Annotated in this window: 103 protein-coding genes, 2 tRNA genes and 2 pseudogenes (2 of these 107 running past the window's edge); 51 read left to right on the top strand and 56 right to left on the bottom strand. The window is 67.5% G+C overall.

Going from position 1 to position 115,343, the window contains the following annotated elements:
• The 4 genes in view from I1A62_RS27380 to pknB are tightly spaced (at most 2 nt apart) and all read left to right on the top strand, a layout consistent with a single transcriptional unit that may run on beyond the window.
• A protein-coding gene (locus I1A62_RS27380; RefSeq protein WP_219455412.1) for an FtsW/RodA/SpoVE family cell cycle protein crosses the window boundary here: on the top strand, nucleotides 1-343 show its final stretch. 1,112 nt of this gene lie to the left of the window's left edge; only the last 343 of its 1,455 coding nucleotides appear in the window; the start codon falls outside the window, past its left edge; the stop codon is at nucleotides 341-343.
• On the top strand, nucleotides 340-1,827 hold the full coding sequence (locus I1A62_RS27375; protein ID WP_124392336.1) for a penicillin-binding transpeptidase domain-containing protein: 1,488 nt from the start codon (nucleotides 340-342) through the stop codon (nucleotides 1,825-1,827). Before I1A62_RS27380 ends, I1A62_RS27375 begins: the two co-directional genes overlap by 4 nt.
• A 2-nt stretch (nucleotides 1,828-1,829) precedes the next feature.
• Nucleotides 1,830-3,218, top strand: coding sequence for a serine/threonine-protein kinase (locus I1A62_RS27370; RefSeq protein ID WP_124392337.1), 1,389 nt, complete (start codon nucleotides 1,830-1,832; stop codon nucleotides 3,216-3,218).
• The gene (pknB, locus tag I1A62_RS27365; protein WP_219455410.1) at nucleotides 3,215-5,134 is read left to right on the top strand and encodes a Stk1 family PASTA domain-containing Ser/Thr kinase; all 1,920 of its coding nucleotides are present in this window, start codon (nucleotides 3,215-3,217) and stop codon (nucleotides 5,132-5,134) included. The genes I1A62_RS27370 and pknB overlap by 4 nt, the downstream gene beginning before the upstream one ends.
• 60 nt (nucleotides 5,135-5,194) lie before the next feature.
• Here the strand turns inward: pknB and I1A62_RS27360 are convergent, their stop codons facing one another.
• Entirely contained in the window at nucleotides 5,195-5,848 is a 654-nt protein-coding gene (locus I1A62_RS27360; RefSeq protein ID WP_087554957.1) for an aminodeoxychorismate/anthranilate synthase component II, read from the bottom strand.
• A 65-nt stretch (nucleotides 5,849-5,913) separates the two neighbouring features.
• The gene (locus I1A62_RS27355; RefSeq protein ID WP_206008067.1) at nucleotides 5,914-6,615 is read right to left on the bottom strand and encodes a DUF881 domain-containing protein; all 702 of its coding nucleotides are present in this window, start codon (nucleotides 6,613-6,615) and stop codon (nucleotides 5,914-5,916) included.
• A 119-nt stretch (nucleotides 6,616-6,734) separates the two neighbouring features.
• On the opposite strand from I1A62_RS27355, the gene crgA reads away from it, so the two are divergent.
• Together crgA and I1A62_RS27345 are read left to right on the top strand one after the other, a co-directional pair.
• Nucleotides 6,735-6,998, top strand: coding sequence for a cell division protein CrgA (gene crgA / locus I1A62_RS27350; protein WP_005249082.1), 264 nt, complete (start codon nucleotides 6,735-6,737; stop codon nucleotides 6,996-6,998).
• Nucleotides 6,999-7,065: 67 nt separating this feature from the next.
• Entirely contained in the window at nucleotides 7,066-7,524 is a 459-nt protein-coding gene (locus I1A62_RS27345) for a PH domain-containing protein (RefSeq protein WP_219455409.1), read from the top strand.
• On the opposite strand, the gene I1A62_RS27340 is transcribed toward I1A62_RS27345, so the two are convergent.
• Both I1A62_RS27340 and I1A62_RS27335 read right to left on the bottom strand, forming a co-directional pair.
• Nucleotides 7,518-8,435 carry a rhomboid family intramembrane serine protease gene (locus I1A62_RS27340; RefSeq protein WP_124392340.1) on the bottom strand — a complete coding sequence of 306 codons (918 nt, stop codon included), beginning with the start codon at nucleotides 8,433-8,435 and terminating at the stop codon, nucleotides 7,518-7,520. The genes I1A62_RS27345 and I1A62_RS27340 overlap by 7 nt on opposite strands.
• A 13-nt stretch (nucleotides 8,436-8,448) precedes the next feature.
• A complete protein-coding gene (locus I1A62_RS27335) occupies nucleotides 8,449-8,976 on the bottom strand; it encodes a peptidylprolyl isomerase (protein ID WP_087554953.1) in 528 nt (175 codons plus the stop codon).
• Between the two features lie 100 nt (nucleotides 8,977-9,076).
• Here I1A62_RS27335 and I1A62_RS27330 point away from each other — a divergent pair, with 100 nt between their 5' ends.
• Nucleotides 9,077-9,616: a hypothetical protein gene (locus I1A62_RS27330; protein ID WP_219455407.1), complete on the top strand. Its 540-nt coding sequence runs from the start codon at nucleotides 9,077-9,079 to the stop codon at nucleotides 9,614-9,616.
• 139 nt (nucleotides 9,617-9,755) lie between these two features.
• On the top strand, nucleotides 9,756-10,220 hold the full coding sequence (locus I1A62_RS27325; protein WP_124392342.1) for a hypothetical protein: 465 nt from the start codon (nucleotides 9,756-9,758) through the stop codon (nucleotides 10,218-10,220).
• On the opposite strand, the gene I1A62_RS27320 is transcribed toward I1A62_RS27325, so the two are convergent.
• The 21 genes and pseudogenes from I1A62_RS27320 to dnaA form a co-directional block, all read right to left on the bottom strand.
• On the bottom strand, nucleotides 10,210-11,181 hold the full coding sequence (locus tag I1A62_RS27320; RefSeq protein ID WP_124392343.1) for a helix-turn-helix domain-containing protein: 972 nt from the start codon (nucleotides 11,179-11,181) through the stop codon (nucleotides 10,210-10,212). The genes I1A62_RS27325 and I1A62_RS27320 overlap by 11 nt on opposite strands.
• Nucleotides 11,182-11,231: 50 nt before the next feature.
• Entirely contained in the window at nucleotides 11,232-11,822 is a 591-nt protein-coding gene (locus I1A62_RS27315) for a chorismate mutase (RefSeq protein WP_124392344.1), read from the bottom strand.
• A 19-nt stretch (nucleotides 11,823-11,841) separates the two neighbouring features.
• Nucleotides 11,842-12,675, bottom strand: a complete 834-nt coding sequence (locus I1A62_RS27310) for a siderophore-interacting protein (RefSeq protein WP_219455406.1) — start codon at nucleotides 12,673-12,675, stop codon at nucleotides 11,842-11,844.
• Nucleotides 12,676-12,769: 94 nt separating this feature from the next.
• Nucleotides 12,770-12,842: transfer RNA gene (locus tag I1A62_RS27305), tRNA-Ala, on the bottom strand.
• A 120-nt stretch (nucleotides 12,843-12,962) separates the two neighbouring features.
• A tRNA-Ile gene (locus tag I1A62_RS27300) sits at nucleotides 12,963-13,036 on the bottom strand.
• A 131-nt stretch (nucleotides 13,037-13,167) separates the two neighbouring features.
• A complete protein-coding gene (locus tag I1A62_RS27295; RefSeq protein WP_225858119.1) occupies nucleotides 13,168-14,568 on the bottom strand; it encodes a DUF3566 domain-containing protein in 1,401 nt (466 codons plus the stop codon).
• Nucleotides 14,568-17,090: a DNA gyrase subunit A gene (gene gyrA, locus I1A62_RS27290; RefSeq protein WP_124392346.1), complete on the bottom strand. Its 2,523-nt coding sequence runs from the start codon at nucleotides 17,088-17,090 to the stop codon at nucleotides 14,568-14,570. Before gyrA ends, I1A62_RS27295 begins: the two co-directional genes overlap by 1 nt.
• Nucleotides 17,091-17,241: 151 nt before the next feature.
• On the bottom strand, nucleotides 17,242-18,084 hold the full coding sequence (locus I1A62_RS27285; protein ID WP_219455404.1) for an MHYT domain-containing protein: 843 nt from the start codon (nucleotides 18,082-18,084) through the stop codon (nucleotides 17,242-17,244).
• 11 nt (nucleotides 18,085-18,095) lie between these two features.
• Nucleotides 18,096-18,647, bottom strand: a complete 552-nt coding sequence (locus I1A62_RS27280) for an ATP/GTP-binding protein (protein WP_087555308.1) — start codon at nucleotides 18,645-18,647, stop codon at nucleotides 18,096-18,098.
• 13 nt (nucleotides 18,648-18,660) lie between these two features.
• Nucleotides 18,661-19,035 (bottom strand): DUF742 domain-containing protein, encoded by a 375-nt coding sequence (locus I1A62_RS27275; RefSeq protein WP_124392348.1) that lies wholly within the window; start codon nucleotides 19,033-19,035, stop codon nucleotides 18,661-18,663.
• Nucleotides 19,036-19,042: 7 nt separating this feature from the next.
• Nucleotides 19,043-19,459 carry a roadblock/LC7 domain-containing protein gene (locus I1A62_RS27270; RefSeq protein WP_005249096.1) on the bottom strand — a complete coding sequence of 139 codons (417 nt, stop codon included), beginning with the start codon at nucleotides 19,457-19,459 and terminating at the stop codon, nucleotides 19,043-19,045.
• The gene (locus I1A62_RS27265; protein ID WP_124392349.1) at nucleotides 19,456-22,284 is read right to left on the bottom strand and encodes a sensor histidine kinase; all 2,829 of its coding nucleotides are present in this window, start codon (nucleotides 22,282-22,284) and stop codon (nucleotides 19,456-19,458) included. Before I1A62_RS27265 ends, I1A62_RS27270 begins: the two co-directional genes overlap by 4 nt.
• Nucleotides 22,285-22,709: 425 nt before the next feature.
• The gene (gene gyrB / locus I1A62_RS27260) at nucleotides 22,710-24,752 is read right to left on the bottom strand and encodes a DNA topoisomerase (ATP-hydrolyzing) subunit B (protein WP_124392350.1); all 2,043 of its coding nucleotides are present in this window, start codon (nucleotides 24,750-24,752) and stop codon (nucleotides 22,710-22,712) included.
• A 197-nt stretch (nucleotides 24,753-24,949) separates the two neighbouring features.
• Entirely contained in the window at nucleotides 24,950-25,888 is a 939-nt protein-coding gene (locus tag I1A62_RS27255; RefSeq protein WP_219455402.1) for an alpha/beta fold hydrolase, read from the bottom strand.
• Between the two features lie 41 nt (nucleotides 25,889-25,929).
• Nucleotides 25,930-27,048 (bottom strand): PDR/VanB family oxidoreductase, encoded by a 1,119-nt coding sequence (locus I1A62_RS27250; RefSeq protein WP_124392352.1) that lies wholly within the window; start codon nucleotides 27,046-27,048, stop codon nucleotides 25,930-25,932.
• Nucleotides 27,045-27,953 (bottom strand): metal-dependent hydrolase, encoded by a 909-nt coding sequence (locus I1A62_RS27245; protein ID WP_124392353.1) that lies wholly within the window; start codon nucleotides 27,951-27,953, stop codon nucleotides 27,045-27,047. Before I1A62_RS27245 ends, I1A62_RS27250 begins: the two co-directional genes overlap by 4 nt.
• Before the next feature lie 125 nt (nucleotides 27,954-28,078).
• A complete protein-coding gene (locus I1A62_RS27240) occupies nucleotides 28,079-28,642 on the bottom strand; it encodes a DUF721 family protein (protein ID WP_124392354.1) in 564 nt (187 codons plus the stop codon).
• A complete protein-coding gene (recF, locus tag I1A62_RS27235) occupies nucleotides 28,632-29,864 on the bottom strand; it encodes a DNA replication/repair protein RecF (RefSeq protein WP_219455401.1) in 1,233 nt (410 codons plus the stop codon). The genes I1A62_RS27240 and recF overlap by 11 nt, the downstream gene beginning before the upstream one ends.
• Nucleotides 29,865-30,791, bottom strand: a pseudogene (gene gnd, locus I1A62_RS27230) (phosphogluconate dehydrogenase (NAD(+)-dependent, decarboxylating)); the annotation flags it as partial.
• A 46-nt stretch (nucleotides 30,792-30,837) separates the two neighbouring features.
• Nucleotides 30,838-32,022 (bottom strand): DNA polymerase III subunit beta, encoded by a 1,185-nt coding sequence (gene dnaN, locus I1A62_RS27225; protein ID WP_124392357.1) that lies wholly within the window; start codon nucleotides 32,020-32,022, stop codon nucleotides 30,838-30,840.
• A gap of 660 nt (nucleotides 32,023-32,682) precedes the next feature.
• Nucleotides 32,683-34,272 (bottom strand): chromosomal replication initiator protein DnaA, encoded by a 1,590-nt coding sequence (dnaA, locus tag I1A62_RS27220; protein ID WP_124392358.1) that lies wholly within the window; start codon nucleotides 34,270-34,272, stop codon nucleotides 32,683-32,685.
• 738 nt (nucleotides 34,273-35,010) lie between these two features.
• Between dnaA and rpmH the strand changes: the two genes are divergently transcribed.
• From rpmH to I1A62_RS27190, 6 genes are all read left to right on the top strand, one after another.
• Nucleotides 35,011-35,154: a 50S ribosomal protein L34 gene (rpmH, locus tag I1A62_RS27215; RefSeq protein WP_005263481.1), complete on the top strand. Its 144-nt coding sequence runs from the start codon at nucleotides 35,011-35,013 to the stop codon at nucleotides 35,152-35,154.
• A gap of 27 nt (nucleotides 35,155-35,181) precedes the next feature.
• Entirely contained in the window at nucleotides 35,182-35,559 is a 378-nt protein-coding gene (gene rnpA / locus I1A62_RS27210) for a ribonuclease P protein component (protein ID WP_072942740.1), read from the top strand.
• Nucleotides 35,556-35,921 carry a membrane protein insertion efficiency factor YidD gene (gene yidD / locus I1A62_RS27205; RefSeq protein ID WP_087554932.1) on the top strand — a complete coding sequence of 122 codons (366 nt, stop codon included), beginning with the start codon at nucleotides 35,556-35,558 and terminating at the stop codon, nucleotides 35,919-35,921. Before rnpA ends, yidD begins: the two co-directional genes overlap by 4 nt.
• A 4-nt stretch (nucleotides 35,922-35,925) precedes the next feature.
• On the top strand, nucleotides 35,926-37,029 hold the full coding sequence (gene yidC / locus I1A62_RS27200) for a membrane protein insertase YidC (protein WP_124392359.1): 1,104 nt from the start codon (nucleotides 35,926-35,928) through the stop codon (nucleotides 37,027-37,029).
• 19 nt (nucleotides 37,030-37,048) lie between these two features.
• Nucleotides 37,049-37,603: a protein jag gene (locus I1A62_RS27195; protein WP_037234922.1), complete on the top strand. Its 555-nt coding sequence runs from the start codon at nucleotides 37,049-37,051 to the stop codon at nucleotides 37,601-37,603.
• Between the two features lie 626 nt (nucleotides 37,604-38,229).
• Nucleotides 38,230-38,634, top strand: a complete 405-nt coding sequence (locus I1A62_RS27190; protein WP_257890970.1) for an SgcJ/EcaC family oxidoreductase — start codon at nucleotides 38,230-38,232, stop codon at nucleotides 38,632-38,634.
• A gap of 559 nt (nucleotides 38,635-39,193) precedes the next feature.
• Here the strand turns inward: I1A62_RS27190 and I1A62_RS27185 are convergent.
• Nucleotides 39,194-39,427, bottom strand: coding sequence for a hypothetical protein (locus I1A62_RS27185; RefSeq protein WP_219455396.1), 234 nt, complete (start codon nucleotides 39,425-39,427; stop codon nucleotides 39,194-39,196).
• A gap of 231 nt (nucleotides 39,428-39,658) precedes the next feature.
• On the opposite strand from I1A62_RS27185, the gene rsmG reads away from it, so the two are divergent.
• The 4 genes from rsmG to I1A62_RS27165 all read left to right on the top strand — a co-directional run bounded on the left by rsmG (nucleotide 39,659) and on the right by I1A62_RS27165 (nucleotide 43,372).
• Nucleotides 39,659-40,342: a 16S rRNA (guanine(527)-N(7))-methyltransferase RsmG gene (gene rsmG / locus I1A62_RS27180; RefSeq protein ID WP_012690670.1), complete on the top strand. Its 684-nt coding sequence runs from the start codon at nucleotides 39,659-39,661 to the stop codon at nucleotides 40,340-40,342.
• 69 nt (nucleotides 40,343-40,411) lie between these two features.
• A complete protein-coding gene (locus I1A62_RS27175) occupies nucleotides 40,412-41,425 on the top strand; it encodes a ParA family protein (RefSeq protein WP_087554928.1) in 1,014 nt (337 codons plus the stop codon).
• Nucleotides 41,422-42,516 carry a ParB/RepB/Spo0J family partition protein gene (locus I1A62_RS27170; protein WP_124392362.1) on the top strand — a complete coding sequence of 365 codons (1,095 nt, stop codon included), beginning with the start codon at nucleotides 41,422-41,424 and terminating at the stop codon, nucleotides 42,514-42,516. The genes I1A62_RS27175 and I1A62_RS27170 overlap by 4 nt, the downstream gene beginning before the upstream one ends.
• A gap of 157 nt (nucleotides 42,517-42,673) precedes the next feature.
• On the top strand, nucleotides 42,674-43,372 hold the full coding sequence (locus I1A62_RS27165; RefSeq protein ID WP_124392363.1) for a GNAT family N-acetyltransferase: 699 nt from the start codon (nucleotides 42,674-42,676) through the stop codon (nucleotides 43,370-43,372).
• A gap of 16 nt (nucleotides 43,373-43,388) precedes the next feature.
• On the opposite strand, the gene I1A62_RS27160 is transcribed toward I1A62_RS27165, so the two are convergent.
• The 5 genes from I1A62_RS27160 to I1A62_RS27140 all read right to left on the bottom strand — a co-directional run bounded on the left by I1A62_RS27160 (nucleotide 43,389) and on the right by I1A62_RS27140 (nucleotide 48,406).
• Complete coding sequence (locus I1A62_RS27160) at nucleotides 43,389-44,588, bottom strand: N-acetylmuramoyl-L-alanine amidase (RefSeq protein WP_124392364.1); 1,200 nt, start codon at nucleotides 44,586-44,588, stop codon at nucleotides 43,389-43,391.
• A gap of 163 nt (nucleotides 44,589-44,751) precedes the next feature.
• Nucleotides 44,752-45,075, bottom strand: coding sequence for a thioredoxin (trxA, locus tag I1A62_RS27155; protein ID WP_005249122.1), 324 nt, complete (start codon nucleotides 45,073-45,075; stop codon nucleotides 44,752-44,754).
• Nucleotides 45,076-45,118: 43 nt separating this feature from the next.
• Nucleotides 45,119-46,102, bottom strand: coding sequence for a thioredoxin-disulfide reductase (trxB, locus tag I1A62_RS27150; protein ID WP_124392365.1), 984 nt, complete (start codon nucleotides 46,100-46,102; stop codon nucleotides 45,119-45,121).
• A gap of 111 nt (nucleotides 46,103-46,213) precedes the next feature.
• On the bottom strand, nucleotides 46,214-47,401 hold the full coding sequence (gene nox, locus I1A62_RS27145) for a 4,4'-dithiodibutanoate disulfide reductase (RefSeq protein ID WP_219455394.1): 1,188 nt from the start codon (nucleotides 47,399-47,401) through the stop codon (nucleotides 46,214-46,216).
• A gap of 33 nt (nucleotides 47,402-47,434) precedes the next feature.
• Nucleotides 47,435-48,406 (bottom strand): NAD-dependent epimerase/dehydratase family protein, encoded by a 972-nt coding sequence (locus tag I1A62_RS27140; protein WP_219455392.1) that lies wholly within the window; start codon nucleotides 48,404-48,406, stop codon nucleotides 47,435-47,437.
• An 89-nt stretch (nucleotides 48,407-48,495) separates the two neighbouring features.
• Between I1A62_RS27140 and I1A62_RS27135 the strand changes: the two genes are divergently transcribed.
• Entirely contained in the window at nucleotides 48,496-49,065 is a 570-nt protein-coding gene (locus I1A62_RS27135; protein WP_219455390.1) for a TetR/AcrR family transcriptional regulator, read from the top strand.
• 3 nt (nucleotides 49,066-49,068) lie between these two features.
• Here I1A62_RS27135 and I1A62_RS27130 read toward each other — a convergent pair whose 3' ends face one another.
• From I1A62_RS27130 to I1A62_RS27110, 5 genes are all read right to left on the bottom strand, one after another.
• Nucleotides 49,069-49,818 carry a hypothetical protein gene (locus I1A62_RS27130; protein WP_124392369.1) on the bottom strand — a complete coding sequence of 250 codons (750 nt, stop codon included), beginning with the start codon at nucleotides 49,816-49,818 and terminating at the stop codon, nucleotides 49,069-49,071.
• 90 nt (nucleotides 49,819-49,908) lie between these two features.
• Complete coding sequence (gene sigM / locus I1A62_RS27125; protein ID WP_124392370.1) at nucleotides 49,909-50,490, bottom strand: RNA polymerase sigma factor SigM; 582 nt, start codon at nucleotides 50,488-50,490, stop codon at nucleotides 49,909-49,911.
• A gap of 47 nt (nucleotides 50,491-50,537) precedes the next feature.
• Nucleotides 50,538-54,446 (bottom strand): murein biosynthesis integral membrane protein MurJ, encoded by a 3,909-nt coding sequence (murJ, locus tag I1A62_RS27120; protein WP_219461472.1) that lies wholly within the window; start codon nucleotides 54,444-54,446, stop codon nucleotides 50,538-50,540.
• Nucleotides 54,447-54,559: 113 nt separating this feature from the next.
• Nucleotides 54,560-56,956: a DUF6049 family protein gene (locus I1A62_RS27115; protein WP_219455389.1), complete on the bottom strand. Its 2,397-nt coding sequence runs from the start codon at nucleotides 56,954-56,956 to the stop codon at nucleotides 54,560-54,562.
• 2 nt (nucleotides 56,957-56,958) lie between these two features.
• Nucleotides 56,959-57,534, bottom strand: coding sequence for an NUDIX hydrolase (locus I1A62_RS27110; protein WP_124392372.1), 576 nt, complete (start codon nucleotides 57,532-57,534; stop codon nucleotides 56,959-56,961).
• A gap of 149 nt (nucleotides 57,535-57,683) precedes the next feature.
• Here I1A62_RS27110 and I1A62_RS27105 point away from each other — a divergent pair, with 149 nt between their 5' ends.
• Entirely contained in the window at nucleotides 57,684-59,135 is a 1,452-nt protein-coding gene (locus tag I1A62_RS27105) for a CCA tRNA nucleotidyltransferase (protein ID WP_124392373.1), read from the top strand.
• A gap of 250 nt (nucleotides 59,136-59,385) precedes the next feature.
• Nucleotides 59,386-63,522, top strand: a complete 4,137-nt coding sequence (locus I1A62_RS27100; RefSeq protein ID WP_219455387.1) for a bifunctional nitrate reductase/sulfite reductase flavoprotein subunit alpha — start codon at nucleotides 59,386-59,388, stop codon at nucleotides 63,520-63,522.
• A gap of 18 nt (nucleotides 63,523-63,540) precedes the next feature.
• Here I1A62_RS27100 and I1A62_RS27095 read toward each other — a convergent pair whose 3' ends face one another.
• Nucleotides 63,541-64,713 carry a DUF3089 domain-containing protein gene (locus tag I1A62_RS27095; RefSeq protein ID WP_257890550.1) on the bottom strand — a complete coding sequence of 391 codons (1,173 nt, stop codon included), beginning with the start codon at nucleotides 64,711-64,713 and terminating at the stop codon, nucleotides 63,541-63,543.
• A gap of 209 nt (nucleotides 64,714-64,922) precedes the next feature.
• Between I1A62_RS27095 and I1A62_RS27090 the strand changes: the two genes are divergently transcribed.
• The 4 genes from I1A62_RS27090 to I1A62_RS27075 are packed head-to-tail and all read left to right on the top strand — an operon-like array spanning nucleotide 64,923 to nucleotide 68,012.
• Nucleotides 64,923-65,327 carry a molybdopterin-binding protein gene (locus I1A62_RS27090; protein WP_072942706.1) on the top strand — a complete coding sequence of 135 codons (405 nt, stop codon included), beginning with the start codon at nucleotides 64,923-64,925 and terminating at the stop codon, nucleotides 65,325-65,327.
• Nucleotides 65,324-66,133, top strand: a complete 810-nt coding sequence (modA, locus tag I1A62_RS27085; RefSeq protein WP_219455385.1) for a molybdate ABC transporter substrate-binding protein — start codon at nucleotides 65,324-65,326, stop codon at nucleotides 66,131-66,133. The genes I1A62_RS27090 and modA overlap by 4 nt, the downstream gene beginning before the upstream one ends.
• Nucleotides 66,130-66,936: an ABC transporter permease gene (locus I1A62_RS27080; RefSeq protein ID WP_219455384.1), complete on the top strand. Its 807-nt coding sequence runs from the start codon at nucleotides 66,130-66,132 to the stop codon at nucleotides 66,934-66,936. The genes modA and I1A62_RS27080 overlap by 4 nt, the downstream gene beginning before the upstream one ends.
• Nucleotides 66,933-68,012, top strand: coding sequence for a sulfate/molybdate ABC transporter ATP-binding protein (locus I1A62_RS27075; protein ID WP_219455382.1), 1,080 nt, complete (start codon nucleotides 66,933-66,935; stop codon nucleotides 68,010-68,012). The genes I1A62_RS27080 and I1A62_RS27075 overlap by 4 nt, the downstream gene beginning before the upstream one ends.
• Before the next feature lie 21 nt (nucleotides 68,013-68,033).
• Here the strand turns inward: I1A62_RS27075 and I1A62_RS27070 are convergent, their stop codons facing one another.
• Nucleotides 68,034-69,566: a DUF4185 domain-containing protein gene (locus I1A62_RS27070; protein ID WP_219461468.1), complete on the bottom strand. Its 1,533-nt coding sequence runs from the start codon at nucleotides 69,564-69,566 to the stop codon at nucleotides 68,034-68,036.
• Nucleotides 69,567-69,790: 224 nt separating this feature from the next.
• On the opposite strand from I1A62_RS27070, the gene I1A62_RS47290 reads away from it, so the two are divergent.
• Complete coding sequence (locus I1A62_RS47290) at nucleotides 69,791-70,204, top strand: hypothetical protein (protein ID WP_219455380.1); 414 nt, start codon at nucleotides 69,791-69,793, stop codon at nucleotides 70,202-70,204.
• Complete coding sequence (locus I1A62_RS27060) at nucleotides 70,201-70,611, top strand: PaaI family thioesterase (protein ID WP_072942698.1); 411 nt, start codon at nucleotides 70,201-70,203, stop codon at nucleotides 70,609-70,611. Before I1A62_RS47290 ends, I1A62_RS27060 begins: the two co-directional genes overlap by 4 nt.
• Before the next feature lie 8 nt (nucleotides 70,612-70,619).
• Here I1A62_RS27060 and I1A62_RS27055 read toward each other — a convergent pair whose 3' ends face one another.
• Both I1A62_RS27055 and I1A62_RS27050 read right to left on the bottom strand, forming a co-directional pair.
• Nucleotides 70,620-71,918: an MFS transporter gene (locus tag I1A62_RS27055; RefSeq protein WP_219455379.1), complete on the bottom strand. Its 1,299-nt coding sequence runs from the start codon at nucleotides 71,916-71,918 to the stop codon at nucleotides 70,620-70,622.
• A gap of 10 nt (nucleotides 71,919-71,928) precedes the next feature.
• Nucleotides 71,929-72,870: an NAD-dependent epimerase/dehydratase family protein gene (locus tag I1A62_RS27050; RefSeq protein ID WP_219455377.1), complete on the bottom strand. Its 942-nt coding sequence runs from the start codon at nucleotides 72,868-72,870 to the stop codon at nucleotides 71,929-71,931.
• 143 nt (nucleotides 72,871-73,013) lie between these two features.
• Between I1A62_RS27050 and I1A62_RS27045 the strand changes: the two genes are divergently transcribed.
• From I1A62_RS27045 to I1A62_RS27035, 3 genes are all read left to right on the top strand, one after another.
• On the top strand, nucleotides 73,014-73,709 hold the full coding sequence (locus I1A62_RS27045) for a TetR/AcrR family transcriptional regulator (RefSeq protein ID WP_124392382.1): 696 nt from the start codon (nucleotides 73,014-73,016) through the stop codon (nucleotides 73,707-73,709).
• A 67-nt stretch (nucleotides 73,710-73,776) separates the two neighbouring features.
• Entirely contained in the window at nucleotides 73,777-74,382 is a 606-nt protein-coding gene (locus I1A62_RS27040; protein ID WP_087554905.1) for a YqgE/AlgH family protein, read from the top strand.
• An 88-nt stretch (nucleotides 74,383-74,470) separates the two neighbouring features.
• A complete protein-coding gene (locus tag I1A62_RS27035) occupies nucleotides 74,471-74,647 on the top strand; it encodes a hypothetical protein (RefSeq protein ID WP_192581867.1) in 177 nt (58 codons plus the stop codon).
• Here I1A62_RS27035 and I1A62_RS27030 read toward each other — a convergent pair.
• Nucleotides 74,635-75,408, bottom strand: coding sequence for a Mut7-C ubiquitin/RNAse domain-containing protein (locus I1A62_RS27030; RefSeq protein ID WP_219455376.1), 774 nt, complete (start codon nucleotides 75,406-75,408; stop codon nucleotides 74,635-74,637). The genes I1A62_RS27035 and I1A62_RS27030 overlap by 13 nt on opposite strands.
• A gap of 15 nt (nucleotides 75,409-75,423) precedes the next feature.
• A pseudogene (locus I1A62_RS27025) lies at nucleotides 75,424-76,727 on the bottom strand (MFS transporter).
• 68 nt (nucleotides 76,728-76,795) lie between these two features.
• On the opposite strand from I1A62_RS27025, the gene I1A62_RS27020 reads away from it, so the two are divergent.
• Complete coding sequence (locus I1A62_RS27020) at nucleotides 76,796-77,473, top strand: FadR/GntR family transcriptional regulator (RefSeq protein WP_219455374.1); 678 nt, start codon at nucleotides 76,796-76,798, stop codon at nucleotides 77,471-77,473.
• 32 nt (nucleotides 77,474-77,505) lie between these two features.
• Here the strand turns inward: I1A62_RS27020 and I1A62_RS27015 are convergent, their stop codons facing one another.
• Together I1A62_RS27015 and I1A62_RS27010 are read right to left on the bottom strand one after the other, a co-directional pair.
• Complete coding sequence (locus tag I1A62_RS27015; RefSeq protein ID WP_219455372.1) at nucleotides 77,506-78,477, bottom strand: DUF1648 domain-containing protein; 972 nt, start codon at nucleotides 78,475-78,477, stop codon at nucleotides 77,506-77,508.
• A 22-nt stretch (nucleotides 78,478-78,499) separates the two neighbouring features.
• Entirely contained in the window at nucleotides 78,500-78,901 is a 402-nt protein-coding gene (locus I1A62_RS27010) for an SdpI family protein (RefSeq protein ID WP_005249154.1), read from the bottom strand.
• Nucleotides 78,902-79,015: 114 nt separating this feature from the next.
• On the opposite strand from I1A62_RS27010, the gene leuS reads away from it, so the two are divergent.
• Nucleotides 79,016-81,880: a leucine--tRNA ligase gene (gene leuS, locus I1A62_RS27005; RefSeq protein ID WP_219455370.1), complete on the top strand. Its 2,865-nt coding sequence runs from the start codon at nucleotides 79,016-79,018 to the stop codon at nucleotides 81,878-81,880.
• Between the two features lie 13 nt (nucleotides 81,881-81,893).
• On the opposite strand, the gene I1A62_RS27000 is transcribed toward leuS, so the two are convergent.
• Nucleotides 81,894-82,628, bottom strand: coding sequence for a haloacid dehalogenase type II (locus tag I1A62_RS27000; RefSeq protein ID WP_219455368.1), 735 nt, complete (start codon nucleotides 82,626-82,628; stop codon nucleotides 81,894-81,896).
• Between the two features lie 132 nt (nucleotides 82,629-82,760).
• On the opposite strand from I1A62_RS27000, the gene I1A62_RS26995 reads away from it, so the two are divergent.
• The gene (locus I1A62_RS26995) at nucleotides 82,761-83,399 is read left to right on the top strand and encodes a GntR family transcriptional regulator (protein ID WP_219455366.1); all 639 of its coding nucleotides are present in this window, start codon (nucleotides 82,761-82,763) and stop codon (nucleotides 83,397-83,399) included.
• On the opposite strand, the gene I1A62_RS26990 is transcribed toward I1A62_RS26995, so the two are convergent.
• The gene (locus I1A62_RS26990; RefSeq protein WP_219455365.1) at nucleotides 83,384-83,953 is read right to left on the bottom strand and encodes a helix-turn-helix domain-containing protein; all 570 of its coding nucleotides are present in this window, start codon (nucleotides 83,951-83,953) and stop codon (nucleotides 83,384-83,386) included. The two genes, I1A62_RS26995 and I1A62_RS26990, sit on opposite strands and share 16 nt — an antisense overlap.
• A gap of 8 nt (nucleotides 83,954-83,961) precedes the next feature.
• A complete protein-coding gene (locus I1A62_RS26985) occupies nucleotides 83,962-84,489 on the bottom strand; it encodes a hypothetical protein (RefSeq protein WP_219455364.1) in 528 nt (175 codons plus the stop codon).
• On the opposite strand from I1A62_RS26985, the gene I1A62_RS26980 reads away from it, so the two are divergent.
• On the top strand, nucleotides 84,427-85,374 hold the full coding sequence (locus I1A62_RS26980) for an FAD-binding oxidoreductase (RefSeq protein ID WP_257890549.1): 948 nt from the start codon (nucleotides 84,427-84,429) through the stop codon (nucleotides 85,372-85,374). The genes I1A62_RS26985 and I1A62_RS26980 overlap by 63 nt on opposite strands.
• 39 nt (nucleotides 85,375-85,413) lie before the next feature.
• Here the strand turns inward: I1A62_RS26980 and I1A62_RS26975 are convergent, their stop codons facing one another.
• The 5 genes from I1A62_RS26975 to I1A62_RS26955 all read right to left on the bottom strand — a co-directional run bounded on the left by I1A62_RS26975 (nucleotide 85,414) and on the right by I1A62_RS26955 (nucleotide 89,695).
• Nucleotides 85,414-86,727, bottom strand: a complete 1,314-nt coding sequence (locus I1A62_RS26975; RefSeq protein ID WP_219455362.1) for an MFS transporter — start codon at nucleotides 86,725-86,727, stop codon at nucleotides 85,414-85,416.
• A gap of 67 nt (nucleotides 86,728-86,794) precedes the next feature.
• A complete protein-coding gene (locus I1A62_RS26970) occupies nucleotides 86,795-88,030 on the bottom strand; it encodes an alpha/beta hydrolase (protein ID WP_219455361.1) in 1,236 nt (411 codons plus the stop codon).
• Complete coding sequence (locus I1A62_RS26965) at nucleotides 88,027-88,272, bottom strand: hypothetical protein (protein WP_219455359.1); 246 nt, start codon at nucleotides 88,270-88,272, stop codon at nucleotides 88,027-88,029. Before I1A62_RS26965 ends, I1A62_RS26970 begins: the two co-directional genes overlap by 4 nt.
• The gene (locus I1A62_RS26960) at nucleotides 88,269-88,913 is read right to left on the bottom strand and encodes a VOC family protein (protein WP_219455358.1); all 645 of its coding nucleotides are present in this window, start codon (nucleotides 88,911-88,913) and stop codon (nucleotides 88,269-88,271) included. The genes I1A62_RS26965 and I1A62_RS26960 overlap by 4 nt, the downstream gene beginning before the upstream one ends.
• 23 nt (nucleotides 88,914-88,936) lie before the next feature.
• A complete protein-coding gene (locus I1A62_RS26955) occupies nucleotides 88,937-89,695 on the bottom strand; it encodes a maleate cis-trans isomerase (protein WP_219455356.1) in 759 nt (252 codons plus the stop codon).
• Nucleotides 89,696-89,972: 277 nt separating this feature from the next.
• Between I1A62_RS26955 and I1A62_RS26950 the strand changes: the two genes are divergently transcribed.
• The 5 genes from I1A62_RS26950 (at nucleotide 89,973) to I1A62_RS26930 (ending at nucleotide 98,731) form a co-directional block, all read left to right on the top strand.
• Nucleotides 89,973-92,075 carry a hydantoinase/oxoprolinase family protein gene (locus I1A62_RS26950; RefSeq protein WP_219455354.1) on the top strand — a complete coding sequence of 701 codons (2,103 nt, stop codon included), beginning with the start codon at nucleotides 89,973-89,975 and terminating at the stop codon, nucleotides 92,073-92,075.
• 12 nt (nucleotides 92,076-92,087) lie between these two features.
• Nucleotides 92,088-94,412 (top strand): hydantoinase B/oxoprolinase family protein, encoded by a 2,325-nt coding sequence (locus I1A62_RS26945; RefSeq protein WP_219455352.1) that lies wholly within the window; start codon nucleotides 92,088-92,090, stop codon nucleotides 94,410-94,412.
• A gap of 40 nt (nucleotides 94,413-94,452) precedes the next feature.
• On the top strand, nucleotides 94,453-96,150 hold the full coding sequence (locus tag I1A62_RS26940) for a (2,3-dihydroxybenzoyl)adenylate synthase (protein WP_219455351.1): 1,698 nt from the start codon (nucleotides 94,453-94,455) through the stop codon (nucleotides 96,148-96,150).
• A gap of 158 nt (nucleotides 96,151-96,308) precedes the next feature.
• Nucleotides 96,309-97,892, top strand: coding sequence for an FAD-dependent monooxygenase (locus I1A62_RS26935; RefSeq protein WP_219455349.1), 1,584 nt, complete (start codon nucleotides 96,309-96,311; stop codon nucleotides 97,890-97,892).
• Nucleotides 97,893-97,930: 38 nt separating this feature from the next.
• Nucleotides 97,931-98,731 (top strand): TetR/AcrR family transcriptional regulator, encoded by an 801-nt coding sequence (locus I1A62_RS26930; RefSeq protein ID WP_219455348.1) that lies wholly within the window; start codon nucleotides 97,931-97,933, stop codon nucleotides 98,729-98,731.
• Nucleotides 98,732-98,767: 36 nt separating this feature from the next.
• On the opposite strand, the gene I1A62_RS26925 is transcribed toward I1A62_RS26930, so the two are convergent.
• Entirely contained in the window at nucleotides 98,768-99,727 is a 960-nt protein-coding gene (locus I1A62_RS26925) for a helix-turn-helix domain-containing protein (RefSeq protein ID WP_308340754.1), read from the bottom strand.
• A 426-nt stretch (nucleotides 99,728-100,153) separates the two neighbouring features.
• On the opposite strand from I1A62_RS26925, the gene I1A62_RS26920 reads away from it, so the two are divergent.
• On the top strand, nucleotides 100,154-100,471 hold the full coding sequence (locus I1A62_RS26920) for an EthD family reductase (protein WP_219455347.1): 318 nt from the start codon (nucleotides 100,154-100,156) through the stop codon (nucleotides 100,469-100,471).
• 87 nt (nucleotides 100,472-100,558) lie between these two features.
• Here the strand turns inward: I1A62_RS26920 and I1A62_RS26915 are convergent, their stop codons facing one another.
• From I1A62_RS26915 to I1A62_RS26905, 3 genes are all read right to left on the bottom strand, one after another.
• Entirely contained in the window at nucleotides 100,559-104,053 is a 3,495-nt protein-coding gene (locus I1A62_RS26915) for a serine/threonine-protein kinase (protein WP_219455344.1), read from the bottom strand.
• An 81-nt stretch (nucleotides 104,054-104,134) separates the two neighbouring features.
• Nucleotides 104,135-105,169: a helix-turn-helix domain-containing protein gene (locus tag I1A62_RS26910; RefSeq protein ID WP_219455342.1), complete on the bottom strand. Its 1,035-nt coding sequence runs from the start codon at nucleotides 105,167-105,169 to the stop codon at nucleotides 104,135-104,137.
• Between the two features lie 267 nt (nucleotides 105,170-105,436).
• The gene (locus tag I1A62_RS26905) at nucleotides 105,437-106,450 is read right to left on the bottom strand and encodes an AraC family transcriptional regulator (protein WP_219455340.1); all 1,014 of its coding nucleotides are present in this window, start codon (nucleotides 106,448-106,450) and stop codon (nucleotides 105,437-105,439) included.
• Between the two features lie 403 nt (nucleotides 106,451-106,853).
• Between I1A62_RS26905 and styA the strand changes: the two genes are divergently transcribed.
• The 11 genes from styA to I1A62_RS26850 form a co-directional block, all read left to right on the top strand.
• Nucleotides 106,854-108,134 (top strand): styrene monooxygenase subunit StyA, encoded by a 1,281-nt coding sequence (gene styA / locus I1A62_RS26900; protein WP_219455339.1) that lies wholly within the window; start codon nucleotides 106,854-106,856, stop codon nucleotides 108,132-108,134.
• Entirely contained in the window at nucleotides 108,131-108,664 is a 534-nt protein-coding gene (styB, locus tag I1A62_RS26895; protein ID WP_219455337.1) for a styrene monooxygenase NADH-dependent flavin reductase subunit StyB, read from the top strand. The genes styA and styB overlap by 4 nt, the downstream gene beginning before the upstream one ends.
• 66 nt (nucleotides 108,665-108,730) lie before the next feature.
• Nucleotides 108,731-109,237 carry a styrene-oxide isomerase StyC gene (gene styC / locus I1A62_RS26890; RefSeq protein ID WP_065493735.1) on the top strand — a complete coding sequence of 169 codons (507 nt, stop codon included), beginning with the start codon at nucleotides 108,731-108,733 and terminating at the stop codon, nucleotides 109,235-109,237.
• A 76-nt stretch (nucleotides 109,238-109,313) separates the two neighbouring features.
• Nucleotides 109,314-110,804: a phenylacetaldehyde dehydrogenase StyD gene (gene styD / locus I1A62_RS26885; RefSeq protein WP_219455335.1), complete on the top strand. Its 1,491-nt coding sequence runs from the start codon at nucleotides 109,314-109,316 to the stop codon at nucleotides 110,802-110,804.
• Between the two features lie 80 nt (nucleotides 110,805-110,884).
• Nucleotides 110,885-111,832 (top strand): ABC transporter ATP-binding protein, encoded by a 948-nt coding sequence (locus I1A62_RS26880; RefSeq protein ID WP_219455333.1) that lies wholly within the window; start codon nucleotides 110,885-110,887, stop codon nucleotides 111,830-111,832.
• Nucleotides 111,829-112,614, top strand: coding sequence for an ABC transporter permease (locus tag I1A62_RS26875; protein ID WP_219455332.1), 786 nt, complete (start codon nucleotides 111,829-111,831; stop codon nucleotides 112,612-112,614). Before I1A62_RS26880 ends, I1A62_RS26875 begins: the two co-directional genes overlap by 4 nt.
• Nucleotides 112,615-112,958: 344 nt before the next feature.
• Complete coding sequence (locus I1A62_RS26870) at nucleotides 112,959-113,372, top strand: hypothetical protein (protein ID WP_219455330.1); 414 nt, start codon at nucleotides 112,959-112,961, stop codon at nucleotides 113,370-113,372.
• A gap of 122 nt (nucleotides 113,373-113,494) precedes the next feature.
• Nucleotides 113,495-113,947, top strand: coding sequence for a hypothetical protein (locus tag I1A62_RS26865; RefSeq protein ID WP_219455329.1), 453 nt, complete (start codon nucleotides 113,495-113,497; stop codon nucleotides 113,945-113,947).
• Nucleotides 113,944-114,597, top strand: a complete 654-nt coding sequence (locus I1A62_RS26860) for a hypothetical protein (protein WP_219455327.1) — start codon at nucleotides 113,944-113,946, stop codon at nucleotides 114,595-114,597. The genes I1A62_RS26865 and I1A62_RS26860 overlap by 4 nt, the downstream gene beginning before the upstream one ends.
• Nucleotides 114,598-114,608: 11 nt before the next feature.
• Nucleotides 114,609-115,142 (top strand): hypothetical protein, encoded by a 534-nt coding sequence (locus I1A62_RS26855; RefSeq protein ID WP_219455325.1) that lies wholly within the window; start codon nucleotides 114,609-114,611, stop codon nucleotides 115,140-115,142.
• A gap of 52 nt (nucleotides 115,143-115,194) precedes the next feature.
• On the top strand, nucleotides 115,195-115,343 hold the 5' portion of the coding sequence (locus tag I1A62_RS26850) for a hypothetical protein (protein WP_219455323.1). Its footprint extends 556 nt past the window's final position; the window shows 149 of its 705 coding nt (coding positions 1-149); it begins with the start codon at nucleotides 115,195-115,197; the stop codon falls past the right edge of the window.

Here is a 115,343-nt window from a genome sequence, read left to right as displayed (position 1 = left end):
CGGTCTCGCCGCCGTCCTGATGCTGTTCCTGATCCTCGTCATCCGCGGCCTGCGCACCGCGCTCGCCGTCCGCGACAGCTTCGGCAAGCTGCTCGCCGCCGGTCTGTCGTTCACGATCGCAGTGCAGGTGTTCGTGGTGGTCGGCGGCGTCACCAAACTGATCCCCCTCACCGGTCTGACCACGCCGTTCATGTCGTACGGTGGGTCGTCCCTGCTCGCGAACTATCTCCTCCTCGCGATCCTCATCAAGATCTCCGACGCCGCCCGTGAGCCGGCCGTCCCGAAGAAGAAGGGGCCCGCACCCATCGCCGATGCCCCGACGGAGATGGTGCCGCGCTCATGAACACACCTCTGCGTCGTGTCGCGATCGCCGTCATGGTGATGGTGGTCGCGCTCCTCGCCAACGCCACCTACGTCCAGGTCATCAAGGCGGACAACCTGCGGGCCGATCCGCGGAACTCGCGCGTGCTGCTCGACGAGTACTCGCGTCAGCGCGGCCAGATCTCGGCCGCCGGGCAGGTGCTCGCGGCATCCGTGCCGACCGACGACCGCTACAAGTACCTGCGCACCTACCCGCCGAACCCGGCGGCGCCGTCGAGCCCGCTGGCCAACGCACCGGTCACCGGTTTCTACTCCATGCAGTACGGCAGCACCGGACTTGAGCGGTCCGAGGACCCGGTCCTCAACGGTTCCGACAACCGGCTGTTCGGGCGTCGCTTCTTCGACCTCGTGTCCGGACGCGACCCGCGCGGCGGCAACGTGGTGAGCACCATCAACCCGGTGATGCAGCAGGTGGCGTACGACCAGTTGACGGCGAAGGGCTACACCGGTTCGGTCGTGGCGATCGAGCCGAGCACCGGACGCATCCTCACAATGGTGAGCACCCCGAGCTACGACCCCAACTCGCTCGCCAGCCACGACGGCACCGAGACCACGCAGGCGTGGGAGGCCCTGAACGCCGACCCGGAGAAGCCGCTGATCAACCGCGCGGTGTCGCAGACGTACCCGCCCGGTTCCACGTTCAAGGTGGTGGTCACCGCCGCCGCGCTCGCCGCCGGAACCACCCCCGACACCCAGCTGACCGCGGCCCCGCAGATCACCCTTCCCGGCACGTCGACGACGCTCGAGAACTACAACGGTTCCACGTGCGGCGGTGCACCCACTGCGTCGCTGCGGGAGGCGTTCGCGCGGTCCTGCAACACGGCGTTCGTCGAACTCGGCGTCAAGACCGGAGCCGACGCCGTCGGCGACCAGGCCAGTGCACTCGGCATCGGCGGGCAGATGCCCGGCGTCCCGTTCCCCGTCGCCGACAGCACCATCGGGTCGATCCCCGACGACGCCGCGCTCGGCCAGAGCAGCATCGGCCAGCGTGACGTGGCGCTGACCCCGCTGCAGAACGCGATGATCGCGGCTACCGTCGCCAACGGTGGAGTGCGCATGCAACCCCAGCTGGTGTCGGAACTGCAGAGCCCGGACCTGTCCAACCTCGCGACCACCAACCCGGTGTCCGAAGGCCAGGCGATGTCGTCTCAGGTGGCGGCTACCCTGACCGATCTGATGATCGGTTCCGAGAACAACACCAGCGGCGAGGGCAAGATCCCGGGCGTGCAGATCGCGTCCAAGACGGGCACCGCCGAGCACGGAACCGACCCACGGAACACCCCGCCCCACGCCTGGTACATCGGATTCGCACCCGCCCAGAACCCGACCGTGGCCATCGCGGTCATCGTCGAGGACGGCGGAGATCGTGCACTGGCCGCAACCGGCGGCTCGGTGGCTGCACCTATCGGCCGTGCCGTCATCGCAGCCGGACTACAAGGGGGCTGATTGTGGCACTGAACAACGGCGCGCTGATCGCCAATCGATACCGCCTGATCCGGCTCATCGCCACGGGCGGAATGGGACAGGTCTGGGAAGCGACCGACAACCGGCTCAACCGTCGTGTCGCGGTGAAGGTGCTGAAGTCCGAGTTCTCGTCCGACCCGGAGTTCGTCGAACGGTTCCGCTTCGAGGCGCGCACCACCGCACAGCTGAACCATTCCGGCATCGCCGGGATCTACGACTACGGCGAGGTCCGCGACGCCACCGGCGACTCCACCGCCTACCTGGTGATGGAACTCGTCAACGGTGAGCCGCTGAACGCCGTCCTCGCGCGGGTGGGCCGTCTCGCGGTGCCGCACGCACTGGACATGCTCGAGCAGACCGGGCGGGCGCTGCAGGTGGCGCACGACGCCGGAGTCGTGCACCGCGACGTGAAGCCGGGCAACATCCTGATCACCCCCACCGGTCAGGTGAAGATCACCGACTTCGGCATCGCCAAGGCCGTGGAGAACTCGCCGGTCACGCGTACCGGCATGGTGATGGGCACCGCCCAGTACATCGCGCCCGAGCAGGCGCTCGGCCAGGACGCGACCGCGGCCAGCGACGTGTACTCTCTCGGCATCGTCGGCTACGAGGCGCTGTCGGGGCGGCGCCCGTTCATCGGCGACGGGGCCATCACGGTGGCGATGAAGCACGTGCAGGAGGCGCCGGCACCGTTGCCGAACGACCTGCCGCCGAACATCCGCGAGCTCATCGACATCACGATCGCGAAGGATCCGAGCACCCGCTATGCCAGCGGCGGAGAGTTCGCCGACGCAGTCGCGGCGGTCCGGGCGGGCAGACGGCCGCCGCCGCCGGGCGTGTCGGGTACCGGGGCGGGGCGGGTGCTGCCCCCGCCGATGACCGGTGCAACCCAGATGATGCCCCCCTCGCAGACCGCGTACGCGGGTCCGGTCACCGGGCAGGTGCCGCCGGACGACCCGAACGGTAACGGCAAGAAGGGCGGGTTGACCAGCGGCCAGAAGGCCATTGCCTGGGGTGCAGGTGGTTTGATCCTGCTGGCGGCGATCATCGCGCTCGCGCTCGTCCTGTTCGACGGTGGTGACACGAAGGAACCGACGTCGCCTGCGATCACATCCTCGCTGCGGACGATCACGACGACACCGCGGCCGACGACCACGACGACGACCGAGGAAGAGACGTACACCACCGAGCCGACGTACACGACGACGACCACCCCGCCGCCGCCGACCACGACGACCACCACCCAGCCGCCGACCACGACGACGACAGAGCCGACGACGACTACCACCACGACCACCACCGCACCCACGACGACGACCACGACGACCACGTCGGAGGAGTCAACTACTCCGACCCCACAAGGACAGCCATGACGACACCGCGCAACCTCTCCTCACGCTACGAGCTGGGTGAGATTCTCGGCTTCGGTGGCATGTCCGAGGTCCACCTCGCCCGGGACGTCCGGCTCAGCCGCGATGTCGCGATCAAGGTCCTGCGTGCCGACCTGGCCCGCGACCCCACGTTCTACCTGCGGTTCCGCCGCGAGGCGCAGAACGCGGCGGCGCTGAACCATCCGGCGATCGTGGCCGTCTACGACACCGGCGAGGCGGAAACCGAAGCGGGACCGCTGCCGTACATCGTGATGGAGTACGTCGACGGCGACACGTTGCGCGACATCGTGCGCGGCGAGGGCCCGATGGCGCCGCGCCGCGCGATGGAAGTCATCTCGGACGTGTGCGCGGCGCTCGACTTCAGCCACCGCAACGGCATTGTGCACCGCGACGTGAAGCCCGCCAACGTGATGATCAACCGTGCGGGTGCGGTGAAGGTGATGGACTTCGGCATCGCGCGGGCGATCTCCGACGCGTCCAGCCCCATGACGCAGACGGCCGCCGTCATCGGCACTGCCCAGTACCTGTCGCCCGAGCAGGCCCGCGGCGAGCAGGTCGACGCCCGGTCCGACGTGTACTCGCTCGGGTGTGTGCTGTTCGAGATCCTCACCGGCGAACCCCCGTTCAAGGGTGACTCCCCGGTCGCGGTCGCGTACCAGCACGTGCGGGAGGACCCGCAGACGCCGTCCGTGGTCAACCCGGACATTCCGCGTGAGCTCGACTCGGTGATCCTCAAGGCGATGAGCAAGAACCCCGCCAACCGCTACCAGACCGCCGCGGACATGCGCAGCGACCTGGTCCGGGTTCTCGGCGGGCAGCGCCCCAGCGCGCCGATGGTCATGAGCGACGAGGACCGCACCACGATCCTCGGTGCCGTCGACTCCGGCGCCGGACACTACCGGCGCCCGCAGACCACCACCCAGGCGACGGCGTCGAAGACGGACGGCGGCGAACCCGACAAGAAGAAGAACCCGATGCGGCTGGCGCTGATGGCGCTGGGCGCCCTCGTCGTCGTCGGCATCGTCGGCGCGTTCCTGTGGTCCGTGGGCCCGGGTTCGAAGGCCGATCAGGTGACCATGCCGGACGTCACGAACCAGGCCGCGGACGACGCCGAGACGACGCTGCAGAACCTCGGCTTCCGTGTCTCCCGGCAGCAGAAACCCGACGCCGTCGTGGCGACCGGCAACGTCATCACCACCCGGCCCGTCGGCGGCGTGCAGGTGGACGAGGGCAGCACGATCACCCTCGAGGTGTCGTCGGGCCCCGAACAGGTGAAGGTCCCGCGGCTCGCGGGCCTGACCCAGCAGGAAGCGCAGCAGGAACTGAATGCGGTCGGTCTGCGGCTCGACACCGCCGTCGCCCGCGCCCCGTCCGACCCTTCCGACGTCGACAAGGTGATCCAGCAGGACCCGTCTTCCGGGGCGAGCATCTCCCTCGACTCCGAGGTCGCCGTCACGCTGGGTACCGGACCTGAGCAGGTCCGCATCCCCGACGTCACCGGCCAGAAGGTCGAGGTCGCGCAGGCGAACATCGAGGGCGCCGGTTTCAAGGCGCAGATCCAGAACATCGACTCCGGTGCGCCGAAGGGCGAGGTCGTCTCCACCGATCCCGTCGGCGGTTCCACTGCCGCCAAGGGCGACACCATCCAGATCCGGGTGTCGAACGGCAACAACATCGAGATGCCCGACCTGACTGGGAAGACGGTGTCGCAGGCACTCGCGGCGCTGCGCAGCGCCGGCTGGAGTGGGTCGTCGGCATCGGTGAATCAGACGCAGACGTCCACACTGGACCCGGAGATGGTCGGCAAGATCATCAGCCAGGAACAGCCGCCGGGATCGGAGATCACCAAGAACGGTGTCGTCTCGGTCGGTGTCGGCGCGCTCGGCATCCCGCGGTAGGCGGCTCCGCCGCCCGTGAGTGGTTGAGGAGTCTCTGGACTCGTCAACCACTCACGGGGGTTACGCCCCTAATGCCTGCGCGACCTCGGCTTCGAGGGTGGCGACGAGGGATTCCTTGGGGGCGTCGCCGCAGACGGTGAGCCAGTTGGCGAGCATGCGGTGCCCGCCCTCGGTGAGTACGGACTCCGGATGGAACTGGACGCCGTGGATCGGCAGTTCGCGGTGCCGCATCGCCATGACGATGCCGCTGTCGGTGTGCGCGGTGACCTCGAGTTCGTCCGGGATGGTGTCTTCCAGGACGGTCAGCGAGTGGTAGCGCGTGGCGGTGAACGGGTCGGGCAGACCCGCGAGAACGCCCTTGCCGGTGTGGTGGACGACGCTGGTCTTGCCGTGCAGGAGTTCGGGGGCCCGGTCGACGGTCGCGCCGAATGCGGCGCCGATCGCCTGGTGTCCGAGGCATACGCCGAGGAGCGGCGTGCCCGCCGCGGCGCAAGCCGTGACCAGGTCCATCGTCGCCCCTGCGCGCTGCGGTGTGCCGGGGCCGGGGCTGAGGAGGATGCCGTCGAACTCGGCCGCCGCAGCCGCGATCGCATCGGGCCCGGTGAGGTTCGGATCGTCGTTGCGCCAGACCACGGCCCGGGTTCCCAGCTGTCCGAGGTACTGGACCAGGTTGAACACGAAGCTGTCGTAGTTGTCGACGACGAGAATCCTCATGGGAGCAGGGTATTCTGCCCGCCCCGACCCTCGCACGGCCGGGGACGGTTCAGCGTCGGTTCGGATCAGTGGCCCGCGTACCCGGGCACGGACAGTTGGCCGGACGCGGCCTCCGAATAGCCGAGGCCGAACCGCGTCGCGTACTGCTTGAACACCCGGATTCCGGGTTCGTTGGCGAGTGCCGCCTCCAGTCGCGCCGGATCCCCGATCGCCGACATCACATAGGGCGGGCTGTACGTGCGGCCGTGCAGCAGCAGGGTGTTGCCGATGCAGCGCGGCGCGGACGTGTTGACGATCCGCTGGTCCTGCATGCCGACGGCCTCGGCGCCGCCCACCCACAGCGCGTTCAGCACACTCTGGACGTCCTGCTGGTGGACGACGAGATCGTCCGGTGACGCGTCGACGGGGTACTTGCCGTCCGCGTCACGGGGGGCGTCGGTGAGGGTGACGGTGACGCCCGGACCGGTCATCGGTGTGAGCCCGGCGTCCGTGGCGAGTGCCTTGCTGTCGGCGAGGGCCTGCGCGACACCGCTGTCGGACGCCGCCGCGTCCTGCTGCAGCGACTCCACCTGGGCCGCCAGATCGTCGCGGGCCTCGGCCACCTGGTCGGTCTCGGACTGCGCGTTCCGCACGAGGTCGGACAACCGGGTGGAATCACCGGCACGAATCTCGTTGCCGTGCGACACCTGGCGGGTGGTGGCCACCAGCAGACCGGCCACGAGACACACCACCAGCACCGCGATCCGCCAGAAGATCGACCTGGTCACCGGTGTTTCCGTCCCCTCGTCCTCGCCGCGCGAATCGCGGCTACGTTAGCGTGTACACACGCAGGTATTTCCGAATCTACCTGCCCACATTCCCGTAGAGCCGCACGAACGAGGACGTCATGCCGAAGTCGAAGGTCCGAAAGAAGACCGATTACACGATCAACCCTGCGAGCCGCACCCCGGTGAAGGTGAAGGCCGGCCCCTCGAGCACCCTGTACGTCTCGGTGATGCTCGGGTTCATGCTGGTCGGCCTGGTGTGGCTGCTCGTCTACTACCTGGCCGCCGACCAGCTCGAGTGGATGAACAACCTCGGTGCCTACAACTTCCTCATCGGGTTCGGCTTCATGGTGGTCGGGCTGATCATGACGATGCGCTGGCGTTGACCATCACAATTACACGCATGTCATTCATCCCCAATGTGGACAACCCCTGTGGATAGCCGCAGGTCGAGTGCCGATGTCTGCTGACGAGGCACCGCTGGAGTGGTCGACGCCGCTCGGTGCGGTGATCGCTCTCGCCGTGGGCGGGCTCGCGTTGGGGGCCGCGGGACTTTCCGTGTCGATCGAGCCTGCGGGCCGTGTCCTCGTGTGTGTCGCCGCCCTCGGGCTGCTGCTGACCGCCGCGTCCGCACTCCGGCAGCGCCCGCGCCTGGCCGTCGACAAAGAAGGCGGCGGGATCGTGGTGCACCGGCTGACGGGCCGCCACGAGTACTCCCGCTCACAGATCGACCGGGCGCGGCTGGTCCGGTACCCGCGGCTGGGCCGCCGGGTGCCGATGCTCGAGATCGACGTCCGCACCGAGGACGGCACCGAACGCCTCCTGATCTTCGGCCGCTGGGATCTCGGCACCACTCCGGAGGACGTGTTCGATGCCCTCACGGTGCACCGTCTGGTGGGCCGGGGTCAGTAGCCGAAGCTCGCACGCAGCTGCAGGGTGCGGGCCGCGATGACGGCCAGCGGCACCAGCACCACGACGCCGAGGCAGATCCAGCCGACGGTGACGGCCTTTTCCCGGTTGTTCCCGGCGCCCAGCAGCTGGGGCCCGTAGAGGATGGCCGCGGTGGCCGCGGCTCCGGCGACCAGGCCGCCGAGATGCCCCCACAGTGAGATGCCGGGGATGGTGATGCTGATGATCACGTTGATGGCGATCACCGAGATCACCGGCGCCGGGCTGCGCCGCAACCTCAGGAGGATGACGGCCTGCGCTCCCATCAGTCCGAAGACGGCGCCCGACGCGCCGGCGGTGACCGCGTGCAGCTGGAACAGCATCACCGCGGCGGAACCGCCGAGGATCGACGCGAAGTACACGAACGCGTAGCGGGCGCGGCCGAGGACCAGTTCGGTGTCGCGGCCGATGATCCACAGCGCGAACATGTTGACGGCCAGGTGGATGAGACCGAAGTGGAGGAATCCGCTGCCGATCACGCGGACGAGTTGACCGTCCACGACAGCGGGTGGGAACAGCGCCCAGTCCGCGAAGAGCGTCGATCCCGCCTGGTTCTGCATGATGCTGCGGGACTGCGCCGCGGTGATCAGGAAGATGCCGACGTTCGCGGCCATCAGGATGTACGTCACCAGCGGCACCGCACGCTGCGTCGTCACGGCGCCCGCGACGTTGCGGACCGCACGGACGTCACGCTGCCCGGCGGCGACACAGTCGACGCACTGGTAGCCGACTGCGGCCTCGCGCAGGCATTCGGGGCACGCGGGACGACCGCACCGATTGCACGACAGTGCAGTGGGGCGATCGGGGTGGCGGACGCACCGCGGCTGGGGCGGAGTGCCCTCGTTCGCGGCACCGCCCCAGCCGGGGTTGGTCATGTGCTGCGGATCCCTACGCGATGGTGACGCTGTTGATCACGACCGGCTCGAGCGGACGGTCCGCGCGATCGGTGGCCGTGGTCGAGATGGCGTCGACGACCTTCTTCGACTCCTCGTCGACGACCTCACCGAAGATGGTGTGGCGACGGTTGAGGTGCGGCGTCGGGCCGGTGGTGATGAAGAACTGCGAACCGTTGGTTCCCGGGCCGGCGTTGGCCATGGCCAGGATGTAGGCGCGGTCGAACTGCAGTTCCGGGTGGAACTCGTCGCCGAACTTGTATCCCGGGCCGCCGGCGCCGGTGCCGGTGGGGTCGCCGCCCTGGATCATGAATCCGTCGATGACGCGGTGGAAGACGGCGCCGTCGTAGAACGGTCCGGAGTTGGTGCCACCAGCGTTGGCGGTGCTGTAGTCCTTCGAACCGTCGGCCAGGCCGACGAAGTTCTCGACGGTCTTGGGCGCGTGGTTGCCGAACAGCGCGATCTTGATGTCGCCGCGGTTGGTGTGCAGCGTTGCGGTTGCGGTCTGATGAGGTGAAGTCACACCACCATGTTGCCATTGTGCGGTTCCGCGTGGTTCCGCCGCCGTGACTCGAGTACTTGGGATCGGTTCGTGCTGCCGGTTCTTGTGACAAAGTGGGGTCATGACACGAGCGACGGAGTCCCTCACGAATCTGCTTCCGACCGAACGCGCCGAGCACCTGCAGGAGCAGGTGTCCGAACGAGTCGAGACCGCGCTGGCCCACGTCGAGGATTCGGCTGTTCGGGTCAAGGAATCCGAGGCTGTCGATCAGGCCCTGCGCTGCGCGCGTTCGGCTGCGCTCGCCGCGGCCCGCGGCGCCGGACAGGTCAGTGTGTTCCTCGGCAAGCAGGGGGCGTCGCTGGCGAAGAAGGGCTACGAACGCGCCCGGACCGTACCGGTGAAAGAGGTCGCTGAGGACGTCATTCGTCCCCTGACCTCGGCTGTCGCGCCGGTCGAGGAGAAGAAGTCGCGGAAGGGCCGTCGCATCGCGATCGTCGTGCTGATCGGTGCCGCTGTCGCCGGGGGCGCGGTGTTCTTCAAGAGCCGCCGCCGGGAGCAGCCGCGGGTGGCGTCCGCTCCCCCGAACCTGCGCGACCTCGACAGCGCAGACGTGCAGGACGCCACGCCGCCGACGGCGACGAAGCCCCTCGCCGCCAACTGATCCGTCACTCCCGGCCGGCGCGGCGCGCACGCGCGCGGTGTCGCCGGGCGTACGGTCCTGTCTTCGTTTCACGGCTTGTACCACGGGTATCCCGCTGGCAGATGCGCACCAGCGCGAGGATCCGTTCCGAGGAGCAGACATGACCGCCACACGTATCGCCCACCGCATCGCCGTTGTCGCGTTTCCGCTCGCCGCCACCGCGGCCCTCCTGACGGCCGGGCCCGCCGGCGCCGACCCACCCCATCCCTTCGGCGGACCGGCCCTCACCATCGGATGCCCGAATCAGGGCAGTCTGATGTCGTTGACGGCGCTCACCGGGCAGTCCGGGCCGGAGGCGGTCCCGCCGATCGCCGACGGCGACATCCGCTTCGAGTCACACCCCGCCGCGCCACCGATCCCGGCAGCCGCGCAGGTCACCGTCGCCTGGGTCAACACCGACAGCGGACGCTCGGGGATCGTGAACCTCGGCGGCGTCTACCCATTCCTGTCCGCGACTGTGAACACCGGCGTCGGCAACGTGGTGGCCACGGCGTTCGGGTCGATCAACTTCGGCAGCAGCCCGATCTGCCAGGCGAACCCGGCCATCGGAACATTCATTGCGTGAGTTCGGCCGTGTGGCAGCCGAACCGGCGCCGGTAGTCGCCGGGCGCGACGCCGACCACCCGGTTGAAGTGGTGGCGGAGTAGCGCACCGGATCCGAATCCGGTGCGCCTCGAGATCGCCTCGAGACCGAGGTCGGTGCCCTCGAGTAGCTGCCGGGCGTAGAGGACCCGCTGCGTCGTCAGCCACTTCACCGGAGTGGTGCCCGTCTCGGCCGCGAACTTGCGCGCGAACGTCCGCGTCGACATCGACGAGCGCGCCGCGAGCTCGTCGACCGTGTGCGGCAAGTCGAGGTTTTCGCTCATCCACGCCATCGTCACGCTCAGGCTGTCCGACGTACACGCGACCACCGGCTGCTCGATGAACTGCCGCTGCCCGCCGTCGCGTTGCGGCGGCACGACCATCCGGCGGGCGATCGTGTTGGCCACCGCGGAACCGAGTTCCCGGCGGACCACGTGCAGGCACGCGTCGATGCCGGCCGCGGTTCCGGCACTGGTGACGAGGTTGCCCTCGTCGACGAACAGGACGTCGGGATCGACCACCGCGGTCGGGAACCGGTCGGCGAGTTCCTGGACGTACCCCCAGTGGGTGGTGCACTTGCGCCCGTCGAGCAGTCCCGCCTCGCCGAGCAGGAACGCACCGGAGCACAGGCTGAGCACCGTGGCACCGGCCTCCGCGGCCGCCCGCACGGCGTCGAGCGCCTCCTCCGGGAAGCCGGACTGCGCCCCCGGCGGCGGGACCACGACGAGGTCCGCGTCGCGCAGCGCGTCCAGCCCGTATCCCGCGGAGAGCGTCAGTCCCGGGGTGACCGATGTGAGTGGTTCGCCGGGGCGGATTCCGCAGATCCGGAAATCGAATGCCGGCACGCCGTATTCGATGCGGTCGATTCCGAACACCTCGCACACCACACCGAACTCGAACATCGACACCCGGTCGAGGAGGAGTGTCGCGACCTTGGAGATCATGCCCCGAGTCTAGTTGGCGAAATCTTGCCGGACCATGTCGAAACGGCCAGTCATTCGCGGACGGCGCCGCAGATCGACACGAGCGCGCGGGCCAGCGTCGCCTGATGCAGTGCGTCGAGGTGCTGTTCGGACGCCACCGCGACCGCGGCGTCGACGAGAGCGGGCACGCAACCCGGACCCGCGAGCACGTCCTCCTGTTCACGCAACTGCAGGAGGATGTCCGTGTTCTGGCGGTCGATGACCGGGCGAACCTGCGTCAGGTCGGGCCTGACCGTGGGCGCCGCACCGGGCGCGACACTCCACCAGGAGAACAGCGCGCGTTGCACCGCCTTGTTGGCCTCGATCTGATCCCGGAAGATCTGCTGCACCCGCGCCGCGCTGAGGCCCTCGTCGGCGGCCTGGGTGGCGACCGCGCCGAGGACCTGCGCCTCGCGCGCGGGATCGTCGATCGGCGACGGCGTGCCCCACTTGGCGGACGCCACCGTGTCCGCCGTGGCGAGGCGCAGCGACACCGCCAGGGCGATCGGTTGCAGCGGGCGGGTCTGCGCACTCGCGGGCGCGGTACCGGCCGCCGTCAGCATTCCGAGCATCGCCGCGGCGACGACCGCTCGGCGGGCGAGTGCGGGCCGGACCGTCGTCATGGTGCGAGTGTAGGGCCGGTCAGTCGTCCAGACCGGCGACTCCGCGTTTCCAGTAGCCCGTGAACAGCGACTCCATCCGGTCCTTGCTCCACGCGCGCAGCGGCTTGATGTCGTTCGCCTCGCCGGCCGCGAACAGGAAGGTGCGGCGGTCGGGCAGCGCGAGCGCCTGCACCGTCGACGCCAGGACGGACTCGCCGCCGTCGCGAACGAGCCACGTCACGTCCACGTTGGCGCGCGCGGCCAGCGGGTAGCCGTGCTCGACGGCGTCGTCGGTCTCGATCACGACGTGCGCCGACACGTCGGCCGGCGATTCGTCGAGCCACCGTGCGACCGCGGGAAGCGCGGTGGCGTCGACCGCGAAGACGTAATGGTCGAAGTTGTGGGCGAACGCCTTGGCACCGGGCGGTCCGGCGATGGTCACGTCGTCGCCGATCTCGACCGACGTCGCCCAGGACGACGCCAGCCCGCCCTCGTGCAGCACGAAGTCCAGGTCGAGTTCACGGGCGTCGGCGTCGTAGCGCCGAACGGTGTACTTCCGGCTGGTCGGGAGCGGTCGCGGCCAGTCGAGCATCATGGCGTCGTTCACCACCGGGATGCGGCGGGTGCCGTCCGCGTCGGGGAACACGATCTTGACGTGGTCGTCGGCCTGATAGGTGTGGAAACCGTCGAGTCCGGGACCCCCGATCGTCAGGCGCACCATGCGGGGTGTGACGTACTCGCGCGCGCGGACCGTGACCGTGCGGACTCCGATCGGGTAACCGATGCGCGCGGCTCCCTCTCCCGTCCGGTGGTGGGACGCCACGCGGCTACGCGGGTCGAGACGGTCACGGGCTCCGGGATCGAGTGCGGTCATGAAAGTAAGGGTAACCTCACCAGTTCCGGGCCCGCACAGCAGTGTGCCCCGGACTCTTCCGAATCCGGGGCACACTGTTACTTCTATTTTCCTGTGGAGCCTAGGAGATTCGAACTCCTGACATCTGCCTTGCAAAGGCAGCGCTCTACCAACTGAGCTAAGGCCCCGTTACCTCGTGCCACACCTCGTTGCCGCGGAGCAACTTGGTCAGTCCGATTGCCACCAGCACTCCGGCTCCCACGAACAGGAGGACCTTCATGCGACTGACCTTTCACCGGCACCAGGAGTGGGCCTAGGAGGACTTGAACCTCCGACCTCTTCGTTATCAGCGAAGCGCTCTAACCGCCTGAGCTATAGGCCCCTGAAGTCCGGAAACTCATCTCGCACAGTTCCCTGAACCGAGTCGGAAGATTACCCCACCGGACCGGCAACTACCAAAACCGGTCCGGCGAGACGCTCTTTTCCCAGCTCAGTCCCTGTCGATTTTCGCGTTCAGTCCCGGTCCGCGAGCGTCACTTCGACGCCCCCGACGAGGTCCGAACACAGGTTGTAGATGAACGCGCCGATCGTCGCCAGTGCGGTGAACAGCACCATGTTGGCGAGGCCGATGACGGCGGCGTATCCGAAGACCTGCCCGGCCGTCACGAGCCCGTCAGAGCTCGACTCGGCGACGATATCGGTGAACGCGTTGTTCAGCCGGTCCCACACGCCCATCCCGTCCAGGACGACGTACAGCAGCCCGACGGCCACCATCCACACGAAGAACAGCGACACCGAGATGACGGACGAGATCTTCAGCGTCGACCACGGGTCGATCTTGCGGACCTGCACCGTCGCGCGGAGAGCCTCACCCTCCTCGACCCGTTGCGGGGCCACGGCGATCTTCGGCTGCTGACCGGTGGCCGCCGCCCCCGGCAGGGGGTGCTTGGCCTCGGACAGGTCCGGCATGTCCTTGGGGAGCACGTCCCGGTTGATGTGCCGGGTGGGTCCGTCGATCGCGGACGCCTTCGCCTTCGCGGACTCCCGCTGGGTCACGGCCCCGGCCGCGGCTGCACCGGACACCGCACCGACCGCCGCGGTGGCGGCCGTCGGGGAGGCTGTGCGATTGGTCTCTTGCTTCTGTGCGGGCTGACCGTTGGCCGGCGCCGACGAGTTCGCTGCAGGCGACTTCTGCGTGGACACGGCCTGCGTGGGCACCGCCTGTGTGGGGGCACCCGGGTTCTGTCCGCCCTGCGGTCGCTGCGCCTGGGGCGCACCCTCGGGCTGCGACTTCTGCGGCGAGGTGGTCTGCGAACCGCCCGCAGCCTTCGCTGCCGCGGCACCCGCAGCCGCTGTTCCCGCACTGGCGGCCGGGTTCTGCCCCTCCGGGCGCGAGGCCTGCTTGGCTCCCGCCCCGCCCTGCAGGGGCCGCTTCAGGTTGGTCTGCGGCTCACGCTGCATTCCCCGCTGCCACGGCGGCGCCTGATTTCCCCGAATCGACTCGGTGGGCGCACCCCCCGCAGGCGCCCGGTTGCCGGGAGCCTGCTGCGGCGGGGCCTGATGCCCGGGAGCCTGCTGGTTCGGAGCCTGACCCTGCTGCGGCGGCACGGACCGGCCCTGCGGGGTCTGCGTGCGCGGACCCTGATGCTGGGGCGTCGACGGAGACCGGGCCGGATCGGCCGGAGCCTGCCGATCCGGTCTCGCGTCGGGAGCACCGCCCGGCCGGGCAGCCGGCCCCGCCTGAGCGGGACCACGACCGGCGGACGCCTGCGGCCCCTGCGGCGCGGAACCCTGCTGCGGGTTCGGTCGCGCCGACCCGTTCTCGGGCGCGCGGGAGGCCTGCTGCTCGGATCGCGCCTGATTGGCGGAACCCGGGTTCTGCCGGTCACTGCCTGGCTGGTTGGGAGTGCTCACTAGGACTCCTTAGCTCCTTTGCCGCTGCTCTCGGCGTTGTCGTCGGTCTCGTCGGGTTCGTCGGCATTGCGCGCGATCGCGAGCAGGGTGTCGCCTTCCCCGAGGTTCATCAAACGAACACCCTTGGTCTGCCGACCCGCCTTGCGGACCTGCTTGGCGGCGGTGCGGATGACGCCACCGCCCGACGTGATCGCGTAGAGCTCGTCGTCGTCGTTCACGATGAGCGCTCCGACCAGGGTGCCACGTTTCTTGTCGTATTGAATCGTGAGTACACCCTTTCCGCCGCGTCCCTGGACCGGGTAGTCCTCCATGCCGGTGCGCTTCGAGTAGCCGCCCGACGTCGCCACCAGCAGGTAGGTCCCCTCCCGCACCACGTTGAGCGACAGCAGTTCGTCGTCGCCGTTGAACCGCATTCCCTGGACGCCGGACGTGGCGCGTCCCATCGGGCGCAGTGCCTCGTCGGTGGCGGAGAAGCGGATCGACTGTCCCTGCGCGGAGACGAGCAGCAGGTCGTCGTCGGAGGAGCAGAGGACCGCGCCGACCAGTTCGTCCTCGCCGCGCAGGTTGATCGCGACGATGCCGCCGCTGCGGTTCGAGTCGAAGTCGGTCAGCTTGGACTTCTTGACCAGACCGTTGCGGGTGGCGAGAACCAGGTAGGGCGCGTCCTCGTACGTCTTGATCTGGATGACGCTCTGGATGCGCTCGTCGGGCTGGAACGCGAGCAGGTTGGCCACGTGCTGTCCGCGGGCCGTGCGGCTCGCCTCCGGCAGCTCGTACGCCTTGGCCCGGTACACGCGGCCCTTCGTGGTGAAGAACAGCAGCCAGTCGTGGGTGGAGCTGACGAAGAAGTGCGAGACGATGTCGTCCTGCTTCAGCCCGGCGCCCTGCACGCCCTTGCCGCCGCGTTTCTGCGAGCGGTACAGGTCGGTCTTGGTGCGCTTGGCGTAGCCGGTCTCGGTGATCGTGACGACGACGTCCTCGCGGGCGATCAGATCCTCGTCGGCCACGTCGCCGTCGGCCGCGATGATGCGGGTGCGGCGGTCGTCGCCGTGCTTGTCGACGATCTCCTTCAGCTCGTCCCGGACGATGCGGCGCTGACGCTCGGGCTTCTCGAGGATGTCCTTGAGGTCCGCGATCTCCCGCTCGATCTCGGCGAGTTCGTCGATGATCTTCTGACGCTCGAGGGCGGCGAGGCGACGCAGCTGCATCGCGAGGATCGCGTCGGCCTGGATCTCGTCGACGGTGAGCAGCTCGATCAGGCCTGCCCGCGCGATGTCCACGGTCTGCGACGCACGGATCAGCGCGATGACCTCGTCGAGGGCGTCGAGGGCCTTCACCAGTCCGCGCAGGATGTGAGCGCGTTCCTCGGCCTTGCGGAGCAGGTACTCGGTGCGCCTGCGGATGACCTCGACCTGGTGGGCGACGTACAGCCGGATCATCTGGTCGAGGCGCAGGGTGCGCGGCACGCCGTCGACGATGGACAGCATGTTGCAGCCGAAGCTGGTCTGCAGCTGGGTGTGCTTGTACAGGTTGTTGAGCACGACCTTCGCGACCGCGTCACGCTTGACGGTGACGACGATGCGCATACCCGCACGGTCCGAGGACTCGTCGTGGATGTCGGAGATGCCTGCGATCTTCGCGTCGCGCACCTGCTCGGCGATCGACGTGATCAGGTTGTCCGGGTTCACCTGGTACGGCAGTTCGGTGATGACGATCGTGGTGCGCCCCTTGGCGTCCTCCTCGATCTCCACCACACCGCGCATGCGGACCGAGCCGCGGCCGGTGGTGTAAGCGTCGTGGATGCCCTGGCCGCCGACGATCAGGCCGTGCGTCGGGAAGTCGGGGCCCTTCACGCGTTCCATGACCGCGGTGAGCGTGGACTCCTCGTCGGCTTCCCAGTTCTCCAGGGCCCAGTAGATGGCCTCGGCGACCTCGCGCAGGTTGTGCGGCGGGATGTTGGTGGCCATACCGACGGCGATGCCGCCGGAACCATTGATCAACAGGTTGGGGATACGGCTGGGGAGAACTGACGGTTCCTGTGTACGACCGTCGTAGTTCGGGGTGAAGTCGACCGTCTCGTGGTCGATCTCCCGGAGCATTTCCATGGCCAGCGGAGTCAGCCGGCACTCGGTGTACCGCATCGCGGCGGCGCCGTCGTTGCCGCGGGAACCGAAGTTGCCCTGTCCGTCGACGAGCGGGTACCGCAGCGACCACGGCTGGGCCATGCGGACGAGCGTGTCGTAGATCGAGGAGTCGCCGTGGGGGTGGTAGTTACCCATCGTCTCGGCGACCGGTCGCGCAGACTTCACATAACCGCGATCGGGCCGGTAACCGTTGTCGTACATCGCGTACAGAACGCGGCGGTGCACCGGCTTGAGGCCGTCCCGCACGTCGGGCAGTGCACGACCCACGATCACGCTCATCGCGTAATCGATGTAGCTGCTCTGCATCTCCTGCTGAATGTCGACGGGCTCGATGCGGTCGTGCCCCGGTCCCTCCGGCGGCAACGTTGTGTCGGTCATGAGCTCCTTCTTCTACTCGGCTTGACGTCTCCTCGCGGACTCGCGGTCCAGCACGACGTCGCGCAACCACCCGAGTCTATAGGTGCAGGTCAGCTATGAGGGTGAAGGACTCGGGTGCGCCCGGGAATCGTTGCCGCAGGAGCCGCCTCAACTACTGGAGTTCGAGCTCCCTGCCCTGCGTTTCGGCGGCGAGGGATTCGGCGGCGAGCATGTCGGCCTCGAGTTCGAGCTCGGCGGCGACACGGTCGGGCGCCATCAACAGGGCGGTGATCGGGATCGTGACCACCAGCATGCCCAGCACGAAGACGGGGAACAGGATCGAGAACACCTCGAGACCGTCCGGGCGCGCCACGGATTGGTCGACGGCGGCACTCAGCCCGAACACGCCGGTGTAGTGCATGGCCACCAGTCCGACCGCCACGACCACCGACGCCACGAGTCGCAGCGTGCGCGACTCGAGGGCCGAGACGGACCACATGATTCCGGCGCCGACGACGAAGCCGATCGCGGCGGAAGCCGTGGTCAGCACGATGTCGGAGTTCACCGCACCCTGGATTTCGAGGGAGGCGACGATCGCGAGGTCCATTCCGGTGAATCCGATGCCGAGGAGCACCGCACCGCCTGCGAGGCGACTGATCTCCACCGACGTGCTCGGCCGCCGATGTTTCGTCGGCGGCGGGCTGATGATCAGCAAAGCCACCGCGGCGGCCGCGACGGGCACCACGAACGAGATCGCGATCCACACGACGTCGTAGCGCACCACGCTGCCGTAGACCTCGAACCCGACCATCGCGATGTAGTGCGGCAGCCAGGCGCCGAAACCGCCGATGGACAGCGCACCCCACGCCAGCCACAGGTACCGCTGCCTCGGGTTCGGCGCGGTCATCGCCTTGCGGGCGCTGGCGATACCGACGAAGACGCCGATGAACGACGTGACCGCCGCGAGGGCGACGATCCAGGTGCCCATGGAGAAGTGCTGCAACTCGTCCGACATGTTTCGAATCCTCAGTACGCGGCCGTGTGGAGCTTGGTCAGTGCGTATTCGGTGATCGCGACCAGGGCGCGTTTCGCCGATTCCCGGTCACGCGCGTCGATCGGGATGATCGGCACGTCCTCGGAGATCGCGAGGGCAGCCCGAATGTCCTCGATGGGGTAACGCGGGGCGTCGTCGAACTCGTTGATCGCGACGAGGAACGGCAGCTGCCGGGCCTCGAAGAAGTCGACCGCCGCGAAACTCTCGTCCAGCCGGCGCGTGTCGATCAGGACGATCGCCCCGATCGCACCGCGGATCAGGTCGTCCCACATGAACCAGAACCGGTGCTGACCGGGCGTGCCGAACAGATACAGCACCAGGTCGTCGGCCAGGCTGATGCGACCGAAGTCCATGGCGACGGTGGTCGTGGCCTTCTGCGGCGTCGCAGCCAGGTTGTCGACGCCGTCGCTGGCGTTGGTCACGAGCGCCTCGGTGCGCAGCGGGACGATCTCGGAGACAGCCCCCACCAGCGTGGTCTTGCCGACGCCGAACCCGCCGGCGATCACGATCTTGGTCGAGGTCACCCGATTGCGGGGATCAGATTTCGCGAAGTCCACTGAGGACCCTTTCGATGAGTTCACGACGTTCAAAGTCGGTCGAGTCTTCCTTCAGGGTGGCCAGGATCTGAAGATGACCGGCCTCGACCAGGTCGGCGACCAGGACGCGTGCCACTCCGAGGGGCACACCCACCCGGGCGGCGATCTCGGCGACCGAAGGCGACTGCTGACACAACGCGACGATGGCCGCGTTGACGTCGTCGAGTTCCCACTGCCGGTCCACCGACTGCGGCAGTGCCTGAATCAACGCTTCGAGCGCGAGCTCGACCGCGGGCCGGGTCCGGCCCGACGTCAGCGAGTACGGGCGCACGATGTTCGGGCCCGGCTGCTCCGAGTGGTGGTCGTTCATAGGCATGGGCTGGTCAGAGACCCTGCGGGGTGCGGGCCGTGGCCTGCACCGATGCGCCGACGCGGTCGACCAGGATCGCCATCTCGTAGCCGACCTGGCCGATGTCGCACTCGGCGTCCGTCAGCGTCGCGAGGTGCGAACCGTCGCCGACGCTCATGAGCAGCAGGTACCCGTGCTGCATCTCGACCACCGACTGCAGCACGCCGCCGCCTTCGAACAGCCGGGACACACCGGCCGACAGGCTCGCGAGCCCCGACGTGACCGCGGCCAGCTGCTCGGCCCGGTCGATGGGGAGGTGGGCGCTGGCCGCCATCAGAAGACCGTCCGCGGACACCAGCACGGCATGCGAGACACCGGGCACGTCACTGGCGAAGTTCGACACCAACCAGTCGAGAGGTCGCGTGACGTCGGATCCATGAGCGGTGTTCATCGGTCTCCTTCAATGCTGTTACGTTCCGCGAGCCTCGTGGCCCTGCCGTTTCGGACGCCCTGCTGGTGACGACTGAGATTGGCGCGAATTGTCTCAGGGTCGCGCACCCGGCGCAGGGTCCCCGTATTGTGCGCGCCCTCGACCGTGCCGGGAACCAGCCGGTCGCCGGGACGCCGCTTCGGCAGTCCGATCTCCGGGTCGACCTCGACGGGGGTCTCGCTGATCCGTTCCGCGGCGGACCATCCGGCGTCGCCGGCGGAGTGCCAGACGCCGGGTGCGCCCTCGGTGCCGGTCGGATCGGTCAGCCAGTCGGACACCATGTCGGAGAAGATCGGGGTGCCGCCGCCGGGCCGCGGGGCCGCCTCGGCCGGGGGCGGGTCGATCCGCGACTGGAAGAACGACGCGGTCTTCGCCGAGTTGGTGCGGTAGCGGTGCCGGACGGGGCTCTGATCGTCGCCGTTCGACGACGGGGGCACCTCGATACGGTTCTCGCTGCGTGGCGCGTGCGGCGCGTGCTGCGGCTGCGATTCCGGGGTTGGCGTCTCCGGGGCCGCGGCCGCCGAGGTCGCCGCCTGCGGCCGCCGCACGGGCAGCTTCGGCATCGCTCCGGATCCGCGGACGTTGACGGTGTCCCGGGACTGCGCGGCCGGGGCAGCGACCGACGATCCCGCGCCGGCCGCGATGCCACTGGCACCGGGCTGCCGCCGGGGCAGGCTCGTGCCCGACGCCGTCGCCACGGCACCCGCAGAAGCCGGGCTCGGCGCAGGCGGAGGCGTGGACGGGGTGCGGGTCGGCAGTCCGTTGCGGGTCGCCGGCAGCTGCGGGCCGTCCTTGCGCGGTGCGGGGGCCGCGGGCGCCGGGATGGCGGTCCGGACCGGTGCCGCGGGAATCTTCCGCTGCGATCCGGTGTCCTGCCGCGCGGCCTGCGACACGATCAGCGCATTCGGGATGTGGATGCTGACGGTCACACCCGGGTTGCGGGCGGTGTCGAACGTCGACCGCAGGCGCACGGTCAGACCGTGTCGCTTCGCGAGCCGGCTGACGACGAACAGGCCCATGTGACGGGCGGTCTCGGGACCGACCTCGCCACCCGACGCCAGGCGTTCGTTGACGGCACGCATGTCGTCGGCGGGGATACCGATGCCGCGGTCCGCGATCTCGAGCAGCACTCCGCCGTCCACGGCGCGAGCGAAGCTGAACGTCACCGACGTGTCTGGCGGCGAGGCGCGCAGCGAGTTGTCGACGAGTTCGGCGAGCAGGTGCACGACGTCGGTGACGACGGTGCCGCTGAGTGCGCCTTCGGGGGTCGCACCCATCTGGACGCGCTGGTAGTCCTCGACCTCGGAGATCGCGGCACGCAGCACGTCGCCGAGCGGGATCGGCGCCGCCTGCGACCGACGCACGCGGGTGCCGGCCAGAATCAGCAGGTTCTCACCGTTCCGGCGCATACGCGCGGCCAGGTGGTCGAGGCGGAACAGGCTCTCGAGCCGCTTCGGATCCTTCTCCTCGAACTCGAGGTTCTCGATCAGGCCGAGCTGCTGGTCGACGAGCGACTTGCTTCGGCGGGCGAGCGTTTCGAACATGTCGTTGATCTGCAGGCGCAGTTGGGCCTGCTCACCGGCGAGCTTGAGTGCCTGTCCGTGGATGTCGTCCACGGCGCGGGCGAGCTGGCCGATCTCCTCGGAGGAGTGCACGGCCACCGGCTCGAACGACAGTGCCCTCGGATCGTCGCTGGCCTTGATCTGCTCGATCGCGTCCGGAAGGTCGCGGCGGGCGGCCTTCAGGGCGCCGTAGCGCAGTCGGCGGATCGGGCCGATCAGCGATCGCGACACGAGGAGCGCGAGGACGAGCGCGGCGAGCAGCGTTCCGAGGACGATCGCCGTGTCACGCAGCGCGGCGGACCGGGTCTCGGCCGCGCGGATCTGCACGGTGGACGCGATGTCCTTCGCCGCCTCGCTGGTCAGCTCCTGGTAGACGTCGCGGCTCGCGATGAGGGAGGAACGCAGCTGCAGGATGGGCAGCACCCCGCCGCGCGCCGCGTCGGCCAGGCCAGTGTCGATGAGCGCGTTGCGGTCGTTGATGTTGTTCCGCAGCGTCTGGAGGCGCTCGTCGCCCTTCGGGTAGTACCGGTCGAGGACGTCGAGGAGGCTCGATTCGGCGCCGGCGGCCGCGACGACGGCCGAGGTGGGAATGTTGCCCGTGCGGGCCTTCTCCCGTCCGTCGGGACCGGCGTACGCGTCCTTCACGATGACGAGGCCCATGGCCTGTTCGAACAGGCGACGCTGCGCCTGCCAGGCGTTGGTCAGCTGGTAGCCCTTGTCGACGACCTCGCTGTCCTCGATGGGACGGACGATGTCGTCGACTTCCCGGATGAAGTCCGCGGCGAACGCGCGCTGGCGTTCCGCGAGCAGATCGGTGGCGACACCCGGGGAATCCATCAGATTCAGGAGGGCCCGGCCGTCGGAGACGGTCTGGTTGATGGAACTCGCGACAGCGGGATCCAGTTCGGGGTTCCGGGCCTGTTCGGACACGTCGTTCATCAGGGATTCCGCGGCCGCCCGGTCGTCCTTGGTGAGCGTGCCCGAGGCGTAACCACTGGTCACGGTACCCATCGAGGCCTCGAGGGCCACGATGTCCGGGACGACGACGATCTGGTCGGCGGCCTCGGTGAAGTGGACGGCGTTGCTCAGCTCGCCCTGCACGCGGAGCCCGCCGAGCACCATGGCGACGGTGACGGGAACTGCGAGAACCGCAGTGACCTTCCACCGCAGACCCCAGCCCTCGATATCCCAGAACTTTGCCCGGGGCGGCGAATCGTCGCTCATCCCACGCTTCCTTTCCAACCACTCATAGCTTGTCGCTCTGTGCTCGTGACCCCGCCCGCGAGAGGGCAGCCGTACCGGATCGGACGACACGCGTCGACAGAGGAAAGTGATCGATCAGTTGCGCTGTGCGCAGCGCTGCCCGACGCACCGATTTCCGAATGTAACGAGTTCATCACATCCCCATGGGGAACGTTCTTACCACAGAAATTCCCCGATCCTTACTTCCAAGTAACATGCGCACCACTGATCCCAGACATTGCCGTCACGGGGTGGATCAGCCGACCAGGCTACACAGAATCGCCGTTCACAGTCGAGGACGGATTTCCGCGCCGCCCGGACCCGCAACCGGCCCAGACAGATGCAGCCACCGGGGTCTTCCGACCACCGGTGGCTGCACCAGATCCGTATTCTCTTGTGCCGGATACCTAGACGTCGAGGAAGCGGACGTCCTTGGCGTTACGGGTGATGAAGCTTCGCCGGGCCTCGACGTCCTCACCCATGAGGACGCTGAACAACTCGTCGGCTGCGGCCGCGTCGTCGAGCGTCACGAGACGCAGGACGCGCACCGCCGGATCCATCGTGGTCTCCCACAGTTCCTTGGCGTTCATCTCGCCGAGACCTTTGTAGCGCTGGATGCCGTCGTCCTTGTTGATCTTCTTGCCCGACTCGAGGCCGGCCTTGACCAGGGCGTCGCGCTCGCGGTCGGAGTACGCGAACTCCGGGTCGGCGCGCTGCCACTTGAGCTTGTACAGCGGGGGCTGCGCCAGGTACACGTGGCCGTGCTCGACGAGCGGCCGCATGAAGCGGAACAGCAGCGTGAGCAGTAGCGTTGCGATGTGCTGGCCGTCCACGTCGGCGTCGGCCATCAGCACGATCTTGTGGTACCGCAGCTTCGCGATGTCGAACTCGTCGTGGATGCCGGTGCCGAACGCGGTGATGATCGACTGGACTTCGGTGTTCTTCAGCACCCGGTCGATGCGCGCCTTCTCGACGTTGATGATCTTGCCTCGCAGCGGCAGGATCGCCTGGTACATCGAGTCACGGCCGGACTTGGCCGAGCCGCCTGCGGAGTCGCCCTCCACGATGTAGATCTCGGACTTGCTCGGATCGTTGGACCGGCAGTCGGCGAGCTTGCCCGGCAGGCCGCCGAGGTCGGTCGCGCTCTTGCGGCGGACCAGTTCGCGGGCCTTGCGGGCGGCGACGCGGGCCTGCGCCGACGACACCGCCTTGTTCACGATGGTCTTCGCGTCGGCCGGGTTCGCCTCGAACCAGTGCGACAGGTGCTCGTTGCTCGCCTTCTGCACGAACGACCGGACCTCGGTGTTGCCGAGCTTCGTCTTCGTCTGACCCTCGAACTGCGGTTCACCTACCTTGACGGAGATGATCGCGGCGAGGCCCTCACGGATGTCGTCACCGGTGAGTTTCGGGTCCTTCTCCTTGAGGAGCTTCTTGTCGAGCGCGTACTTGTTGACCGTCGCCGTCAGAGCCGACCGGAACCCCTCTTCGTGGGTGCCGCCCTCGTGGGTGTTGATGGTGTTCGCGAACGTGTGGACCGACTCCGAGTAGCCCGAGTTCCACTGCATCGCGATCTCGAGTTCGTGGCCGGTGCCCTTCGCGGTGAACCCGACGACGGAGTTGTGGATCGGCTGCTTCGTGCGGTTGATGTGCCGCACGTAGTCCTCGAGTCCGCCCGGGTAGTGGTAGACGCGGGTCTTGACCTTGTGGACGGCGGGCGCGCCGGCTTCGGCGGACTCGTCCTCGGCGGTCTTGGGTGCGTCCGCAACCTGGCTGACGACCTCTTCGGTGACCTCGGCGTCGCTGACGCGTTCGTCGGTGAGGGTAATCGTCAGGCCCTTGTTGAGGAAGGCCATCTCCTGGAGGCGGCGCGCGACCGTCTCGAAGCTGTAGACCGTGGTCTCGAAGATATTCGGGTCGGCCCAGAACGTGACCGTGGTGCCCGTCTCCTTGGTGGCCTCGCCCTTGACGAGTTCACCCGGCTTGGAGTCGGTGTACGTCTGGTTCCAGCGGAAGCCGTCACGCTTGATGTCGACGTCGAGGCGGGTGGACAGCGCGTTGACGACGGAGATACCGACACCGTGCAGACCGCCGGACACCGCGTAGGAGTCGGAGTCGAACTTGCCGCCGGCGTGCAGCTGGGTGAGGACGACCTCGACGGTGGGGACACCGGAGGCGTGCATCCCGACGGGGATGCCTCGGCCGTCGTCGACGACCTGGACGCCACCGTCTTCGAGAAGGGTGATCTCGACCTTGCTGGCATAGCCGGCCATGGCCTCGTCGACGGAGTTGTCGACGACTTCCCAGATCAGGTGGTGGAGACCGCGTTCACCGGTGGAACCGATGTACATACCCGGTCGCTTACGGACGGCTTCGAGTCCCTCGAGGACGGTGATGGAAGAAGCGCCGTAGTCCTTGCTGGAGGTGCTTTTGTCTGACTTCTGGGCAGCCACGGGTGGGTAGCTCTCCTTCTCCGTCCAATGCCCGACGCAGGCGCCCACCGCCCTGGTCGGGCACGCGGGAGACGAGAATCGGGAATCTTGCCGCTAGTTACCTCGGCCATCTTACTGGTACGTCTGGCCCAGGAGCGGGCTATGACACCCCTGAGCGCCCCGTAGGCGAATTTTCAGGGCGCTTCGGGAGTGAAAACCTAGGCCGACGCGCTCTCGGACGGACCGCCCGTGGCATTTCCCCACTGCCGGTCCTCGACGTCCAGCACGAACTCCGCGGCGAGTTGCGCGATGTCCTCGGCGTGGGAGATCGGCGACCAGTGACCGGCGTCGACCCCTCGACGACGCAGGTCGGGTGCCCACTTCTCGGTGTCCTCGTACCCGACGGGCCGCACCGCCTTGTCGTTCTCGTTCAGGATCAGCTGGACGGGAACGTCGGTGTACCGCTCACGTGGCTTGAACAGGCCGGTCCGGATGTTCGCCCGGTACAGCTTGAGACCGTTGACCATGTCGTCCGCCAGCGTCGGCGCCGGACGGACCAGAGCGGGGTCGAGACGGTCGAAGAACTTCAGGAACGCCGGCCAGTGCCGGGAGAACCACAGCCGCAGCGGCAGCGTCGCCAGGCCCGGAATCTGGAACAGGACGGTGTAGCCGGACGCGACGGCCTGCGCGAGCGGCCCACCGAACCGGCGGTCCGAGATGCGGCGGCGCATCCACTTGCCGAGGTGGTCGAGGTTCGGCCCGGAGACGGACGTGAACGACGCGATCCGTGTGCGGGCGCCCGGTTCGCAGACCGCCTCCCACGCCTCGACCGATCCCCAATCGTGCGCGAGCACGTGCACCGGCCTGCCCGGGCTCACGGCGTCGATCACCGCGAACAGGTCGCTCGCCAGGGCCGGCAGCCGGTAGTCCTCGACCCGGGTGGGCACGGTGCTCTCACCGGCGCCGCGGCTGTCGTAACTGACCACCCGGAACCGTTCCGTCAGGAACGGCACCACCCGGCTCCACAGTTCGTGGGTGTCGGGCCAGCCGTGGACGAGCACCATCGTCTCGCCGGCGGGATTGCCGTCCTCGAACACGGCGAGGTCGACGGAACCGTTGGTGATCCGCCGTGCTGTACCGGACGTGGATGAAGTCATGGGTGTCCTCTGGTCGTCGTTCGGATGCGGGAATCTGCGGGTTACAGGTCGAGGACGAGGCGGCCACTGTCGGCGCGGGACACGCAGATCAGCATCTCGTTCTCCTGCTCGGCGTCGGTGAGCCGGGTCTCCCGGTGGTCCGGGGTGCCGGACAGCACCTTGACCCTGCACGTCCCACAGAATCCCTGCTGGCACGAATACCCGACTCCGGGCATCGTCTTCTTGATCACCGTGAGCGCGGATTCGTCGGCGGGCACGGTGAGCACCTCACCGGTACTGACGAGCTGCACCTCGAATTCGCTTCCGTCGAGCACCGGCGGCGCCCCGAACCGCTCGAAATGCAAGGCGGTGGCCGGGCTTCCGGGAAAGGCGCGGCGCACCGACTCGAGCATCGGCGTCGGCCCGCAGCAGTACACGGCGCCGCCGGCCGCGGCACGCTCCAGCAACTCCTCGGCGGTGGGAAGTCCGAACTCGTCGTCGGGACGGATGAAAACCCGTGACCGATCGAATGTTTCGATCTCGTCGAGAAACGGCATCGACTCCCGCGACCGGCCCGAGTACACGAACTGCCAGTCCATCCCGAGATCGCGCGCGGCGCGCACCATCGCCAGGATCGGCGTGATGCCGATACCACCGGCGACGAAGAGGGCACTCCCCTCGCCCACGAACGGAAATCCGTTGCGCGGACCGCGAACCGTCACCGACGCCCCCGGCTCGAGGGCGTGCATCTCGAGGGATCCACCGCCGCCGTCATGGATCCGGCGGACGGCAATGCTGTAGCCCGTGCGATCGGACGGGTCGCCGCACAGCGAGTACTGGCGTCGCAGCCCGGACGGCAGGTGGAAGTCGAGGTGCGAACCCGGCTGCCACGCAGGAAGTTCCGCGCCGCCCTCGGCCTCGAACCGCAACTGCACCACGTTGTCGTCCAACGCGACGACGTCCCGCTGGGAGACAACCATTTTCATCGCCACGTCGGAGTTGTGCCCGGCGACGCCGGGGTCGTACTCGTACGCGGTGAGAACGCGGAGATACTTGGCGGCCACCGCCTCGGTGAGGCGCATGGCGCGGTCGGGACGCGGGCGGCCCTTGATGTCCGGTGGCGCGTCGTAGCGGGGCAGCCCCTGCCCGGTGAGCACCTCCCGAACCTGGGACAGCCTCATCGCTCGGCCGCCTGTGCCGCCGGCGAGGACGCCAGATATTGCACGGCCTGCGCCGTCGAACCCTCGTTGCTCGGGTGGTACGCACGCGTGAAATACGTCGACATCCGCTTGCCGAGTTCCCGGGCCGTGGGGAGGGTGCCGCGCTTGCCCGCCGCGAAGAAATCGGTCAGGTGCGGCTTGCGGCGGTGCGCCGACCACTGCGCGAGCTCCGGATCGTTCCGCATGAGGAATCGGGTTCCGCGCACCCACAGCCACACGATGACCGGGGTCACGATCAGCTGGGTGCGGATCCGCCGTGACTCCCGCTTGTCGAAGTACCGCATGACGTCGTACGCCACCGACCGGTGCTCGACCTCCTCGGCGCCGTGCCAGCGCAGCAGGTCGAGCATCGTCGGATGCAGCCCCGCGCGGTCGAGGCCCTCGGCGTTGAGCACCCAGTCGCCGAGAAACGCGGTGATGTGCTCGATGGCGGCGATGACCGCCAGTCGCTCGATCAGGTAGTTCTTCTCACGCAGACCGGTCAGCGGTCGCGGTCCGAGGATCTTGGAGAACGTCCATTCCATCTGCTCGGTGAAGGGTGTCGGATCGAGACCCTTCTCCTCGAGGTGCACCAGCACGCCGGTGTGCGCATTGGCATGCATCGCCTCCTGGCCGATGAACCCGACGACGTCGTCGCGGAGCTGTTCGTCCTCGATCAGCGGCAGTGCCTCTTTGAACGTCTCGACGAACCACTCCTCGCCCGCGGGCAGGAGAAGGTGCAGAACGTTGAGGACGTGCGTGGTGAACGGATCGCCCGGGATCCAGTGCATCGGGAGGTTCGACCAGTCGAACTCCACATTCCTGGCCTGCAGGAGGATGTGGTCCGGTTCGGGGATCGCGTTCCGGGGTGCAGTCGGGGCGGACATCTCACTACTCCTTCGTGCCGGCGGCTGCGCCACGACGAAGGCTTGTGGCACAGTTCACTCGATGACTTGGAGTAACTGTAACATCGGGTAATAGACAAAACTAGGGACCGAACGCCCGCTCCGGCCTATCCGTAGGTATCGCGGGGGCCGCGCCCCCGGATGTGCCGTTCGCCTTTTCGCCAGCTCGGCGCGGTCGGACCGGTGATCCGCAGTGACTTCACGACGCCGTCACCGACGGCCGCGGCGATCTTCGCGAGAATCTGCGACTGCATCATCCGGAGCTGGGTCGCCCAGGCCGTCGACTCCGCGGAGACACTCAGAATCCCGTCCCGCAGCCCGGTCGGCTCGGCGTGCGCGGCGATGTCCTCGCCGACCACCTGCACCCACCGCCCGAGGACGGTTCCCTCGGATACCTTGGGCGACCAGCCGCGTTGTTTCGCGAGCGCGCTGGTGAGCGCACCGAACGGCTGAGGATCGCGGTCGTCGGGCCCCGGACCGGACCAGCCTCGCCGGCGCCGGGCGCGCAGGGCACGCACACCGGTTCCGGACCGGCGGCCCTGCCCGACGGATTTTCCACTCGCCTTCGCCGCGGCCCGCGCCTCCTCGAGGGCACGCCGGGCGAGATCGATTCCCTTCACCTCCGGTTCGGGGGCCGCCGCGGGCGCGGTGGGTTCGGCATCATCCGTCACGGCGGTCCTCCGTCTCTTCCAGGATGTGTGAAATTCGTCCTCGATCGGTGTCGCGGGCCTCCACGCCGAATCGGACGGCGTCGAGTTCTTCCGGTACATCTTCCGCCACCGCGGCCGTGATCAGCACCTGTTCGGCGTCCAACGCCACCTTGGCTAGGGCACTGCGACGCTTGCGGTCGAGTTCGGCGAACACGTCGTCGAGCATGAGGACCGGATCGCTGCCGTCCGAGCGCAGCAGGGCGAATCCCGCGAGCCGCAGCGACAGCGCGAACGACCACGACTCGCCGTGACTCGCGAATCCCTTGGCCGGGGTGTCGCCGAGTTGTAGTTCGAGATCGTCACGATGCGGTCCGACGAGGCACACACCCCGCTCGATCTCCTTCGAGCGCATCACTGACAGCTCCTGGAGGAACCGCTCCTCGAGGAACGCGATGTCGCTGGACTCGGGCGCTCGCGCCGGCTCGGTGAACTCCGGCGGTAGCGAGGACCCCAGACTGGATCGGTAGCGGATGCTCGCGGGCCTCGACTCGGGCGCCAGCGACTGGTACGACTCGGCCAGGTGCGGCGCCAGATCGTGGACGAGATCCAATCGCCCGGCGAGCAGCTCGGCGCCGTGTGCGGCGAGATGTCCGTCCCAGACCTCCAGTGTGGCAAGAGCACTCACGCCGTCCTCGCTCGGCTGACCGCTGCCCCGCGAAGACCGTCGCAACGCTCCGCCCGCGGTCTTGAGCAAGGCCGACCGCTGCCGCAGCACCCGGTCGTAATCGGCACGGACCGCCGCCATCCGGGGGATCCGGGACGTGAGGAGTTCGTCGAGGTAGCGGCGTCGATCCCCCGGATCCCCGCGGACCAGCGACAGATCCTCCGGCGCGAACAGCACCGTCTGCAGAATCCCGAGAATCTCCCGCGGCCGCCGGGTGGGCGACTGGTTGATCCGGGCCCGGTTGGACTTGCCGTCGTTCAACTCGAGATCGACGGTCAGTTCCCGTCCGGTGTTGACGACGGTGGCCCCCGCGAACGCCTGAGCCGTACCCGTCCGGATCAGCGGGGCGTCCGAGCTGACCCGATGCGACGAGAGCGTCGACAGGTAACCGAGCGCCTCGAGCACATTCGTCTTGCCCTGCCCGTTGGGTCCGACGAAGACGGTGCAGCCCGGACGCAGGTTCAGACCGAGGGCGTCCCAGGAACGGAAGTCTCTGAGCGAGAGTGCGCGAACGAACACCTACGTTCCAGAACCGGCTTCTGCCTCGCCTGCCGCCTTCTTCACTGCGTGACCACCGAACTGGTTGCGCAGCGCCGAGACGGCCTTCATCGCGGGGGAATCGTCCTGACGGGACGCGAACCGCGCGAACAGTGCGGCCGAGATCACCGGCGCGGGCACGGCGTGGTCGATCGCCTCCAGCACGGTCCAGCGGCCCTCACCGGAATCGTCTGTGTAACCGGAGATCTCGGCGAAATCGGGATCCTCACCCAGCGCCTTGACGAGCAGTTCCAGCAGCCACGATCGGACGACGGTGCCGTTGGTCCACGCGCGCAGCACACCGTGGACGTCGGTGACGAGGTCTTCGGCCTCGAGCAGTTCGTAGCCCTCCGCGTACGCCTGCATCAGTCCGTACTCGATGCCGTTGTGGATCATCTTCGCGTAGTGGCCTGCGCCGACCGGGCCCGCATGGACGAATCCGTCCGCACGCTCACCCTCGGGGCGCAGTGCGTCGAAGATCGGCAGCGCCCGCTCGACGTCCGCGGCCGACCCGCCGACCATCAACCCGTAGCCGTTCTCGAGTCCCCAGACCCCGCCGGACACACCGCAGTCGAGGTAGCCGATGCCGTGGGAACCGAGCAGCTCACCGTGAATCTTGTCGTCGGTGTATCTCGAGTTGCCGCCGTCGATCACCAGGTCGCCGCTCTCGAGCACCGACGTCAGTCCGGTCACCGTGTCCTGGGTGATCTTCCCCGCCGGAACCATCACCCACACCACGCGCGGAGACTCGAGTCGCTGCGCGAGTTCCGCCAGCGACGCCACATCCGTGACCTCGGGGCGGGGGTCGTAGCCGACCACCTCGTGCCCGTGCGCGCGCAACCGCTCGCGCATGTTGAATCCCATTTTTCCGAGCCCGACCAACCCGATCTGCATCGTGATCTCCGTCCACTCGTGAGATTTCTTACGGCAGTACTGATTTCGCTTCCGCGAACCGTCAGCCCGGCAGACGCACCGGCATCAGCAGGTACGTGTACGCGCTCTCGGGTGCCGCGAAGTTTCCGGAATCGTCGGGCTCGATCTCGTCTTCGGTGGCCGGACGCAGCACCGCGGGGCGGCTGGGGGTCGTGAAGCCGAACAGCACCTGCTCGCTGTGCAGCGAGGACAGCCCGTCGATCAGGTAGCCGGGGTTGAAGGCGATGGTGAGCGGCTCGCCCTGGAACATCGCGTTCAAGCCTTCCTCGGCGCGACCGGCATCGTCGCCACCGGCGGAGAGCAGCAGGCCCTCGGTGGAGAACTGCAGGCGGACCTGTGCACCGCGCTCGGCGACGAGGGCGACACGCTTGATGGCCTCGACGAGCGGAGCGATCTCCACGGTGGCCAGCGCGGTGTGCTCGGACGGCAGCAGCTGCCGGAACTTCGGGAACTCGGCGTCCAGCAGTCGGGTGGTGGTGCGACGGCCGTCGTTGACGATGCCGAGAAGGCCGTCGTTTCCGACCGCGGAACCCGAACCGAGAGCCAGCTCGACCGGCGAAGTGGCATCTCCCGCAAGCGTTTTCGCCGATTCGGAGAGCGTCTTCGCCGGGATGAGCACGGCCGCGGTGGTGTCCGGGTTCGCCGGCGACCACTCGAGTTCGCGGACCGCGAGACGGAACCGGTCGGTGGCCGCGAGCACGATCGCGTTGCGTTCGATCTCGACCCGGATACCGGTGAGCATCGGCAGGGTGTCGTCCTTGCCCGCCGCGACAGCCACCTGACTGATCGCCTCGGAGAACAGGTCCGCGGGAATCGAGCCGGTCTGCTGCGGAAGCTGCGGAAGCTGGGGATAGTCCTCGACCGGCATGGTGGGCAGGGAGAACTTGGCGCTTCCGCAGGTGATCAGCACGCGGGTGCCCTCGAGTGTCACGTCGACGGGCTTGTTGGGGAGCGACTTCGTGATGTCGGCGAGAAGCTTGCCCGAGACCAGGACCTGACCGACGCTACCGACCTCGGCCCCGACCCTGACCTGGGCCGACACCTCGTAGTCGAATCCGGAAACCGTCAACCCTTGCTCGGTCGCGTCCAGGAGAACTCCGCCGAGGACGGGGACAGGAGGCCGCGACGGCAGACTGCGAGCGACCCATGCCACTGAATCAGCGAATTCTTCCCGGGAGACACGAAACTTCAGGCTTCCAAGCTCCATCGCCGGGTTGTTCCTCTCGGTAGGCACGGTTGTTCGCCACGGTCGGGCCGTGACCACAGCACTGCAGTCTTTCACAGAGCGGCGATGCATAACCGTATGCCCTCGAGGACGAACTTGAAAGCGGAACGCTTCCGTCCTCGAGTCTCAGGCGGAGGCCTGTGAACGGACGCGATCCCCAACCCTGTTTTCAAAGAGTTTTTTATAAGAATTAATGAGAAGTACTATTAGGTCCTGTGGAATCTGTGGACGAACAGCTGTAGACGCTGGTCCCTCCGCCTACCCGTATGGGGAATTCTCGAGGACAAACTCGAGGACCGATTTGCCACCCGTGTGGACTACTCGAGGTTGTTCAAAGTTCTGCACGTTCTGTCCACAGAGATTCCACCTCATCCCCACACTTATCCACAGGTGTGCATGCTTTATCCCAGGTCCAGGCGTCGGCGTGTTGTCCCGGTGTGTCGCGCCGGCGGGGGTTCGTGCGGGCCTCGAGTAGACCCTCGAGCGGTACCTCGAGGACCCGCTCGAGCCCACCCTCGAGGACCGGCTCGAGGAGCCCCTCGAGTTGCTCGCGGCGGCGGAGTCGGGCCACAACCCCCGTGAAACGACCTGTGCCCCCGGTAACCGAGCTACCAGGGGCACAGGAGAGATGGGGGCGGGCGACTACCTCTTGGAACGCTGCTTGATCCGGGCGGTGAGCTCCTGGACCTGGTCGTAGACCTTCCGCCGCTCCGTCATCTCCTTGCGAATCTTCTTGTCCGCGTACATGACGGTGGTGTGGTCGCGGCCGAACGTCTGCCCGATCTTTGGCAGCGACAGATCGGTCAGCTCACGGCACAGGTACATGGAGATCTGGCGGGCCGAAGCCAGCGGACGCGCCTTGCCGGGCCCGCACAGGTCGTCGATCGACATGTTGAAGTACTCCGCGGTGACCGCCATGATCGTCGCCGCATTGATCTCGAGACTCGACGAGTCCGGCATCAGGTCACGCAGCACCACCTCGGCGAGCGTGAGGTCCAGGGGTTGCCTGTTCAGGGACGCGAACGCCGTCACACGGATGAGGGCACCCTCGAGTTCCCGGATGTTGCGTTCGATCCGGGATGCGATCAACTCGAGGACGTCGTCGGGCACCTCGAGCCGGTCCATTCGGGCCTTCTTGCTGAGGATGGCGATGCGGGTCTCGAGCTCGGGGGGCTGAACGTCGGTGATCAGGCCCCATTCGAACCGGGTACGCAGGCGTTCCTCGAGTGTCGCCAGCTGCTTCGGCGGCCGGTCGGAGGAGACGACGATCTGCTTGTTCGCGTTGTGCAGGGTGTTGAAGGTGTGGAAGAACTCCTCCTGGATACCTTCCTTGCCCTCGATGAACTGGATGTCATCCACCAGCAGCACGTCGGTCTCGCGGTAGCGACGCTTGAACGCCACCTTGCGGTCGTCACGGAGGCTGTTGATGAAGTCGTTGGTGAATTCCTCGGTGGAGACGTACTTCACGCGCATCCCCGGGAACAGCCGCTGGGCGTAGTGGCCGGCGGCGTGCAACAGGTGCGTCTTGCCGAGGCCGGACGCACCCCAGATGAACAACGGGTTGTACGCGCGCGCCGGGGCCTCGGCGATGGCGACCGCCGCGGCGTGGGCGAACCGGTTGGACGAGCCGATCACGAACGTGTCGAAGGTGTACTTCGCGTTGAGGCTGTTTCCGCCCGTCGCCGCAGGTGCGGGGCCCGCGGGCGGCTTCGTGAAGTACGACGGCCAGGATTCGTGGACGCTGGCGAGGGCCTCGCTGTCGTCGTCCACCTCCTCGAAGTCAGTGGTGTCCGAGTAGGGCTGGTCTTCGCCGGAGCCGAAGCGGCGCCTGCGGAACGTGCCGGAGCTGGTGACGGAAGGTTCGAGGTGGCGAGGGGTGTGGACCACAGGTTCCGGGTCGGGCCTGCGCTCCCGGCCCGGGGCCTCGGATTCGGGTTCGTCGTCGACCGGTGCGGCGATGCGCACACCGAGACCCTCGACCTGCTCACCGAGATGGCGGCCGAGCGCGTGGAGGATCGGCTCCCGCAGATCCCGTTCGATCGCTTCCTGCGCGAAGGGTGACGGAACGGACAGGAGCGCGAAGCCCTGTGCGAGTGTCAGCGGTTTGACGAGCGCCAACCACGCCTTCTGTCCCCTCGTCAACGGCGGCAGATCGCCGCCGGGCGAATCGGATGTGAGGTCGGCGACGACGTCGATCCAGATCCGTGCGAGCGCATTCGGATCGTCGTTCACGTGGTTCCTCCCCAGTGTGTTCGCGGACTCGGCGCGTGCGGTGCCGAGTCCAGTGTCGGTGCCGTCGTCGAGGCGGAAATGGGAGCTTCCCCGACCTGAGGATGGACCCCGTACGGACCTACGAATATGCCATCTGAACTGTGTTTCCACACAATTATCCACAGATGTGGACAAACCGCAGACGCCGTTTGTTTGGGCGTTGTGGCGTGGCGAGGAGTCCAGATTGAGCGCGCTGACCTGCGCTTATGCATACGAAACCTGGATGAGCGGGTTCGGGGACCCGAGAAGTGAAGGGCGTCAGGAACCCTCGTGATGATCCGAAGCGGGACACCATCTGTGCCCTGTGGATGAATTGTGGTGAATGTGCAGATGAGAACGGTGAAGTCGAGAGCTGGGCACTCGATCAGGGTTCATCGGCGAGACCATGCATAGACGCTAGCAACAGTGTCGGCAAGCTCACAGCGGTTTGGCACATTGGAAGTTGGGGTGCAAGCATTTGTCGATCCTCGGCGTGTCGGTCAGCCGATTCGCGGGGGAATCGCAGGTGAGCGAGTTTGACCTGACCGGGAGTGGTAAGTACTCTCGAACAGTCACCCTGTGGTGAGGTGGCGGTTTCGTGCTGGCTTGAGTCCAGTTTCGAAGTCGTTTCATCCCCACCTGTGGATGAACACCTGAGTTTTCGCCAATGTTAGATCCATGACGCCGGGAGGCGTCGATGAACTTCGAGGAGTGTTGACCGTGGCCAAGGGCAAGCGGACGTTCCAGCCGAACAACCGACGCCGCGCGCGCGTTCACGGCTTCCGTCTTCGTATGCGGACCCGTGCGGGTCGTGCAATCGTTTCGGCGCGTCGCCGTAAGGGCCGCGAATCCCTCACCGCCTGATCCCGACACTGGGTTCGGGAGCTCGGGGTGTTGCCTGAGCCGCACCGATTGCGTCGTCATTCAGATTTTTCGTTGACTGTGCGACGTGGTCGTCGGATGGGAAGACGCGACCTGGTTGTACACGCTTTCGATCGTGTACAGGCAGATGAGCTGGTGAGTAGCGGCGGTCCGCGATTCGGACTGGTTGTGAGTAAGGCTGTCGGGCCGGCGGTGATTCGACATCGAGTCGCACGCCGGCTTCGTCATATCTGCATCGACCTCGTGGACGTGGTTCCACGGGGAACCGATGTGGTGATTCGCGCTCTTCCGGGAGCTGCGACTGCAAGTAGCCGGGACCTGGAGAAGCAACTCCGTGCAGGTCTCCTTCGATTGGACCTTCTTGCGCCCGTGAGTAACTCCACATGAAAAGCGCACTCCACGAGTCGCGCGCCGACACGGCCGAGGGCACGTCCTCGGCCTCTTCGGCGTGGAAGTCGGTCCGTGCGTTACCGGCGCGCACTCTCATTTTCTTCATCGAGCTCTACCGGACGTATGTGTCGCCCCTGCGGTTGCCGACCTGCCGGTTCATGCCGACCTGTAGCGAGTACGCGGTGGAATCCCTGCGTACCCACGGGGCGATCAAAGGCCTTCTTTTGACGGTGGTTCGGTTGGCGAAGTGTGCCCCCTGGCACCCTGGAGGGTGGGACCCGGTCCCTGCCCGTCACGACCGTCATGCGGGTAGCCGTCGTTGCTGTCCGGCGAACGTGGACGAACAGAGGAGTACATAGAGCCGTGCTCGACTTCATTTACTATCCGGTGTCCGGGATCCTGTGGGTCTGGCACAAGGTTTTCGGTGCCATTCCCTTCCTGGGTCCGGACAGCGGCATCACGTGGGCGCTCTCCGTGGTGTTCCTCGTGTTCACGCTGCGTGCCGTGCTGTACAAGCCGTTCGTCAAGCAGGTCCGCACGACGCGCCAGATGCAGGAACTTCAGCCGCAGATCAAGGCTCTGCAGAAGAAGTACTCGGGTGACCGCCAGCGCCAGGCCACCGAGATGCAGAAGCTCCAGAAGGAGCACGGGTTCAACCCGATCATGGGCTGCCTCCCGGTTCTCGCGCAGGCGCCGGTCTTCATCGGCCTGTTTCACGTGCTTCGCTCGTTCAACCGCACCGGCACCGGTATCGGTCAGCTCGGCATGTCGGTCGAGGCCAACGCCAACACCCCGAACTACTTTTTCAGCGTCGAGGACGTGCAGTCCTTCCTGAGTGCCCGCCTGTTCGGTGCCCCCATCTCGGCGTGGATCACGATGCCGAAGGCGCAGCTCGACGCATTCGCCGCATACGGTCCCATTCCCACCGTGTTGAACATCGCGGTTGTCGCGGTCCCGCTGATGGTCATCGCCAGCATCGCAACGCACTTCAACTCGCGTGCCTCCGTCGGGCGTCAGAGCCCCGAGGCTGCCGCGAACCCCCAGTCTGCGATCATGAACAAGCTCGCACTGTGGGTCTTCCCTCTGGGTGTTCTCGTCGGCGGTCCGTTCCTCCCCATCGCGATCCTCCTGTACTGGGTGAGTAACAACATCTGGACGTACGGGCAGCAGCACATCGTCTTCCGTCGCATCGACGCGGAAGAGGAAGAGAAGAAGCAGGCCGCCATCGCACGCCGCGCGGACAATGCTCCGAAGCCCGGCGCACGGCCCGATCTCACCAAGAAGAAGAAGAAGTCCGCGACCGCAACGGACGGTTCTCCCCCCGACAGCGAACCGGAGATCGTCGAGGGCGTCATCGAAGGCGACGTCTCCGATCAGCCGAGTGGCGACGGTTCGGCGTCCAAGCCGAAGCCCGGTGCCCGCCCCCAGTCCAACCGCGGAAAGTCCCCCAAGCGCAAGCGGCGCTGATTCAGAAAAGAGAACGAGCATGGCTAGTGAGCCTGACATCGCAGTGGACGGAGATGAGACAGACGTGACTGCACCGACGCAGAACCCGGACACCGAGGTGGATTCCGATTCTGACGACTACCTGATCGAGGAAGGGGAAATCGCCGGCGACTACCTGGAGCAGCTGCTCGACGTACTCGACTTCGACGGCGACATCGACCTGGACGTCGAGGGCGACCGCGCTGTTGTCAGCATCGACGGTGGAGACGATCTCACCAAGTTGGTCGGGCGCAAGGGTGAGGTGCTGGACGCACTTCAGGAGCTGACTCGCCTCGCCGTGCAGCAGGCGACGGGCGAACGCAGTCGACTGATGCTGGACATCGCCGGATGGCGTGCCGGCCGTCGCGCCGAACTGACCGAGCTGGGTTCCTCGGCAGCACGTCGCGTACTCGAGAGCGGTGAACGTGAGGAGCTCGCTCCGATGACACCGTTCGAGCGCAAGATCGTTCACGACGCAGTCGCGAAGGTCGACGGCGTATCGAGCGAGAGTGAAGGCGCCGAGCCGTCACGTCGCGTGGTCGTCATCAAGGACTGATCCACACACGCACCACCAAGACGGGGCTCCCGGATTCACCTCCGGGAGTCCCGCCTTTTTCTACGCGTAGTCGCGGGAGTCGATGTGCCGGTTAGTCACTTTGGTTTCGTTTCGTTTCACGTGAAACACAGACCCCTCCCCTCCCCCACCGAGAGATCCGTGCCCGACCTCCGTCGCGCAGCGGATGTAGACGCGGCGGCACGTAAGAACTGAACGTCGTGTGGCATGCGGGATGTCGTCGGTGGAAGGTCGGGCCGAGACTGGGCACCGGCGGACCCGAGTCACCGCCGACCTGTCCGCCTACGGACCGCATTGCCTTTCGCGGTCCGGAAGTCGAGCAGACCTGGTAGGTGGTGCTCGAGTCGCACTCGAGATCAAGCGCGCCGCCGATTGGAACTTCTCAAAGTGAAAAACGGGCCGACGTCGCGCGGGCGGACAGGCTCTGCGCCGGGTGCCTACCCGACGGGTGCACCGAGCCGAGCAGTCGCGCACAGTCCTCGAGTCCTGGACAGCCACTCACGTGACACCGAACCTCACAGTCACCGAGCCTGGCGATGAGTTTGGACGCTGTCGGAAGTCCACATCATCTAAGAGACCGACCAAGTGCCGTCGACTGAATGGAATGACTGATGAGCGAGGACGAACAACAGATCCGGGATCTGATCGACCGCTGGGCCGAGGCCGTGCACGGTGGCGACATGGCTGGGGTCCTCGCGGACCACTCCGACGACATCGTGATGTTCGACGTGCCACCACCCTACGTAGGTGCTCGCGGGATTGATGAGTATCGCGAGACATGGCCACCATTCTTCGAATGGCAGTCGAGTGGTGCGAGGTTCGAGTTGGTGTCATTGGATGTGACCGCGGGCGAGGATGTTGCATTCGCCCACGCGCTCCTCCGGTGCGGAACGGAAGCGGAGCTCGCCGACAATCCGGAGAACCGTCTTCGGCTTACTGTCGGGTTGCGGAAGGAAGTTGGTCGTTGGCTCATCGCTCACGAACATCAGTCCTTCCCCGACACCAGTGTCTGACGGGCGGTCGATGTGGGTCGGCGATGGTCATATTTTCGGGACATTTCGGGCGAACTTAGGTTGTAGTTTCACCCACCCGACCACACCCGGGAGTTTCGTCACTGTGATGATTACGAAACTGGGAATCACCGGTGCGACAGGGCGAGTCCGATGGAAGCGCGGGCGGCAGTCGGAAACAGGCATTCGCACGAAGTCTGTTCCACGTGAAACACCGCCCCGATGTTCCACGTGAAACTGCTCGGCACACAACCGGCGCGGTGAACTCTTGTCGTCGAAGGCTACGCGAGGCGGGACGGGCAGGAACGAGGTGCCACGTCGCGGGTGGGGCACCGCGACCTCGCCGCGACAGGATCGATTGGCTCGTCCGCTATCCGGATGTCATCTCCGTCGGGGCGACAGTGCGAGGGGCACAGTCTTCCCGGCGGCCGCGTGCTCGTCCGGCGGTTCCACGTGAAACATCCCGTGGGCGATGGCGATGCGGGGTCCGCGGTGCCCCGTTCGTCAACGGCTGATGTGCCCGAGCGTGTGCCCCGAGCGCCGTCGCTTCCGTGGCGAGAGTTCACCCTCCCCGGATCGAGACGGCATGTCGCAATGAGACAACCGCCTCCCGCCCGCGGCAATGCGCCATCCGGTCGGCGGTGATCGCGAACATGTTGCCGGTGAAGTCGAACGACGCGGGAACCGCGGACGGGACCGAGTGCTGGACGACGATCGTCTGATCCTCGCCGTCCCACTCCATCGTGAAGTCGACGGCACTGGACGAGCCCGATTTCGCACCGGCGAACGCGGGCATGTCCTTGCCGTCGACCGTGATGATGATGACGACGCCGGTCCTGACGCCTGCCTGCCCCGCGGGGCCCGTCCCGGACCGCCAGCGGAACGCCCAACCACTCCCCTCCCCCCACCGGAAGGGGTGCGGCTCGACACTGTCCGGCGTTGCGCGTTCGAGTTGAGGGACATAGTCGCGGGCGAGGGCGGATAATGGAGAGGCTGTGTTTGTTGATTTCGCGTTATTCGCGGGAGGATGTTTCACGTGGAACCGAATGCTGGAGAGCCGGCCGAATGGGACGAACAAGCGGCGGCACGCCAGGTGTTCGGTGAACGATTCGATATTGCGGAGCGCTACTACAAGTCGTTGGCGACCGACGGTGTCGAGCGGGGGTTGATCGGACCGCGGGAGGTTCCGCGACTCTGGGAACGTCACCTTCTCAACTGTGCCGTCGTCGGCGAGTTGATCGCTGAGGGCGAGTCGGTCGTCGACGTCGGAAGCGGGGCTGGACTGCCCGGTATCCCCTTGGCGATCGCACGGCCCGATCTCCGCATCACGTTGGTCGAGCCCCTGCTGCGCCGGTCGGTGTATCTCGCGGAGTTCGTCGAATCGAACGGGCTGGACGTGCTCGTCGTCCGTGGCCGTGCCGAGGAGTCCGGTGTTGTGAAGGAAGCCGGCGGCGCGGACGTCGTCACTTCCCGGGCGGTGGCGCCGTTGGAGAAGTTGGCCAAGTGGTCGCTGCCGCTGATCCACGAGCATGGGAGAATGCTCGCATTGAAAGGTTCGAGCGCCGCCGAAGAGATTTCCCGTGATCGCGCTTCCCTGACTCGGTTGGGTGCTGGCAAGCTGGATATCGTGGAATGCGGGGTGGGCCTGCTTCCTGTCCCCACCGTTGTCGTTCGGGCAGAACGTTTACCGAAACGCCGTCAGCGTCGATGACGATGAGCACGGTGGACCAGGGAGTGAGTATGTCGAGTAACGAGCGATTCCCAATTGAAGGAGTAGTCAATGTCGGGTGGGCCTGAATCCGCCGTTTCACGTGAAACAGTGTCACGTGAAACCGACCATCAATCCGACCAGGCGACGAGCTCCGGGAACGGAGACGACGGATTCACTGCCCCCTACAACGGAATCTCCGTCGAGGAGACTCCGATAGGAGCCGCCGCGCACCGCGCGAGTCAGGTGCTGCACCCGCACTCGGTATCCCTTCCGAAGCCGCCCGAACGGCGAATCCTCACCATTGCGAATCAGAAGGGCGGCGTCGGTAAGACGACGAGTGCCGTCAACCTCGCGTCCGCTCTGGCGGTTCAGGGACTGACCGTTCTGGTGATCGACCTCGACCCTCAGGGCAACGCCAGCACCGCATTGGGCGTCGCCCACCACTCTGGTGTGCCGTCCAGCTACGAGCTCCTCCTCGGTGAGGTGACGGCCGCGGAAGCGATCCAGAAGAGCCCGCACAACGACCGGCTGTTCTGCATTCCCGCCACGATCGACCTTGCCGGCGCAGAGATCGAACTGGTCTCCATGGTCGCCCGCGAGGGCCGGCTGAAGGGTGCACTGTCCGAGAAGGCACTCGGCGAGGTGGATGCCGACTTCATCCTGATCGACTGCCCGCCGTCGCTCGGACTGCTCACGGTGAACGCCATGGTCGCCGCCAAGGAGGTGCTGATCCCGATCCAGTGCGAGTACTACGCACTCGAGGGTGTGGGACAGCTGCTGCGGAACATCGAACTGGTGCAGGCGCATCTCAACCCCGACCTTCACGTGTCGACGGTCCTTCTCACGATGTACGACGGCCGCACCAAGTTGGCCGACCAGGTGGCCGAGGAGGTTCGCAATCACTTCGGGGACGCGGTCCTCCGCGCTGTCATTCCGCGCAGCGTCAAGGTGTCCGAAGCTCCCGGATACGGGATGACCGTGCTCGATTACGACCCCGGTTCACGGGGAGCCATGAGTTACCTCGATGCGGGACGTGAACTCGCAGCACGCACCGCGCACATCACGAAGCAGGAGCAGCGATGAGTCAGACGCGTAAGGGTGGACTTGGCCGTGGACTGGCTGCGCTCATTCCTACCGGACCGACCACGACCGGCCCGGGGTTGGGTAACGCCGCCGCCGACGTCGTGATCGGGGCGGACCGGCGCAACGTGCTGACCGCACCCGCCCCGGACTCGTCGGACTCTGCGACCGACGAGAAGACCGCTCCCGCGTCCAAGGGAAACAAGTCCAAGGGAAACAACGGAGCGAGCAACGAGGCCGACGGCGCATCCGGCAATGGCGCCCAACCCCTCCCCTCCCCCACCGGAGCGGTGTACCGGGAAATCGCTCCCGACCTGATCGTGCGGAACCCGAAGCAGCCGCGTCAGGTGTTCGACGACGACGCTCTCGCCGAACTCGTCCACTCGATCCGCGAGTTCGGGCTGATGCAGCCGATCGTGGTGCGCCCGCTCGATGACGGCAAGTTCCAACTCGTCATGGGCGAGCGTCGGTGGCGTGCCAGCCAGGAAGCCGAGTTGGAGACGATTCCGGCCATCGTCCGTGAGACCGGCGACGACGCCATGCTCCGCGACGCACTGCTGGAGAACATCCACCGCGTCCAGCTGAACCCCCTCGAAGAGGCTGCGGCGTACCAGCAGTTGCTCGAAGAGTTCGAGGTGACCCACGAGGAACTGGCGGCGAAGATCGGCCGCTCGCGTCCCGTCGTGACGAACATGATCCGACTGCTGAAGTTGCCGATTCCCGTGCAACGACGCGTCGCGGCGGGTGTGCTGTCCGCCGGTCACGCTCGCGCGCTGCTGTCCCTGGAGGCCGGCGCTGACGCGCAGGAAGTGATGGCGGCACGTATCGTCGCGGAGGGCATGTCGGTTCGCGCGACGGAGGAGGCAGTGACGCTCGCCAACCGCAACGACGACCAGGCGCAGCCCGCCCAGCGCCGCAAGCCGATCCAGATGCCGGGACTGCAGGACGTCGCCGAGCGGTTGTCCGATTCGTTCGACACGAGGGTCACGGTCAGCCTCGGCAAGCGCAAGGGCAAGATTGTGGTCGAGTTCGGTTCGGTGGACGATCTTCAGAGGATCGTTGGGATGATGGAGGCACAGAAGGCCGATTCGTGAGCGCCTGAGAGAGGTGGAAGTACCCGCGGATGATCCGTCACTGTGACAGCGGCCGCCGGCGGACCGAATCCGGCAGAACTATCGGGGGCGAAACACATTGAATACCAGAGGATGTCGAATGATCTGCGGTAGTGACATATGGAGGCTGAGCTAGCCAGTGTCGACTCACGTCACATCGCTCACTCTCGACGGCTTGGACAAACTCTCCGCCCATGCCCGTCGCTGTGTCTTCTGGGAGATGGATCCGGCGGCGATCCACAGTTCGCGCGGATTCTGCGACCAGGAATTCGAGAAGGAAGCGTGGCTGTCCATGGTCATGCTGGAATGGGGGTCGTGCGGCCAGGTCGCCGTCATGGACGGGAAGCCGGTCGGCAGCGCCCTCTACGCTCCCCCACGGACCGTGCCCCGCGCGCAGCTACTCCCGACCGCTCCGGTCGGTGCCGACGCAGTACTTCTCACGAGCCTCCGGCTCGAACCGGCCGGCGAAGAACAGAACCTCGGGACCACGTTGATCCAGGCCGTCGTGGCCGATCTGGTGCGCCGCGGTGTTCGCGCGCTCGAGGCGTTCGGGATCCGCAGTACCGAGGAAACCGGGCCGATCGACACAACGGGATTGGCCTCGGCTACCGCGGCCCGTGAGTGCTCCCCCGAGGAGTGCATGATCCCGGCGGACTTCCTCGAGGACAACGGCTTCGAAATCGTCGCGCCCCATCACCGGTTCCCGCGACTGCGGCTCGAACTGAACCGCGACCACGGATGGAAGGAAGACGTGGAGGCCGCGCTGGAGCGTCTCATCCACACCGCATCCGTGAGCCTGGTCGACATCGGTGAGCGGACACCCGTCGGAGCGCACTGAGCGCTCGGGCGGGAGATTAGAAGCGTTCGGAGGAAGACAGCTCTTCGGCGAGCAACTCCGCGAAAGTGAACGTTCCGGTCGGCTGATCGTCCTGACCGAGCAGGTACAGACGCTTCACGGAAATCAGGATCGCCTCGGCGATGGCGTCGCGCGCCCGCGGGTTGGAGAGAACCGTGGCGTCCAATTCGTTGGTGAGGTACCCGAGGTCGATCTGCACGGTCGGCATGTTCGTCAGGCGCAACAGATCCCAGGTGCGGCCGTGGGTGCGGCAGTCCTGCAAGGGCGTCCGCGCCACGATCTCCCGCTGGATGAATCCGGTGAGTACCTGACCGATCATCGACGTCGAACCGTGCGAGTTGCCGAAGTGGAAGCTGGCGACACCGTTCGCGGACGGGCTGGTGTTCCCGTCGCAGCGCAGCGAGATCATCAGGTCGGCATCGAACGCGTTCGACGTGGATGCGCGTTCGACGTCGGTGGGGTTCTCGTGGTGCGGGCGGGACAGGAACGTCTCCATCCCCGTGGCGGCCATGCGACCTTCGAGTCGGCTGGCGAGATCCCACAGGATGTCGGACTCCGAGATGGTGCCGTAGGGGGAACGGACGATGGTGCCGTAGGTGTTGCCGCCGAGGCCCGGATCGATGACGATCCGCTTGCCGCTCAGCTGCGGTCCGGAGCTACGGACCATTTCTTCTTCGCTCATCGCGTGCGGTGACCCACCGGTGACGCGGGTGCCGAGTAATTCGAGCGACCGCAGGGTGGCGGGACCACAGATGCCGTCGGCGACGATCCCGATCTCCCGCTGGAACGAGGACAGGGAGTCGTGGGTCTGCGGGCCGAAGAAGCCGTCGACGCGGCCGACGTAGAAACCGAGGTCCTGCAGGCGGGTCTGCAGGGTGGCGACGTCGTCGCCGTAGAGCGGTGCGGACAGCTGGTAGATCAGCGTGCGCGCGCCCAGGCGGTACGACGCCTCTTTCATGGACCGGTAGGTGGCCGGGCCCACGATTCCGTCGACGAGGAGCCCACGCTGCTGCTGGAAGGCCCGTACGGCGCTGTCCAGGTGATGATCGAACACGGCGTCGGGGGCGATCCAGTGAGATCCGTTGATGCCCTCACGCCGGGTGCCGGGCACACCGTTGTGCAGGAAACCGAGACCGGCCAGAGTGCCCCGAATCTCAGCGACGGCCGGACCATGGTCGCCGTGACGGAGTCGGTGCATGTTTCAGGGCCTCTCAGTCCGAATCAACGAGAAATACGAATCTCGGTACAAACAAAACGATCGATGTGCCCGGTCGGTCTAGCTGATGCGACTGGAGCACATCGATCGATTGTCTCAGAGATTCCCACAAAATCGGGAATCGCGCTGGGTGTTCGGGTGTCGATCAGAGAACGTCGGCGAGCTCTTTCAGCAGCGCAGCCTTGCCCTTGGTACCGACGATCGTGTTGATCGGCTTGCCGTCCTTGAACAGGATCAGCGTGGGGATCGACATGACCTGGAAGTCGCGGGCAGCGCCCGGGTTGGCGTCGATGTCGAGCTTCGCGATGGTCAGCTTGTCGCTGTGCTCACCGGCGATCTCCTCCAGGACGGGGGCGATCATCTTGCACGGGCCGCACCAGGTGGCCCAGAAGTCGACGAGGACGGGCTTGTCGCTGGAAATGACGTCCTGCTGGAACGAATCATCGGTGATGGTGACGGTATTCGACACGGGGATTTCCCTTACTCGAGATGGGTGGGTGTGTGTGGCCGGCTCAGGCGTCGACCGGTGAGCCGGCGGCGGCGACGGTGTTGGCGGTGATGTCGCCGCGCTCGGCCAGCCAGCGCTCGGCATCCATCGCCGCGGAACATCCGGTGCCGGCAGCGGTGATCGCCTGCTGGTAGATGTGATCGACGAGGTCACCTGCGGCGAAGACGCCGTCCACGGAGGTGGCCGTGGACGGGTTCTGGACGATCACGTAGCCGGCCTCGTCGAGGTCGACCTGACCCTTGACCAGTTCGCTGCGCGGATCGTGGCCGATGGCGACGAACATGCCGGTGACGTCCAGCGTGGACGTCTCACCGGTGACGGTGTCGCGGATCACGAGGCCGGTGACGCTGTTCTCCCCCAGCACCTCGACGGGTGCCGCGTTGGTCACGAACCGGATCTTCGCGTTCGCCTTGGCGCGCTCGAGCATGATGCGGGACGCGCGGAATTCCTCGCGGCGGTGCACCACGGTGACGCTGCGCGCGAAGCGGGTGAGGAAGGTGGCCTCCTCCATGGCGGAGTCGCCGCCGCCGACCACGACGATGTCCTGATCCTTGAAGAAGAATCCGTCGCACGTGGCGCAGGCGCTGACGCCGCGGCCGAGCAACTTCTCTTCCCCGGGAATCCCCAGGTAGCGGGCTGCGGCACCCATCGCCAGCACGACCGCGTGCGCCTGGTAGGTCTCGCCGTTCACGACGACCTTCTTGATCGGCCCGGTGAGGTCGAGTTCCTCGACGTCCTCGGTGCGGATGTCGGTGCCGAAGCGCTTGGCCTGCTCGCGCATCTGGTCCATCAGGTCGGGTCCCATGATTCCCTCGCGGAATCCGGGGAAGTTCTCGACCTCGGTGGTGGTCATGAGGGCGCCACCGAACTGGGTCCCCTCGAACTGCAGCGGTTCGAGTTCCGCGCGCGCCGCGTAGACGGCGGCGGTGTATCCGGCAGGTCCCGAACCAACGATGATGAGTTCATGAACCGTCGATGGAGTGGTCATGCGGGCCTTCCAGTAGTGAGGGGTGCTCAGTCGTATGGATCAACACAAGACTAAAGGGTGTTGTTCCCGGACTGCAGGTGATACCGGTCGCTCCCCTCGCAGGCCACGTGATCAGCGCAGTGTCTCCCGGATGACGCAGTGCGTGCCCGTGTAGATCGTGGGCATGCACTTGTTGCAGTGGATGCACAGTCCCTCGGCGACGTGCCGGTCGCGGAACTTGTTCACGAGGTCCGGGTCGCGGAGCAGGGCGCGGGCCATTGCGACGAACTCGAATCCTTCGCCGAGCGCGTTCTCGATGGTGTCGAGCCGGTTGATTCCGCCGAGGAGGATCAGCGGCATCGACAGGGCGTCGCGGAACTGCCGGGCCATCGGCAGGAAGAAGGCCTCCTCGAACGGGTAGGTCGGAAAGATGCGCGGCCCGTACATCTTCAGTCCCCAGCCCACCAGCTTCGGCTGTGAGGCAACGAATTCCGCCATCGGGACTTCGCCGCGGAAGAAGTACATCCCGTTGAGCAGCGAGCTGCCGCCGGTGAGCTGCATCGCGTCGAGGTGCCCGTCGGCTTCGAGGATCTGGGCGATGCGGAGACTGTCGTCGAGCCACAGCCCTTTCGGGACACCGTCGGTCATGTTGAATTTGGCGGTGACGGCCACCGAGTCGCCGACGGCGTGGCGCACCCGCTCGAGCACCCGGCGCGGGAACGCCGCCCGCCGCTCCAGGCTGCCCCCGTACTCGTCCGTGCGCCGGTTGAGATTGGGGCTCATGAACGAGCTGAGCAGATAGTTGTGGCCGAGGTGGACCTCGATCGCGTCGAATCCGGCGTCGACGGCGTTGCGTGCCGTGTTCTCGAAGTCGCGGGTGACCTCGTCGAGTTCGTCCCGGGTGGCACCCCGCACGAGGCCCATCGCGGGCGGGCTGAGGCGAGTGGACGGCGCGAGGGTCTTGGTGCGGTTGGACAGCGTGTTCGCGACCAGACCGGCATGACCGATCTGGGCGGCGGCCAATCCCCCTTCGGCGTGGACGGCGTCGGTGAGCCGGCGCAGGTCGGGGACGTGGGCGCGGTCGAGTACCAGGGTGTTCGCGTGGACGCGTCCGCCGGGTGAGACGGCGCAGTACGCGACGGTCGTCAGGGCGGCGCCGCCGCGAGCGACCTCGGCGTGGAAGTCGACGAGCCGGTCGGTGACCCGGCCGCGGGGCATGACGCCCTCGAACGTGGCGGCCTTCACGATGCGGTTGCGCAGCGTCAGGGGGCCCAGGCGGGCCGGCTCCCAGATATCGGGCTGCGGTGGTGGAACGGTCATGGTGGTCTGCCTTCGGGGGGAAGTGATGGGTGCTCAGGCGAACGTCGCGGCCAGCGCCGCGCGGGCCGGTCGCCAGGTGAGTCCGAGTTCGTCGCGGGTTCGCGAGTCGTCCGTCGGGGTGGCCGAGGTGAGGAGCCAGGCCGCCTCGTAACCGAGCCCCGGGCTGAGGGGTGTGAGCCTGCCGATCACGTCGGCGATCCGCCCGATGGTGCGAAAGGCGCCGCCCGACAGCGGGATGCGCCGGATACGACGACCCGACGAGTGTTCGAGGACGTCGACGAGCTGATTGAACTCGACGAGTTCGCCGCCGCAGACGTACCGGCGTGGACCACGGCCGGGGTGCATCGCGGCGGCATGGACGGCGGCCACGTCCCGCACGTCGATCATCTGCATGCCGCCGTCGAATCGGGGCGCCACCCTGCCGCCGACGATCGCGCCCCAGCCCTGTTCGGTGACACCCTTCGTGTGTCCGAGACCGGGGCCGACGACGCTGGTCGGGTAGGTGATGACCACCGGGGCGCCCGCGTCCTGGAGCGCGCGGGCGATGCGGTCGGCGGCGGCCTTGGTGCGGCCGTAGGCGCTACGGCCCGACGCCGTCGGACTGTCCGGGCCGATGACGGCGTCGGGCGACGGAAACAGGGCGCTGAAACTTGCGACGTGGACGATCGGATCGAGCCCGAGGAAGGCCGCGCGGGTGAGGATCGCGGCGGTGGCCTGTGTGTTGATCTCCCACATCAACTGTTCGCGGCGGTCGTCGGTGCCCACCACCCCGGCGGCGTGGAGGAGTGCGTCGCAGCCGTCGAGCAGGCGCGACACCGTTTCGGCGTCGCGGATGTCGCCGACCACCGGTTCGATCCGTGCGGCGTCGGCCCCGGCCGCGGCGAGCAGGGCGTCGGGAGATTCGGTGGGGAGGACCAGCAGCCGAACCGTGTGGCCGTCGGCGAGCAGCGCCAGCGTGGTGTGGGCGCCGACGTAGCCGGTGCCACCGGTGACCGCGATCTTCATGTATCTGCCTCGTTCGAATTACGGTGCCACTGGACTCGTAATGGGTACGATATAGCGCGGACGGCACTTCTGTCCCACAATTCGAACCAATGAATGCAACCGGAACCGGCCGCCCCCGCGACCCACGGATCGACACCGACGTCCTCGCGGTCACCCGCGCGATGCTCGTGGAGTCGGGCTGGGAACAACTGAGCATGCGCGCCATCGCGACGCGGTCCGGGGTGAGCAGGGCGTCCATCACCAGACGGTGGCCGTCGAAGGCGCACCTGGTTCTCGACGCGATCCTCGGCGCGACACCCGACCTGACGCCGTTCGAGGGCACCGACCGCGAGGGCTGGATCCGCTGGGTGGTGACCGGCAGTGCCGAACTGTTCTCACGGCCGGAGGTGCGGGCGGCCACGCCGGGACTGCTGGCCGCGATACGGGACCACGACGATCTCCGGACCGCGCTCTGGCGGGGATTCAGCGGGCCGAGTACTCAACTGTTCGGGAGCGCGGACTCCGGGGAGTCGAGCACCGCGACGGCCGTGCTGGTGCTCGCCGCAGGCGCGGCCCTGTTCACGAGCCTGATCGCCGTCGAAGACGACACTCCGGAACTGCGGGCGAAGATCCTCGAGTTGCTCATGCCGGTCGCCCGCTCGGAATCCGAAAGAGACTGAGGGTCAACCGATGTCGGTGACGGCGATCGTGGCCGGATCGCCCGCGCCGCACTCGCGGCCCACCACCAGGGCGGTGATCTGCGGCGGACGCGGCGCGGCCACCAGGAGCAGTACCCCGGGAACACCGTCGACGCGGACCTCACCGGACCCGAGAAGGGCACGGTCCGGCTCGATGCCGTTGACGCGCAGGCAATCTGCGAGCCGATCAGGATCCTCGAGCGGTCCGAGCTGCCGCGAACCGATCACGGTGAGGAGGCGTCCGGAGTCGAGGTCAGAGCCCAGGTCGAGGACCGCCGGTGCCTGCGAGGTCTCGGAACCGGGCAGGGCAACGGGCGGCGGCTCGGATTCCCGGCCGTCCGGTACGACGACCGCGACGGCCACCACGACCGCTGCCGCCGCCGCAAACGTTCCCGCGGCAGCGGCAGCCCACTTCCGGCGCCGGGCGAGCGGCACCACCGTCGCCTCGGCGGGGGTGTCGCGTTCCGCGGCGAGGGCGCGGTTGATGCGGTCGGCGATGTCGGCGGGGATCGGGGTCGAGACGGAATGGTCGCGGCCGAGCGCACCGAGCTGATCCGTCACCCGGTCGAGGGCGTCGATGACGGCCATCGCCTGCGGGTCGCTGCGGACGAGTGGCCACAGGCGATCGCTGACCGACTCCGGAAGCACCCCGGCATGCAGATCCGCGAGTAGGTCCTCGGAGTAGGGAGGTTCGGGCAGCGCGGTATCGGACGGCTCGGATTCACGGTCGGCCATGGCACCTCCTCACCGAGTCATCGTGGTCCGGGACATGGTCCGGGACGTCAGGACGCGTCCCCGCTCCTATTACGTTTTGACGCTGCGGAGTCATGATCGGTTCCCCTCCACCCGAAAATATTCGAGAGAGGCGGCCAGCTTCTTCCGGCCGCGGGCGCAACGGCTCTTCACGGTGCCCTCCGGAACCCCGAGAAGCGCCGCGGCCTCGCTGGTCGATCGGCCCTCGAGGTCCACGGCCACGATCGCGGTCCGCTGATCCGGCGGGAGCTGCGCCAGAGCGCGCTCGACCACCAGGCTGAGCTCCACCTCGGAAACGTAATCGCGGGCGTCGCGCGGTTCGTCGTCCTCGTCGGCGGACAGGGACACCGCCGGACGGGCCTTGTTGCGGCGGATGCGGTCGAGGCAGGCGTTGACGACGATCGTGTGCAGCCAACTGCGGACCGCGGCGTCCCGGCGGAACGAGCCCGCGTTGCGATGCGCCGACAGCAGCGCCTCCTGCAGGGCGTCCGCCGCGTCCTCGGTGGTGTAGCTGGTGCGTTTGGCGACGTGCCACAGGTGGTCGTAATGCCGTCCGAGCAGGGTCTCGAAGGCGTGCCGATCGCCGGCGACGTGCGCAGCCAACAGGTCGACGTCCGAGGGCTCACCCTCGGAATCCCCCCGGAAGATTCGCACCGGCGGATGTTAGCTCAGTTCGCCGGTCCGCGAGCATCGGGTGCCGACTACGTGGAGGCGTTGAAACCGATGTCGGCGATGGACGATTGGTTCGTGCCGCGGGAATTGCTCAGGCCGGTGATCCACACCAGGACGTTCTTGGTGGGTCCCTCCGACTTGACCGGGATCTCGGTGACACCGTTGCCGAGGACCTTCGAACCGAGCACCTGCGTCTGGTCGAGGGTCGGGTTCTCGGACGGGGCGCTGCGGATCTCGACGTTGGTGCCCGGGGTCGGCGAGTTGATCCACACGCTCGACAGCGTCGCCGGCTCGTCCAGCGTGACCATCAGGCCCACACCGTTCTTCAGCGCGGGGAACGGCTGGAAGTACGAGTCGGTGCTCCACACGGTGGACGTGTTGCCGTCGATGGCCAGCCGGGCGTTGGCGGCGGAGTCGGGCGTGCCCTGCGGCGAGAACACCGTCGCGCCCGAGGGCTTGATCGGTGCGACGTTCGCCGCAGGGGCGGGCGCGGCTGCGGTCGACTCCGGGTTCGGTGGGGCCTCCGCCGACGTGGTGAGTCCGAAGTCCTGTTCGGTGAGCGGCGCGTCGGAACTGCTGCCCGTGAGGAACGTGGCGAGCCAGAAGCCCAGCAGCGCCAGCACGATGATCGTGACGACCGCCAGGCCGACGAGCGCGGCGATCATCCGGTTGGACTTCTTCTTCTCCGCCTCCAGCGCTTCCGGGTCGGCGAGAGCGTGACCGGACGGGCCGGGGGCCCGCTGCCCGAGCCGCAGTACGGGGATGAACTCGGTCTTCTCGTTGACGACGGACGCCTGATCGAGGATGTGCTGCACGGTGGCCGCCGTGCGGATTCCACCGTTCGGCTCGAGCGAGCGCAGGGCCACCGCGGAGATCTCGAACGGGACCTCCGGCCGGATCACCCGCGGTCCGATGGGCTGCCCGCTGGAGTCGCGGTCGGCCAGTCGCATGCCGCCGACGCTGCCCGGGCGCTGCGAACCCGACGGATCACCCGCGGGAGCGGACGGGTCGCCGAGCGGCCAGCGGGCGGTGATGAGGGCGTAGAGCATGGCGCCCAGTCCGCGCACGTCGGAACTCGAGTCGGAGTCGGCGAGCGTGGCCGGGAACGCCAGCACGGCATCGCCGTTGATACTGATCCGGACGCGGTCGGGATGGTCGATGGACAGTGCCCCACCGGCCCGGTGCGCGGTTTCGGCGGCAGCGGCGAGTGCGCGGATGGCGCTGGCGGCGCCGATCGGAGACGGCTTGGTGTCGGCCATCTCCCGCAGCGAACGGCCCGGAGTCCACTCGGCGACGACGATGCCGCCGGAGCTTCCCCGGACCACGTCGAGGACGCGGGCGAGACCGGGCGAATTGATCCGGCCCAGTCGCAGGGTGCGCGACAGGATTGCCTGCGGGCCTTCGGGACCGGCCGAGGTGGAGCGCTGCTCGGCATCGACGAACGTCAGCGCCACCTCTCGGTCGAGCTTGACGTCCAGCGCCTGCCAGAACTGCAGTCCCCGCGAACCACCGTGCGGGGTCAGCAGGCGGTAGCGGCCACCGGCGACGGAGGCGCCGGGAATGAGCTTGGGGCCACGGGGAGTACGACGCGGGCCCGCTCCGGGCTCACGACCGGGTGCGGGTGTGATCGGGATCACGCCGGTGTCGTAGCTGAGATCCCGTGCGGGTGCGGATCCCATGTGACGTGTGTCTCGACGCTCGTCGGCGGGAGACTCGCCGGAGTCTTCGGCGGGGGTCTTCGGCGCAGCCTTCTTCGCGACGTCGGCCCCGGTCTCCTTGCTCTGCGCAGGTTTCGGAGTGTCGGCAGAGCCCGCGGACGCGTCGGCCGGCTTCTGTTGCGAGGCGCCCGCGTCCTTCTTCTGCGGTGCGTCGGCGGCCTTCTTGTCGGACTTCGCAGAGCCGGTGGAGGCCGACTCGGACGAGATCCGGGTGGTCGGGGCGTCGACGCCGTTGGGTGCGGCGGCCGAATCGCGTTCGGACGCTTGCACCGTAGAACTTCCGGCTCTCTTGCTGCCGGCCACGTCGTCGTCGCTCACCCTCACTCCTTCATTTTCGAATGCCCAACTCCGACCGTTACCGGGCGGCGATCCGACCCGCTCGTGTCCAGGGTACGGGAGTCCACCGGGTCGTTCGATACCACGCGGCTGTCCTTCGACGTCGCGCGGTGTGGCACGGACCACGGGAATCAGTTCTGTTTCGGCGTCCGCGAGCGGGTCGACTTCCGGTTCCGGTGCGGCGCCGCGACCGCGCAGCGCGCGGACCTTGCGGGCGACGGCGACGGTGATGGACACGATTTCGGGGATCTTCGCGAACCAGAGGATCGCGAACGTGACGACGAGCATCAGCACGCCGCTGATGGCGACGCGGACCATCGAACCCGGTCCGCCGAACAGTTCGCTGAGCCGGTCGAGTTGCAGCAGCCGGTCCGCGCCGAGCATCGCGAGGGCGCCCGCGAGGGACGCGAGGACGACCACCCACACGGTCTTGCCGACGTTCGCCATCTGGAGATTGCCGAGGCTGCGGTGCAGCAGGTACCCGCCGACGAGGGCGCCGGTGATGTAGCCGAGGCCGTTGGCCACGCCGAGCAGGATCACCACCTGGTCGTCGCTCGAGGCGATCATCGGGGTGAGCGCGGACAGCGCGATCTTCACCGCGGTGATGCCGAGGACGATCCACGTGGGAGTCCACGCCTGCTCGCGGGCGTAGAACACGCGGAGCTGGATCAGGACGAGCGAGTACGGGATGAGCGTGAACGCGGACCAGCTGACGGCCTCGCCGAGACGTTCGGCGTCCCCGGACCCGAAGTTGCCGTACCCGTACAGCGCCTGACCGATCTCCGGTCCGGCGAACGTGAGGAACGTGATGATCGGGATCAGGGAGATCATCGTCAGCCGGGTGGCGACGGACAGGTCGTCGACCACGGCGGGGGTGTCGTCGGTGGCGGCGTTGCGGCTGAGCCGCGGCATGATCGCCGTCAGCACCGTCACGCCGAGCACGCCGTACGGCAGCTGCAGCAGTAGCCACGCGTTGTTGTAGATCGCGGGACCCGACGCGTCCGCGTGGGACGAGATGCGGGTGGCGACGATCATGCCGGCCTGGCTGATCAGCACGTACAGGATGATGGCGACGGCCATGCCGCCGAACTGTTTGAGCCGGTCGTCGAGACCCCACAGCGGTTTCAGCGAGATGCCCTCGCGCCGGATCGCAGGCACCAGACTCATCGCCTGCACGACGACACCGAGCGTGACGCCCACACCGAGGACCAGCAGTTTCGGGTCGCTCATCCGGACCGGATCGAGGGTGATCTCCCCCGGGGTGGCGTAGTAGATCACCAGCACCGTCAGCATCACGACGTTGTTCAGCACCGGAGCCCAGGCACCGGGTTTGAACACCTGCCGGGTGTTGAGGATGGCCGTGAGCAGCGCAGACAGTCCGTAGAACAGGATCGCGGGCAGCAGTAGATAGGACAGGGCTGTGGTGAGAGACGTGTTCACCTTGCCGTCGGCCGACAGGAAGACGTGTGTGGTGAGCACGGGCGCCGCGGCGGTCGCCAGCAGCGCCGCCGTTCCGAGCAGCACACACGTGGCGGTGAACAGGCGACGCACGAACGCGGCACCCTGGTCCGGGTCCTCGCGTTCGGCGCGCACCAGGACGGGCACCACGATCGCGGTGAGCACCGCGCCCAGCACCAGTTCGGAGATCATGTTCGGGATCTGGCTGGCGACGGTGAACGAGCTGGCCACCGACCCACCCAGCAGCGTCAGGACGAGCAGTTGCTTGGCGAATCCGGTGATGCGGCTGACGAGCGTCGCCACCGCGATCGACCCGGTGGACGCCAGCAGACGGGAGTTGCTCTGCTTCTGCGGCGCCGTCGACGGCCCGGAGTCCTGGACCGGAGGCGGCGGCGGGGGGTCGACCCGGATGGCCGCGAACTGCACCGTCGGTGCCTCGTCCGGCCGGATCTCCCGAGCCCAGTGGTCCCGCTCCCACGGTGCGACCCGGGGATGGGAGCGATCGGGAAGCCTCTGGCCCCTACTGGGCAAGTTCCCGGTCATGAACGTTCGTACCCTTCGTCAGCTGGATCCGGCTGGCCGCGGAATCGATGCCACAGCCGGCGGCCGGCGAGGAACAGCAGCAGAGCACCCGCGCATGCTGTCAGTATCGCCAACGCCTGCCCGTACGCGTTGGACCGTACCGTCACGCTGGTCGGCTCTCCCAGTTGCTGTCCATCGGCCGTGGTCAGAGAGAATTGGACGACGAGCTTGCGGGAGTCGTTTGCCTCGGTGGGAACGGTGAGCGTGCGACTGCCCCGCGGCGGCAGCGTGGTGGGGCCGATGTCGGTGATGGTCATCCCGGACGGCGCGTCCACCTGCAGGCGGACGGTGATCCCGACCGGGAGGTCGTTTCTGGCGACCAGCAGCAGTGGGCTCTGTTCCGACGCCAGCGTGTAGACACCGCCCGGCGACACGACGGTCACGGCCCCGAACATGTCGTCCATCGTTTCGGCGACCTCGTCGGCGCGCGTGTCCGACGCTTCCTCCGCGGACCGGCGCTCGTCGTCGCGGCGATGCGCGAGGCTCATCGACCGCACCAGGTCCTCGCGGAGCGGTGCGGTGAACCGCTCCGGGGTGAGCGGGGCCTGCGGGTCGTCGACCAGCGCCGCGTTCAGCGCCTCGATCCGGGGCATCTGCGTGGCGGCGGCGTCGCGAATATGGGCGGGAACGCCGTCCTCCGCGGCCTGATCCGGGTAGTCCAGGCTCGCGATCTCGGGTGATCCGGGCTGACGGCCCAGCAACGACGGCAGCGGCCGGGGTGTCGCGAGACCGGAGCGCATCAGCGACGACACCGTCGACAGCAGCGTCTTCGCGTCGTCGGCGCCGGCGGTCCACAGTTGCGGCGGCACCACCATCAGCGATCGGGGGACGCCGGCGGCCCGGGCGGCCTCCGGTTCGAGGGCAGACCACGACACCGCACCGAGCGCGTCCTGCAGCCGGGCCGTCTGGGAATCGTCCGAGAGGTCGTACCGGGCGCGCTGGGGGGTATAGGACGGAGTCTGCGGAGTCGTCCCCATCGCGGCGAGCGCCGTGCCGACGGACGGATCGAACAGCAGCGCGTCGACGCTTCCGGTGGCCGTCGGTGTCTCGGTGGCCGCCGGCGTGGTGGTCTCCCCGTTCGCCGGGACGGGGGCTGCGGGCGGCGGTGTCGCCTCGATGACGTGGGCGCTTTCCCGGGGCGCGGTCGTGTCGACGGAGTTCGCGGCCACGAGTGCAGTGGTCGCGTCGTCGCCGCGGAGCATCTGCGCCGTCGCGTCGTCGAGCACGCCGGCGTCGCTCCACACGAAATTGCGCAGCGACGTGACACCGAGCACGTTGTCGACGATGTCGGCGGGGGCGTCGACGGCGGTCGCGGTGAGGTCGGCGTTCCCGACCTCACCGATCGCGGACAGGTCGGCCTGCGCGAACGGCACCGACGTGGTGCACATGGACGCGGCCAGCGTCCGGGCGCGCTCGAGCCACGCCGACGCGGCATCCTTGCCCGCACCCTCGTGCGCGGAACCGGTGGGATCGGACGGGTCGTCCACCACCAGATAGCCGCGGGTCATGTTCTCGACGGTGATCAGCAGGTCGGGGTCCACCGCCAGGCACAGACTGTCCCGCAGCGTGTGGTCCCGGTCGACGCTGTCCCGGGTGGCGAATTCCGCGGCCCCCAGCAGCTCGTCGAGCCGGCCGCCGTCGTCCAGGGAGGTCGCGAGGTCGTCGTCGACGAGACGCACCGGTTCGGTGACCGAACCGGCGACGCCCGCCGCCAGCCGCGGGCGGTCGGCGAGGGGCCACATCATCGTGACGGCGACGGGACTGGAGATGTCCGGGGGCACCGCCGGACTGCCGGGGACCCCGAACACGGGCAGCAGGAAGCGGGCGTCGTCGAGGCGCGCGGCGCCGCCGTACTCGGGGGTGCCGTTCACGTTCACCATCAGCGGGTACACGCCGGGCTCGGTGATGTCGAGGGAGAGGTCGGAATCGGAACGCAGCGGCAGCGACAGCGTGAACTGCTTGCTCTGGCCCTCGTCGAGGCGGCCCGCGACCGTGTCGAACATGCCGACCGTGTCGTAGCGGGACTGATCGAGTGTGAGTGACGTGCGGAGGCCCTCGCTGCTCGCGACGGCGGGAGCGCGTTGCAGTCGCACGCTGACGTCGCGGACCGTGCGGTCGCCGATGTTCTTCACCGAGCCGGTGACGGTGACGATCGGGTCGCTGGTGGTGGTGACCGTGGACGGCGTGACGTTGTCGATGTGCAGTTCGAGGAACTCGGGGTCCTCGTCGACGAGCTGGGTCCCGGCGCTCTCCGGCGGCACCGGGTCCTGGGCCGACGCCACCACGGTGCTGGTGGGGGCCAGAACGACCGCGAGTGCGGTCAACGTCACGGCACCGACCCGACGCAAAGCCATCCTCATCCGGCGTCTGGCCCCTTCTGGAGCTTCAGGTCGGAAGTGGGCGGAGTGGTAGTCATCTTGGAGATCAAGTCACCGGCGATTTCTGCGAGTTTCCGTTCGTCTGCGTAGGCCAGGCGTGATCCCAGCTCGGCGAGCGGCACCCACGCTACCTCGGTGACTTCCACGTCTTCGTCCGACAGTTCCCCGCCGAGGAATCTCAGCAGATAGTGGTGGACGGTCTTGTGGACCCGGCGGCCCTCGGTGACGAACCAGTAGTCGATGCTGCCGAGCGACGCGAGGACGGTGCCCTGGATGCCGGTCTCTTCCTCGACCTCACGCATCGCGGTCTGTTCGGCGGTCTCGCCCTGCTCGATATGCCCCTTGGGGAGCGACCACAGCAGCCGCCCACGACGGTCGGTCCGCCCGATCAGCGCGGCGCACAGATTCTCCCGCGGTCCGCCGAGACCGTTGACGACGAGCCCACCCGCCGAGGTTTCCCGCACCGTCCTCATGTGGGGTTTCGCGGGTTTGCCGACGGCGCCGCGCCGCCGCGAGTTGCGGCGACTCCTGTTCGCACGTTCGGCAGCAGACACCCCATCGATAGTAGTTGGCTTTGCCGTTTCCACCGGAACGCCGCACCCGAACCGAGACGCTTCGTGACACACCTGTGGCGAACCGAACTGCGAGGTGACAGCGTGTATGCGTATCTCGCTATTTGCGCACCTCGGTAAGCTTCCTGGACGTGACTGCCCCTTCTCTCGACGACGAGCGCCGTACGCGACTGCTTGCCGGCGCCGCGGTGACGCTGCGCGAGCTGTCCGAAGTCCTGACGCCGCTCGGTGAGAAGTTCGCTTCCGCCGGTCACGAGTTGTACCTGGTGGGGGGCAGTGTCCGGGACGCGATCCTGGGTCGTCTCGGCACCGACCTCGACTTCACCACCGACGCCCGCCCGGAGCAGGTGCAGAAACTGCTGTCCGGCTGGGTCGACAACCAGTGGGACACGGGGATCGAGTTCGGGACGATCAGCGCCGCCAAGGCGGGTCAGCAGATCGAGATCACGACGTACCGGGCCGACGCGTACGACCGGGTGTCGCGCAATCCCGTCGTCCAGTTCGGGACCAAGCTCGAGGACGACCTGGTGCGCCGCGATTTCACGGTCAACGCGATGGCCGTCCGGATCGGTGCGGACGGCTCGCAGGACTTCGTCGACCCGCTGAACGGCATGAACGCGCTGCTGGCCGGGGTGATGGACACGCCGTCGGCGCCGGAGAACTCCTTCAACGACGACCCGCTGCGCATGCTGCGGGCCGCCCGCTTCGTGTCCCAGCTCGGGTTCACCCTGCACGAGCGCGTGCACCGGGCCATCGCCGACATGGCCCCGCAGATCGAGCGGATCACCGCCGAACGCGTGCGGGCCGAACTGGACAAGCTGATCCTCGGCGAGTTCCCCATCGACGGCATGAACGTGATGTGCGAGACGGGTCTGGCCGATTTCGTGCTGCCCGAGGTCCCGCAGATGAAGCTCGAGATCGACGAGCACCACCAGCACAAGGACGTGTACTGGCATTCGCTGACGGTGCTGAAGCAGGCCGTCGACCTCGAGGACGGCGACCCCGACCTGGTGCTGCGCTGGGCGGCGCTGCTCCACGACATCGGCAAACCGGACACGAAACGCAACGAGCCGGGTGGCGGGGTGAGCTTCCACCACCACGAGGTGGTCGGCGCGAAGATGGTCCGCAAGCGGATGCGGGCCCTGAAGTACTCGAAGCAGATGGTCGACGACGTCTCGCAGCTCGTGTTCCTCCACCTGCGGTTCCACGGCTACGGCAAGGGGCAGTGGACCGATTCCGCGGTGCGCCGGTACGTGACGGACGCCGGTCCGCTGCTGCCGCGTCTCCACAAGCTGGTCCGCGCCGATTGCACCACCCGCAACAAGCGGCGGGCGGCCGCGCTGCAGGCGACGTACGACGACATCGAGGAGCGGATCGCCCGGATCGCCGAGCAGGAAGACCTCGCCCGGGTGCGCCCGGACCTCGACGGCAACGCGATCATGGAACTGCTCGGCATTCCCGCGGGGCCGGAGGTCGGGAAGGCCTGGAAGTACCTCAAGGAACTCCGGCTCGACCGGGGTCCCCTCAGCCGGGACGAGGCGGAGGCCGAACTCCTGTCGTGGTGGGCCGAGCAGCAGGCCTGACCGTTCCGCCGGTCGCTTCAAGCACTCCTCCCCCTGCTCGGCCACCCTGCACACCTGAATCGAGTGACGACGGTCACAGAACTTGTCGTTGCCGTTGTGCCGATATCACCACCGCACCCGCGGCCGGGTGCGAGAGACGTCATCGAACGCTCACCGGGGTTAATCCCGACGAAACACGCCGCTCGGCACCATAGATACAGGTCGTGAGCCAGGTGGACACGCGGCGACCGTGCAGGTGAGGAGCGAGTCGATGCAGCAGCAGAAAGCCGGGACTTCCACAGTGAAGACCGCCTGCTCGTACTGCGGTGTCGGCTGCGGCATGGTTCTCGAGATCGGGATCGATCCCGAGACGAATGCGCGCCGGGTGCTCAAGGCGTCCGGCGACAAGGACCATCCCACCAACTTCGGGCGGCTCTGCACCAAGGGTGCGACGAGCGCGGAGATGCTCGTGGCCGGTGGCCGCATGGAAACCGGGTACGTGCGGGACGAGCGCGGGGAGGCGCCCGCCGCGGTGGATGTCGGCGCCGCCATCAGCGAGACCGCTCGTCGGCTGAAGGAACAACTCGACGAGCACGGTCCCGACGCCCTGTCCTTCTATGTGTCCGGCCAGATGTCCATCGAGGCGCAGTACCTGATCACCAAACTGGCGAAGGGTTTCGTCGGGACCAACCAGATCGAGTCGAACTCGCGGCTGTGCATGGCCAGCGCCGGCACCGGCTACAAGCAGTCCCTCGGCGCCGACGGCCCGCCCGGTTCGTACCAAGACTTCGACAAGGCCGACGTGTTCTTCGTGATCGGCGCCAACATGGCCGACTGTCACCCCATCCTGTTCCTGCGGATGATGGACCGGATCAAGGCCGGCGCGAAACTGATCGTCGTCGACCCCCGACGCAACGCGACCGCCGACAAGGCCGGCCTGTTCATGCAGATCGCGCCCGGCACCGACCTCGCACTGCTCAACGGCCTGCTGCACCTGCTCGTGCGCAACGGGCACACCGATCCCGAGTTCATCGCCGAGTTCACCGAGGGCTGGGAGGTGATGCCGGAATTCCTCGAGGAGTACACCCCCGAGAAGGTCGCGGAGATCACCGGCATCCCCGAATCCGACATCCGGCAGGCCGCCCAGTGGATCGGTGAGGCCGAGAACTGGATGAGCTGCTGGACGATGGGCCTCAACCAGAGCACCCACGGCACCTGGAACACCAACGCGATCTGCAACCTGCACCTGGCCACCGGCGCGATCTGCCGCCCGGGCAGCGGCCCGTTCTCCCTCACCGGTCAGCCGAACGCCATGGGCGGCCGCGAGATGGGGTACATGGGTCCCGGTCTGCCGGGCCAGCGGTCGGTGCTCGCCGCCGACGACCGGGCGTTCATCGAGGACCTGTGGGAGCTGCCCGAAGGCAGCATCCGCACCGAGGTCGGCACCGGCACCGTCGACATGTTCGAGCGCATGGTGGCCGGCGACATCAAGGCCTGCTGGATCATCTGCACCAATCCCGTTGCCACCGTGGCCAACCGGCGGACCGTGATCGAGGGTCTCGAGGCCGCCGATCTCGTGATCACCCAGGACGTCTTCCTCGACACGGAGACCAACGGGTACGCCGACATCCTGCTTCCCGGCGCGCTGTGGGCGGAGTCGGATTCGGTGATGATCAACTCCGAGCGCAACCTCACCCTGCTGCAGCAGGCCGTCGACCCGGTCGGTCAGGCGCTGCCCGACTGGCAGATCATCGCCCGCGTCGCCTGCGAGATGGGGTATGCGGACGCGTTCACGTACGAATCCTCGGAGGACGTGTTCGAGGAGATCAAGCGCACCTGGAATCCCAAGACCGGCTACGACCTTCGCGGCGTCAGCTACGACCGCCTGCGGGAGACGCCGGTGCAGTGGCCGAGTCCACCCGGCAACCGCACCGACCGCAACCCGATCCGCTACGTCAACGACGGCGTCAGCCAGAACCTGCTGTCCGCTCCCGACGGTTCACTCCCCCGCCTCGCGTTCGCCACCGCGAGCGGCAAGGCCGCCTTCTTCCCGCGCCCGCACATGCTGCCCGCGGAGATGCCCGACGACGACTACCCGATGGTCCTCAACACCGGGCGCCTGCAGCATCAATGGCACACCATGACGAAGACCGGCAAGGTCGCCAAGCTCAACAAGTTGAACTCCGGCCCGTTCGTCGAGATCAACCCGGCCGATGCGCAGAGGCTGTCGATCGCCGAAGGCGACAAGGTGGAGGTCGCGTCCCGGCGCGGCCGCGCGGTACTGCCCGCCGTCGTCAGCGACCGCGTGCTGCCAGGAGGCTGTTTCGCCCCGTTCCACTGGAACGACTCGTTCGGTGAATACCTCAGCATCAACGCCGTCACCAACGACGCCGTCGACCCCACGTCCTTCCAGCCGGAGTTCAAGGTGTGTGCAGTCTCCCTGACCCGGGTGGCGCCGGTGTCCGAGCCCGAGGTTGCGGAACCGGCCGGGGCGCTCACCCTCGCGAGCGGCTCGCCCGCCGCGGAGATGAGCCGCATTCTCGGACTGGACGATTCGGCTTCCCCCAGCTTCGACGAACACGAGCGCACGTACCTCGCGGGACTGCTGGCGGGTCTGCAGTCCACCGAACTGCAGGGCGTTCCGGTCCTTCCGCGCACCGCGCCGATCTCCGGGTCGAAGAGGGTGTGGCTGGACGGTCTGATGGCGGGGCTGTTCTCCCGCTCCGCCGTACCGGACGGCTCCGCGGCGCCGGACGCGACTCCCGCGACCGCTGAATCGGTCCAGCACCCCGTGGTCGTGGTGTGGGCGTCGCAGACCGGCAACGCGGAGGAGTTCGCCGCCGAATGCGCCCGCCAGCTCGAGGAAGCCGGCCACGGCACGCACCTGACCAGCATGGACGACTACGACGTCGCGGGCCTTGCCGACGTCCGCGATCTCCTGATCATCACCAGCACGTTCGGGGACGGCGACGCTCCCGACAACGGCAGCAGCTTCTGGTCCGCGCTCAGCAGCGACGAGGCACCGAGGCTGGCGCAGACCCGCTACGCCGTACTGGCTTTCGGAGACTCGAACTACGACGACTTCTGCGGGCACGGCAAGCGGATCGACGCCCGGTTGGAGCAACTCGAGGCGAAGCGGCTGACCGAGCGCGTCGACTGCGAACCCGACTACGAGGACCAGGCGCACCAGTGGCTGACCCAGGTGCAGAACCTGGTCCGTGAGCGCGCGGCCGGCGGTGCTGCCCAGGCCGCCCCAGCGCCTGCCAGGCCCGCGGCGAAGAAGGCGGCGACGTTCACCCGGAAGTCTCCCCTCGTCACCCGGTTGACGAGGAACATCCCGCTCAGCGCGGCCGGTTCGTCGAAGGACGTGCGGCAGTTCGGCTTCGAGGTGAACGATCCGGAATTCTCCTACGAGGCGGGCGACGCGCTCGGTGTGTGGCCCACCAACAGCGATGGCGTCGTCGACGAGTGGCTGAAGGTCACCCGGTCGATCCCGGACACTCCCGTCACGCTGCCGGACCTGCCGGAGATGACGCTGCGCGAGGCGTTGCGCACGAAACTCGAGATCACCAAGGTGACCCCCGAACTGCTGCGGTTCGTGCAGAGTCGCACGCAGGACACCGAGTTGGCGCGACTGCTGCGCCCGCACAACAAGATCGCGCTCCAGCAGTGGTTGTGGGGACGGCAGTCGATGGACGTGCTGGCGCAGTACGAAGTCGACGCCGACGCGGAGGAGTGGCTGGGCGTCCTCAAGCGCCTCCAGCCGCGGCTGTACTCGATCTCGTCGAGCCCCAAGGTGGACCCGGGTGAGGTGCAGCTGACCGTCTCCGCGGTGCGCTACAACCACGAGGGCAAGAACCGCTCCGGGGTGTGCTCGACGTTCCTCGCCGATCACTGCGACGACGTCGACGTGCCGATCTTCGTGCAGAAGTCGGCGCACTTCCGTCCCCCGTCGGCCGCCGATGCGCCGATGATCATGGTCGGTCCCGGCACCGGGATCGCACCGTTCCGCGGATTTCTGCACGAACGCAGGGAATTGGGTCACACGGGCAAGAACTGGATGTTCTTCGGTGAGCAGCACGAGGCTACCGACTTCTACTACCGCGAGGAGATGGAAGCTATGCACCGCGACGGATTTCTCACCCACCTCGATGCGGCGTTCTCCCGGGACCAGCGGCAGAAGATCTACGTGCAGGACCGCATCCGCGAACACGGCGCCAAACTGTGGGGCTGGATGCAGGAGGGTGCCTCCCTGTACGTGTGCGGCGACGCCAGCCGGATGGCGAAGGACGTCGACGAGACGGTCCGCGAAGTCGTCCGCACCCACGGTCGCCTCGACGAGGAGGACACCGAGCTGTACATGAAGCAGCTGTCCAGCGACAAGCGCTACGTGCGGGACGTGTACTGATCGCTCGTCCCCGGAAGGCTACGAGGACGCGAGCCAGCTGTTGGTCTGCTGCTCGGCGATGGAGACGAGCCGGTCGCATCCGAGGTTGATGTCGACGAGATGGCTGTTGAACAAGGGTAATTCGTTCACCTGCTGGGCTGAGGGGTCGGTGACGCGGAACTGGTAGTCGTGGTAGCCGTTCACCTCGGTGCACCGGCCGACGGCGCGTTCGGCGCTGGTGGTCCATGTCGACGGCGACGTGGGTGCACCCTGCGGGAACGAGGTGTATCCCAGCAGCACCGAGATGATCCCGAACGCGTACGGGGCACTGGGGATGGTGATGCCCACGGGGTCGGGGTCTCCGCTCAGCACGGCGGGGTCGGTGCAGGCGACCTGATAGCCGGGCCCGCTGGGCAAACCCAACGCCGGTGAGAGGGCGTCGACGGAACTGTTGCCGAACAAGGACACGGTGGGATCTGCCACCGCGGTGGAATACGCGACGACACAGCCGGATTCACCCTGCCGAGTGCACACGGGAATGTTCTGGAAGTCGCCGCCGACAGTGCTGCCACGGGCGGTGAGGACGTTGCCGCCCATCAGGAATGCCCCCACGAGCTGCCGGCGGAGAGCGGGGTTCGGGTCGATCTGGTCGTGGATGAGTTTGCGCAGCATCATCGTGCCCTGCGAGTGGCCGATGAGGATGACGCCGCGCCCGTTGTTGTCGTGGGCGAGGTAGTCGTTCCAGGCGGCGAGGACGTCGCCGTAGCCGGTCTGGGCCAGGGGTGCGCCGGCGAGCCCGGCGGCGATGCCCGGAACGAACGTCATCTGCCGGTAGATCGGGGCGAAGATCCGGCACCGGCCCGCGAATCTCGCGGCCTGATAGCTGGCGATGGACTGCACCTCGGGCTGCGCCGTCAGGTCGGCGTTGAGGGCGAGCTGGTCACTGACGGTCGGGTAGACGTAGAAGCAGTCGACCGGCTTGTCCGCCTCGTCGCCCGGTTCGGGGGAACCCGTGACCTCCCCGGTGCCCAGGTCCGTGGTGTCCGAGGGGAGATCGCACGGATCGGCGCCGATGTGCGGGCTGCACAACCACTGCACCGGCGCCGACGGTGGGTCGGGTTGCGCAGTCGACGGTGCCGCGAAGCCCACCGCACCGACCCCGACCAGCACCGTCGCACTCGCCGCGCACGACAGCTTTCTCCATACCGACACGGGTACCGCCTCACGTGATCCAGGTAACACTTCGACAGGGCCGATTATGTATACCAGCCGGTAACGTCTAACTGAAGCCCCGAGTCAACTCGCGCGCCGCGGCCGCAGCCCGACGCGAGGGAAGCCGCATTCTCGGCAGTTTCCGCTTGGTGGATCCGCATATGCCGACATAGCATGTCCGTTATGACGCATGCGCGGACGATCTCCGGATGACGGGTATCCGGATACGACAGGCCGCGGAACTACTCGGCGTCAGCGACGACACGGTCCGGCGGTGGATCGACAACGGCAGTCTCGCGGCGGACAAGGACGAGTCGGGCCGCAAGGTGATCGACGGTCCCGCTCTCGCCGAGTTCGCGCGCGCCAACGCGTCGAAATCGCCCGACCTGCTCGGATCGGAATCCTCGGCGCGCAACCGATTCACCGGCATCGTCACCGCGGTCGTGATGGACAAGGTGATGGCCCAGGTCGAGATGCAGTGCGGGCCTTTCCGTGTCGTTTCCCTGATGAGCAGTGAAGCCGTCCGCGACCTCGGGCTCGAGCCCGGCAAGGTCGCGGTAGCCGTCGTCAAGTCGACCACGGTGATCGTCGAAACTCCTGGAGGAATTTCATGAAGATGTCCTGGCGCCGGGTCACGACGGGGGCTGCTGCGGCCGCACTCGGTCTGGGCCTTCTCACCGGTTGCGGTTCGAACGACGACAGCGGCACCTCGGGTTCGGCCGAGTCGACGTCCGCGGCCGCATCGGGCGGCGACATCACGGTGTTCGCCGCGGCGTCGCTGAAAAGCACGTTCACCGAACTCGGCGAGATGTTCGAGACCGCGAACCCCGGATCCCACGTGGAGTTCAGCTTCGCGGGTTCCTCCGACCTCGCCGCGCAACTCGACCAGGGCGCCACCGCCGACGTGTTCGCGTCCGCCGACACCAACAACATGACGAAGGTCGTCGACGCCGGACTCGTCCAGGGAACCCCGGTCAACTTCGCGACCAACACGCTGACCATCGTGACGGCACCCGGAAACCCCAAGGGCATCACGTCCTTCGCGGATCTGAACCGTGAGGGCACGCTGGTGGTCACGTGTGCCCCGCAGGTGCCGTGCGGTGCTGCAACACAGAAGGTCGAGACGGCCTCGGGTGTCGACCTCACCCCCGTCAGCGAGGAGTCGTCGGTCACCGACGTGCTGAACAAGGTGACGGCCGGTCAGGCGGACGCCGGACTCGTGTACGTCACCGACGCGGCAGGCGCGGGCGACAAGGTGACCGCCGTGCCCTTCCCGGAGGCCGCGCAGGCCGTGAACACCTATCCGATTGCCGCGCTGTCCGCTTCGAAGCAGCCGGAGGCGGCGCAGGGCTTCCTCGACCTCGTCACCGGACCCGAGGGCCAGGCGGTGCTGGCGAAGGCCGGATTCGCCCAGCCGTGATCCGAGCACCGCGCGTGAAGGTTCCGTCCGGGCTTCCGGGCTGGATCTTCGTGCCCGCAGCGGTGGGCGGCCTGTTCGTCGTCCTGCCGCTGTTCGCGATGCTGGCGAGTGTCGACTGGACGCGCTTCTTCGAACTGGTCACGTCGGAATCCTCACTCGCGGCGCTGGAACTGAGTCTGCGCACCGCCGCCGCAAGTACTGCCCTGTGCATCCTGCTGGGCATCCCGATGGCGGCGGTGCTGTCCCGCAGCAGCTTTCGAGGGCTGAACGTGCTGCGGTCGCTGGTGCTGCTGCCCCTGGTGCTCCCACCGGTGGTCGGGGGTATCGCCCTGCTTTACACGTTCGGCCGGAAGGGTCTGATCGGGCAGCACCTCGAGGTGGCGGGCATCCACATCGCGTTCACCACCACGGCCGTGGTGCTCGCACAGACCTTCGTCGCGCTGCCGTTTCTGGTGGTGAGCCTGGAAGGGTCGCTGCGGACGGCGGGCAGGCGGTACGAGCACGCCGCCGCCACGCTCGGTGCGAGTCCCACCACGGTCTTCCGGCGGGTGACGCTCCCCCTGGTGCTGCCCGGACTCGTGTCCGGTTCGGTGCTGGCGTTCGCGCGGGCGCTCGGCGAATTCGGGGCGACGTTGACGTTCGCGGGCAGTTTGCAGGGCGTCACACGGACCCTGCCGCTCGAGATCTACCTGCAGCGCGAGACGGACGCGGATGCGGCCGTGGCGTTGTCGCTGGTGCTCGTCGTGGTGGCGGTCGTCATCGTGGTGGGTTCGCGGGGCTGGGCGTCGAGGGCGGCGCTGTGACCGGCCTGAGCGTCGAGGCGAGGGTCGCGGCACGCGGCGTCGAGGTGCGATTCGACCTCGCCGAGGGTGAGGTGCTGGCCGTCCTCGGACCCAACGGCGCAGGCAAGTCGACGGCGCTGTCGGTGGTCGCCGGCCTGGTCCGCCCGGACGCCGGACGGGTCGAACTGAACGGCCGGGTGCTCACCGACACCGAGCGCGGCATCGCGGTGCCGCCGCACCGCCGCGGTATCGCTCTGCTCGCGCAGCAGGCACTGCTGTTTCCGCACCTGACTGTGGCTGCGAATGTGGCGTTCGCGCCGCGCAGTTCGGGCCGCGGCCGCCGGGAGTCGCGGGCGGTCGCCGAGAAGTGGCTGGACGCGGTCGATGCGACCCAGTTCGCCGACCGCCGTCCGCACGAGTTGTCCGGGGGGCAGGCGCAGCGGGTCGCGGTCGCCCGGGCGCTCGCCGCGGAACCGCAGGCGCTGCTGCTCGACGAACCCATGTCCGCCCTCGACGTGGCGGCGGCCCCCGCCCTGCGGGTGCTGCTCCGGCGGGTGCTGCGGGAGGGCGACCGGACCGCGGTCGTGGTCACCCACGACGTCCTCGACGCGCTGGCACTGGCCGACCGGGTGATCGTCGTCGAGGGCGGGCAGGTCGTCGAATCCGGTTCGGTGCGGGACGTGTTGACGCGCCCGCGCAGTGCGTTCGCCGCGCGGATCGCCGGACTCAACCTCGTTCCCGTGTTCGCGGCGCAGGACGGGTTCGAGACGGAGACCGGTGTTCGGATGCAGGGTCTGCTCGACGCCGACTTCGTCGGGGGCGCGCCGGCCGTCGCGGTGTTCGCACCGCATTCGGTGGCTGTGCACAGGCGGTCCCCGGAAGGCAGTCCGCGCAACGTCTTCCAGGTGACCATCTCGGAGATCGAGGTGCGCGGACCGACGGTCCGGGTGCGCGCCGCCGAAGCGGGAGGCCGGCTCGAACTGAGCGCCGACGTGACGGCGGCGTCCGTCGCGGAACTCGATCTGGTGCCGGGTCTGGACGTGTACTTCGTGGTCAAGGCCACCGAAGTTGCGCTCCATACCGTGCGTACTTGTTAACGTCGGGCGGTTGACAAGTACTCACGGGTGCAGGGACGCATGCATCAGGTAGACGTTGTAGCTGTCCCACTCCGAGATCGTGAAATACAGGTCCTCGTCCGTCGACCACGGGTGGATGAAGCCGCCGTACGCCTTCGGGTAGTCGGCCGTGTCGACGAGCGTCGCCGCGTCCGACCATGCACCCTGCGGGCTCGACGACTGCCGCAGGATGATCGAACCGCCGACCGGTTCGAGGTAGCTCATCTGCCACTTGTCCGAGGCCGCGTCGTAGCGCACCGACAACTCGCTGGCGACCCCGCCGACGATGGGGGTCGCCAGGTGCTGGGACACCGGCGTCCACGTACCGTCCGACCAGTACTGGTACGACGTGGTGTTGAGCACCTGGTCGACGGGCACCCGGGCCAGGCCGATGGTGCCGATCCGCCCGTTGGGGGTACCGAACATGTACACGTAGTCGCCGTGCGGCACCATCGCGGACACCTGGAACCGGGCACCGAAGATGTTGTCCCACTTGGCGTGCTGGTCCTTGGTCCAGGTCTGCCCGTTGTCGTCGGAGTAGGCGATGCCGCCGTAGTTGGTGTACCACATGCCGGGGACCATGCTCCAGCGCTTCACCGACATGTAGCTGAGGTACTGACGGTCGCCGATCGCGAACCCCGACGTGGGGATGGTGGTGGTCTCGAAGTTGTTGATGTGCCTGCTGTCGATGATCTCGGCGGCGTGGCACCGGCTGTCCTGGACCATGCTGTCGATGGTCATGCCGTCGGACAGGTCGGTGTCGGTGCTGTGGCCGAGAACGTTGCTCCGCCAGTCCTCGCCGAACGCACCCGGCGGGGCCCAGTCCTTGCCGAACGTGTCACCGAACGCGACCGCCACCTCGCCGGGCTTCGTCTCCCACGTGATTCCGAGGTCGGTGCCGTCCACCTGCCAGCGTTTGTCGGTCCGGTTCTCGGAACCCTGTCCCGTCAGCTGCGACACCAGCCGTACGTCGCCGACGCCCGGCTTCGCCATCGCCGCGGTGAGGGAACCGCGTACGGCCGGGTTGATCTCGACCGGCGGCGCCGGCTGCGGTTCGGGCCCCGGACCGCCGGGAACGGGAATCGGGATGGTCTCGGGCCGCGGATCGATCGAGATCTTCGGGATGGTCAGCGCACTCGAGCCGGACGAGCCCGAAGACCCGGACGAGCCCGACGACCCTGCCGAACCCGAAGAACCCGGAACGGTTTCCGGTTTTTCGGCTTCGTCGGTGAGGTCGGGGCACGGGTCCGCGCACGGATCGGCGGGTAGGTCCTGGGCGACGCGGGTCTGGTCGACGCGCGGTCCGGGGACGGGGACGGGCACGAAGTCGGGGTACGGGATCGGGATGCTCACGGTCGGCGGGATCGGGGGCAGCAGTGGCCCGCCAGGGCTCGGCGGCTCCTTCGCCGGGTTGAATCCGGTCTCGCCGCAGGCGTTCACCGGGAGCCACGGCAGGGTCTCGGCTGCCGCCGGGGCGGCGGTGAAACCGATCGTCGCGGCGACGACGGCGGCCACGCACAGGGGCACTCCGGACACAGACCAGGACTTGTCGACCACGGGACCCCTCCACATCGGTGGTCGGAGTGATGGTGGACCGACCTGCACGCGCGGGGTCGAAGATAACACCGGGGAACGGCATCCGCGGCGCACGCGCCCGGCCCGTCCGGTTGCGGTCCGGTCACGGTGCGGTTTCACCGTCGCAGCGGAATTCGCGGATGTTCGGTGGAACCGGATGCGGTCGCGCTGCGTCCAACCTTCATATGGATCCTCTCGAGTACTCGTTCGGAACCGGTGCCGATGCCCCGGTGGCGTGGACGTCGCCCGCCGATCTCGACCTCGGACCGTCCGGCGGTGTCGACGCGGTGCGCCTGGACTTCGACGGCGACGGACTTCTCGACGACGCGATGTGGGATTCGGACGGCGACGGGGTGGCCGATCGTTCGGTGCTCGACTACGACGCCGAGGACGAGGCCCGCTACTTCACCGATCCTTCCGGCGGCGGGACGTGGAACGCCGAGATTCCGCGCGAGCCACCGGTGATCGCGGCGGTGCACACGTGGCGCCCCGATCCGGTGGTCGGTACCGCCGGGACCATTGACGCCGGCACTGAAGCCGGGCAAGGTGGGTTGGGAAATCAAACTTACCGAGGGTTCGACGAGGAGAACACACGATGACCGATCTGACCCGCGAGGCGGCGAGCGCCTTCGTCGTCGCAGCCGGACTGGAACTCGACGAAGTGTCGGGAACGAAGGTGGTCGGCCACATCGACCTGTCCGCCGACCACCACACACCGTGGGGAGTCGTGCACGGCGGCGTCTACACGACGGCGGTCGAATCGGCCGCGAGCATCGGCGCGAGCACGGCCGTCGCCGACCGCGGTCAGTTCGCGGTGGGCGTGCACAACGGCACCGACTTCCTGCGGGCCCGCACCGAGGGACGGGTCGACGTGGTCGCGGTGCCCATTCAGCAGGGCCGCGTGCAGCAGTTGTGGTCGGTGGTGATCACGGCATCCGACACCGGCAAGGAGGTGGCTCGCGGTCAGGTCCGCCTGCAGAACGTGCCGATGCCAGGGTCGGAATAGCCCGGTTCTCAGGCAGGTTCGCGCCGGGTGTTGAACAGCACGCCGACCAGTCCGAGGCCGTAGACCGCCCCACCCGCCAGCACCAGTGCGAGTGATCGGCCGTCGGGGGCGATCACGAGGGACGCGGCGGCGATCGACCCGATGAACGCCACGTTGAACACGGTGTCCTGAAGTGCGAACACCTGCCCCCTGCGGTCGTCCTCGATCTCGATCTGCATCGCCGCGTCGCCGCTGAGTTTGATGGACTGCCCGGCGAATCCGAGCAGCAGCGCACCGCACAGCAGCGACGCCTGCGTGAGGGTCGCCACGAACGTGCACTGCACGACGAGCGCGAGGATCAGGCCGCCGACGATGGTGCGGGACCGTCCGATGCGCGGAATGAGGAACGGTGTCGAGATCGCGGCCAGCAGCATGCCCGTGGCGGTGGCGCCGAGCGCGACACCGAAACCGGCGAGGCCGCCTGGCAGGGCGCTGACGGTGGCGGTGTCGCGCAGCACCAGAACCATGATCAACGTGTTGACGCCGAACACGATCCGGTGCGTGCCGATCCCGATCATGGCGGTCGTGACGCCCGGCGAATGCCACACGGCGAGCGCCCCGTTGCGTAGTCCGGCGAATACGGCGCGGACCGCCCCGTATTCGGGTTTCTCGTCGGCGTGCGGACCGAGGAGTCGATGGTGGAAGCGCGACGCCGCGAACGCGGCCACCGCGGAACCGCAGGCGGCGGCCGCCACTGCGATTCCGGAGCCGCGGTCACCGGCGCCCACGAACGAGATGATGGCGACGGACGTCGCGGCCCCCAGCGCGGCGACGACGGAACCGGTGGTGGCGAGCACCGAATTGGTGGCCACGAGCCAGGACCGGTGCACCACGCGCGGCAACGCCGCCGAGACTCCCGCGAGAACGAACCGGCTCACACCGATGGCGGCGAGGGCGAGCACGAGGAGCGCGGATTCGCCGGTCCCGGTCTCCAGCAGCGCGGCGGTCACCAGAATCAGCAGTCCGCGCAGCACATTCGCCCACAGCAGCACGCTGCGGCGGTCCCAGCGATCCAGGAGTGCGCCCGCATACGGTCCGATCACCGAGTACGGCAGCAGCAGCACCGCGAAGCCGGCGGCGATCGCGACGGGATCCGTCTCCCGCTCGGGGTTGAACAGAATCGCGCCACCGAGTGCGGCCTGGAACATGCCGTCGCCGAGTTGGCTGGCGAATCGCACGGTGGCGAGACGGGCCAGTCCGGGCGACCGCCGGAGCGTGTACGCCGTTCTGCGCCACGCCTCGCGCCGGTCCCCGAGCTGTTTCGCCATTCACAGGACCCTATCCGGCGGCCGCGACCGACCTGTCCTGCCACCACCGGACGGTCTCCACGGCGGCCCGGTCGAGTGGCGTCGGGGTCAGTCCGAGGCGGGCCTCGCTCTCGGACGAGTCCATCACGAACGGCTCCTCGAACTGGTACAGCATCTCCGCGAGCTCGCGGGTCCCCTGGTGGACGAGCCCGCCGCCGCGGATCACCCAGCCGGGCAGCGTGCCCACCTTCGGGGCGGGAACCCCGGCGGCCTTCGCGTAGGCCTCGACCATCTGCCGCTGGGTGACGGCAGGTGCGGTCGGTGCGTGCAGCACCGAGTTCCACAGCGCCGGGTCGTGGGCCGCGGCGATCATCGCGGCCGCGAAGTCGTCGATGTACGTGAACGAGTGGGGCAGGTCGGCGGAACCGAGGACGCGCATCGTCTTGCCCGCGAGGACGACGGGCACCATGCGCTCGCCGGCGTGCGCGTTCAGCACCCGCGGTCCGAAGAAGTCGGACGCGACGACGCTCACGGTGGGCGTCGAGGACTCGGCCCGGGCCTTCAGCAACCGGGTCCGGATGCCGCGCTTACCGGAGTCGGCCGACCGCGGCGTGTGCTCGGTCATCGGCTGCCGAGACGCGTCGTAGGAGTAGAGGCTCTCGGGGAAAACGACGACCGCGCCGACGCGTCCGGCGGCCTCGAGGACCGTCTGCTCGGCGGCGGGGAGTTCGCGCTCCCAGGCGTCGGCGTTGTAGGCGGCGTGGATGCAGTGGTAGACGGCGGTCGCTCCGTCGAATGCCTCCTGCAGCGCGGCGGCGTCGGAGACGTCGACCTTCCGCCGCTCGATCAGGGGATGGTCCGGGCCGCTGCCCGAGCGGGTGAGGACCCGCACCCGTCGGCCCTGTTCGGCGAGCTGCCGGGCGACGGTCCAGCCGACGGGTCCTGCTCCGGTGACGATCTCGAGGTTCGACATTTCTGCTCCCGCTGAGTGAGTCGATTTCGGTGATTCGAGAGCACTGCTCTCTTCTATTCGAGAATGCTCCCTCCGGCCTGCAATGTCAAGAGCAGTGCTCTCGTTTGTTGACACTGCTCTCTGAAATTGCGACGCTGGACCCCATGTCAGGAACACCACGCGAGCGCGCCCGCGAGCAGACGTTGCAGGACATCACGAGGATCGGTCGCGAACAGTTGGCCTCGGTCGGGGGTGCGGCCCTGTCGCTGCGGGCCGTCGCGAGGGACCTCGGCGTGGTGTCGTCCGCCGTCTACCGGTACGTCAAGAGCCGCGACGAACTGCTGACGCTGCTCGTCGTCGACGGATACAACGAACTCGGCGACGCCGTGGAGGCGGCCGTGGTGTCGGCGGCTGGACCGCGGGAGCAGTTCCTGGCGCTCGGACGTGCGGTGCGGGAGTGGGCGCTACGCGAGCCTGCCCGCTACGGATTGCTGTTCGGCAGCCCGGTTCCCGGCTATCACGCGCCCGGGGAGCAGACCACCACTCCGGGAACTCGGGTGATCAACGCCCTCGTCGGGATCTTCGACAACGCATTCCGGGCGGGCAAGCTCGAGGCAGACGCGGCGGCGCCCATCGACGAGCGCCTCGCCGCCGACCTCGAACGCGTCCGCGCCGAACTCGGCCTCACCACACCCGACCATCTGCTCGCCCGCGGCGTGCTGGTGTGGTCGGCACTGTTCGGGGCCGTGAACTTCGAGGTGTTCGGGCAGTACGGCGCCGACACGTTCACCGCACCGGGCGCACTGTTCGAGCACCACCTCGCCGTTCTTGCCGAGACGGCGGGGCTGCCCGCGGCGTAAAGCGGCGAACCGGACGCAGGTCGCGTCCTCCGTCACATCGCGTTCGCCGCGGTGGGATGATGTTCAGGTGGCGCACGCAGAAGAACCCGAAGATCGAACGGCGTCGACGGAACCGGTGGTCCGGCCCGGCAGCCTGTTGGTCTCGTCCACAGATCTCGTCGAACCCGCTTTCCGTCGCACCGTGATCTATGTGATCGAGCACAACGAGGCCGGAAGTCTCGGTGTGGTCATCAACCGTCCCAGCGAAACCGCCGTCCACGACGTGCTGCCACAGTGGGCGCCGCTCACCGCGCGCCCGTCCGCGCTGTACGTCGGCGGTCCCGTCAAACGTGACGCCGCACTGTGCCTGGCGACGCTGCGTACCGGCGCGCAGGCCGACGGCGTCCCCGGCCTGCGCCGGGTCCACGGCCGCGTCGTGATGGTCGATCTCGACTCCGACCCCGAGGTCGTCGCCCCGCTGGTGGAGGGCATCCGGATCTTCGCCGGCTACTCGGGCTGGACGTACGGTCAGCTCGACTCCGAACTCCAGCGCGACGACTGGATCGTCATCTCGGCGCTCGCATCGGACGTCGTCGCCCCGGCCCGTGTCGACGTGTGGGCGCAGGTGCTGCGCAGGCAGCCGCTCCCCCTCGCCCTGCTCGCGACCCACCCGATCGACGTCGAGCGCAACTGAGCCGACACACCCCGCGCACGTCCCTGGGCTGTCGGGGACGGGTGGTATCAACAGAGGTGGGGAACGAGAAGTAAGGAGGACAGCACACGTGATCGACACCTGTCACGGAACATTGATCGTGCACACGCTCTACGGAGCCGAATGCACCGACGAGTCGTGCGTCGAGTTGTCCGAGGTCCGGCACGCACTGATCATCGACTGCGACGAATTCGGTGACTGCGCGTGCTCGGCGGTGTTCGCCGAAGAGCTGCGTCACGCCTCCTGAGAATCCACCTCGAGCGACACTCCTACCTCCGACAGTCGCCGGCTCAGCTTCGGGAGATGACTGCCCGGCCAGTACAGCTGCGCACAGTCCCGGCATCGGCTGAACTGTTCGTTGCGCGCGACCCCCGGCGGCGCCTCGGCGAGCGCGTCGTCGCGGGCAATCGGCGCGAGTAGCCCGTTACATCGCGCGCACCGCGTGAACGGCGTGATCCGCGACCGAAGGTCGAAGCGGTCCAACACTTCCCGCAGCTGCCGGCGTGGGTCGGTTTCGTGCAGGAACGCGCCGTGGGTGACCGCCGACCGTTTGAGCAGTCCCGTGTCCCGGGTGAGGACGATGCGGTGCTCGGCGAGGGAGATGTCCACCAGTTCGGTGTCGTCGAAGTCGTTGCGGTAGCGGGTGTCGAAGCCGAGCAGGCGGAGGTAGCGGGCGAGGCGGCCGAGGTGCACGTCGAGCACGAATGTCGGGTCCCGCAACGGTCGCGGGCGCAGTGTCGTCACCCCGGTCAGGTCGAAACGCTCGAACACGGGGTACACCGCGACGCGTTCGCCGCCGCGCAGCAGGTGCGCGAAATCGACGGACACCTCGTCGACGAGGATCAGATCCACCTCGGTGTGCGGGACGCCCAGCGCTTCGATGCGGTCCTTCACCGACGGGGTGCCGTCGAATCGGTGCTCGAAGGTGCGCTTGCGCTGCATCGGCGGCAGAAAGTCGTTCAGCTCCTCGTAGAAGCGGAACTCGCAGTGGCGAAGCGGTTCGGGCATCGGCGTTTCACGTCCTCAGGCCACAGTACTGGTCTCCTCTGCCCGGTCCCCACCCTTCGTGCGGACGCCCAGCACGGCGACGACGCCGCACAGGACGGCGCCGATGATCGCGAGTTCGAGGACGGCCACGTGCATGCCCTGGACGGTGATGGCGATGCCCGCGCAGATGGACGGCACCGCGAGACCGACGTAGCCGACGGTGAAGAACGCGGCGAGTGTCCCGCCCTGGGCGTCGGGGGCGTGCTCGGCGGCCGCGGCGCCCACCGCGCGCATCGCACCGGCGAACGAGAGTCCGTGTCCCACACCGACGACGACGGTGACGGCGCCCAGAAGGGCGAGGGACGGCGCGAAGTCGACGACGAGCAATCCGACCATGCCGACGCCCACGGCGCCGATGCCCAGGGTTCGGCAGAGCACGGTTCCGAGTCGGTTGGCGACGAGTTGCGCGGACACCGAGCACACCATGACCAGCGCGGCGGCACCGCCGGCGACCACCAGGTTGTTCACGTCGAGCAGGTCGATGATCCACGTCGGGACCACCGACTGGAACAGGCCGACGGCGCCCCACGCCAGCGCGACTCCGAGGGAGGACAGCCAGAACACCCGGCGCAGGGGTGCGGGGACGTTCGGCACCTGGAACAACTGGGTGGGGCGTGACGTACCGCCGGTGAGTGCGGGGAGCAGCAGCACCATGATCAGCGCGGGCAGGAGCGCCAGCGCGAACAGCACGTACGGCAAGACCAGGGCGTGTGGAAGGTACTGCGCGACGGCGCCGCCGAAGAGCGGGCCGAGCGCCGCGCCGAGGGCGGTGGTGAGGGTGGCGGCGAGACCGGCGCGGCGGAGGTTCCGGGCGGGTTCGTGCTCGATCAGGGCGGCGGACCCGGCGGCCGAGCAGGCGCCGACGGCGATCCCCTGGGAGATCCGGCCGAGGAACAGCCACAGGGTCGAGTCGGCGAAGGCGAGAAGGACGGCGCCCAAAAGGCTGAAGAAGATCGCGGCCAGCAACACGAAGCGGCGTCCGAGCGCGTCCGACAGCGGGCCGAAGAACAGCAGCGACGGAAGCAGACCGGCGACGTAGACGGCGAAGATCAGCGTCTGGACCAGCGGGGTGAAGCCGAATTCGTGGCGGTAGAGCGAGTACAGCGCCGTGGGCATGTTGGAGCCGAGGAGCAGGACGACGAGGAGATAGTTCAGGCCATGGAAGTGGCGGCCGGTGGGGCGGGCGGTGGCGGTCGGGAGGGCGTCGGCGGGAGCGGTTGACGGGACGTGTGGGGTCGCCTCCTCGGGCTGTCCGGATGCGTGAAGCTGTACAAATACATGGGACGTCCTACGTAGTTTAGACGGGCCGGTCGGGACGAGCGAGCCGGCGAGGTGTGAGGATGAGTACATGACGGTGGTTCGGCGCGAGTCCGCGTATCAGCAGTCCCTGGACTGGATGCGCGGCAGGATCGCCGAGGGCGACTGGACGGTGGGCGAGCGCATCCCCACCGAACCCGAGCTGATGACGCTGCTCGGAGTCGGGCGCAACACCGTGCGCGAGGCCATCAAGACCCTGACGTCCACGGGCATCCTCGAGATCCGGCGGGGGTCGGGGACGTTCGTTCGGGCGCGCACCGACATCGGCGGGCTGCTCGGGCGGCAGGTCGCAGTCGCGAAGATGCTGAACGTCTTCGAGGTCCGGCGAGCTCTCGAGACGGAGGCCGTCCGGCTGGCGTGCAAGCGCCGCACCGACGACGATCTGCGGTCGCTGTCCGCGCTACTCGACGAACGGCAGCGCACGGCCGACGAGGCGTCCCGATTCGCGGAAGCCGACCTCGCCTTCCACCTCGGGGTGGTGGAGGCCGCGCACAATCCGGTGCTGTCCGACCTGTTCGCCGGGATCCTCGAACCCACCCGCGCCACCTACGACTTCACCGAGGGCGTCCATCCGCCGTCGCTGACCACCGACGACCACCACGCCGTCGTCGACGCGATCGCCGCCCGCGACGAGGACGCCGCCGTCCGAGCCGCACTCGGCTACCTCGACCGCGTGCTCGACGCGGTGCACCAGGCCTCCCGCCCGTGAGCGGTTAGCGAGTCCCTGCACTCGTTAACCACTCACGGGCGGCGAAGCCGCAGCTCGGCGTACGCGTTGAGTGCACCGGCCATCTCCTCGGCCCGTGCGCTGGTGACGGTCAGGCGGTCGCCGCACGCGGTCGTGACGATCACGGCGGGGCCGGTCCTCGTCACGACGCCGTAGTTGCGCCTGCCCTTCACCTTGAGTCCCCAGCCGCCGAAGTCGTCGAACGGCTTGATCACGTCGACGCGGGCGCCCTCGATCTCCTCGATCCCGTACTGCAGCGCGGTCATGCCCATGTTCACCACCCGGATGCCGGACCGGTCGACGACCACCCGGAACCGGAGCAGGCTCACGATCAGCAGCCCCACCGGAACGAACACCGCGAGCGGCCACCATCCGCCGACGAGCAGGCAGACCGCGACCGCGGGCGCGACCCCGAGAATCAGGAGCAACACCAGCGACCCGACCGTGCCGAACCCGACCGTGTCCGCGACGGTCGCAGGGTCGTCGGCGCGGGGCAACCGCGGGTCGGGAGGATCGGTCGCGGCGACTCGGGGCCGGTAGTCGCGGAGCAGGGCGGCGCCGATCAGACCGACGACGGCGCCGATCACGACCCCGAGGCCGAGCGACCACAGCGGGAGTTCGGTGTCCGCGGGGTCGGTGACGTCGAGTTGGACGTAGAGCAGCACCACCTGCACCGTGAGGATCAGGCCGACCACGGACAGTCCGACGACGAGCATGGTGCGGCGCATCATCAGCATCGCCTGGGCGAGGGCGGCGATCGCGGCGCATCCGCCACCGAACAGGACCGTCACCAGGGCGAACGTCCAGGCGCTGGACATTGGGCTGGAGAAGCCGTCCGGCGAGGTGGTTGTCCAGTGCGTCGCGATCTGCGCCGGGAGCCGCGGTTCCCAGACCTTCGTGAGGATCACCCCGGACAGCGCCGCGATCACCGGGAGCAGTAGACCGAAGACTGCGCCTGCGGGGTCGACGACGCGCGAGGACTTCACCGGACGGGCCGTCGCCTGCCGATCAGGACGGCTGGCAGGCGCCCTTCAGGGAGCACGCACCGCAGGAACTGCCGCATCCACCGGTGTCGGCGGCGGGCACCGCCGCGGCGGCGCGGGCACCGAGCGATCCGCCCGTCGCCGCGGTGAGAGCGGCAGCCACGACGCTGACGAGGACGGCGCCGATTCCGAAGACTCCGCCGATCAGGATTCCGGCGATTCCGCCGATGACGAGGAGCCCGGCCGCGGCGAGCAGGGTGGGCCCTGCGACCTTGTTGGCCAGCGCAAACGTCTGATCGTCGCGCATCGTCTCGGGGGTGCGGACACCCGCCCACCGGTTGCGCGGGAGGCGCTCGGCGAGGCCTGCAACGGCGACACCGGAGACGGCGACGGCGAGCACGAACAGCACGACGGAGGCAATCAACACGTGACCAGGATACGGCGGACCCGGATGCGCAGGTGAGCCCGGGTGGGGTGAGGCTCTACCCTGGTTGTCGGTAACCCCTGATCCAGAATGTCAGCCAAGTAGATAGCGACCACAGTGACCGAGCACGTGCAGCCCGCCAACCCGACCGACGCGACCCCGCAGCACCGCTACACCGCGGAGCTCGCCGGCCAGATCGAGCAGCGCTGGCAGGACCGGTGGAGCGAGGAGGGCACGTTCGACGCGCCCAACCCGGTCGGCCCCCTCGCCGGCGACGTGCCCGCGGACAAGTTGTTCGTGCAGGACATGTTCCCGTACCCGTCGGGGACGGGTCTCCACGTGGGCCACCCGCTCGGCTACATCGCCACCGACGTGTTCGCCCGCTATCACCGCATGCAGGGCCACAACGTGCTGCACACCCTCGGCTACGACGCGTTCGGTCTGCCTGCCGAGCAGTACGCGGTGCAGACGGGCACGCACCCGAGGACCACCACCGAGGCCAACATCGGCAACATGAAGCGTCAGCTGCGCCGCCTCGGGCTCGGCCACGACGAGCGCCGCACGTTCGCCACCACGGACGTCGACTTCTACCACTGGACGCAGTGGATCTTCCTGCAGATCCACGACGCGTGGTTCGACAAGGAGGCCGGCAAGGCCCGCCGCATCTCCGAGCTCGAGGCCGAGTTCGTGTCGGGTGCGCGCGCCCTGGAAGACGGACGGGACTGGGCGTCGCTGCCCGTGACCGAGAAGGAAGCGGTCCTCGACTCCTACCGCCTCGTGTACCACTCCGATTCGATGGTCAACTGGTGCCCCGGTCTGGGCACGGTGCTGGCCAACGAGGAGGTCACCGCCGACGGCCGCAGCGACCGCGGCAACTTCCCCGTGTTCCGTAAGCACCTGCAGCAGTGGATGATGCGCATCACCGCGTACTCGGACCGTCTGGTGGACGACTTGGAGTACCTGGACTGGCCGGAGAAGGTCAAGACCATGCAGCGCAACTGGATCGGGCGCTCGCACGGTGCGCAGGTGAAGTTCGCCGTGACGGTCGAGCGGAGCGAGGGTGGATCCACTGCCCACGACGTCGAGGTGTTCACGACCCGCCCCGACACGCTGTTCGGTGCGACGTACGTGACGTTGGCGCCGGAGCACGAACTGGTCGACGAGATCGTCGCGGCCGCGTGGCCCGAGGGTGTGGATTCGCGCTGGACCGGCGGTGCGGCAACGCCCGCCGAAGCGGTTGCGGCGTACCGGAAGTCGATCGCGGCCAAGTCGGACCTCGAGCGGCAGGAATACAAGGAGAAGACGGGCGTCTTCCTCGGCACGTACGCGGTGAACCCCGTGAATGGGCACAAGCTGCCGGTGTTCATCGCCGACTACGTCCTCACCGGCTACGGCACGGGCGCCATCATGGCCGTCCCGGGTCACGACCACCGCGACTACGAGTTCGCCACCGAGTTCGGTCTCGACATCGTCGAGGTGATCTCCGGCGGCGACCTCTCCAAGGACGCGTACACCGGCGACGGCACGATCGTGAACTCCGACTTCCTGAACGGCATGTCCGTCGCCGACGCGAAGAAGGCCATCACCGAACGGCTCGAGGCAGACGGCACCGGCAAGGGCACCATCCAGTACAAGCTGCGCGACTGGCTGTTCGCGCGGCAGCGGTACTGGGGCGAGCCGTTCCCGATCGTGTACGACGCCGAAGGAAACGCGCACGCCCTGCCGGACTCGGCTCTGCCCGTGGAGCTCCCGGAGGTCGAGGACTACGCACCCGTGTCGTTCGATCCCGACGACGCGTCCTCGGAGCCCTCTCCCCCGCTGGCGAAGGCCGTCGACTGGGTCAACGTCGAACTCGACCTCGGCGACGGACTGCAGACGTACCGCCGCGACACCAACGTGATGCCGCAGTGGGCGGGCAGCTCGTGGTACCAGCTGCGCTACATCGACCCCACCAACCCGGACGTGTTCTGCGACAAGGAGAACGAGCGGTACTGGACGGGTCCGCGGCCGGAGATCCACGGGCCCAACGACCCCGGCGGCGTCGACCTGTACGTCGGTGGTGTCGAGCACGCGGTGCTACACCTGCTGTACTCGCGGTTCTGGCACAAGGTGCTGTTCGACCTCGGGTACGTCAGCTCGAGCGAGCCGTACCGCCGCCTGTACAACCAGGGTTACATCCAGGCCTACGCGTACACCGATGCGCGCGGCGTGTACGTGCCCGCCGACGAGGTGGAGGAGAAGGACGGCAAGTTCTTCCACCAGGGCACCGAGGTCAACCGCGAATACGGAAAGATGGGCAAGAGCCTCAAGAACTCCGTGTCGCCGGACGACATCTGCGAGGAGTACGGCGCCGACACGCTGCGCGTGTACGAGATGTCGATGGGGCCGCTGGACACGTCCCGCCCGTGGGCGACCAAGGACGTCGTCGGTGCGCAGCGTTTCCTGCAGCGTGCCTGGCGTGTGGTGGTCGACGAGGAGTCCGGCGCCGTGCGCGTCACCGGCGACGCCCCCACCGAGGACACCCTGCGCGCGCTGAACAAGGCGATCGCCGGTGTCAGCGAGGACTACACCGCACTGCGCGACAACACGGCCGCGGCCAAGCTGATCGAGTACACCAACCACCTCACCAAGGCGTACCCGGCCGGTGCCCCCCGCTCGGCGGTGGAACCGCTGGTGCTCATGCTCGCACCGCTGGCCCCGCACCTCGCGGAGGAACTGTGGTCGCGGCTCGGCCACGAGAAGTCGCTGGCGCACGGACCCTTCCCGGTCGCCGAGGAGAAGTGGCTCGTCGAAGACACCGTCGAGTACCCGATCCAGGTCAACGGCAAGGTCCGCAGCCGCGTGACCGTAGCCGCCGACGCGCCGCGTGAGGAGATCGAGAAGATCGCGCTCGCCGACGACAAGATCGTCGCACTGCTCGACGGCAAGGATCCGCGCAAGGTCATCGTCGTGCCCGGGAAGATGGTCAACATCGTCCTCTGACGCCCCTGCGGAGTTATTCGGCCCGCCGTGCCTCCTTCGCGGCGCGTGCGGCGGTAGCGAACTCCGCCATGGTGGGGAATTCGAGAGCGTAGGTGTACTCGTCGGAGGGTTCGGGAGTCGCGCCCCAGCCCGGTCGGTCGTGGCGGCGGTTGATCCACACCGAGGGCAGACCGTGGCGCTTGGCGGGCACGTGGTCGTGAAAGAGGCTCTGCGCCACATGCAGAAGACGCTCGCGGGGAACCGCGAGTTCCTCGAGCGCGCCGTCGAGAGCCTCGAAGTGGTTCGGCGCAGGCTTGTAGGCCTTGACGTCCTCCGCGGTGATGATCTTGTCGAACTCGACTCCCAGACGGGCGTTGCTGCCGGCGAAGCCCGCACGGTGGACGTTGGACAGGATGATCAGCTTGTAGTCCATCGCCAGGGAGGCAAGCGCTTCGGCGGAGTCGGGAAACGCCGGCCAGTCAGGGACCGATGCGCCGAGCCTGGCTGCCCATTCGTCGCTGACGTTCTTGCCGAGCGTCTCCCCCGTGCGGCGGAAGGCGTCGGCGAGGATCGCCGAGTACAGCGCGTCGGGGGTGTCGCGTTCGGCCCGGGCCTCGTTGTCCGCGTACGCGAGGAGCAGCTCCTCGTCGGTCAACGAAAGCCCGACTTCCTTCGCCCAGGGCGCGAGAACCGCGGCGATGCCGGCTTCCCAGTCGATCAGGGTGCCGTAGCAGTCGAAGCTCAGGGCGTCGTAATCGGCCAGATTCATGGTGTTCTCCTCGAGGTGTCGTCGCAGTGCCCTGACCAGGCGACTAACGCAGTATTACTGTTATACAGTACAACAAGGACTGCGGGAGGGTAGACGGTATAGCAGATATACTGCGTGGCGGAGGAGGGCGCTATGAGTCCAGTGCTGCAAACCCAGACCACCCGCGACGCGCTGGTGGCGGAGATCCGTGCCCAGATCCTCGGGGGTGCCCTCGCGCCCGGGACCCCGCTCACCGAGACGGGCCTTGCCGCCATGTTCGACGTCGCGCGCCCCACGGTGCGGTCGGCGCTGCAGGTGCTGACGAGCCGTCACCTCGCCCAGCAGTCCCAGGGTCGGTCGCTGATCGTTCCGGTTCTCGATCACGAGGACGTCCGCGATCTGTATTTCGTGCGGATTCCACTCGAGCTCGAAAGCGTCCGGGTCATCGTCGAGAACGGCATCCCCCTCGGCGAGGCGGAGCGGCAGCTCGAGAAGATGGAACAGATGCCGGCCGACGCCAGTTGGGCGGACCGAGTCGAAGTCCACTCGGCATTCCACGTCGCCATCATCGACGCCGTCGGCAGCAACCGCCTGAGTCGAATCTATTCGACACTGCAAGACGAAATGCAGTTGTGCCTGGCGCAGATCCAGAAGTCGTACCCGAATCCCCGAGATCTCGCGACGGAGCATCGAAAACTCCTGGACGAGTTACGATCCGCCGACCTCGATCGTGCGCAGGGTGAGATGCGCAGACACCTCGAGCGGGCGGTGGAGAACTACGAGAGCACCTGATCGCGTCCCGTTGGCGTGACGGCGATTCCGTAGGTCCGGATGGCGCGGTAGAGGGTGGTGCGGCTGATTTCCAGCTGTTGAGCGGCGGCCTTCTTGTTTCCGCCGGAGTCCTCGAGCGCCTTGACGATGGTGTCGCGCTCGGCCTGCTCAAATGCGGTGAGCTGGCGGGTCATCCGGCCGCGCCACTGCTCGGGGAGGTCGCCGACCGTGATGTCGCCCGCACTGCGGGTGTCGCTGGCAGTCTTCACTGCGGTGTGCAGTTCGCGGAGGTTTCCGGGCCATTGCTGACCGGCGAGCGCTTCGAGTGCGGCCGGGGTGAACCGCACCCGGGAGGCCGCGCCGAGGTCGTCGAGCATCCTGTTCACCAACGCCGGGATGTCGGGGCGACGGTGCCGCAGCGCCGCGAGTTCGATTCGCTCGGTGCAATGCGCGACCAGCGTCGCGTGCTCCGGTCGCAGATTCTCGACCGGTGCACCGGTGAGGATGACCCGGGCGCGCGCCGTGCGGAGGTCGTCGGCTGTGCGCCGGGCCAGGGCGGCCGGGAGCAGATCCACGGCTTCGATTACGACACAACCAGGTTCGGCGAGGCCGCGCCACACCTGTTCCGCCCACGTCCGTTCGCCCGTCTCGACGACCTCGGCGGCGTCGAACCAGGTGCTCGGCTCGCCGTCGTGCGGCCGGTACCCGCCTCACCGGTGACCAGGACGGACCCGGTCGCCGCAGCGGGGCCGGGCGGCAGCACCATCGATCGCCTCGTGAGCTCCTCGTCGAACGTGAACAGAGCGACGCCGCTTCCCGCGATCCGGAGCACCGATGCCGACAAGCACTGTCCCGTCGACAGACGGATGTTGCAGTTCGCCTCACGACCCATCGGCGCCTCGACCGCCAAGGCACGCAGCAGCGCGTGATCCGCCGGTTCGAGGATCTGCACCGCCGCGGTGTTCGCGAGCAGGATGTCGTCGCCGATGGCGATCACGGGGCGGGTGCGGGCACGGGCCGTCGCGCCCTGAAAGCTGCGGAAGATCCGTTGTTCCGCCTGACGCGATTCCTCGAGAAGCCGCTCCCCGATCTGCCGTGCCGAACGAATCACGAACGGCGCCACCAGGGGGCTGTCGTCCTCGCCGACGGCCGCGTACTGCGCACCGGCGGCCAGACGGTCAAGAACGTCGCGGGCCTCGACCTGACCCAGCTGTTCATCGGATCCGAAGGTGCGCTGGGCATCATCACCTCCGCGACGTTGCGGCTCCGCCCCACTCCCGCCGCCACGGCGACGTTCGTGGCGACCTTCCCCACCCTCGAGACCGGGGGTCGGGCGTTGAACGCGATCTTCGCCAGTGGTGTCACCCCGAGCATGATCGAATTGATGGACAACGCCACGATCAACGCGGTCGAGGACTACCGGCGGATGGACCTCGACCGCGAGGCGGCGCTGCTCCTGATCGGCCAGGCCGACGGAACCGACGCCCTCGCCCAGGTCGAACGGATGGCTGCATGTTGCGACGAGGCGGGCGCCGAACTGTCTGTTGCCACAGCCGATCCCGCCGAGTCTGACATGTTCCTGCAAGCGCGCCGGCTTGCCGGGTGGGCCACCATGGAGCAGTTCCCCACCGTCGTCGAGGATGTCGGTGTGCCACGCACCCGGCTCGCCGAACTCGTCACGACCATCGCGGAGATCTCCCGCGACACCGGAGTCCGCATCGCGACAGTCGGGCACGCCGGCGACGGCAACCTGCACCCGATGCTGCTGTTGCCCGACCTCGGTGAGGACGCCCGCCGCCGGGCGATGGAGACCGCCGACCGCATCTGCGCCGCAGCCATTGCACTGGGGGGAACCATCACCGGCGAGCACGGAGTCGGGGAACTCAAACGGGAATGGCTCACCCACCAACTCGACGACATCTCACTCGACGTGCAGGCCCGCATCAAACGGGCCCTCGACCCGGCCCTGCTGCTCAATCCCGGTCGCGGATTTTGATCCCGAGGACGACGGCGCCCTGCCCGGTGACGTCGAGGGTCATCGCACAGCTTCCCGGTCGCTGGGGTCGGTGGCCGAAACGGCCGGTGTCGTGTTCGTGTCGTCTCTTCGCCGCGGTACGAGAGCGGTCAGTGCCGCGCCGACGACGGCCGGGGCGGCGAAGGCCAGTAACTGCCAGGTGCTGCCCGCGCCGATGGTGACGAAGAAGCCGCCGTACGTCGGTCCGATGATGGCCCCGATGCGTCCGATTCCGAGTGCCATTCCGTTGCCGGTGGTCCGGCATGCGGCGGGGTAGTGACCGCCGATGAACGTGTTGAGCAGGATCTGGGTTCCGGTGGTGCCGACGCCGGCGAGCAGCACCAGCAGGTAGACGACGGCGGTGGGCGGGCCGGTGGCGATGAGGATCAGTGAGACTGCGGCGCAGAGGAATCCGAGTGCGGTGACGGGTTTGATTCCGTACCGGTCGGCGAGTGCGGCGCCGCCGAGGGCTCCGACTGCGCCGCCGACGTTCAGGGTCAGCAGGAAGGAGAGCGCGGCCCCGAGCGGGTATCCGGCCGACTTCATCAGGGCGGGCAGCCACGTCGCGACACCGAAGAGCACCAGCAGACACACCAGGGTCATGCCCCAGAACAGCAGTGTCGCGGTCGTCCGCTCGCTGCCGAACAGCGCACGCAGTCGGCGTTCGGGGTTCGCACCGGTCGAGGTGGCGGGCTCGGGTTCGAGCCCGTACCGTGCGGCGATCGCCGTGGCCGCGGTGGTGCGGCCGCGGGCGGTCAGGTAAGCGGGCGATTCGGGGAGATACCGGAGCATCAGGGGCAGGAACAGCAGTGCCGGAACCAGCCCGGCCACGAACATCGCCCGGAAACCGAACGTGGGCACGAGCCACAGGGACAGCACACCGGCCAGAATTCCGCCGATGCTGGTGCCGACGAATCCTGTTGCGACCGACCGTGCCCGGGTTCGAGTGTGGGAGAATTCGATCAGGGTGGCGGCGGCGGTCGGCATGAGGACGCCGGCACCGATGCCCACCGCCATCCGGCCGACCCCGAATACCGCGGGGGTGGGTGCGAGTGCGCAGATACCCATCGCGGCGGAGAACACCAGGACCGCAGCGAGGAGGGTGCGGCGGCGGCCCCAGCGGTCGGCGACGCCGGCGGCGACCAGCGCGCCGATCAGCATTCCCACGCCGGTGAGGGAGCCGAGCATGCCGACGTCGGTGGCGTCGAGTTGCCAGGGCGCGTAGGCGAGGAGGGAGGGAACGACGGTGCCGTACATCAGCAGGTCGTACCCTTCGAGGACCAGTGCCATCAGGCAGAGCCCGATGACGGGGGCGGTGGTGGGGCGGGCAGTCATGTGTACTCCGCTCGACCGGGCGCCCGACGACCGCGGCGCGGTATCGGGTGCCCGGATGTAAAGGGGGTCAGGAGAATCGGTCGGACAGCCAGGCGCCGATGTCGGCCGCGGCGAGGGCGGCCCCGGTGGGTGCGCCCTCGGCGATGGGTCCGCCGAAGTGGGTGCCGGCGACCCGGACGTGGGTCTTGTCCGTCGACCCGAGGGCATCGCACATGGTTTTGGCGTCGTCGGGGAAGCAGGCCTGGTCGCCGGTGAGTTCGACGAACAGGGAGGGGGCGGTCACGGCGGGCGCGCAGCGCAGGAAGTCGGCGTTGGTGCTGAGCCCGGACCAGGTCGACAGCCAGGCATCGGGGGTGGCGAAGCGGCCGAAGCCGACGAGTCCGTAGTTGGTCAGATCCGGCCGCCGGCCGAACAGCGACCCGTACGGGCGCTCGTTGGGGCTCAGCGACAGGTCGGTGAACCGCAGGTCCGCGTCGGTGCGGTAGACGGTGAGGACGCGGGGCACGAGGGCGGCGCGGCGGTCGGCGGGTTCGCCGGTGCGCTTGTATCGGCGGCGCGCGTCGGCGGCCTCCTCGACACGCTGCCGGGCGATCTCGTCGAGGCGGGCGACGCGATCGTGTTGCGCTGCCCGGTAGCGGGTGACGAACTCGGATGCATACGCCGAACTGTGCGGGGGTTCGGCGAATCCGTTGGCCGGATCGAACGGATTCAATGCGGGGTCGGCGGTCAACGGATCGGATTCGTCGACGACGGACGGGTCGATCAACCGGAGCAGCAGGGCGCCCTGCCCGGGGTGCGGGGCCATGAACACCGCACCGTCGGGCAGCGGCATCTGCGCCCCGGCCAGATCGATGGGTCGTCCGGCGGGAGTGTGGGTCAACCGCTCCGCCCCGGGCAGACCGGCCTGCTGGTGATAGAACGCGAACAGGGTGCCGCCGCCCGAGTGCCCCAGGGTGATGACGTGCTCGAAACTCTTCTCGCGCAAGAAGACCTGACCGGCCGCCGCATCGAGCAGGGCCTGCTCGTGCACCAGGGCGACGTCGTTGTTGACCGAGCGGGTGCCCTGCGTCCACACCGCGTAACCGCGGGCGAGCAGTTCGGGCACCAGCACGTGGTGCGTCAGGTCCTGGCGGGGGTGCATGAGTGCGACGACGGTGCGGGCGCCGGGGACGACCCGCAGCACACCGGTGACCTTCGCCCCGTCGCCGGTCGCGAGTTCGTGCACGGACGTGACGGTGCTGTCCGGTGCCTGCGCGGCGTCGATGTACCGGCCGGCGCCGAGCCGCCGGGTGTCCGTGCTCATCGCGGCTCGATCCGCATGGCGTCCTTGTCCCACTGGGTGATCCGGGACTGCGCCAGTCCGGCGACGCTGCTGTACCAGACGGCGTGACGGCAACCGGTGGCCCGCCGGTCGATGACGATGTCGGAGTCGGACACGATGCGGAAGTAGGGTCCGACGTGGTCGACGGTGACCGCCGGATCACGTCCGGCGACCTCCGCGACCGCGGTGTTCTCGGGGACGTCGAGGACGAACAGGGTGGTCATCGGGTCGCCATCTCCTTCGATTCCTGTTGCTGCTGCCAGGCGGCGGCGCGTTCGGTGATCAGTTCGGCCTTGCGGGTCAGCAGGGCGTCCATGCTGGGGTCGGGCCCGGTCACCACGTCGACGAGGGCGTCGATGGTGAGGTTGGCGTCGAGGTCTTCCTGCGGGGTGACCGGGCGCAGCGCCCGGGTGATCTCGATCATGTAGCCGTTGGGGTCGTGGGTGTAGATCGACTCGATCGTCTCGTGCTGGATCTGCATCTCCACCGGCCACGCGCTGCCGTCGAGGCGGCGGCGGTATTCCATCAGGTCGTCCTCGCTGTCGACGTGGATGGCGAGGTGCCGGGAGCGGATGAAGAAGATCGGGACGTCCTCGGCGAAGCGGGAGTACGAGTCACCCTGCGGTCCGCCGTCGAAGGGTTCGAGACCGAAGTAGTAGAAGAAGGCCAGCCGGTCGTCGTTGCCGATGTCGAAGAAGAAGTGGATGAAGTCGGGGTGTTTCTCCGGTCCCCACCCGGCCGCGCAGATCGAGTGGACGACCGGGAACCCGAGCACGTCGCGGTAAAACGTGACGGTGCCGGCCGGATCGAAGGTCGGATAGGCGACGTGATCGACGCCTTTGACGGTGTGCTGCAGTTCGGACATGGTGAACTCCAAGGGGTTCGGGGTTACTGACGGGCGGCGGCCGGTGCGTCGGCGCGGAGCAGACTGCCGGCGCCGGGGATGTCGACGGGGAGGTCGAGGGCGCGCAGCAGGCTGTAGGCGCCGGCGGTGGCGGCCGAGAGGACGGGCAATCCGAACTCGTCCTCGGCGGCCTGCACCAGGGGAAGCGACGGCATCTGCACGCAGGCGGAGATCACGAGTGCGTCCACGCCCTGCAGGTCCAGGGATCGGGCGGCGTCCATCACCCGTTCCCCGGGGATGCATCCGACCTCGGCGTTGTCGGCGACCTCGAGTGCGCGCCAGTCGTGGACCTGGATGCCTTCGGCCTCGATGTACGCGACGACCTGCTCGGCGAGGGGGCGCAGGTACGGGGTGACGAGGACGATGCGCCGGGCCCCGATCGCCCGGAGCGCTTCGATCAGCGCACCGGCACTCGAGCGGACCGCCGCCTCGGAGCCGCCGGTGGCGAGTTGTTCGGCGACCAGCCCTTCGACGCGCTGATGCTCACCCGGTCCGACCGACATCAGCGCGACCAGGCAGGCGTAGAGGACGGCGTCGACTCCGGCGTCGCCGAGTTCGAGAATGCACCGCTCACGCTGGGCATTCATCGCCCGCAGTTGCTCGGGCGAGACGGCCTGCATGCGCATCCGGCTGGAGTGGAACGAGAACTGTGCGTCGGCGTGCTGACCGAGCAGCGCCGGCATCTCCGTCTCGACGGTCACATTGGAACTCGGGACGACGAGTCCGATGCGATGAATGCCCATGGTGTGCCCTTCTGATGTCGATTTGTCGCGAAGCGGGGGAGTGAGCACCCCGGCGCGCGGTGATTTACGCTCATGCCGAGTATTCGACGTTCGCGACAATTCGTCAAGCCCCCACGTCCGGGCCCGTAGGCAGCGCCCGGGACGTGACTGCTCTCACAGCCTGCTCTTGACATGTCATCAGACACGTCGAATACTCGACATTGACGTAAGACGGTGTTGGAGGACGACCTCGCACCGGTCGGGAACTTCCACCTCATTTCGAAGGAGCGCAGAGGTAATGGCATATGTGATCGGAGTGGACGTCGGTGGCACGTTCACGGATGCGGTATTGGACGACAATGCCGGCACAGTTCTCGCCGCGAAGGCTCCCTCGACCCCGCCGGACTATTCGCAGGGCGTGATCGACGTCCTCGACGTGCTCGCCGAGCAACTGGGGTGTCCGGTCGAGGAGATGCTGGCGAACACACACCACATCGCGCACGGGACCACGTCCTCGCTCAATGCCCTGGTCATGGGGAACGTGCCGCCGGTGGGGTTCCTCACCACCAAGGGTCACCGCGACTCGATCTACATCATGAACGTCGAGGGGCGGTATCTGGGCAGCTCCCCGGAGCAGCTGCAGAACGTGATGGGGCAGAGCAAGTCTCACGGCCTGGTACCGAAGAAGCATGCCCTCGAGGTGACGGAGCGCCTGGACCGCGACGGCAACATCGTCGTGGCACTGGACGAGGATTCCGCCCGCGAGGCGATTCACGCCCTCGTCGACGACGGAGTGTCGGGCATCGCGGTCTCGCTGCTCTGGTCGTTCCGCAACCCGGCGCACGAGCAGCGGATCCGCGAACTCGTCCACGAGATCGACCCGACGATGTTCGTGTCCCTGTCGAGTGAGGTGAGCCCGCGTATCCGCGAGTTCGCCCGCAACGCGACCACCATCATGAGCACCCAGATCGGCCCCGGGCTGCGGGACTACCTCGGCGAACTGGAGACGAAGCTGCGTGACCGGAAGCTCGCCGGACCGCTGCTGGTGATGCAGAGCAACGGCGGCGCCGTCGCCGCCGCCGAGGCGCCGAAGAACGCGATCAGCACCGTCGGATCGGTGCTCACCGGCGGCGTCGTCGGAGCGTTGTCGCTCGGCACCCAGCTCGGGCACCGCAACATCATCGCCACCGACGTCGGCGGCACCACCTTCCTCGTCGGACTCGTCGTCGACGGTGAGCCCGTGCGCGCGTCCAGCACGATCATCAACCATCACCCGATCAACGTCCCCACCCTCGAGGTGCACGCCATCGGATCCGGCGGCGGCGCGATCGCCTGGGTCGACCAGGGCGGCAACCTGCAGATCGGCCCGCACAGCGCGCAGGCCGTGCCCGGGCCTGCCTGCTACGGGCAGGGCGGCACCGAACCCACCAACGCCGACGCGAACCTGGTGCTCGGGATCCTGCCCGAACGCGGCCTTCTCGGTGGCCGCAAACCACTCGACAAAGAACTCGCACGGGAAGCGATCCGCACCAGGATCGCCGAACCCCTGGGCCTGTCGATCGAGGACGCCGCCGCCGCGATCTACGCGGTGCAGAACGCCCAGACCGGTGACCTGCTCCGCAAGACCGTGGTCGAGGCCGGACACGATCCTCGCGACTTCGTGCTCTACGCATTCGGCGGTGCCGGCCCAGCGCACTGCGCCGCCTACGCCCGCGAGGTCGGGGTCCGCGAGGTCGTCGTCCCGCTCGGCCAGGTGGCCTCCGCGTTCTCCGCCTACGGTCTGGCGTCGTCGAACATCGTGCTCGCCGCCGAGCTGTCGGACCCGGCCGCGATGCCACTCGATCCCGTCCGGGCCGAACGCAACTTCGACCAGCTCGAGCACCAGGTCCGGGCAGCGCTCGACCGGCAGGGGCTGAAGTTCACCGGCGTGGAGGTCGAACGGGAAATCGACATGCGCTACACCATGCAGCTGGCGGAAGTGGCGACACCGGTGCCGGCCGGAAGCCTCGACGCCGAGGGAGTCGCCCGGGCGTCGGACCTGTTCGAGCAGCGCTACGCCGAACTCTACGGACAGGACAGCGGATTCCGGGAGGCCGGGATCCAGGCGATCACCTACCGGGTGCGCGTCACCGGCGTCCTGCCCTTCTCCCCCACCCTGCCCGAACTGAAATCCGCGGACTCGGCCGACGCGTCCGCCGCAAAGATCGGCACCCGCAAGGTGTGCCTGGACGGGCGGATCGGCTACACCGACACCGACGTCTACGACTACAGCACACTGCTCGCCGGACAGGTCCTCCAGGGCCCCGCGATCGTCGAGGTCCCCACCACGACGGTCGTCGTCCCGCACGAGACCACCGGCACCGTCGACCGCCTCGGCAACCTCAACATCGTCGCCCAGTAGGAGCACCCGAAGATGACCATGCAAATCCCCGGCGCCGAAATTTTCTCGAGCCGACCGATCGACCCCGACGAACTCTCACGCTCACTGCCGCCGTCGCTGCCCGTCCACAGCGTCACCCAGGAACAGATCGACGAACTCGACCCGCTGACCTACGAGGTCATCCGGCACCGGCTGTGGTCGGTCACCGACGAGATGGGCGAGGCCCTCAAGCGGATGTCCGGCTCCCCCATCGTCACCGACGCGAACGACTTCGACTTCGCGATCAGCGACGAGATCGGCCAGGAAGTCCAGGTCGGCCTGTACAACACGATGCTCGTCGGCGCCGTCGACCTCGCCATCTACTGGACCCTCCGGCACCGCGCCACCAACCCGGGCATCACCGAGGGCGACATGTTCCTGTGCAACGACCCGTGGGTCGGGGGCGGCCTGCACCAGAGCGACGTGATCGTCTACCAGCCGGTCTTCTACGACGGCAAGCTGTTCGGGTGGACCAGCGCCATCTGCCACGAACCCGACCTCGGCGGGTCCGGGCTCGGTTCGTTCGACCCGTCGGCGAAGGACGTCTTCTCCGAGTCGTTGCCCACCCCGCCGATCAAGGTGGTCCGCGACTACGAACTGCAGCGCGACGTCGCCGACGCCTGGGTGCGGCGGTCGCGGGTGCCGATGCTCGTCGGCCTCGACCTGCGCGCGAAGATCGGCGCCAACACCGTCGGTCGCAACCGTCTGCTCGCGGTGATCGAGCAGTACGGCGCCGACACCGTCAAGGCCGTGATGAAGCGGATGATGGCGGACGCCGAGGGGCGTCTGCGCGGCAAACTCGACTCGTTGCCGGACGGCACGTGGAAGGCCACCGGCTACCAGGACCAGTCCCATACCGGTGACCGCGGAATTCACAAGATCACCGTGGCGATGACGAAGACCGCGGACCATCTCACCTTCGACTTCACCGGCACCGATCCGCAGACCGGTGTCATCAACTGCACGTACGCCGGCATGCGGGGCGGCGTGATGCTCGCCCTCCTGCCGATCCTCGCGGGTGACATCCCGTGGTCCGCCGGCGGGCTGATGCGCTGCTTCGATCTGGTCTCGGAAGAGGGCACGATCAACAACGCCACGTTCCCCGCCGCGGTCAGCCGCGGTCCGATCGGTCCGGCCTGGCTGACCGGGACGCTGATCGCCGAGTGCCTGTCCCAGATGCTCGACCGCTCCGTCGATCTCGGCAAGAGCGTTCAGGCCGCGTGCTGCGGCACGTGGGACACCGCGGTGATCGCCGGTCTCGACGAGCGGCCCGAGCAGTCGGTGCCGTTCCTGAACATCATGATGGAACCCATGTCCGGTGGGTGCGGCGCCCGCCCGACCGCCGACGGCATGGACACCGGTGGCCTGTTCTGCATCCCGATGGGCCGGATCCCGGACACCGAGATGACCGAATTCCTCTACCCGCTGCTGACGCTGTGGCGCCGGGAGGAACCCGACTCCGGCGGACCGGGACGCCAGCGCGGCGGCGTCAGCGCCTCGATCGCCGTCACCCCGTACGGCACCAGTCTCCCGATGGGATTGGTCCTGGCGTCCGCGGGCAAGGCCGTCGCCCAGAACAACGGACTCGCAGGCGGTTACCCCGGCAACACCGGGGTGGAAGTCCTCGCCCGCGACACGGGCGTGGTCGAGCAATTCGCTGCCGGCCGCATCCCGGGCTCGCTGGACGACCTCGGCGGCGGTCGCGAATTCGGCGCCTGCTACGCCGAAAGCTATGTCGCCCCAGGCGAAGTGCTCTACATGCACTGGCAGGGCGGCGGCGGATACGGTGACCCCCTGCTGCGCGATCCGGCAGCGGTGGCCGCCGACGTCCGCGAGGGCAAGGTCACCGAACACGGTGCCGCGACCGTCTACGGGGTCGTCCTCGCCGGCGGTGACGCCGATGAGATCCGGACCTCGGATCGGCGGGACGCGATGCGCACGGAGCGCCGGGATCGCTCCGGAGGAACCCTGCCGGACGCCCCCGTGGTCGACCTCGCCGGGGCGCGCAGGCTCGACGACAACCTGGCCGAGGTCACCGTCGGAGACACCCGGGTGATCGCATGCGCCCAGTGCGGACGCCTCCTCGGCGACGAGAAGAACAGCACCTCCCTCGATCTGGCGCGGTTCGAGGGCCCGTCGTCGACGGCCGGTCCGCAGGTCACGTCCGATCCGTCAGAGTACGTCGACGCCCCCGTCGTCTTCCGGCAGTTGTGCTGCCCCGGGTGCTGGACGGCCGTCTACTCCGGCATCGTGCCCGCCGATCACCCCGATCACGCCCTCGAGGTGGCCCGGCTCCTGCCCGCGGTGGCGGAGCGGTGACTCTCCGGGTAATCGCACAATGGAGGGAAGGAGGACAGCGGTGACATTCTCGGACTGGGGCGGACGCCTCGTCACGTTCCCCGACGACCGGGCTGCCCGCTATCGCGACAGCGGGGCGTGGAGCGACGACCCCACCGGGCGACGGTTGCATCAGGTCGCCATCCGGTTCCCGGATCGGCCGGCGGTGATCAGCGCGGAAGGCTCGATGAGCTTCGCCGAGCTGGACAGGCGCACCGACGAGATCGCGGCCGGACTGATCGGGCTCGGACTCCGCCGACTCGATCCGGTGATCTTCCAGCTGACCAATCGGCTCGAGACGGTCCTCGCGTGGTACGGATGCATCAAGGCCGGGCTGGTCCCCGTCGCGACGCTGGCGGCGCACCGCATGCACGAGATCGGGCACGTCAGCCGCACGGTCGGCGCCGTCGCCCACCTCGTCGAGGCCGGACTGCCCACGTTCGACCTCGTCGACTTCGCCCGCGAGCACGCCGACGGCCACCCCAGCATCCGGCACGTCATCACCGTCGGAGACGGGGCGGGCACCGGGGAGCCGGACGTGATTCGACTCGAGTATCTCGGGGCCGGCGCCGATCCCGGTGCGGCCCGGGCCGCCGTCGAGGAGATCGAGGCGCACACCGATCCGCTCGACGTCGCTGCGTTCCAGCTGTCCGGCGGCACCACCGGTGTCCCCAAGGTCATTCCGCGGATCCACGCCGAGTACTGGAACAACGCCCGGATGTACGCGCAGCGCCTCGGGTGGGACCAGGACAGCCGGGTGGCGCACCTGATTCCCATCATCCACAACGCCGGAATCTCGTGTGGGCTGCACGCGGCGCACTCGGTCGGTGCCTGCCTGGTGCTGGCGACCGCCGATGCGCCGACTGCCTTCGAGTTGATGGCGGAGGCGCAGGCGACCGAAGTCCTCATCGGACACGGCCACTACCAGGCGGTGCTGGGCCCGGACTTCGACAAGGCGCGGGAAACGCTGCGTCGCGTCGTCCTGTCCGGTGCCAAGGTCCCCGCCGAATTGTTCGACCGCGTCGACGACGGGGCCGATCATTGGGCGGGCCAGTTGTTCGGGATGTCCGAGGGACTGTTCACGGTGACCCCACTCGACTCCCCCGCGCGGGCCCGCCTGACCACGGTGGGCACACCGATCGCCTCCGACGACGAAATTCGCATCCTCGAACCCGGCGGCGAGAGGGAACTCGCCGACGGTGAGGTGGGTGAATTGTGTTGCCGTGGGCCATACACCATCCCCGGTTATTTCGACGCGGCCGACCACAACGCGGCCGCCTTCACTCCCGACGGTTTCTACCGCACCGGCGACCTCGCCGCGATCACAGTCGTCGACGGCGGGCGCTATCTGTCGATCGAGGGCCGCATCAAGGACCTCATCAACCGGGGCGGTGAGAAGGTCAACGCCGAGGAAGTCGAACTACTCCTCCTCGAGCATTCCGGCATCGCGGATGTCGCGGTCGTCGCCATGCCCGATCCCCGCCTCGGGGAGAAGACGTGTGCGTATCTGATCGCGAGGGGCGGGGAAGATCTGCCGCTCACCGAGATTCAAGAGCACCTCGCGAAACTCGGCGTCGCCAAGTTCAAGTGGCCGGAACGACTCGAGTGGGTACCCTCTCTGCCCCACACGAACGTGAACAAGATCGACAAGAAGCGGTTGCGTGCCGAGATCGCGGCGAAACTCCGCGCCGAGGCGGACGCGCCCCGCGCGGTCGTGTAGGGCCCGCAGTGCGAATCGACTGCGGATCAACACTTTCGGGGCATGGCTGCACAGGCGTGCCCCGAAAGTCGTTCACCCCGTTTCTTTGGTGCCGGATTGACCAACCGACATATGCGTAGAATAATCAACACAAACGTCACACAGACTGGAGTCAGCCCATGAACCTCGAGCGAGTCGCAGTGATCGGCGGCGGCCCCGGCGGTCTCTACGCCGCAAGACTGCTCAAGCGCAGCCACCCGGACGCCGAAGTGACCGTCTACGAACAGAGTTCCCCGGACACGACATTCGGATTCGGTGTCGGTATGGCCTCCCGAACGCAGCGCAACCTCCGCGACGCGGACGCCGCGTCGCTGGACGCGATCGTGGCCGCCGCTCACCCGCACGAGATGTCGATGCAGGTCGGCAGCGAGGTCGCCCGGCTCGCGCACGGTGATCTCCTCGCGATCGCGCGCACGACGCTGCTCGCGGTGCTGCAACAGCACGCCCAGGACGCCGGCGTGCACCTGCGCTTCGGCGAACGGCGCGAGGCCGCGGACCTCGACGCGGACCTCGTCATCGCGGCGGACGGAATCAACAGCGCGACCCGCACGCAGCTCACCGACGAGTTCGAACCGCGAATCGACACCGGCGCCGGACTGTATCTGTGGTGCGGAACCGACTTCGCTCTCCCCAGCGCCATCTTCGTCCCGGTCACCACCGAACACGGCACGTTCGTCGCCCACGCCTACCCGTACGCGCCGGACCGCAGCACCTTCCTCATCGAAACCGATGAAGCCACTTGGCGGCGAGCCGGATTCGACGCGTCCACCGATCGCACCGCACCCCAGGACAGCGACGAGGTCTCACTGCAGTACCTCCAGGACGCGTTCGCGGAAACCCTGCAGCATCATCGGCTCATCGGAAACCGCACGAAGTGGATGCGGTTCCGCACCGTCGGCTGCAGACGCTGGCACAGCGGCAACGTCGTGCTCCTCGGCGACGCCGCCCATACCGCGCACTACTCGATCGGATCCGGCACCAAACTCGCGATGGAGGACGCCATTGCGCTCGACCACGCTCTGACGAGTGCGGCGAACCTCGACGATGCCCTGAGCGAATACGAGCGGGTCCGCCGCCCCGCCGTCGAACACCTTCAGCAGATCGCGCACCGCAGCGAACTCTGGTGGGAATCGTTCCCGCAGCGCATGGATCTGCCCGTCGACCAGCTGATGATCGCGTACATGACCCGGGCGGGCAAGGTCGGGCTGGACCGGTTCGCCGAGTCCGCGCCGGCGGTCGTGTCCCAGGGTCTCGCGAGTTACGCGAGCCGGCCCGCCGACACCGTATCCCCCGCCGACATCACGGACTGGATCCTCGCGCAACCACTTGCCCACCACGGTGCGGACTTCGCCACCCGGATCGCGCCCGCAGACTTGCGCGGAGCATCCACGACGGCAGCTGTCGCCGTCGAGTGTGCTACCGCCTGGGACGCGGCGGCCGACGCCGTCGTCGAGAACGCACCGCAGGCGGAGACGCTGTGGCTCACCGGACCGGACTCCCGCACCGCCGTCCTCAACCGGCTCGACCTCGCCGAACGGCTGCTCCGGGCCAGGTCGGCGACTGTCGTCGTCGAGGCCCCCGCGACCTACCGGGCCGATGTGGCGGCGGGCCTCGCGAGCGCACGAGCGCACCTCGCGTTCTTCACCGAACCGGCGGCCCTCGAACCCGAGCCGGTCATGTCCGGCACCCCGGCACCGGCATGACTGCGCGGACCGCATCCGGCTCGCACTATCCTTCGGGCATGACACGTGAGCAGGCCACGCCCAGCCGGCGAGGCCGCGGCAAGGCAACGGCCGGCCCGGCACCGCAGCCCACCGAGGACAGCGCCACCGGCCGCAACCCCCGCCGCGAGCTGGTCGAGAAACAGATCATGGAGCAGGCCACGCGCCTGTTCGCCGAGCGGGGATTCGCCAGCACCACCCTGCAGGACATCGCCGACGCCACCGGTCTGACCCGGCCCGCCCTCTACCACTACGTGGCCAACAAGGACGAACTCCTCTCGCGGCTGGTCAGCGAGAGCACCGAGACTCCCGCCGCCCTGCTGCACGAGATCAACGAGCGCACCGAACTCGGCCCCACCGAGAAACTGCGCGAAATGGCGGTCGCCATCGCCATGCACCAGGGCGAGAACCCCGACCGATTCAGGCTGATCATCCGGTCCGAAGCGGAACTTCCGGAAGACATCGCGCGCAGATACCAGCAGAGCCGACGGCACGTGCTGAAGGAATTCATCACCGTCATCGAAGACGGCATCAAAGCCGGCGAGATGCGCCCGGCCGATCCGCGGACATCGGCACTCGGCATCATCGGCATGCTCAACTGGATCGCCTGGTGGCACCAGCCGGGGAAAGAGGACGACGACCGCGCCGTCGCCGCTCAACTCGCGGACATGGCACTGCGCGCCGTCGTTCACGAGGAGTCCACCCCGACCGGACTCGAAGGACCCGCACGGGCAATCGCACTGCTCCGGCAGGACCTCAACTACCTCGAACGACTACTCGAGAGCACGCCGAACAGCCCCAGCGACGACGCGGACGGCTGAAAGCCACCGCTCGCGCATTCAGCGAGGTGACGGCGATCAACAAGGCTGGGCCGTCTGTTCACGGTATGCACGTGGTGGCATTCCGTAGGTCTCCTTGAAGAGCTTGGAGAAGTGGGAGGAGTTGACGAGTCCGTAGCGTGCACAGATCGCGCCGATGCTTTCCCCGCTGAGATGGATGTCGCGGAGGTCGTGACGGCACTTCTCGAGTCGTCTGTTGCGAATCCATCCGGCAACGGTGTGTCCGGCTGCCTCGAAGGTCTTCTGCAGGTAGCGGGTGGAGACATGGTGTCGGGAGGCGACAAGGGCAGTGTCGAGTGTCGTGTCGTCGAGATTGTCTTCGATGAAGGACATTGCGCTGCGCAGCAGGGCGGGTTCCTGTGCGCCGGAGGGCGGAACCTCCGCGTGGAGTGCGGCGATGAGCAGGTCGACGATGGCGTCTTCGAGGACGCGTGATGATGTCGACACGGTGTCGACATCCACGGCGTCGTGCAGGTTCGTCAAGAATGTCGAGACCAGTGCGCCCATCCCGGCGCCGCCGTGGATACGGCATGCGGACAGCGCGTGCAGATCCTGGGATGCGATGCGGAGCAGACCCCGGGGAAACATGAGGACGAACATGCTGAAGTGCCGGGTGAAGTGCAGTTCGTACGGACTGCTGGTGTCGTAGATCGCGAAGTCACCAGGAGTCAGGTGTGCCTCCCGGCCGTGCTGAACGAGCCTTCCTTCCCCGGCAAGTTGAACGCCCACCTTGATCATGCCGGGATCGGATCTTTCGATCGTGGCAGGCGTTCGACGGACCTCGATCTGCTGTCCGGTCACCTCGCTGAGGTGGAGTGCGCCAAGCGATGTGCTGCGGAGTCTGCCGGGTAACGGGTCCGCTCCCTTTGGTGCGGTTGAGCGGACTTCGAGGGGAACGAATGCCTCGGAGACGGCATGTTGCCAATGATCGAATGGGATGGGCTCGCATTCGGCCTCGACGCAATCAGCCGGAAGCACAGGTATCTCCTCACGAATCAATTCGGTTGTCGATCAGTCGTCGAGGCTTCAATCGCGGTGGTTCGGTTGCGGGCCGCGCTCCATCTCCTCGACTGTGTCGCTCCATTGATAACCGAATCTTCGGTTATTATACAAGGAGATGTGCGAACAGTTGTTTGGACTGGTGCGCACAGGGGTATCAGCCGACGGTCGCTGGTGCCGAGCTGTCTGATGTAATGGATGTGTTCATATGTGTTGTTTCGCACCAACTTCCGGAGGTCCCCGGATCAAGTCTCGAGATCGGATCTTGACAACGGGTGATGAATCGGGCGATTGTCATTACTGACCGAATGGACGGTAAATATCGCGTCCTGAGCACACTCGTCGCCACGCGCGAGACCGAATGGACCGTCGCTCGCGGCGGTACCACCGAGAAGGGACTATCTCATGAGCCTGAAAGTTGTGGTCTGTTACGGGCGACCCGACGACCCCGATGCATTCGACGCCTACTACCGCGACACCCACATGCCGCTGGCACGCACCATTCCCGGCCTGGTGGACTTCACCTGGGGCAAGTGCAGTTCGTTGGAAGGGGATGAGCCGCCCTACTACGGCGTCGCGAGCCTGCGCTTTGCCGACGCGAAGGCGCTGCACACCGCCCTGACTTCCGAGGAAATGGCGGCAGCAGCAGCGGACGTACCGAACTTCGCCACCGGAGGGGTGACGATGTACACCCAGGAAGAGCAGTCGGTCGTCACCGCGTGAAGGGCTTCGGCCGGGCTCCTGCCCTGTCGCAGGGGGTGCCCGGCCGATGCTCAAATCCACGCGGGCGGTCGGTGGCGGCGAAGTCGATCACCGAGGCGAGCGTCGCAGGCCGGCGAGGTAGGCGGCGGCAGCATCCGACCAGCCGGGCGGCAACGGCCGTGTGTGCACATAGTTTTCGCAGATGGCGAGGACCTCGTCGATGTTCGGTCCCCCGTCCAGCAGAGGGCGGATGAGGCCGTGCTCGGCGCACGTGGCGACGGCGGGTGCGAGTTCGGTGACGGCGTCGTCCGATCGTCCCGCGGCGTGCAGTGCGCAGGTGAGAAGCAGACGCGCACGCAGTTCCGCACGTGGCCGGGCGGTTTGCTGTGTGAGGGTGAGCAGTTCGTGTGCCAGCGTGATGGCCCGATCGGTATGGTCCGGGTCTGTGTCGGCGAGCAGCAGCCTGATCGTCGAGTCGGTGTCGAGTTCGGCGGTGATCGTCGCGATGCCACCGGAGGCCGTCCCGGCGGGTGGGCGCCCACCGGGACGGTGTTCGGTGATCAGACCGGCGCGGATGCGTTCGTTCTCGATCCGGGCCGCCAGCCGCGGCAGAGACAAATGGGCGGCGATCTCAGCGCCTTCGTGCAGTCGCTGTTCAGCCGCGGCCCGGTCGCCGCGCAGGGCCTTGATCCGGGCCCCGGTGCCGTAGGTGGCGAGCATGAAGTCCACGACACCGCCCTCGGCTCCGAGTTTGTGACTCTCGTCGAGGAGTTGTTCGGCGTCGTCGAAGTGGCCTTGCTCGTACAGCAGGTCTGCCAGGATCGCTCCGGCCAGCCGCAGGGCGTGCGAGGAGCGGCCGCCGATCTGACGAGCGAGTCGTTGCGCGGTGCGGAAGGCCTCGTGCGCGGCGGTGGTGTCGAGTTGCTCCATCGCTGCGATCCCGGTGAAGCACGCCCCGTACATCACGCTGAAGGGTCCGGTGGTGCGTTCGTGATACGGGGCAGCCCACTCCTGCCAGCGGCGCGCCGCAGCGAAGTCGAAGGTGTAGATGGCCTGGAATGCGGCGACGTTCGCGGCCGCGGAGACGACGAACGGACCCAGCGCCTCGGGCCTGGCGAGGCATTCGGCGATACGTGTGTCCAGGCCGTCGACATGGTCGGCGAACAACTCACTGACGCCCTGGACGAGAGAGACCTCCGCAAGCAGATCGGCCGTGTCCCCGTCGGTGGTGCGACCGTGCTCGAGAGTCGATTCGGCGCTGCGGAGGGCATCCTGGATCGGCCGCGGCGGGTGGTGCAGCAGGACATGCGCCCAGGCCACCGCGATCTGCAGGCGTGGGCGGGCGTGCACCTGCTCGGGGGCGAGTTTCGCGGTCAGGCCCAGCAGGGTGGCCATCTGGGAGTGTTCGATCAGCAGCATCCCTTTGGCCTGGACCAGGTCGGCGGCGGTGTCGGGGTCGCCGGCGGCGAGGGCGTGGTCGACCGCCTCGCTGAGCATGGTGTGCTCGGCGAACCACCGCGAGGCTGCCGAATGCAGGTCGGCGACCAGGTCGGGGTGGTCGCGTTCGAGCCTGCGACGGAGGAAGTCTGCAAACAGGTGGTGATACCGGAACCATTCCCCGTCGTCGTCGAGTCTGCGGAGAAACAGATCGCGCCCTTCGATGTGTTCGAGCATCGCCTGGCCGCGGGGAATGTCGGCCAGCCGGGCGGCCAGTGGGCCGCAAAGTCGTTCAGTGATCGAGGTCCGCAGGAGGAAGTCGAGGATGTCGGGTTCGAGGGTGTTGAGGACGTTCTCGACGAGATAGTCACCGATCGCGCGGTGCCGGCCCGACAGGTGCGCGATCAGCTCGGTGGGGTCGTCGCGGCCACGCAACGACAGCGACGCCAGTTGCAGGGCCGCCACCCATCCGTCGGTGAAGGTGCGCAGGCGGGCGACGTCGTCCGTGGCCAGGGTGAGACCTGCCAGGTCGACGAGGAAGGACCGTGCTTCCTCGTCGTCGAAGCGGAGGTCGGTGGCATCGATTTCGACCAGTTCGTCGAGGACGCGCAGCCGACTGAGCGGCAACCCGGATTGGCTGCGGCTGGTCACCACGACCTGCAGGTGATGGCAGCTGTTGGACAGCAGGAAATCGAGGGCACCCAGGGTGGTCGGATCGGTGATGCGGTGCCAGTCGTCGATGATCACCACGAGCAGTTCCCCGCTCTCGTGGATGTCGTTGATCAGTGAGGTAAGCACATACCGTTCGGCGTCGTCACCGTGTTCTTCGAGGGCTTGCCCCAGTTCGTGGGCCAGAGCGGGGCGCACGGTGCGAATGGCCTCGATCAGGTGGGCGAGAAACCAGACGGCGTTGTTGTCGTCGGAGTCGATACTCAGCCACGGCACCGGGACGCCGCCGGCGGTCAGGTCCTCACGCCATTGGGCAGCGAGGGTGCTCTTACCGAAACCGGCGGGTGCGTGGATGAGGACCAGGCGTCGGCGCTGCCCGGCCCGCAGCCGGTCCAGTAGGCGCGCCCTGGCGACGAGGGCACGGGTCGGGGTGGGAGGCCGGAACTTCGTCGAGGCGCTCGGTGGCACGACGGCCGCCGGCGACGGTGACGGCAACGGCGAGGAGGCGACCGGAGCCTGGGATTGGAAGGGTTCGCGCGATCCGGTGAGGTCATCGGGCAGTGCCATCTCGTCGAGGGGAAGTCCGAGGTGGCGTTGGGCGTCACGTAGCAGGTCAGCGAAGTCGGCGACGGTGGCGGGACGCCCGGCCGGTTCGCGGGACATCGCCTGTTCGAGCGCGGTACAGACCGTCTCCGGGACGCCGCAGGGCCGAAGGTCGGGGATCGGTTCACCGGTGATGCGCAGGAACTGGGCGACGACGCGTTCACCGGCCCGCCGTTCGAACGGGGAGTGGCCGGTGAGCAGGCAATAGAGGGTGACTGCGAGGCTGTATACGTCCGACGCGACCGTGGGCGGTTGGCCGGAGAGGACCTCGGGGGCGGTGTAGGCCGGGGATCCGGCCACGGTGCCGGCGGTGGTCTCGAAGCCACCGGTGACCCGGGAAATGCCGAAGTCGGTCAGCTGCGGCTCCCCATACGCGGTGACCAGGATGTTGGCGGGTTTGACGTCGCGGTGCACGATGCCCGCGCGGTGCGCGAGGTGCAGGGCGCCGGCGAGCTTGATTCCGACCGTGAGGACGTCGGACACCGGCAGTGGACCATGCTCGCTGATGCGGGTGTCGAGAGAGGCACCGGGGTGATAGGGCATGACTATGTAGGGGCGGCCATGGGAAGTCATCCCGGTTTGCAGGACGTCGACGATGTTCGGGTGCCCGGACAGCGCGCCCATGGCCTGCTGCTCGCGCAGGAACCGAGCGTGCTGGGCCTGGTCTGTGTCCTCGGTGAAGAGCACCTTGATCGCCACGGTCCGGTGCAGCGCTGGTTGCCGGCAGCGGTAGACGATTCCGAAACCGCCGCGACCCACCTCGCGGGCGTCCACGAACCCGGCCTCGGCGAACTCGTCCTCGAGCGTCGGGCCCGCATCGGCCTGGGTCGGCTCCGGATCGGCTGGGTGGGAAGATATCTCACCCGTCCGACGTCGCCGTGGATGGGGGCGCATCTCTCCTCGACCATCGCTGTGCACGAACGGATGTATGGGCGCACCACAACGACCCAGCGGCCGTCCTGGCTCGACCTACTGTCAGTATGCGCGTAGCGGCCTGTCTGCAGGCGAACTCGCGCAGTTCTGCCCGCCGGCCTGTTCGCCTTCCGCACCGGGGTGGGCGGCCTGTGCCCGGTATTCGCGGGGGGAAATGCCGTACGTGGTTTTGAACAGTTTGGAGAAGTACGAGGAATCGAGCAATCCCCACTGGGCGGCGATGGTCGCGATCGGTGTGCTGCTGTTCCGGGGTTCAGCGAGGTCGCGGCGGCAGTGTTCGAGGCGGCGGCGTCGGATCCATTCGGTGGCGGTGGTCCCTTCGCCCTCGAAAATCTTCTGCAGATAGCGAGCCGAGATATTGTGTGCGCGGGCGATCATCGCCGAACTCAGCTCGGAATCGTAGAGCCGCGCGTCGATGAACGACTTGATCTGCAGCACCAGGGCGGCCCGGTGTGTCTCCGGGGGCACATTCGACTCACAGCCGAGTTGTTCGGACAGTGCCGCGGCGAGCAGGTTGAGGACCCCGTTCGACAACTGCTGATTGGCGGCGAGTTCTTCGACACCGCGAAGTTGTTCGGCAATACCGACCAGGAACTGTGACACCAGTCCGCCGACGCCTCGGCGGCCGGAGACTCGGCGGGCGGTCATGTCTTTCATCGCATCCGGACGCAGGTGGATCAGCTCGCGCGGGAACATCACCACCAACTGTGCGAAGTCCCGTTCGAACGAGACCTGGTAGGGGCGGCGGGTGTCGTAAATGCTGAAGTCTCCCGGGGTCAGTGCGGCTTCGCGGTCATCCTGGCTCAGAACGCAGTAGCCGCGGATCTGCATGCCCAGTTTCAGATACCCGGGATCGGACCGGCGGATCGCCTCGGGGGTCCGGCGAACCTCCACCGCTCCCCCGGTCACCTCGGAGACCTGCAGTGACCCGATGGCTTCGGACAGCAAGTTTCCGGTGAAGGCGGTCGGGGTGTGCGACTTGGCGTCCAAGGGCACGAAAGCGTTGGACACCGTCTCTCGCCAGGCGTCGAATTGCTCCTGTGCGGGAAGGTCGTTGAACGAATATATGGAAGTCACGGATCAGTCCTCATTCCGCAGCCTGGCCGCGCAGCGCTGACAGGTTCCGCGGCGGCTGGTGTAGCTCGTCACCCACGCGGCGGGAAGCTCCGCTCGTGGCATCGTCGAGGACTCCATACCTGTTCCGGAACAACATTTTTGAAAATCACATCCGGTGGGGCCCTCTGACGGAACGATAGACGCATCGGTGACGGGGCTTTGTCCACCGAGCGCAGAGACTATCCATATTGCGCAAAGACTTTGTCGTTCGGGCCGTCTCGAGGGCTGTCAAGACTTGGTCAAGGTAGAGGAGGGGGGGTGGCCGTATCGCTTGCGGTACTCGACCGAGAACCGCCCGAGGTGCCGAAAGCCCCAGCGATAGGCGATATCCGAGACCGAGTCGTAGCGCGGATCGGCCGTGATCAGGTCTTCGTGCGCGCGCTCGAGGCGGATTCCGCGCAAGTACGTCATCGGTGAAGAGCCGATGTACCGGGCGAATCCGTCCTGCAAGGTCCGCACACTGACGCCGACCAGGTCGGCGAGGGCTCGTACGGTCCAGGATTCCTCGGGATGAGCGTGCATCGCGTCGAGGGCCGCCTTGACCGTTCTCGGCCGGGCTCCCGGCCCCCGGGTCTCGAGCAACTCCCGGTAGTCATGGTTCGACGCGAGCAACAAACCGCTGGTCAGAGCCTCGACGAGGGGGCGCGAGACCAGCGGCGAGTAGAGCATGCTGTGGTCTTTGTCCAGGTCCGCGACGAGGGTTTTCACCAACGCCAGCCAGCTGCTGACCTGCGGGTTCGATAGGTCGAGCACCGGGTCGAACGTCACTGGCCCCCGTGTGGGCCGCCCGAGAATTCCCTGCAGTTCCGCCTCGAGATAGTCGCGGTCGAATTTGATGCCGTACTGGACGCCGTCCGCGCTCCAGTGCGAGATTCGGGTGGGCCGGTGCGGGAGGTAGATGCAGGCTTGACCGGGGGCGAAAATCATACTCTGACCGGCGGATTCCGTCTCGTGACGTCCGGCGAGTGGGATGGCGACGTTGTAGGCGTTGCCGAGTTCGCCGAGATCGAGGCTGACCTCCACGCCGTAGCTCAGGCGCCCGACCGTCAGCGGTCCGAGTTCGACCAGATGCAGCGACATGTCCATGTGCCCACCCCGGCTGAGCTGGTTCAACCGGTGCGGAAAGTAGGTGCCTCCAAGGGCTGCCTGCGCATGGTCGGGATCCGTGGCCTCGAACGCGCGGACCTCACGCTCCTCCGGCGCACCAGCTGCCTCACCCGCCGCGCTCGGCGACTCCTGCATCGTCCCTTCGCCTCCAATCCCCCAGGCTACGCGCCCGCCCGCTCGTCTCGTCCGGACGCCGAATCCGTCGGGTCCACACCAGATCTTGGCAGGTGAGACCACCGTCGAGGCACGATACCGACCACGTAGCTGTGGAGACCGAACAAAACGGACGCGCGCGGGCCCATTCACGGAGAGCTGCGTGCGTGATCAAGTCGGTGTGCGGATTTCTCCAACTATCCGTGCGCTCTATTGCATGACGGGGTGGCGCGGGCGTGTACATACTCGTGATGCGGGTCACAACTGACCACAGTAATCGGGTGCAGACACCCTCGAGCGCATGAAACAAGCGCAATCGACTCACCCAGAAATCCCGTGTCACACACACCGACGCGTCCGACGCGTCAGCAGGAGGAGACCTTCCATGAGCAAGCGAATCGCCATCGTCGGAGCCGGCACCGCCGGCCTGCACCTCGGTCTGTACCTGAACGAGAAGGGCATCGATGCAACGATTTTCACGGATCGTCGCCCCGAGGAGTACGCGAACATCCGGCTGCTCAACACGGTGGCGCACCATTCGGTGACCATCGACCGTGAGGACGCGCTCGGGATCGACCACTGGCCGAACGACGGCTACTTCGGTCACTACTACTACGTCGGGATCCCCGGCATGCCGATTCGTTCCTACGGGGACCTGGCCAAGCCCAGCCGCGCGGTGGACTACCGAATCCTGCAGCCGCAGCTGATGCGCGACTTCGAAGAACGAGGCGGCAAGATCGAATACCGGCCGATCGGTGTCGAAGACCTCACCGGCCTGTCGGACGAGTACGACTTGGTCGTCATCGGTACCGGCAAGGGCGGGCTCGGCACCCTGTTCGCCCGCGACGAGCAGAGCTCGCCGTTCAGCGAGCCGCAGCGTCAGCTGTGTGTGGGTCTCTTCAAGGGCATCGCGCCCGCCGAGACCCGGGCCGTGACCTTCTGCATCTCCCCCGGAGCCGGCGAGATGATCGAGATCCCCACCGTCACCTTCAGTGGCGACGCCACCGCCCTGGTGTTCGAGAACCACATCGGCAGCGACCTCGAGGTCCTCGCCCACACCCGCTACGAGGACGACCCGCGGGCATTCCTCGACCTGGTGATCGAGAAGCTCGAGCAGCACTACCCGATCACCGCCGAGCGCCTCGACAAGGAGGAGTTCGACGTGGCGAACAGCCACCTCGACATCCTCCAGGGCGGTGTCACTCCCACGGTCCGCCACGGTCACGTCAAGCTGGACAACGGCAAGCTCGCCGTTCTGCTCGGCGACGCGCACGCGACCGTCGACCCGGTCCTCGGCCAGGGCGGCAACATGGCTTCGTACGCCGCACACGTGCTCGGCGAGGAGATCGCCGGCAACGAGGTGTACGACGAGCTGTTCTGCGAGCGCGTCGACGCCCGCCGCGCCGGCCGAGTCCTCGGCGCCACTCGCTGGACCAACTTCATGCTCAGCAACCTCAAGGAATTGCCGAACCACTTCGTCGAGTTCCTCGGCCGCGTGATGATGGACCGCCAGCTCGCGGACCGGTTCACAGACAACTTCAACTACCCCGAAAAGCAGTGGGACATCTTCTCGAGCCCGGAGAACATGGTCGCCTGGATCGAGGCGAACGAGACCGGTGCAGAGGAGTCCGAGCGCCCTTTCGCACAGACGGGAGCGCAGTCATGACCAGCGCGGCCGACGCTCCCCCCGCGCCCGAGGTTGTCCCCGCACCCGTAGAAGTCGCTGCTGACGCGAAGCAGTTCCGCAGCTCCGTTGCCCTGTTCGCTACCGGTATCGCGGTAGTGACCATGCAGGATGGCGACGGCAACGTCCACGGTGCCACCATCAACAGCTTCACCTCGATCAGCCTCGATCCGCCGACGGTGATGATTTCACTCAAGCCCGGATACGCGCACGAGCTGATCAGCAAGAGCGGCTGGTACGGGGTGAGCGTGCTCAGCAAGAGCCAGCAGGAGCACTCTCGCTACTTCGCCGGCAGCCGTGACAACGACTGGCATCCCCAGTTCGTCACCGGCGAGAACGTTCCCACCCTGTTCGGCAGCCTCGCGCGCTTCGAATGCAAGGTCATCGACACGATCACCGTCAACGACCACACCCTGTTCCTTGCGCGGGTGGCCCGGTGCGAATCCGAAGACGGATCACCGCTGATGTTCTTCGCCAGTACCTACCACCAGCCGGTTCTGGGCGAGAGCTGACGTCAGTAGTCCCGGGCGGCCGCTGACGCGATTTACCCACAAACACCTGAGATACACGGAGAAACCATGAAAACGCTCGAACGGAAGATTTACGGACACGGAGTGCTGATGATCCTCAGCACGCTGATCTTCGGGTTGTTCCTGTGGATGAACCTCGTCGGCGGCTTCGAGATCGTTCCGGGGTACATCATCAACTTCAACATCCCCGGAACCGCGGAAGGCTGGGCGAAGGCCCACGTCGGGCCGGCACTCAACGGCATGATGGTGATCGCCATCGGCCTGGTCCTGCCGAAGCTGGCGTTCCCACTCAAGACCGCCAAGAAGCTCGGGTACATCATCGTGCTGGATGGCTGGGGCAACGTGTGCTTCTACTTCTTCAGCAACTTCGCCCCCAGCCGCGGCCTGAGCTTCGGCTCGAACCGCCTCGGTGAGACCAACATCTTCGGCGTCCTCGCTCTGGCACCGGCCTACGTCTTCGGTGTCCTGGCGATCGGTGCACTGGCGATCATCGGGTTCAAGGCCCTGCGGCAGACCGACGCCGAGGATCGTGCCATCGAATCGGCAAATGCCTGAGATCACCTTCACCGAGCGGATCCGAAAGCTCGGGTCCCGCTTCACCGCCCCTCGACCTACCCAGAAAGAACTCGCGATGACCACTGCAGACACCCTGCCCGGCGTCGGCACACCGCTGCCGGCCGGGACTCCGACCCAGCTGTTCCTCAACGGTAACTGGCAGCCGGCCTCCGACGGCGGCGTCTTCACCAACATCAACCCCGCTACAGAACAGGTCCTCGCCGAGGTGTCGGCCGGCACCCCGGACGACATCGACGCTGCTGTCCGCGCGGCCCGGGCCCAGCTCGGCGGCCAGTGGGGCGCGACCCCCGGCGTCGTGCGCGGACAGATCCTGAACAAGATCGCGGATCTGATCGAGCGCGACATCGAGATCCTCGCCACGCTCGAGGCACTCGACGTCGGCAAGCCCGTCGGCCAGCCGAAGATGCTCGACGTCCCCAACGCAGCCGCCACGTTCCGGCACTTCGCCGGCTGGGCCGACAAGGTCACCGGCAGCGTCATCCCGACCGCCGGGTACTTCGGCAAGCCCACCCATTCGTTCACCGTCCGGGAACCGGTCGGCGTGATCGGGGCCATCGTCCCGTGGAACACCCCGCTGATGATCGCCGCATGGAAGCTGGCTCCGGCACTTGCCTGCGGTAACACCGTCGTGGTGAAGCCGCCGGAGGAAGCACCGCTGTCAATCCTGCACCTGGGCAAGCTGCTCGAGGAAGCAGGACTGCCCGCGGGTGTGGTCAGCATCGTGCCCGGCAGCGGTGCCGTCACCGGCAACGCGCTCGTCGAGCACCCCGATGTCGACAAGATCAGCTTCACCGGATCGCCTGCGGTCGGCCGGCTGATCCAGCAGCGGGCGTCGGCCACGTTCAAGCGCGTCACCCTCGAGCTCGGCGGCAAGTCGCCGCAGATCATCCTCGACGATGCCAATGTCGAGGCTGCAGTGCAGGGCACCGCGATGGGCCTTTTCTTCAACCAGGGCGAGGTCTGTGCGGCCGGCACCCGGGTCTTCGTACACCGTTCGCTCTACAACGACGTTGTCGAAGCCCTCAGTGGAGCGGCTGACGCACAGGTTCTCGGCGATCCGTTCGATCCGTCCACCACTCTCGGTGCGCTGGTCAGCGCCAAGCAGCGGGACACCGTCCTGTCCTACATCGAGCAAGGCAAGAAGGAAGGTGCTCGGGTCGCGGCCGGAGGTTCCCGGCCCGATCACTCCGGGTACTTCGTGCGGCCGACGATCTTCGCCGACGCCAACAACGACATGACCATCGCGCGGGAAGAGATCTTCGGTCCCGTCGGCACCGTCATCGCCTTCGACGATCCGGAAGAGGCGATCCGCCTGGCCAACGACACCCAGTACGGTCTCGCAGCCAGCATCTGGACGCAGGACGTGTCCCGGGCACACACCCTGGCCCGCCAGGTGCGTGCCGGTGCGGTGTGGGTCAACGGCTGGGCCGCCATCGACCCGGCACTGCCCTGGGGCGGCATGAAGACCTCCGGCATCGGCCGGGAACTCGGCTACGCCGGCATCCTCGCGAACACCGAGGAGAAGGTCGTCACGATCGTCCTCTAGTCCGATCGGCTGGTTGACCCCTGCCCTGCAGCGGTCAACCAGCCGAATCCCGAAATCCCCTCTGCCCCTTCGGAGTAGCAATGAACACCTACCACGCCCGAACCGACCAGCCGTGTCTACAACTGAAAGGCGTGGTCAAACGGTTCGGCGACACCACCGCGGTGGGCGGGGTGGACTTGCAACTGGCCACCGGGCGGGTGCTGGCCCTGCTCGGACCCAACGGTGCGGGCAAGACCACCACCATCGAGATGTGCGAAGGGTTCAGTGCGCCGGACGAGGGGGAGATCTCCGTACTCGGATCGAACCCGTGCACCGACGCCGATGCCCTCCGCCCCCGCATCGGGGTCATGCTGCAAGGTGGCGGTGGCTACCCCGGGGCCCGCACCGGGGAGATTCTGCGGACCGTCGCCAAGTGCGCGGCGACTCCCCTCGATCCTGACTGGTTGTTACGCACGCTGGGCCTGACCGACGCCGTCCGCACCCCCTACAAACGTCTGTCCGGCGGCCAGCAGCAACGCCTATCGCTCGCCTGCGCGCTCGTCGGCCGCCCCGAACTCGTGTTTCTCGACGAGCCGACCGCGGGACTCGATCCGCAAGCGCGCCACGTGGTGTGGGAGCTGATCGACAGCTTGCGCCGTGACGGTGTCACCGTCGTACTCACCACCCACCTGATGGACGAAGCGGAAGCTCTCGCCGACGAGGTCGTCATCCTCGACCACGGGCGAATCGTCGCCGCCGGATCCCCGGGCGAATTGGTCCGGCGCGGAGTCGAACAGCAGGTGCGCTTCACCGCACTACCGGGCCTGGAGCTTTCCACGCTGCGGGCGACTCTCGCGGGCACCCACCGGGTCGACGAAACCAGCCCCGGCTCCTACCTGGTCGAAGGCCATGTGAGCCCGCAGTTGTTGACGACCATCTCCACCTGGTGCACTGGGATGAACGTGCTCATGACCGAATTGCAGGTCGAGCAGCGCAGTCTCGAAGACTACTTCCTCGACCTGACCGGGCGGGAGTTGAGCTACCGATGAGCACCCACACCCCCGGCATGATGTTCACCGCCGGCACCTTCGCCCCTGCACCGCGAAGAAACACCGCCCCGGCCATGCTCGCCGCACTGACCCGACTCGAAACAACACTGCTGCTCCGCAACGGCGAACAACAGCTGTTGACGATGATGCTGCCGGTCACCTTCCTGATCGGGCTGACGGTCCTGCCGATCGGAACTCTGCAGGACCCACGTGTCGACACTGTTTTCCCTGTCGTTCTCGCGGTGGCGATCATGTCCACCGGGTTCACCGGCCAAGCCATCGCCATCGGCTTCGACCGCCGCTACGGTGCCCTGAAGCGGCTCGGCGCCAACGCCATCCCCAAATGGACAATGATTGCCGGCAAGAGCGCCGCGGTCGTGATCGTAGTCGGCCTGCAAACGTTGCTACTCGGCAGCATCGCGGCAGTCCTCGGCTGGCGACCGAACCCACTGGAGCTACTCCTCACTGCTGCGGTGATCATCGTCGGCACCGCTGCTTTCGCAGCGCTCGGGCTGCTGCTCGGAGGCAGCCTACGTGCCGAAATCGTTCTGGCGCTGGCGAACATCCTTTGGTTCGTGCAGCTGGGATTGTGCTCGATGTCGACGCTACCCGGCACCTCTTCCACGGTGCAGAACCTGGTCGAGCTCACTCCCGCCGGCGCCCTCGCCGACGCGCTCCACCAGGCGAACGACGGCAGGCTCGCGCTGTCGGGCCTCATCGTTCTGGCGGTGTGGGCCTCTGCTGCAACAGCATTGGCGCGACGGACGTTTTCCTTTTCCTGACCTTCTCGTGTTCGACCGAGCCTTACCGCGACCCGTTCATCTGGGAGAGATGCGATCCGAGGTCCACAGGAGTGTTCGGAATCGTCGCACAATCCGAGCGCAGAATGACAAGACGTGACTACGTCGGATGGCACAGGATGTGAGTGCAGTCACAAAGCGGAACGTGTGTGTCCTGCACCTCGGCACGGCACCGGTACCGCTCGATCTTCGGACACCTCGGACAAATTTTCCGTGGATGCACCGCAATGCATTCGGAGATCGCCGAATCCCGTCGGACTCCACCCCTTGCTACACCGCGACCGGTTCGATACACGAGCCGGCGAACAGATAAGGAGATGAGATACATGACCGACAAGCTGAAGTTCTTCTCGCAGGAGTGGTGTGACGCCGCACGCGAGGCTGTCAACGCCAACCCCGACGTTCTCGCCGGGTTCAAGGACGCGTCGTCGTTCACCAACAAGATGGAATTCGGCGTGATCAGCCGCGACGACGTCGCGAGCCACCTCGAATTCAAGGAGGGCAAGGTCGTCTCCTGGTCGCCGCGCGTCTTCGACCAGAGCGAGCTGTGGCTGGTCATCAACGGCAGCTTCGAAACCTGGCAGACCGCGGCCGCCGGCGAGGAAGAGGGCGGAAAGCTCCTCATGAAAGGTCTGATCAAGTTCGCCAAGGGGCCGATGTCCGCGGCGATCGAGAATGCCGGCGCCCTCAACGCGTTCCTGCGTACCTGGGGACAGATCCCCACCGACTGGGACGTGTAATCGACCGCCGTCAATTCGCTCACACCAGTTAGCCCCTCGCGCGGGACTCATGTCCCTGCTGGAACGAGTCCCGCGCGGGTCCGAACCGTCATCGAACACCATGCTTGGAAAGGCCTTGACCCATGACAACCGTCGAGAAGGGCTACGCCGTCACGATGTACGACGGCCAAGACGCCAACGGCGTCGCCGGTATCGTCGGGATGCTGCTCGGGCAGAATCTCGAGAACTTCCCGTCCCGCGTGAAGTTCGCGCGCCGCATCTCCCGGCCGGTGGCGATCTACAGCACCGACACCGAGACGGCCTGCACCATCATCTTCGGCAGTGACGAGGCCGTCGTCTACAACGACATCGTCGGGAAGCCGGCCGTCACGGTCATGGCGTCCGTCGATCAGATCCTCGATGTCTCCCAGCTGCCGATGAAGGCCGGTGGCCTGGTGCCGGTCGGATTCTTCACCGGCCGGGGCATGTCCGTTCTCGGGGAAATCCTGAAACACAAGCTCGTCGTCAAGGGGCTGCTGACCCATACCGTGACAGCGCTGCGCACGATCGCGTTGGTCTCGGTCGTCGACGCATGACCGCGCTCTCGGGCCGAGGGCGCCCGTCAAGCCACGCCCTCGACGACCGCACCGACGTCTTCGAATTGCCGTACGTCGGTGACCCCGAGTCATTCGAACCGGAACCGCCGCGGGCGTCGGCGAAGATGAACGTCGCCCGCGGGCTGCTCGTGCTCGCGTTGATCCCGATCGGCGCGTTCTACCTGTATCCACGGATCTACGACCTGACCGCGACGCCGTACCGGCTCGATCAGGCGGTGGTCTCGGCGGGCAATTACAACCCGGCCCTGGACCAGATCGTCGAGCACGAGAAGGTCACTCTCGCCGCGTTCGATTCGCTCGAAAAGATGAAGGCCTCGCTGGCGAGTGTGCTGAGCACCGACACGGCGGTGACCGCGGAACTGAATACCTTGACCGGGCAGATCAGCGGCGATGTCCAGGCGACTCTGAATCAGGCTGGGGCGAACGTGACCGACCTGGTCGCTTCCCTCGACACCTTGACCGCGCACATCAATTCGCTGCAACCCGCGGCCGATGGTGCCACTGCGGCCGTTACCGGTAACCGGGCCACCTTGGATGCGATCCTCGCCGACGCCCGCTCGACCGCCGAGAAGGTCCACAGCGCCCGTCTGTCCGCGGAAGAATCCGCCAACGATTTGTCCGGAAAGTAGGAGATGTACCCGTGATTTTCTTCGGACGCCGTGGCGGTCCGGCTCGATTGGTGCTGTCGGTCGTCGCGGTAGGCGTGCTCGGCCTGCTCTCGTTCGTGGTGTTCAACCTCAACACCCGACTCGACAACCAGCAACGGGCCAACGAAACGAGTATCACCGCCTCCTCGGCGATTGTCGATGTGAACGACCGGCTGACCAATCAGCTGCAGCAGCTGACCGAGCTCACCCACACCGCGCAGACCGCGCTCGACTCCACGGCGGCGCTCGGCCCGTTGCTGGTCAAGCTGGACGAGGCGATCTCCCCGGCCGCGCAGATGCTGGCCAGTAACACCGAGGGGGCGCAGCTGACCAATGAGCAGTTGACGAACATTCAGGGCATCCTCGGCGAGGTTCAGAACACCGTGTTGCCACTGGTGGAATCCGCCCGCGCCTTCGGTGATCAGGGACAGCAGCTGTTGGCGGTCGTGCAGGGACTCGTCAGTGACCTGCAGGGATCGGTCGCTGCGGCGCAGACAATCAACCAGATGCTGCCGCTGCCGGGCTGATCGACCTTCCCCTCCCCTGTGAACCGACAACCGATCGACGACTGGACGTGACATGAAGATGGGCACCGACCTGCCGGACGAGGCATATCCACGCCGCGGCCTGGCCCGATTCCAGCGTTTCGATGTTCCCGCATCAGCGCTGCCGTACCGCAAGGGCGTTCTACCGCAACGCTCGGATGTACCTGTGACCGCCGCCACGGC

Origin of the sequence: Rhodococcus sp. USK10 (genome assembly GCF_019378875.1) — a bacterium.
Lineage (GTDB): Bacteria > Actinomycetota > Actinomycetes > Mycobacteriales > Mycobacteriaceae > Rhodococcus_F > Rhodococcus_F pseudokoreensis.
This window is presented reverse-complemented; position numbering and strand designations above follow the sequence as displayed.

Excerpts from the sequence above, each read along its gene's own strand:
- I1A62_RS27170 (WP_124392362.1), top strand. The coding sequence starts at position 41,422 with ATGAGTCAGACGCGTAAGGGTGGACTTGGCCGTGGACTGGCTGCGCTC.
- styD (WP_219455335.1), top strand. The coding sequence starts at position 109,314 with ATGACCACTGCAGACACCCTGCCCGGCGTCGGCACACCGCTGCCGGCC.
- rsmG (WP_012690670.1), top strand. The coding sequence starts at position 39,659 with ATGTTTCACGTGGAACCGAATGCTGGAGAGCCGGCCGAATGGGACGAA.
- I1A62_RS26880 (WP_219455333.1), top strand. The coding sequence starts at position 110,885 with ATGAACACCTACCACGCCCGAACCGACCAGCCGTGTCTACAACTGAAA.
- I1A62_RS27250 (WP_124392352.1), bottom strand. The coding sequence starts at position 27,048 with ATGAGGCTGTCCCAGGTTCGGGAGGTGCTCACCGGGCAGGGGCTGCCC.
- I1A62_RS27375 (WP_124392336.1), top strand. The coding sequence starts at position 340 with ATGAACACACCTCTGCGTCGTGTCGCGATCGCCGTCATGGTGATGGTG.
- I1A62_RS26975 (WP_219455362.1), bottom strand. The coding sequence starts at position 86,727 with ATGACTGCCCGCCCCACCACCGCCCCCGTCATCGGGCTCTGCCTGATG.
- I1A62_RS27050 (WP_219455377.1), bottom strand. The coding sequence starts at position 72,870 with ATGTCGAACCTCGAGATCGTCACCGGAGCAGGACCCGTCGGCTGGACC.
- I1A62_RS26915 (WP_219455344.1), bottom strand. The coding sequence starts at position 104,053 with ATGCGCCCCCATCCACGGCGACGTCGGACGGGTGAGATATCTTCCCAC.
- I1A62_RS27340 (WP_124392340.1), bottom strand. The coding sequence starts at position 8,435 with ATGACCAACCCCGGCTGGGGCGGTGCCGCGAACGAGGGCACTCCGCCC.
- I1A62_RS26860 (WP_219455327.1), top strand. The coding sequence starts at position 113,944 with ATGACCGCGCTCTCGGGCCGAGGGCGCCCGTCAAGCCACGCCCTCGAC.
- I1A62_RS26950 (WP_219455354.1), top strand. The coding sequence starts at position 89,973 with ATGGCATATGTGATCGGAGTGGACGTCGGTGGCACGTTCACGGATGCG.
- I1A62_RS27100 (WP_219455387.1), top strand. The coding sequence starts at position 59,386 with ATGCAGCAGCAGAAAGCCGGGACTTCCACAGTGAAGACCGCCTGCTCG.
- I1A62_RS26970 (WP_219455361.1), bottom strand. The coding sequence starts at position 88,030 with ATGAGCACGGACACCCGGCGGCTCGGCGCCGGCCGGTACATCGACGCC.
- styC (WP_065493735.1), top strand. The coding sequence starts at position 108,731 with ATGAAAACGCTCGAACGGAAGATTTACGGACACGGAGTGCTGATGATC.
- I1A62_RS27185 (WP_219455396.1), bottom strand. The coding sequence starts at position 39,427 with ATGCCCGCGTTCGCCGGTGCGAAATCGGGCTCGTCCAGTGCCGTCGAC.
- I1A62_RS26965 (WP_219455359.1), bottom strand. The coding sequence starts at position 88,272 with ATGACCACCCTGTTCGTCCTCGACGTCCCCGAGAACACCGCGGTCGCG.
- I1A62_RS27115 (WP_219455389.1), bottom strand. The coding sequence starts at position 56,956 with ATGGCTTTGCGTCGGGTCGGTGCCGTGACGTTGACCGCACTCGCGGTC.
- trxB (WP_124392365.1), bottom strand. The coding sequence starts at position 46,102 with ATGACCACTCCATCGACGGTTCATGAACTCATCATCGTTGGTTCGGGA.
- I1A62_RS27130 (WP_124392369.1), bottom strand. The coding sequence starts at position 49,818 with ATGGCCGACCGTGAATCCGAGCCGTCCGATACCGCGCTGCCCGAACCT.
- crgA (WP_005249082.1), top strand. The coding sequence starts at position 6,735 with ATGCCGAAGTCGAAGGTCCGAAAGAAGACCGATTACACGATCAACCCT.
- I1A62_RS27060 (WP_072942698.1), top strand. The coding sequence starts at position 70,201 with ATGACCGATCTGACCCGCGAGGCGGCGAGCGCCTTCGTCGTCGCAGCC.
- pknB (WP_219455410.1), top strand. The coding sequence starts at position 3,215 with ATGACGACACCGCGCAACCTCTCCTCACGCTACGAGCTGGGTGAGATT.
- I1A62_RS26955 (WP_219455356.1), bottom strand. The coding sequence starts at position 89,695 with ATGGGCATTCATCGCATCGGACTCGTCGTCCCGAGTTCCAATGTGACC.
- I1A62_RS26875 (WP_219455332.1), top strand. The coding sequence starts at position 111,829 with ATGAGCACCCACACCCCCGGCATGATGTTCACCGCCGGCACCTTCGCC.
- I1A62_RS27140 (WP_219455392.1), bottom strand. The coding sequence starts at position 48,406 with ATGAAGATCGCGGTCACCGGTGGCACCGGCTACGTCGGCGCCCACACC.
- I1A62_RS27055 (WP_219455379.1), bottom strand. The coding sequence starts at position 71,918 with ATGGCGAAACAGCTCGGGGACCGGCGCGAGGCGTGGCGCAGAACGGCG.
- I1A62_RS27175 (WP_087554928.1), top strand. The coding sequence starts at position 40,412 with ATGTCGGGTGGGCCTGAATCCGCCGTTTCACGTGAAACAGTGTCACGT.
- I1A62_RS27325 (WP_124392342.1), top strand. The coding sequence starts at position 9,756 with ATGACCGCCACACGTATCGCCCACCGCATCGCCGTTGTCGCGTTTCCG.
- I1A62_RS26905 (WP_219455340.1), bottom strand. The coding sequence starts at position 106,450 with ATGCAGGAGTCGCCGAGCGCGGCGGGTGAGGCAGCTGGTGCGCCGGAG.
- styB (WP_219455337.1), top strand. The coding sequence starts at position 108,131 with ATGACCAGCGCGGCCGACGCTCCCCCCGCGCCCGAGGTTGTCCCCGCA.
- styA (WP_219455339.1), top strand. The coding sequence starts at position 106,854 with ATGAGCAAGCGAATCGCCATCGTCGGAGCCGGCACCGCCGGCCTGCAC.
- I1A62_RS27245 (WP_124392353.1), bottom strand. The coding sequence starts at position 27,953 with ATGTCCGCCCCGACTGCACCCCGGAACGCGATCCCCGAACCGGACCAC.
- I1A62_RS27315 (WP_124392344.1), bottom strand. The coding sequence starts at position 11,822 with ATGACGACGGTCCGGCCCGCACTCGCCCGCCGAGCGGTCGTCGCCGCG.
- I1A62_RS27020 (WP_219455374.1), top strand. The coding sequence starts at position 76,796 with ATGACGGTGGTTCGGCGCGAGTCCGCGTATCAGCAGTCCCTGGACTGG.
- I1A62_RS27255 (WP_219455402.1), bottom strand. The coding sequence starts at position 25,888 with ATGACTTCATCCACGTCCGGTACAGCACGGCGGATCACCAACGGTTCC.
- I1A62_RS26865 (WP_219455329.1), top strand. The coding sequence starts at position 113,495 with ATGACAACCGTCGAGAAGGGCTACGCCGTCACGATGTACGACGGCCAA.
- I1A62_RS27320 (WP_124392343.1), bottom strand. The coding sequence starts at position 11,181 with ATGATCTCCAAGGTCGCGACACTCCTCCTCGACCGGGTGTCGATGTTC.
- I1A62_RS26870 (WP_219455330.1), top strand. The coding sequence starts at position 112,959 with ATGACCGACAAGCTGAAGTTCTTCTCGCAGGAGTGGTGTGACGCCGCA.
- I1A62_RS27330 (WP_219455407.1), top strand. The coding sequence starts at position 9,077 with ATGACACGAGCGACGGAGTCCCTCACGAATCTGCTTCCGACCGAACGC.
- I1A62_RS27360 (WP_087554957.1), bottom strand. The coding sequence starts at position 5,848 with ATGAGGATTCTCGTCGTCGACAACTACGACAGCTTCGTGTTCAACCTG.
- I1A62_RS26945 (WP_219455352.1), top strand. The coding sequence starts at position 92,088 with ATGACCATGCAAATCCCCGGCGCCGAAATTTTCTCGAGCCGACCGATC.
- gyrA (WP_124392346.1), bottom strand. The coding sequence starts at position 17,090 with ATGACCGACACAACGTTGCCGCCGGAGGGACCGGGGCACGACCGCATC.
- I1A62_RS27030 (WP_219455376.1), bottom strand. The coding sequence starts at position 75,408 with ATGCCCGAACCGCTTCGCCACTGCGAGTTCCGCTTCTACGAGGAGCTG.
- I1A62_RS27045 (WP_124392382.1), top strand. The coding sequence starts at position 73,014 with ATGTCAGGAACACCACGCGAGCGCGCCCGCGAGCAGACGTTGCAGGAC.
- nox (WP_219455394.1), bottom strand. The coding sequence starts at position 47,401 with ATGACCGTTCCACCACCGCAGCCCGATATCTGGGAGCCGGCCCGCCTG.
- I1A62_RS27265 (WP_124392349.1), bottom strand. The coding sequence starts at position 22,284 with ATGAGCGACGATTCGCCGCCCCGGGCAAAGTTCTGGGATATCGAGGGC.
- I1A62_RS27270 (WP_005249096.1), bottom strand. The coding sequence starts at position 19,459 with ATGAACACCGCTCATGGATCCGACGTCACGCGACCTCTCGACTGGTTG.
- I1A62_RS27195 (WP_037234922.1), top strand. The coding sequence starts at position 37,049 with ATGGCTAGTGAGCCTGACATCGCAGTGGACGGAGATGAGACAGACGTG.
- I1A62_RS26960 (WP_219455358.1), bottom strand. The coding sequence starts at position 88,913 with ATGTCCGAACTGCAGCACACCGTCAAAGGCGTCGATCACGTCGCCTAT.
- I1A62_RS27160 (WP_124392364.1), bottom strand. The coding sequence starts at position 44,588 with ATGCACCGACTCCGTCACGGCGACCATGGTCCGGCCGTCGCTGAGATT.
- I1A62_RS47290 (WP_219455380.1), top strand. The coding sequence starts at position 69,791 with ATGGATCCTCTCGAGTACTCGTTCGGAACCGGTGCCGATGCCCCGGTG.
- I1A62_RS27000 (WP_219455368.1), bottom strand. The coding sequence starts at position 82,628 with ATGAATCTGGCCGATTACGACGCCCTGAGCTTCGACTGCTACGGCACC.
- yidD (WP_087554932.1), top strand. The coding sequence starts at position 35,556 with ATGAAAAGCGCACTCCACGAGTCGCGCGCCGACACGGCCGAGGGCACG.
- I1A62_RS27285 (WP_219455404.1), bottom strand. The coding sequence starts at position 18,084 with ATGTCGGACGAGTTGCAGCACTTCTCCATGGGCACCTGGATCGTCGCC.
- I1A62_RS26995 (WP_219455366.1), top strand. The coding sequence starts at position 82,761 with ATGAGTCCAGTGCTGCAAACCCAGACCACCCGCGACGCGCTGGTGGCG.
- I1A62_RS27310 (WP_219455406.1), bottom strand. The coding sequence starts at position 12,675 with ATGACCGCACTCGATCCCGGAGCCCGTGACCGTCTCGACCCGCGTAGC.
- I1A62_RS27090 (WP_072942706.1), top strand. The coding sequence starts at position 64,923 with ATGACGGGTATCCGGATACGACAGGCCGCGGAACTACTCGGCGTCAGC.
- I1A62_RS26920 (WP_219455347.1), top strand. The coding sequence starts at position 100,154 with ATGAGCCTGAAAGTTGTGGTCTGTTACGGGCGACCCGACGACCCCGAT.
- I1A62_RS26935 (WP_219455349.1), top strand. The coding sequence starts at position 96,309 with ATGAACCTCGAGCGAGTCGCAGTGATCGGCGGCGGCCCCGGCGGTCTC.
- I1A62_RS27275 (WP_124392348.1), bottom strand. The coding sequence starts at position 19,035 with ATGCCTATGAACGACCACCACTCGGAGCAGCCGGGCCCGAACATCGTG.
- dnaN (WP_124392357.1), bottom strand. The coding sequence starts at position 32,022 with ATGGAGCTTGGAAGCCTGAAGTTTCGTGTCTCCCGGGAAGAATTCGCT.
- modA (WP_219455385.1), top strand. The coding sequence starts at position 65,324 with ATGAAGATGTCCTGGCGCCGGGTCACGACGGGGGCTGCTGCGGCCGCA.
- I1A62_RS26930 (WP_219455348.1), top strand. The coding sequence starts at position 97,931 with ATGACACGTGAGCAGGCCACGCCCAGCCGGCGAGGCCGCGGCAAGGCA.
- I1A62_RS27135 (WP_219455390.1), top strand. The coding sequence starts at position 48,496 with ATGAATGCAACCGGAACCGGCCGCCCCCGCGACCCACGGATCGACACC.